The 107,801-nt window shown below is 69.6% G+C and carries 115 protein-coding genes and 5 pseudogenes (2 of these 120 cut by a window edge); 68 read left to right on the forward strand and 52 right to left on the reverse strand.

Going from position 1 to position 107,801, the window contains the following annotated elements:
• Positions 1 to 887: the 3' portion of an LCP family protein gene (locus AB0I66_RS39705; RefSeq protein WP_363212943.1), read on the forward strand. Its footprint begins 250 nt before the window's first position; only the last 887 of its 1,137 coding nucleotides appear in the window; its start codon lies beyond the left edge, outside the window; its stop codon occupies positions 885 to 887.
• On the opposite strand, the gene AB0I66_RS39710 is transcribed toward AB0I66_RS39705, so the two are convergent.
• Positions 873 to 2,969: an efflux RND transporter permease subunit gene (locus AB0I66_RS39710; RefSeq protein ID WP_363212944.1), complete on the reverse strand. Its 2,097-nt coding sequence runs from the start codon at positions 2,967 to 2,969 to the stop codon at positions 873 to 875. The two genes, AB0I66_RS39705 and AB0I66_RS39710, sit on opposite strands and share 15 nt — an antisense overlap.
• A 159-nt stretch (positions 2,970 to 3,128) precedes the next feature.
• A complete protein-coding gene (locus AB0I66_RS39715) occupies positions 3,129 to 3,614 on the reverse strand; it encodes a MarR family winged helix-turn-helix transcriptional regulator (protein WP_363213072.1) in 486 nt (161 codons plus the stop codon).
• A 368-nt stretch (positions 3,615 to 3,982) separates the two neighbouring features.
• Between AB0I66_RS39715 and AB0I66_RS39720 the strand changes: the two genes are divergently transcribed.
• Positions 3,983 to 4,315: a hypothetical protein gene (locus AB0I66_RS39720; protein WP_363212945.1), complete on the forward strand. Its 333-nt coding sequence runs from the start codon at positions 3,983 to 3,985 to the stop codon at positions 4,313 to 4,315.
• Positions 4,316 to 4,350: 35 nt separating this feature from the next.
• Here AB0I66_RS39720 and AB0I66_RS39725 read toward each other — a convergent pair whose 3' ends face one another.
• Together AB0I66_RS39725 and AB0I66_RS39730 are read right to left on the reverse strand one after the other, a co-directional pair.
• Entirely contained in the window at positions 4,351 to 4,956 is a 606-nt protein-coding gene (locus AB0I66_RS39725; RefSeq protein WP_363212946.1) for a HutD family protein, read from the reverse strand.
• A gap of 42 nt (positions 4,957 to 4,998) precedes the next feature.
• The gene (locus tag AB0I66_RS39730; protein WP_363212947.1) at positions 4,999 to 5,454 is read right to left on the reverse strand and encodes a VOC family protein; all 456 of its coding nucleotides are present in this window, start codon (positions 5,452 to 5,454) and stop codon (positions 4,999 to 5,001) included.
• A 179-nt stretch (positions 5,455 to 5,633) separates the two neighbouring features.
• Between AB0I66_RS39730 and AB0I66_RS39735 the strand changes: the two genes are divergently transcribed.
• Complete coding sequence (locus tag AB0I66_RS39735; RefSeq protein WP_363212948.1) at positions 5,634 to 6,176, forward strand: GNAT family N-acetyltransferase; 543 nt, start codon at positions 5,634 to 5,636, stop codon at positions 6,174 to 6,176.
• Here the strand turns inward: AB0I66_RS39735 and AB0I66_RS39740 are convergent.
• On the reverse strand, positions 6,154 to 6,756 hold the full coding sequence (locus AB0I66_RS39740; protein ID WP_363212949.1) for a DUF6417 family protein: 603 nt from the start codon (positions 6,754 to 6,756) through the stop codon (positions 6,154 to 6,156). The two genes, AB0I66_RS39735 and AB0I66_RS39740, sit on opposite strands and share 23 nt — an antisense overlap.
• Positions 6,757 to 6,883: 127 nt before the next feature.
• Complete coding sequence (locus AB0I66_RS39745; protein ID WP_363212950.1) at positions 6,884 to 7,714, reverse strand: helix-turn-helix transcriptional regulator; 831 nt, start codon at positions 7,712 to 7,714, stop codon at positions 6,884 to 6,886.
• 102 nt (positions 7,715 to 7,816) lie between these two features.
• Here AB0I66_RS39745 and AB0I66_RS39750 point away from each other — a divergent pair, with 102 nt between their 5' ends.
• Positions 7,817 to 8,587, forward strand: a complete 771-nt coding sequence (locus tag AB0I66_RS39750; protein ID WP_363212951.1) for an SDR family oxidoreductase — start codon at positions 7,817 to 7,819, stop codon at positions 8,585 to 8,587.
• Positions 8,588 to 8,850: 263 nt separating this feature from the next.
• Entirely contained in the window at positions 8,851 to 9,240 is a 390-nt protein-coding gene (locus AB0I66_RS39755) for an ANTAR domain-containing protein (protein ID WP_363212952.1), read from the forward strand.
• A gap of 86 nt (positions 9,241 to 9,326) precedes the next feature.
• Here AB0I66_RS39755 and AB0I66_RS39760 read toward each other — a convergent pair whose 3' ends face one another.
• Positions 9,327 to 10,202: an oxidoreductase gene (locus AB0I66_RS39760; RefSeq protein ID WP_363212953.1), complete on the reverse strand. Its 876-nt coding sequence runs from the start codon at positions 10,200 to 10,202 to the stop codon at positions 9,327 to 9,329.
• A 79-nt stretch (positions 10,203 to 10,281) separates the two neighbouring features.
• Here AB0I66_RS39760 and AB0I66_RS39765 point away from each other — a divergent pair, with 79 nt between their 5' ends.
• Together AB0I66_RS39765 and AB0I66_RS39770 are read left to right on the forward strand one after the other, a co-directional pair.
• Positions 10,282 to 10,950, forward strand: a complete 669-nt coding sequence (locus AB0I66_RS39765; RefSeq protein WP_363212954.1) for a DNA-binding response regulator — start codon at positions 10,282 to 10,284, stop codon at positions 10,948 to 10,950.
• 135 nt (positions 10,951 to 11,085) lie between these two features.
• A complete protein-coding gene (locus AB0I66_RS39770; protein WP_363212955.1) occupies positions 11,086 to 11,388 on the forward strand; it encodes a hypothetical protein in 303 nt (100 codons plus the stop codon).
• Here AB0I66_RS39770 and AB0I66_RS39775 read toward each other — a convergent pair.
• Positions 11,351 to 11,824: a VOC family protein gene (locus tag AB0I66_RS39775; protein WP_363212956.1), complete on the reverse strand. Its 474-nt coding sequence runs from the start codon at positions 11,822 to 11,824 to the stop codon at positions 11,351 to 11,353. The two genes, AB0I66_RS39770 and AB0I66_RS39775, sit on opposite strands and share 38 nt — an antisense overlap.
• Positions 11,825 to 11,896: 72 nt before the next feature.
• Between AB0I66_RS39775 and AB0I66_RS39780 the strand changes: the two genes are divergently transcribed.
• Positions 11,897 to 13,099 carry an FAD-dependent oxidoreductase gene (locus AB0I66_RS39780; RefSeq protein WP_363212957.1) on the forward strand — a complete coding sequence of 401 codons (1,203 nt, stop codon included), beginning with the start codon at positions 11,897 to 11,899 and terminating at the stop codon, positions 13,097 to 13,099.
• 10 nt (positions 13,100 to 13,109) lie between these two features.
• The gene (locus tag AB0I66_RS39785) at positions 13,110 to 14,048 is read left to right on the forward strand and encodes a sigma-70 family RNA polymerase sigma factor (RefSeq protein WP_363212958.1); all 939 of its coding nucleotides are present in this window, start codon (positions 13,110 to 13,112) and stop codon (positions 14,046 to 14,048) included.
• A gap of 30 nt (positions 14,049 to 14,078) precedes the next feature.
• Here the strand turns inward: AB0I66_RS39785 and AB0I66_RS39790 are convergent, their stop codons facing one another.
• Positions 14,079 to 15,920: an alpha/beta fold hydrolase gene (locus AB0I66_RS39790; protein ID WP_363212959.1), complete on the reverse strand. Its 1,842-nt coding sequence runs from the start codon at positions 15,918 to 15,920 to the stop codon at positions 14,079 to 14,081.
• A 92-nt stretch (positions 15,921 to 16,012) separates the two neighbouring features.
• Between AB0I66_RS39790 and AB0I66_RS39795 the strand changes: the two genes are divergently transcribed.
• Positions 16,013 to 16,537, forward strand: a complete 525-nt coding sequence (locus tag AB0I66_RS39795) for an NUDIX domain-containing protein (protein ID WP_363212960.1) — start codon at positions 16,013 to 16,015, stop codon at positions 16,535 to 16,537.
• On the opposite strand, the gene AB0I66_RS39800 is transcribed toward AB0I66_RS39795, so the two are convergent.
• Complete coding sequence (locus AB0I66_RS39800) at positions 16,518 to 17,609, reverse strand: AsnC family transcriptional regulator (RefSeq protein WP_363212961.1); 1,092 nt, start codon at positions 17,607 to 17,609, stop codon at positions 16,518 to 16,520. The genes AB0I66_RS39795 and AB0I66_RS39800 overlap by 20 nt on opposite strands.
• A 92-nt stretch (positions 17,610 to 17,701) precedes the next feature.
• Between AB0I66_RS39800 and AB0I66_RS39805 the strand changes: the two genes are divergently transcribed.
• From AB0I66_RS39805 to AB0I66_RS39825, 5 genes are all read left to right on the forward strand, one after another.
• The gene (locus tag AB0I66_RS39805) at positions 17,702 to 18,994 is read left to right on the forward strand and encodes an amidohydrolase family protein (RefSeq protein WP_363212962.1); all 1,293 of its coding nucleotides are present in this window, start codon (positions 17,702 to 17,704) and stop codon (positions 18,992 to 18,994) included.
• Positions 18,991 to 20,589, forward strand: coding sequence for an AbgT family transporter (locus AB0I66_RS39810; protein WP_363212963.1), 1,599 nt, complete (start codon positions 18,991 to 18,993; stop codon positions 20,587 to 20,589). Before AB0I66_RS39805 ends, AB0I66_RS39810 begins: the two co-directional genes overlap by 4 nt.
• A gap of 224 nt (positions 20,590 to 20,813) precedes the next feature.
• Positions 20,814 to 21,659 carry an LLM class flavin-dependent oxidoreductase gene (locus tag AB0I66_RS39815; protein WP_363212964.1) on the forward strand — a complete coding sequence of 282 codons (846 nt, stop codon included), beginning with the start codon at positions 20,814 to 20,816 and terminating at the stop codon, positions 21,657 to 21,659.
• 29 nt (positions 21,660 to 21,688) lie between these two features.
• Entirely contained in the window at positions 21,689 to 22,321 is a 633-nt protein-coding gene (locus tag AB0I66_RS39820) for a DUF6461 domain-containing protein (protein WP_363212965.1), read from the forward strand.
• A 59-nt stretch (positions 22,322 to 22,380) separates the two neighbouring features.
• A complete protein-coding gene (locus tag AB0I66_RS39825; protein ID WP_363212966.1) occupies positions 22,381 to 23,247 on the forward strand; it encodes an LLM class flavin-dependent oxidoreductase in 867 nt (288 codons plus the stop codon).
• Positions 23,248 to 23,275: 28 nt separating this feature from the next.
• Here AB0I66_RS39825 and AB0I66_RS39830 read toward each other — a convergent pair whose 3' ends face one another.
• Complete coding sequence (locus AB0I66_RS39830) at positions 23,276 to 23,881, reverse strand: maleylpyruvate isomerase family mycothiol-dependent enzyme (RefSeq protein WP_363213073.1); 606 nt, start codon at positions 23,879 to 23,881, stop codon at positions 23,276 to 23,278.
• Between the two features lie 128 nt (positions 23,882 to 24,009).
• On the opposite strand from AB0I66_RS39830, the pseudogene AB0I66_RS39835 reads away from it, so the two are divergent.
• A pseudogene (locus AB0I66_RS39835) lies at positions 24,010 to 24,336 on the forward strand (NUDIX domain-containing protein); the annotation flags it as partial.
• A gap of 4 nt (positions 24,337 to 24,340) precedes the next feature.
• Here the strand turns inward: AB0I66_RS39835 and AB0I66_RS39840 are convergent.
• The gene (locus AB0I66_RS39840) at positions 24,341 to 25,507 is read right to left on the reverse strand and encodes a pentapeptide repeat-containing protein (RefSeq protein WP_363212967.1); all 1,167 of its coding nucleotides are present in this window, start codon (positions 25,505 to 25,507) and stop codon (positions 24,341 to 24,343) included.
• Between the two features lie 119 nt (positions 25,508 to 25,626).
• Here AB0I66_RS39840 and AB0I66_RS39845 point away from each other — a divergent pair, with 119 nt between their 5' ends.
• A complete protein-coding gene (locus tag AB0I66_RS39845; RefSeq protein ID WP_363212968.1) occupies positions 25,627 to 26,580 on the forward strand; it encodes a TIGR01777 family oxidoreductase in 954 nt (317 codons plus the stop codon).
• A gap of 1 nt (position 26,581) precedes the next feature.
• On the opposite strand, the gene AB0I66_RS39850 is transcribed toward AB0I66_RS39845, so the two are convergent.
• Together AB0I66_RS39850 and AB0I66_RS39855 are read right to left on the reverse strand one after the other, a co-directional pair.
• Complete coding sequence (locus AB0I66_RS39850) at positions 26,582 to 27,244, reverse strand: hypothetical protein (RefSeq protein WP_363212969.1); 663 nt, start codon at positions 27,242 to 27,244, stop codon at positions 26,582 to 26,584.
• Positions 27,245 to 27,557: 313 nt separating this feature from the next.
• Positions 27,558 to 28,742: a MalY/PatB family protein gene (locus tag AB0I66_RS39855; protein WP_363212970.1), complete on the reverse strand. Its 1,185-nt coding sequence runs from the start codon at positions 28,740 to 28,742 to the stop codon at positions 27,558 to 27,560.
• 191 nt (positions 28,743 to 28,933) lie between these two features.
• On the opposite strand from AB0I66_RS39855, the gene AB0I66_RS39860 reads away from it, so the two are divergent.
• Positions 28,934 to 29,482: an MSMEG_1061 family FMN-dependent PPOX-type flavoprotein gene (locus tag AB0I66_RS39860; protein WP_363213074.1), complete on the forward strand. Its 549-nt coding sequence runs from the start codon at positions 28,934 to 28,936 to the stop codon at positions 29,480 to 29,482.
• Positions 29,483 to 29,501: 19 nt separating this feature from the next.
• On the opposite strand, the gene AB0I66_RS39865 is transcribed toward AB0I66_RS39860, so the two are convergent.
• Entirely contained in the window at positions 29,502 to 29,927 is a 426-nt protein-coding gene (locus tag AB0I66_RS39865; RefSeq protein WP_363212971.1) for a peptidase inhibitor family I36 protein, read from the reverse strand.
• Between the two features lie 260 nt (positions 29,928 to 30,187).
• Here AB0I66_RS39865 and manD point away from each other — a divergent pair, with 260 nt between their 5' ends.
• On the forward strand, positions 30,188 to 31,402 hold the full coding sequence (gene manD / locus AB0I66_RS39870; RefSeq protein ID WP_363212972.1) for a D-mannonate dehydratase ManD: 1,215 nt from the start codon (positions 30,188 to 30,190) through the stop codon (positions 31,400 to 31,402).
• 171 nt (positions 31,403 to 31,573) lie between these two features.
• The gene (locus AB0I66_RS39875) at positions 31,574 to 34,006 is read left to right on the forward strand and encodes an RICIN domain-containing protein (RefSeq protein ID WP_363212973.1); all 2,433 of its coding nucleotides are present in this window, start codon (positions 31,574 to 31,576) and stop codon (positions 34,004 to 34,006) included.
• Positions 34,007 to 34,077: 71 nt separating this feature from the next.
• On the opposite strand, the gene AB0I66_RS39880 is transcribed toward AB0I66_RS39875, so the two are convergent.
• A complete protein-coding gene (locus AB0I66_RS39880; RefSeq protein ID WP_363212974.1) occupies positions 34,078 to 34,251 on the reverse strand; it encodes a CsbD family protein in 174 nt (57 codons plus the stop codon).
• Positions 34,252 to 34,499: 248 nt separating this feature from the next.
• Here AB0I66_RS39880 and AB0I66_RS39885 point away from each other — a divergent pair, with 248 nt between their 5' ends.
• Entirely contained in the window at positions 34,500 to 34,670 is a 171-nt protein-coding gene (locus AB0I66_RS39885) for a hydrophobic protein (protein WP_363212975.1), read from the forward strand.
• Between the two features lie 162 nt (positions 34,671 to 34,832).
• On the opposite strand, the gene AB0I66_RS39890 is transcribed toward AB0I66_RS39885, so the two are convergent.
• From AB0I66_RS39890 to AB0I66_RS39900, 3 genes are all read right to left on the reverse strand, one after another.
• Positions 34,833 to 35,579, reverse strand: a complete 747-nt coding sequence (locus tag AB0I66_RS39890) for a class I SAM-dependent methyltransferase (RefSeq protein WP_363212976.1) — start codon at positions 35,577 to 35,579, stop codon at positions 34,833 to 34,835.
• Between the two features lie 195 nt (positions 35,580 to 35,774).
• Positions 35,775 to 36,446, reverse strand: a complete 672-nt coding sequence (locus AB0I66_RS39895; RefSeq protein WP_363212977.1) for an AIM24 family protein — start codon at positions 36,444 to 36,446, stop codon at positions 35,775 to 35,777.
• 100 nt (positions 36,447 to 36,546) lie between these two features.
• A complete protein-coding gene (locus AB0I66_RS39900) occupies positions 36,547 to 37,149 on the reverse strand; it encodes a hypothetical protein (protein ID WP_363212978.1) in 603 nt (200 codons plus the stop codon).
• Between the two features lie 142 nt (positions 37,150 to 37,291).
• On the opposite strand from AB0I66_RS39900, the gene AB0I66_RS39905 reads away from it, so the two are divergent.
• Positions 37,292 to 37,552, forward strand: coding sequence for a hypothetical protein (locus AB0I66_RS39905; RefSeq protein WP_363212979.1), 261 nt, complete (start codon positions 37,292 to 37,294; stop codon positions 37,550 to 37,552).
• Between the two features lie 92 nt (positions 37,553 to 37,644).
• On the opposite strand, the gene AB0I66_RS39910 is transcribed toward AB0I66_RS39905, so the two are convergent.
• Positions 37,645 to 38,493, reverse strand: a complete 849-nt coding sequence (locus AB0I66_RS39910) for a helix-turn-helix transcriptional regulator (RefSeq protein ID WP_363212980.1) — start codon at positions 38,491 to 38,493, stop codon at positions 37,645 to 37,647.
• Positions 38,494 to 38,619: 126 nt separating this feature from the next.
• Between AB0I66_RS39910 and AB0I66_RS39915 the strand changes: the two genes are divergently transcribed.
• Entirely contained in the window at positions 38,620 to 39,696 is a 1,077-nt protein-coding gene (locus AB0I66_RS39915; RefSeq protein ID WP_363212981.1) for an aldo/keto reductase, read from the forward strand.
• An 80-nt stretch (positions 39,697 to 39,776) separates the two neighbouring features.
• Here AB0I66_RS39915 and AB0I66_RS39920 read toward each other — a convergent pair whose 3' ends face one another.
• Together AB0I66_RS39920 and AB0I66_RS39925 are read right to left on the reverse strand one after the other, a co-directional pair.
• Positions 39,777 to 40,091, reverse strand: coding sequence for a hypothetical protein (locus tag AB0I66_RS39920; RefSeq protein ID WP_363212982.1), 315 nt, complete (start codon positions 40,089 to 40,091; stop codon positions 39,777 to 39,779).
• Between the two features lie 188 nt (positions 40,092 to 40,279).
• Complete coding sequence (locus AB0I66_RS39925; RefSeq protein WP_363212983.1) at positions 40,280 to 40,576, reverse strand: hypothetical protein; 297 nt, start codon at positions 40,574 to 40,576, stop codon at positions 40,280 to 40,282.
• Between the two features lie 113 nt (positions 40,577 to 40,689).
• Between AB0I66_RS39925 and AB0I66_RS39930 the strand changes: the two genes are divergently transcribed.
• The 3 genes from AB0I66_RS39930 (at position 40,690) to AB0I66_RS39940 (ending at position 43,377) form a co-directional block, all read left to right on the forward strand.
• A complete protein-coding gene (locus AB0I66_RS39930) occupies positions 40,690 to 41,850 on the forward strand; it encodes a cupin domain-containing protein (RefSeq protein ID WP_363213075.1) in 1,161 nt (386 codons plus the stop codon).
• Positions 41,851 to 41,860: 10 nt separating this feature from the next.
• Positions 41,861 to 42,757: a sucrase ferredoxin gene (locus AB0I66_RS39935; RefSeq protein ID WP_363212984.1), complete on the forward strand. Its 897-nt coding sequence runs from the start codon at positions 41,861 to 41,863 to the stop codon at positions 42,755 to 42,757.
• A 107-nt stretch (positions 42,758 to 42,864) separates the two neighbouring features.
• Positions 42,865 to 43,377: a hypothetical protein gene (locus tag AB0I66_RS39940; RefSeq protein WP_363212985.1), complete on the forward strand. Its 513-nt coding sequence runs from the start codon at positions 42,865 to 42,867 to the stop codon at positions 43,375 to 43,377.
• 100 nt (positions 43,378 to 43,477) lie between these two features.
• Here the strand turns inward: AB0I66_RS39940 and AB0I66_RS39945 are convergent, their stop codons facing one another.
• Positions 43,478 to 43,717 carry a chaplin gene (locus AB0I66_RS39945; RefSeq protein WP_361834940.1) on the reverse strand — a complete coding sequence of 80 codons (240 nt, stop codon included), beginning with the start codon at positions 43,715 to 43,717 and terminating at the stop codon, positions 43,478 to 43,480.
• Positions 43,718 to 43,884: 167 nt separating this feature from the next.
• Positions 43,885 to 45,129 (reverse strand): cytochrome P450, encoded by a 1,245-nt coding sequence (locus AB0I66_RS39950; RefSeq protein WP_363212986.1) that lies wholly within the window; start codon positions 45,127 to 45,129, stop codon positions 43,885 to 43,887.
• A 478-nt stretch (positions 45,130 to 45,607) separates the two neighbouring features.
• Between AB0I66_RS39950 and AB0I66_RS39955 the strand changes: the two genes are divergently transcribed.
• The 5 genes from AB0I66_RS39955 to AB0I66_RS39975 all read left to right on the forward strand — a co-directional run bounded on the left by AB0I66_RS39955 (position 45,608) and on the right by AB0I66_RS39975 (position 49,260).
• Complete coding sequence (locus AB0I66_RS39955; RefSeq protein WP_363212987.1) at positions 45,608 to 45,805, forward strand: hypothetical protein; 198 nt, start codon at positions 45,608 to 45,610, stop codon at positions 45,803 to 45,805.
• 309 nt (positions 45,806 to 46,114) lie between these two features.
• Entirely contained in the window at positions 46,115 to 47,050 is a 936-nt protein-coding gene (locus tag AB0I66_RS39960; protein WP_363212988.1) for a phospholipase, read from the forward strand.
• Between the two features lie 104 nt (positions 47,051 to 47,154).
• The gene (locus tag AB0I66_RS39965; protein WP_363212989.1) at positions 47,155 to 47,694 is read left to right on the forward strand and encodes a GNAT family N-acetyltransferase; all 540 of its coding nucleotides are present in this window, start codon (positions 47,155 to 47,157) and stop codon (positions 47,692 to 47,694) included.
• Between the two features lie 85 nt (positions 47,695 to 47,779).
• Positions 47,780 to 48,406: a TetR/AcrR family transcriptional regulator gene (locus AB0I66_RS39970; protein ID WP_363212990.1), complete on the forward strand. Its 627-nt coding sequence runs from the start codon at positions 47,780 to 47,782 to the stop codon at positions 48,404 to 48,406.
• A 92-nt stretch (positions 48,407 to 48,498) separates the two neighbouring features.
• On the forward strand, positions 48,499 to 49,260 hold the full coding sequence (locus AB0I66_RS39975) for an alpha/beta hydrolase (protein ID WP_363212991.1): 762 nt from the start codon (positions 48,499 to 48,501) through the stop codon (positions 49,258 to 49,260).
• Positions 49,261 to 49,493: 233 nt separating this feature from the next.
• Here AB0I66_RS39975 and AB0I66_RS39980 read toward each other — a convergent pair whose 3' ends face one another.
• The gene (locus AB0I66_RS39980) at positions 49,494 to 50,057 is read right to left on the reverse strand and encodes an STAS domain-containing protein (RefSeq protein ID WP_363212992.1); all 564 of its coding nucleotides are present in this window, start codon (positions 50,055 to 50,057) and stop codon (positions 49,494 to 49,496) included.
• Positions 50,058 to 50,185: 128 nt separating this feature from the next.
• On the opposite strand from AB0I66_RS39980, the gene AB0I66_RS39985 reads away from it, so the two are divergent.
• The 5 genes from AB0I66_RS39985 to AB0I66_RS40005 all read left to right on the forward strand — a co-directional run bounded on the left by AB0I66_RS39985 (position 50,186) and on the right by AB0I66_RS40005 (position 53,976).
• Positions 50,186 to 50,560, forward strand: a complete 375-nt coding sequence (locus AB0I66_RS39985) for a helix-turn-helix domain-containing protein (RefSeq protein ID WP_363212993.1) — start codon at positions 50,186 to 50,188, stop codon at positions 50,558 to 50,560.
• A 138-nt stretch (positions 50,561 to 50,698) separates the two neighbouring features.
• Positions 50,699 to 51,439 (forward strand): peptidoglycan-binding domain-containing protein, encoded by a 741-nt coding sequence (locus tag AB0I66_RS39990; RefSeq protein WP_363212994.1) that lies wholly within the window; start codon positions 50,699 to 50,701, stop codon positions 51,437 to 51,439.
• Between the two features lie 40 nt (positions 51,440 to 51,479).
• Positions 51,480 to 51,875 (forward strand): DUF6086 family protein, encoded by a 396-nt coding sequence (locus tag AB0I66_RS39995; protein ID WP_363212995.1) that lies wholly within the window; start codon positions 51,480 to 51,482, stop codon positions 51,873 to 51,875.
• A gap of 105 nt (positions 51,876 to 51,980) precedes the next feature.
• Positions 51,981 to 52,952 carry a DUF3500 domain-containing protein gene (locus AB0I66_RS40000; RefSeq protein ID WP_363212996.1) on the forward strand — a complete coding sequence of 324 codons (972 nt, stop codon included), beginning with the start codon at positions 51,981 to 51,983 and terminating at the stop codon, positions 52,950 to 52,952.
• Positions 52,953 to 53,079: 127 nt separating this feature from the next.
• Positions 53,080 to 53,976, forward strand: coding sequence for a hypothetical protein (locus AB0I66_RS40005; RefSeq protein ID WP_363212997.1), 897 nt, complete (start codon positions 53,080 to 53,082; stop codon positions 53,974 to 53,976).
• Positions 53,977 to 54,028: 52 nt separating this feature from the next.
• Here the strand turns inward: AB0I66_RS40005 and AB0I66_RS40010 are convergent, their stop codons facing one another.
• Positions 54,029 to 54,697 (reverse strand): hypothetical protein, encoded by a 669-nt coding sequence (locus AB0I66_RS40010; protein WP_363212998.1) that lies wholly within the window; start codon positions 54,695 to 54,697, stop codon positions 54,029 to 54,031.
• Between the two features lie 96 nt (positions 54,698 to 54,793).
• Here AB0I66_RS40010 and AB0I66_RS40015 point away from each other — a divergent pair, with 96 nt between their 5' ends.
• Positions 54,794 to 55,624 (forward strand): class I SAM-dependent methyltransferase, encoded by an 831-nt coding sequence (locus tag AB0I66_RS40015; RefSeq protein WP_363212999.1) that lies wholly within the window; start codon positions 54,794 to 54,796, stop codon positions 55,622 to 55,624.
• Here the strand turns inward: AB0I66_RS40015 and AB0I66_RS40020 are convergent.
• Complete coding sequence (locus AB0I66_RS40020; RefSeq protein WP_363213000.1) at positions 55,531 to 56,436, reverse strand: helix-turn-helix domain-containing protein; 906 nt, start codon at positions 56,434 to 56,436, stop codon at positions 55,531 to 55,533. The two genes, AB0I66_RS40015 and AB0I66_RS40020, sit on opposite strands and share 94 nt — an antisense overlap.
• 327 nt (positions 56,437 to 56,763) lie before the next feature.
• Between AB0I66_RS40020 and AB0I66_RS40025 the strand changes: the two genes are divergently transcribed.
• Both AB0I66_RS40025 and AB0I66_RS40030 read left to right on the forward strand, forming a co-directional pair.
• Positions 56,764 to 58,053 carry a lipase family protein gene (locus tag AB0I66_RS40025; protein WP_363213001.1) on the forward strand — a complete coding sequence of 430 codons (1,290 nt, stop codon included), beginning with the start codon at positions 56,764 to 56,766 and terminating at the stop codon, positions 58,051 to 58,053.
• A 145-nt stretch (positions 58,054 to 58,198) separates the two neighbouring features.
• Positions 58,199 to 59,014, forward strand: a complete 816-nt coding sequence (locus tag AB0I66_RS40030) for a methyltransferase domain-containing protein (protein WP_363213002.1) — start codon at positions 58,199 to 58,201, stop codon at positions 59,012 to 59,014.
• A gap of 12 nt (positions 59,015 to 59,026) precedes the next feature.
• Here AB0I66_RS40030 and AB0I66_RS40035 read toward each other — a convergent pair.
• A pseudogene (locus AB0I66_RS40035) lies at positions 59,027 to 59,467 on the reverse strand (aminotransferase); the annotation flags it as partial.
• A gap of 171 nt (positions 59,468 to 59,638) precedes the next feature.
• Positions 59,639 to 59,833, reverse strand: a pseudogene (locus tag AB0I66_RS40040) (hypothetical protein); the annotation flags it as partial.
• An 18-nt stretch (positions 59,834 to 59,851) separates the two neighbouring features.
• On the opposite strand from AB0I66_RS40040, the pseudogene AB0I66_RS40045 reads away from it, so the two are divergent.
• Positions 59,852 to 60,079 (forward strand): annotated as a pseudogene (locus tag AB0I66_RS40045) (hypothetical protein); the annotation flags it as partial.
• Here the strand turns inward: AB0I66_RS40045 and AB0I66_RS40050 are convergent.
• Entirely contained in the window at positions 60,057 to 60,290 is a 234-nt protein-coding gene (locus tag AB0I66_RS40050) for a hypothetical protein (protein WP_363213003.1), read from the reverse strand. The pseudogene AB0I66_RS40045 and the gene AB0I66_RS40050 sit on opposite strands and share 23 nt — an antisense overlap.
• 148 nt (positions 60,291 to 60,438) lie before the next feature.
• Here AB0I66_RS40050 and AB0I66_RS40055 point away from each other — a divergent pair, with 148 nt between their 5' ends.
• Complete coding sequence (locus AB0I66_RS40055; protein WP_363213004.1) at positions 60,439 to 61,146, forward strand: VOC family protein; 708 nt, start codon at positions 60,439 to 60,441, stop codon at positions 61,144 to 61,146.
• Here the strand turns inward: AB0I66_RS40055 and AB0I66_RS40060 are convergent.
• On the reverse strand, positions 61,117 to 61,671 hold the full coding sequence (locus AB0I66_RS40060; protein WP_363213005.1) for a hypothetical protein: 555 nt from the start codon (positions 61,669 to 61,671) through the stop codon (positions 61,117 to 61,119). The genes AB0I66_RS40055 and AB0I66_RS40060 overlap by 30 nt on opposite strands.
• Before the next feature lie 114 nt (positions 61,672 to 61,785).
• On the opposite strand from AB0I66_RS40060, the gene AB0I66_RS40065 reads away from it, so the two are divergent.
• Positions 61,786 to 62,469 carry an alpha/beta hydrolase gene (locus AB0I66_RS40065; protein WP_363213006.1) on the forward strand — a complete coding sequence of 228 codons (684 nt, stop codon included), beginning with the start codon at positions 61,786 to 61,788 and terminating at the stop codon, positions 62,467 to 62,469.
• Positions 62,470 to 62,520: 51 nt separating this feature from the next.
• Here the strand turns inward: AB0I66_RS40065 and AB0I66_RS40070 are convergent, their stop codons facing one another.
• Positions 62,521 to 63,432 carry a LysR family transcriptional regulator gene (locus AB0I66_RS40070; RefSeq protein ID WP_363213007.1) on the reverse strand — a complete coding sequence of 304 codons (912 nt, stop codon included), beginning with the start codon at positions 63,430 to 63,432 and terminating at the stop codon, positions 62,521 to 62,523.
• A 152-nt stretch (positions 63,433 to 63,584) separates the two neighbouring features.
• Between AB0I66_RS40070 and AB0I66_RS40075 the strand changes: the two genes are divergently transcribed.
• The 8 genes from AB0I66_RS40075 to AB0I66_RS40110 all read left to right on the forward strand — a co-directional run bounded on the left by AB0I66_RS40075 (position 63,585) and on the right by AB0I66_RS40110 (position 71,128).
• Positions 63,585 to 64,619, forward strand: coding sequence for a fumarylacetoacetate hydrolase family protein (locus tag AB0I66_RS40075; RefSeq protein WP_363213008.1), 1,035 nt, complete (start codon positions 63,585 to 63,587; stop codon positions 64,617 to 64,619).
• Entirely contained in the window at positions 64,616 to 65,578 is a 963-nt protein-coding gene (locus AB0I66_RS40080; RefSeq protein WP_363213009.1) for a cyclase family protein, read from the forward strand. Before AB0I66_RS40075 ends, AB0I66_RS40080 begins: the two co-directional genes overlap by 4 nt.
• A 35-nt stretch (positions 65,579 to 65,613) precedes the next feature.
• Positions 65,614 to 66,744, forward strand: coding sequence for an FAD-dependent oxidoreductase (locus AB0I66_RS40085; RefSeq protein ID WP_363213010.1), 1,131 nt, complete (start codon positions 65,614 to 65,616; stop codon positions 66,742 to 66,744).
• A gap of 62 nt (positions 66,745 to 66,806) precedes the next feature.
• Positions 66,807 to 67,841, forward strand: a complete 1,035-nt coding sequence (locus tag AB0I66_RS40090; RefSeq protein ID WP_363213076.1) for an amidohydrolase family protein — start codon at positions 66,807 to 66,809, stop codon at positions 67,839 to 67,841.
• 3 nt (positions 67,842 to 67,844) lie between these two features.
• The gene (locus AB0I66_RS40095; RefSeq protein WP_363213011.1) at positions 67,845 to 68,780 is read left to right on the forward strand and encodes a VOC family protein; all 936 of its coding nucleotides are present in this window, start codon (positions 67,845 to 67,847) and stop codon (positions 68,778 to 68,780) included.
• Positions 68,781 to 68,804: 24 nt separating this feature from the next.
• Positions 68,805 to 69,788 carry a fumarylacetoacetate hydrolase family protein gene (locus tag AB0I66_RS40100; RefSeq protein ID WP_363213012.1) on the forward strand — a complete coding sequence of 328 codons (984 nt, stop codon included), beginning with the start codon at positions 68,805 to 68,807 and terminating at the stop codon, positions 69,786 to 69,788.
• 14 nt (positions 69,789 to 69,802) lie between these two features.
• The gene (locus AB0I66_RS40105; RefSeq protein ID WP_363213077.1) at positions 69,803 to 70,549 is read left to right on the forward strand and encodes an SDR family oxidoreductase; all 747 of its coding nucleotides are present in this window, start codon (positions 69,803 to 69,805) and stop codon (positions 70,547 to 70,549) included.
• 69 nt (positions 70,550 to 70,618) lie between these two features.
• Entirely contained in the window at positions 70,619 to 71,128 is a 510-nt protein-coding gene (locus AB0I66_RS40110) for a GNAT family N-acetyltransferase (protein WP_363213013.1), read from the forward strand.
• Here the strand turns inward: AB0I66_RS40110 and AB0I66_RS40115 are convergent.
• Positions 71,115 to 72,125: an NADP-dependent oxidoreductase gene (locus AB0I66_RS40115; protein ID WP_363213078.1), complete on the reverse strand. Its 1,011-nt coding sequence runs from the start codon at positions 72,123 to 72,125 to the stop codon at positions 71,115 to 71,117. The two genes, AB0I66_RS40110 and AB0I66_RS40115, sit on opposite strands and share 14 nt — an antisense overlap.
• A 126-nt stretch (positions 72,126 to 72,251) precedes the next feature.
• Between AB0I66_RS40115 and AB0I66_RS40120 the strand changes: the two genes are divergently transcribed.
• Both AB0I66_RS40120 and AB0I66_RS40125 read left to right on the forward strand, forming a co-directional pair.
• Positions 72,252 to 72,818, forward strand: a complete 567-nt coding sequence (locus AB0I66_RS40120; RefSeq protein ID WP_363213014.1) for a TetR/AcrR family transcriptional regulator — start codon at positions 72,252 to 72,254, stop codon at positions 72,816 to 72,818.
• A complete protein-coding gene (locus AB0I66_RS40125; RefSeq protein WP_363213015.1) occupies positions 72,808 to 73,368 on the forward strand; it encodes an SMI1/KNR4 family protein in 561 nt (186 codons plus the stop codon). The genes AB0I66_RS40120 and AB0I66_RS40125 overlap by 11 nt, the downstream gene beginning before the upstream one ends.
• A gap of 32 nt (positions 73,369 to 73,400) precedes the next feature.
• Here AB0I66_RS40125 and AB0I66_RS40130 read toward each other — a convergent pair whose 3' ends face one another.
• Positions 73,401 to 75,359, reverse strand: coding sequence for an acyl-CoA dehydrogenase family protein (locus AB0I66_RS40130; RefSeq protein ID WP_363213016.1), 1,959 nt, complete (start codon positions 75,357 to 75,359; stop codon positions 73,401 to 73,403).
• A gap of 133 nt (positions 75,360 to 75,492) precedes the next feature.
• Between AB0I66_RS40130 and AB0I66_RS40135 the strand changes: the two genes are divergently transcribed.
• The 3 genes and pseudogenes from AB0I66_RS40135 (at position 75,493) to AB0I66_RS40145 (ending at position 78,339) form a co-directional block, all read left to right on the forward strand.
• Entirely contained in the window at positions 75,493 to 76,362 is an 870-nt protein-coding gene (locus tag AB0I66_RS40135; RefSeq protein ID WP_363213017.1) for a YwqG family protein, read from the forward strand.
• A gap of 75 nt (positions 76,363 to 76,437) precedes the next feature.
• Positions 76,438 to 76,557 (forward strand): annotated as a pseudogene (locus AB0I66_RS40140) (RNA-binding protein); the annotation flags it as partial.
• Positions 76,558 to 76,710: 153 nt separating this feature from the next.
• The gene (locus tag AB0I66_RS40145; RefSeq protein ID WP_363213018.1) at positions 76,711 to 78,339 is read left to right on the forward strand and encodes an amidase; all 1,629 of its coding nucleotides are present in this window, start codon (positions 76,711 to 76,713) and stop codon (positions 78,337 to 78,339) included.
• 194 nt (positions 78,340 to 78,533) lie between these two features.
• Here the strand turns inward: AB0I66_RS40145 and AB0I66_RS40150 are convergent, their stop codons facing one another.
• Positions 78,534 to 79,175: a TetR/AcrR family transcriptional regulator gene (locus AB0I66_RS40150; protein WP_363213019.1), complete on the reverse strand. Its 642-nt coding sequence runs from the start codon at positions 79,173 to 79,175 to the stop codon at positions 78,534 to 78,536.
• 101 nt (positions 79,176 to 79,276) lie between these two features.
• On the opposite strand from AB0I66_RS40150, the gene AB0I66_RS40155 reads away from it, so the two are divergent.
• Together AB0I66_RS40155 and AB0I66_RS40160 are read left to right on the forward strand one after the other, a co-directional pair.
• Positions 79,277 to 80,674, forward strand: a complete 1,398-nt coding sequence (locus AB0I66_RS40155) for an MFS transporter (RefSeq protein WP_363213020.1) — start codon at positions 79,277 to 79,279, stop codon at positions 80,672 to 80,674.
• The gene (locus AB0I66_RS40160; RefSeq protein WP_363213021.1) at positions 80,671 to 81,996 is read left to right on the forward strand and encodes an FAD-dependent monooxygenase; all 1,326 of its coding nucleotides are present in this window, start codon (positions 80,671 to 80,673) and stop codon (positions 81,994 to 81,996) included. Before AB0I66_RS40155 ends, AB0I66_RS40160 begins: the two co-directional genes overlap by 4 nt.
• Here AB0I66_RS40160 and AB0I66_RS40165 read toward each other — a convergent pair.
• The 5 genes from AB0I66_RS40165 to AB0I66_RS40185 form a co-directional block, all read right to left on the reverse strand.
• Complete coding sequence (locus tag AB0I66_RS40165) at positions 81,935 to 82,408, reverse strand: ATP-binding protein (RefSeq protein WP_363213022.1); 474 nt, start codon at positions 82,406 to 82,408, stop codon at positions 81,935 to 81,937. The genes AB0I66_RS40160 and AB0I66_RS40165 overlap by 62 nt on opposite strands.
• Before the next feature lie 89 nt (positions 82,409 to 82,497).
• Positions 82,498 to 82,902: a response regulator transcription factor gene (locus AB0I66_RS40170; protein ID WP_363213023.1), complete on the reverse strand. Its 405-nt coding sequence runs from the start codon at positions 82,900 to 82,902 to the stop codon at positions 82,498 to 82,500.
• Positions 82,899 to 84,014, reverse strand: a complete 1,116-nt coding sequence (locus AB0I66_RS40175; RefSeq protein WP_363213024.1) for a PAS domain S-box protein — start codon at positions 84,012 to 84,014, stop codon at positions 82,899 to 82,901. The genes AB0I66_RS40170 and AB0I66_RS40175 overlap by 4 nt, the downstream gene beginning before the upstream one ends.
• Entirely contained in the window at positions 84,011 to 84,622 is a 612-nt protein-coding gene (locus tag AB0I66_RS40180; RefSeq protein WP_363213025.1) for a response regulator transcription factor, read from the reverse strand. Before AB0I66_RS40180 ends, AB0I66_RS40175 begins: the two co-directional genes overlap by 4 nt.
• A 77-nt stretch (positions 84,623 to 84,699) precedes the next feature.
• Positions 84,700 to 85,131, reverse strand: coding sequence for an STAS domain-containing protein (locus tag AB0I66_RS40185; protein WP_363213026.1), 432 nt, complete (start codon positions 85,129 to 85,131; stop codon positions 84,700 to 84,702).
• Positions 85,132 to 85,532: 401 nt separating this feature from the next.
• On the opposite strand from AB0I66_RS40185, the gene AB0I66_RS40190 reads away from it, so the two are divergent.
• Positions 85,533 to 86,810, forward strand: a complete 1,278-nt coding sequence (locus tag AB0I66_RS40190) for an amidase domain-containing protein (protein WP_363213027.1) — start codon at positions 85,533 to 85,535, stop codon at positions 86,808 to 86,810.
• Positions 86,811 to 86,821: 11 nt separating this feature from the next.
• On the opposite strand, the gene AB0I66_RS40195 is transcribed toward AB0I66_RS40190, so the two are convergent.
• Positions 86,822 to 87,265 carry a MarR family transcriptional regulator gene (locus AB0I66_RS40195; protein WP_363213028.1) on the reverse strand — a complete coding sequence of 148 codons (444 nt, stop codon included), beginning with the start codon at positions 87,263 to 87,265 and terminating at the stop codon, positions 86,822 to 86,824.
• Positions 87,266 to 87,435: 170 nt separating this feature from the next.
• Here AB0I66_RS40195 and eno point away from each other — a divergent pair, with 170 nt between their 5' ends.
• Positions 87,436 to 88,725, forward strand: a complete 1,290-nt coding sequence (gene eno / locus AB0I66_RS40200; protein WP_363213029.1) for a phosphopyruvate hydratase — start codon at positions 87,436 to 87,438, stop codon at positions 88,723 to 88,725.
• 82 nt (positions 88,726 to 88,807) lie between these two features.
• Entirely contained in the window at positions 88,808 to 89,623 is an 816-nt protein-coding gene (locus AB0I66_RS40205; RefSeq protein WP_363213030.1) for a leucine-rich repeat domain-containing protein, read from the forward strand.
• 39 nt (positions 89,624 to 89,662) lie between these two features.
• Here the strand turns inward: AB0I66_RS40205 and AB0I66_RS40210 are convergent, their stop codons facing one another.
• From AB0I66_RS40210 to AB0I66_RS40220, 3 genes are all read right to left on the reverse strand, one after another.
• Entirely contained in the window at positions 89,663 to 90,517 is an 855-nt protein-coding gene (locus tag AB0I66_RS40210; RefSeq protein WP_363213031.1) for an alpha/beta hydrolase, read from the reverse strand.
• On the reverse strand, positions 90,510 to 91,106 hold the full coding sequence (locus AB0I66_RS40215) for a TetR/AcrR family transcriptional regulator (protein WP_363213032.1): 597 nt from the start codon (positions 91,104 to 91,106) through the stop codon (positions 90,510 to 90,512). Before AB0I66_RS40215 ends, AB0I66_RS40210 begins: the two co-directional genes overlap by 8 nt.
• Positions 91,107 to 91,180: 74 nt before the next feature.
• Positions 91,181 to 92,020: a helix-turn-helix transcriptional regulator gene (locus AB0I66_RS40220; RefSeq protein ID WP_363213033.1), complete on the reverse strand. Its 840-nt coding sequence runs from the start codon at positions 92,018 to 92,020 to the stop codon at positions 91,181 to 91,183.
• Between the two features lie 268 nt (positions 92,021 to 92,288).
• On the opposite strand from AB0I66_RS40220, the gene AB0I66_RS40225 reads away from it, so the two are divergent.
• Entirely contained in the window at positions 92,289 to 93,233 is a 945-nt protein-coding gene (locus AB0I66_RS40225) for an SDR family oxidoreductase (protein WP_363213034.1), read from the forward strand.
• Positions 93,234 to 93,275: 42 nt separating this feature from the next.
• Here AB0I66_RS40225 and AB0I66_RS40230 read toward each other — a convergent pair whose 3' ends face one another.
• The 4 genes from AB0I66_RS40230 to AB0I66_RS40245 all read right to left on the reverse strand — a co-directional run bounded on the left by AB0I66_RS40230 (position 93,276) and on the right by AB0I66_RS40245 (position 97,235).
• Positions 93,276 to 94,460, reverse strand: coding sequence for a PP2C family protein-serine/threonine phosphatase (locus AB0I66_RS40230; protein WP_363213079.1), 1,185 nt, complete (start codon positions 94,458 to 94,460; stop codon positions 93,276 to 93,278).
• Between the two features lie 405 nt (positions 94,461 to 94,865).
• Positions 94,866 to 96,104, reverse strand: a complete 1,239-nt coding sequence (locus tag AB0I66_RS40235; protein ID WP_363213035.1) for an MFS transporter — start codon at positions 96,102 to 96,104, stop codon at positions 94,866 to 94,868.
• Positions 96,105 to 96,215: 111 nt separating this feature from the next.
• Positions 96,216 to 96,695, reverse strand: coding sequence for a hypothetical protein (locus AB0I66_RS40240; RefSeq protein ID WP_363213036.1), 480 nt, complete (start codon positions 96,693 to 96,695; stop codon positions 96,216 to 96,218).
• Positions 96,696 to 96,725: 30 nt separating this feature from the next.
• Positions 96,726 to 97,235, reverse strand: a complete 510-nt coding sequence (locus AB0I66_RS40245; RefSeq protein WP_363213037.1) for a nucleoside deaminase — start codon at positions 97,233 to 97,235, stop codon at positions 96,726 to 96,728.
• Positions 97,236 to 97,370: 135 nt separating this feature from the next.
• On the opposite strand from AB0I66_RS40245, the gene cynR reads away from it, so the two are divergent.
• From cynR to AB0I66_RS40260, 3 genes are all read left to right on the forward strand, one after another.
• Complete coding sequence (gene cynR / locus AB0I66_RS40250) at positions 97,371 to 98,282, forward strand: transcriptional regulator CynR (RefSeq protein ID WP_363213038.1); 912 nt, start codon at positions 97,371 to 97,373, stop codon at positions 98,280 to 98,282.
• Positions 98,283 to 98,497: 215 nt separating this feature from the next.
• Positions 98,498 to 99,154: a DUF1707 domain-containing protein gene (locus tag AB0I66_RS40255; RefSeq protein ID WP_363213039.1), complete on the forward strand. Its 657-nt coding sequence runs from the start codon at positions 98,498 to 98,500 to the stop codon at positions 99,152 to 99,154.
• Positions 99,155 to 99,297: 143 nt separating this feature from the next.
• Positions 99,298 to 99,681 carry a helix-turn-helix domain-containing protein gene (locus AB0I66_RS40260; protein WP_363213040.1) on the forward strand — a complete coding sequence of 128 codons (384 nt, stop codon included), beginning with the start codon at positions 99,298 to 99,300 and terminating at the stop codon, positions 99,679 to 99,681.
• A gap of 591 nt (positions 99,682 to 100,272) precedes the next feature.
• On the opposite strand, the gene AB0I66_RS40265 is transcribed toward AB0I66_RS40260, so the two are convergent.
• Together AB0I66_RS40265 and AB0I66_RS40270 are read right to left on the reverse strand one after the other, a co-directional pair.
• Positions 100,273 to 100,716 carry a nuclear transport factor 2 family protein gene (locus tag AB0I66_RS40265; protein ID WP_363213041.1) on the reverse strand — a complete coding sequence of 148 codons (444 nt, stop codon included), beginning with the start codon at positions 100,714 to 100,716 and terminating at the stop codon, positions 100,273 to 100,275.
• 159 nt (positions 100,717 to 100,875) lie between these two features.
• Complete coding sequence (locus AB0I66_RS40270) at positions 100,876 to 101,604, reverse strand: hypothetical protein (RefSeq protein ID WP_363213080.1); 729 nt, start codon at positions 101,602 to 101,604, stop codon at positions 100,876 to 100,878.
• Between the two features lie 311 nt (positions 101,605 to 101,915).
• Here AB0I66_RS40270 and AB0I66_RS40275 point away from each other — a divergent pair, with 311 nt between their 5' ends.
• On the forward strand, positions 101,916 to 102,473 hold the full coding sequence (locus tag AB0I66_RS40275; RefSeq protein ID WP_363213042.1) for a hypothetical protein: 558 nt from the start codon (positions 101,916 to 101,918) through the stop codon (positions 102,471 to 102,473).
• Between the two features lie 73 nt (positions 102,474 to 102,546).
• Here AB0I66_RS40275 and AB0I66_RS40280 read toward each other — a convergent pair whose 3' ends face one another.
• Positions 102,547 to 103,485: a hypothetical protein gene (locus AB0I66_RS40280; RefSeq protein ID WP_363213043.1), complete on the reverse strand. Its 939-nt coding sequence runs from the start codon at positions 103,483 to 103,485 to the stop codon at positions 102,547 to 102,549.
• Positions 103,486 to 103,636: 151 nt separating this feature from the next.
• Positions 103,637 to 104,629, reverse strand: coding sequence for a MerR family transcriptional regulator (locus AB0I66_RS40285; protein WP_363213044.1), 993 nt, complete (start codon positions 104,627 to 104,629; stop codon positions 103,637 to 103,639).
• Between the two features lie 178 nt (positions 104,630 to 104,807).
• Here AB0I66_RS40285 and AB0I66_RS40290 point away from each other — a divergent pair, with 178 nt between their 5' ends.
• The 3 genes from AB0I66_RS40290 to AB0I66_RS40300 all read left to right on the forward strand — a co-directional run.
• Positions 104,808 to 105,425, forward strand: a complete 618-nt coding sequence (locus tag AB0I66_RS40290; protein ID WP_363213045.1) for a sigma-70 family RNA polymerase sigma factor — start codon at positions 104,808 to 104,810, stop codon at positions 105,423 to 105,425.
• A gap of 295 nt (positions 105,426 to 105,720) precedes the next feature.
• Positions 105,721 to 106,518: an anti-sigma factor gene (locus AB0I66_RS40295; protein WP_363213046.1), complete on the forward strand. Its 798-nt coding sequence runs from the start codon at positions 105,721 to 105,723 to the stop codon at positions 106,516 to 106,518.
• A 106-nt stretch (positions 106,519 to 106,624) separates the two neighbouring features.
• On the forward strand, positions 106,625 to 107,801 hold the 5' portion of the coding sequence (locus AB0I66_RS40300) for a lycopene cyclase family protein (protein WP_363213047.1). 38 nt of this gene lie beyond the right edge of the window; only the first 1,177 of its 1,215 coding nucleotides appear in the window; the start codon lies at positions 106,625 to 106,627; its stop codon lies beyond the right edge, outside the window.

Raw genomic sequence — 107,801 nt, forward strand, 5'->3', positions numbered from 1 at the left:
AGCAGAAGGACGGCTCGATGAACATCCTCCTGCTCGGGTCCGACTCCCGGGCGGGAACCCACGGCCGCTACGGCAGCGGCATCAGCGGAGCCCGCGCCGACACGGCGATGGTCCTGCACGTCGACAAGACCCACAAGAAGGCCTCGGTCGTCAGCATTCCGCGCGACACGATGGTCAAGCGGCCGCAGTGCGCCAAGCCGCACGGCGGCACGGCGCCCGGCGCGCGGCAGGCCATGTTCAACTCGTCCTACCAGGTGGGCGGACCCGCCTGCACCGTGAAGACGGTCGAGAAGATGTCGGGCGTCCGCATGAACCACTACCTCGAAGTCGACTTCAAGGGCTTCCAGAAACTCATAGACGAGCTCGGCGGTGTAAACATCACCACCCGCAAGGCCATCCACGACCCCAACAGCGGGCTCGCCCTGAACGAGGGCAAGCACACGCTCAAGGGCAAGGAGGCGCTGGAGCTCGTCCGCACCCGGCACGGCGTGGGTGACGGCAGCGACCTGGGCCGCATCCAGCTCCAGCAGGCGTTCATCAAGGCGCTGATCCACCGCGCCGAGACCGTCGACCCGCTGGGCAGCCCCGCCAAGTCCTACGACCTGGCGGACACCGCGACCAAGACCATCAGCGCGGACTCCGAGCTGGCGTCCGCGGACAAGCTGCTCGGTCTGGCCAAGGAGCTGAAGGGCATCAGTCCCGAGCGCACCGACATGGTCACGATGCCCGTCACCTATGACTCGCAGGACGCGGGACGGGTCCTGCCGCTGAAGAAGGCCTCACACCGGGTGTGGGACGCTCTGCGCCACGACAAGCCCATCCCGAAGTCCGCGACGCGGGACTCGGTGGGCGATCAGAGTGAATCGCCGGTGTCAGCGGGTACCTGACGTACGGCTGAGGACCCCCGGCCACCACGCCTTCGGGCCGATGTCGCGGACGACTGCCGGCACCAGGAGCGACCGTACGACCAGGGTGTCCAGCAGGACGCCGAAGGCGACGATGAAGGCGATCTGGACGAGGAAGGCCAGCGGGATGATGCCGAGGGCCGCGAAGGTGGCCGCGAGGACGACCCCGGCCGATGTGATGACACCGCCGGTCGCGGTCAGGCCGCGCAGCACTCCTTCGCGCGCCCCGTGGCGCAGTGATTCCTCGCGGACCCGGGACATCAGGAAGATGTTGTAGTCCACGCCGAGCGCCACCAAAAACACGAAACCGTAGAGCGGTACGGAGGAGTCCGTGCCGCTGAAGCCCAGGACGTGCTGGAAGACCAGGGCCGAGACGCCCAGGGTGGCAAGGAAGTTGAGTGCCACCGTCGCCACCAGCAGGACCGGCATGAGCAACGACCTGAGCAGCCCGATCAGGATGACGAGGATGATCGCGAGGACCACGGGGACGATGAGCATGCGGTCGTCCTCGGCGGTCCGCTGGGTGTCGTACTGCTGGGCGGTGTAGCCGCCGACGAGTGCGTCGGCGCCGTCCACCGCGTGCACGGCGTCACGCATCCGCGCCACCGTGGCCTTGGCCGCGTCGCTGTCGGCGGAGTCCTCCAGCGTGGCGTCGATCCGTACGCGGCCGTCGACGACGAGAGGGCTCGCGCCGGGCCGGCCGGATTCGCCCACGGCGGCGGCCGACGACACCCCCTCGGTGCGCTCGACCGCGGTGGTGACCTGCTTGGCCCTGTCCGCGTCCGCGATCACGACGGCCGGGTTGCCCGAGCCGCCGGGGAAGTGCTTGCCGAGCGTCTTCTGCGCGGCCACCGAGGGCGCGTCATTGACGAAGATCTCGTTCAGGGGCACGCCCTTGGACTGGAGCGAGGGGGCGAAGGCGGCGCAGACGAGCAGGCCCAGGAGGGTGGCGGCCCAGACCTTGCGCGGTGCCCGGTCGACGAGCGAGGCGATGCGCGTCCACACGCCCTGTCCGGCGGACTTCTCGGTCGCCGACTTGGGTTTGGCGGGCCAGTACGCCGAGCGCCCCAGGAGGATCAGGACCGCGGGCAGGAAGGTCAGCGTGCTGAGCACGGCGCAGACGATGCCGATGGCCCCGACGGGTCCCAGCGCCTGGTTGTTGGTGAGGTCGCTCAGCAGGAGGGCGAGCAGTCCGAGTGCGACGGTCGCCCCGCTGGCGACGATGGGGCCGAGCGAGCGGCGCAGCGCCGAGCGCATGGCGGTGATCCTGTCGCGGCTGACGGCAAGCTCTTCGCGGAAGCGTGCGGTGAGCAACAGGGCGTAGTCGGTGGCGGCGCCGATGACCAGGATGGACAGGATTCCCTGGACCTGGCCGTCGACGCGTACGACGTCGTGGTCGGCGAGCACATAGACGATTCCGCAGGCGAGACCCAGGGCGAAGACGGCCCCGATGATGATGACCAGCGGGAGCAGCAGGCTGCGGTAGACGAGCAGCAGGATCACCAGGACGGTGATCAGGGCGACCCCGAGCAGCAGGCCGTCGATGCCCCCGAACGCGTCGGACAGATCGGCCTGGCTGGCCGCGGGCCCCGCGACCTGGACCTCCGTCCCGGACACCTGGTCAGCCGCCTTCTTGACGTCCGCCAGGGTGGTCTCCAGCTTGTCGCCGAGGTCGGTCCGCAAGGGCACGACCCCCTGCAGGGCCTGGCCGTCCTTGGAGAGCACGGCGGGGGACGGGGGCCCGGCGACCCCTGCGGCGTCCTTCAGGGAAGCCAGGGCGCGGGTGGCGTCGGCCTTCTGTGCCTGATCAATGCCGCCGGATCGCGCGTCACCCTCCGCGGTCCAGACGACGATCGCGGGCAGGGTCTCGTCCTGCTTGAACTTGCGTTGGGCGTCGATGACTTGCGTGGACTCGGCGTTCTGCGGCAGGAAGGCGGCTTGGTCGTTGGTGGCGACCTCCCCGAGCTTTCCGGCGTACGGCCCGAGTGTCCCGCCGATGCCGAGCCAGGCGACGAGAAGAACGACGGGGACCAGCCAGCGTGCCAGGCGCGTACGTGTGGACATGGATCTCCTTGCGAACACGATGCTTCAATAGGTAAGTATCTCAATGATTGAAACATCTCGTCCGTCACGGGTTCCCAGCGGGTGCACCAAGGAAACTTCCGTCACCTGAAAGAGGTCACGGCGCGGACGGGCGAAGGCGGCCCGCAGTGATAGGTGAAGCTAGCGCTGACGGCCGCGCAGCTCGGAGAGCTCCTCGTTCATGGCGGCCAAGAAGCGCACCACCACGTCGAGTTCGTCCTCGCTGAACCGCACGCGTGCGTTCTCGGTCGCCGCGGCAAGGGGCTGGAAGAAGGTGCGCGCAGCCGCTTTGGCGCCGGGGGCGTAGTGCAGATGCACTACACGACGGTCTTCGCTGTCCCGCGATCGGCGGATGTGTCCCGCCCGTTCGAGCCGGTCCAGGCACGCGGTGACGGCGCCCGACGTCAACCCCAGATGATCGCGCAGCCGCCCCGGAGTGAGCGGATCACTCGAATCCAGGATTGCCGCGAGGGCCTGCACGTCCGTGGCGTGCAGGTCGTGGCCGGCGGCGAAACCGTGGATCAGCCGGTTGAGCTCGCCGTTCATGCGCCGCAGCTGCACCGCGAACGACTGCAGATCCGTCGGCACCTGAGCGGACGTCTCATCCGACGCCGCACTGCCACTGATCGCTGATTCCTCTGTACCGGCCACACGAGCAGCCTATATTTCCCGCACTCCAGAGCGACAAGGTGCCGCGAAGGCTGTGCGCGGCGCCAGCGTGAAATATCCGGATGTGCTGCGGGTCTATCGGCCGAAGCCCTTGCGCGAGTACCCTGTTGACATAGTCCGTGGACAGATTGCTCGCCGTCAGCGCGGCAGTGATCTTCCGGCGATCATTCGGGCCCGGAGTGGGGCCCTCACCCGTCAGCGGCTGTACCCACGGGGCTCTGACCCCGTCACCAGGCACCGCGAGACGCACCGTTTCCCTCCAGGGCGGACCCTTCTCTTTTGAGTTCCGTTGTATCTCTGCCGGTGCACGGCATCCGGGACTACTCATGCGCGGCTACTTCGCCGACGACCTGCTCCTCATCGTTCCATCGACCGCCGAAAAGGGCGTGTGCCTGTACGGAGAGGTCCTGGGCGCGCACAAAGGTGCGCTGGCCATGGCCCTGACCGCACAGAGCCGCACCACACAAGAGATCACCATCGACCTGACCGGGGTTCACTACCTGGCCAACAGTGTCCTGGAGATCCTCGTGGCCCTCGCCAACAACCTCCAGCCCCCGCAGAGCCTCGTCGTCCGCGCCGCCCCACAACTGGCGCTGCCGGAAAGGCTTCACCTACGCGGCTGGGACGACATCGAGACCCTGCGCGTCGTCGACGGTTAGTCGACGGCTCGCCGCACAGGACCCGGCTCCCACCGTCAGCGCGTCGCGCTGATCCTGATGGCGGCCACGGTGCCGTCGCCCCGCACGCTCAACACGGCGGCCCCTTCGTGACGTACGCAGTCGAGACGGCCGAGCGCGGTCTCCATCACGTCCGGGCCGCCGACGCCGACCCCGTCGGTGACGGCCATGACGAGCAGGGTCTCGCCCTCGGCGCACACCAGCTCGGCGCCCTGTGCGGCAGCCACGGTGAGCATCCGCACCTGTGCCGTGGCGCGGCCCCTGCGCGTCATCACGTTCATGTCGCGCACCGCGCCCGCCTTCAGCAGGCAGTCCGTCGTCGCGTCACCGGGGAAGGCGAAGGGGCTCAGCGGCTCCACCAGCTGCGAGGTGCCGTCCACGGTCAGCACCATGCCTTCACCCTCGACCAGGGTGATCACACGGTCGATGCCGGGAAACGGGGAGAAGGGCCCGCCCGCGTCCACGTCCGCGATGCTCACCCGCCAGTCGAACCCGTCCGCGGGCTCCTGCGCGGGCTCCCTCACGGGCCGCACGGCGCCCGACGCGACCTCCCGGGTCACACCGCCGCCGTTCTTCCACGGCATGCTGCGGTACTCGCTCCAGCGCAGAACATCCCCGCCCATGGCAGGCCGCCTCCTTCTTCCGTCGTCCGGCCGGGCGCAAGCCTACGTGCTGCTCAGAGGTGGCAGCTGCTCGGCAAGGCCGACGATGATGCCCTCCGGGCCGCGGACGTAGCAGAGCAGGTGACTGTCCTCGAACCGGGCGATCCCGCCGACGAGTTCGCCGCCGTGCGGGCGCAGCCGGGCGACGGTGTCCTCGAGGTCGTCGACGGCGAACATCACGCGGTGCGTGCCCAGGATGTTGTGCGGCTGGTTGCGCGGCCCGGCGCTGATCGCCGCGGGGGTGCGATACCTCGCCAGCTCGAGCCGGCTGTGGCCGTCCGGGGTCCGGACCATCGCGATGTCACAGTGGACGCCCTTCAGCCCGGTGCACTGGTCGGCGACGGGGCCCTGGACCTCCGCCCTGCCCTCCAGCTCCATGCCGAGTTCCACGAAGAACGCGATGGCGGCGTCCATGTCCTCGACGACGATGCCGACGTTGTCCATCCGCTGAATCGCCATACCGGCTTCTCCTTCTTCCTCGCACGGCCGGTGGTGGCCGCTGATGTCCCTGGGACGGAGCCGGTGCCAGGTTCTCGACATCCGCCGACCGCCGACTCGGGAAGCCGCCTCACCTGCTCGCCGCCCACGGGCACATTGTGTCCGAGTGGGGTGTCAGTGGCGGGTGCCATGATCTCGGGATGGCCGCCGATTCCCTCACCTTCCAGCAGCTCACCACACCCGGTGCCGTCACTCCCCGACTCCGCCGCGCTCTCGCCGAATGCTGGGTCGAGGTCACCAACGCGGGTGGCGCGGCCGGCTTCCCGTTCCCTCCGGTCGACGTCGCCACCGTGGCTCCGGCGCTCGACCACATCATCGACGAGCTGTCCCCGGACACCAGCCGGCTCCTGACGGCAACGGCGGACGGCGCACTCGTGGGCTGGCTCAACGTCCGCCGCGACCGGTTCCAACTGATCGCGCACTGGGGCACCCTGCACCATGTCCAGACCCGCACCGCCGTACGCGGACGTGGCATCGGACTCGCCCTCATGCAGGAGGTACGCAGGATCGCCCGGGACGAGATGGGCCTGGAGCAGCTTCGCCTTGCCGCCCGCGGCGACGTCGGCCTCGAAGACTTCTACGGGCGCCTGGGCTGGCAGGAAGTCGGCCGGTGGCCTGCTGCTCTGCGGCTCGCCCCGGACGACGACCGCGACGAGGTCCTCATGCTTCTCGCTCCCCTTTGAGTTCAGGGACGAGGAGAGGCGCAGGGGGCGGGTAGCTCACCCCGTACACACGGGCGAACCGGTTGGCGGGTGCCGCTGATCCGCTGAGCCGTTCGAGGAAGAACGCGCGGGCCATTGACTGCATCTGCTCGCCGCTGACATACACGACCCACCTGTTGGACGCGGCGTCGAAGCGGGCCGCCTCCACCGCCGACCACAGGCCCGACGCGGGCCCGTGACGCAGCCGTTCGCGCAAGTCGACAAAGCGCCTCAGGGCATCCAACTCCGTGCGGCGCAGGCCCACCTGCTGCAACCCCGGCGCCGGCTCCTCGACGGCCGGGGGAGTGGCGCGTGCCTGCGCGTACAGCAGCGCGTCCCAGCCGTCGGCCGTCAGCTGCACCGCCCACAGGACGGGCCGCCCCGCCTTCGCGGAGAGCTCCGCCTGTTCCTCGCGCGGCGCCACCCTGACCAGCCCGAGTTTCACCAAAGGACTCGTGGTGCGTTCATCGAGTCCGGGCCCCGCCGTGGCCCATCCATGGGTGCCGCGCTGCACGTCAGCCACCCGTTGCAGCAGCGCGAAATGCCCAGCCGAGCGCCGCATCCCTGCCCCTCCCGCCGAACGGTGCGTTGCCGCGACGCTAGCGTGCATCCGCGCCCCAAGGGGCTCTGTTGGGAGGGTCTCCCCCTAAAAGAACCGGTGTTCTGGTCGTGTGCGCTGGCGCGCCGGCTCAGGGTTCTTGGCGCGTGGTCGCAGCCAGCGAGCCCAGCAGCGTGAGCGCCTCGCTGCTGGGGGAGGCCGGTTCGGCGTGGTAGACGACGAGTTCCTGGCCGGGGGCCGAGCGGACGTCGAAGGTCTGCATGGTCAGCGTCAGCGGACCGACCTCGCGATGCGCGAAGCGCTTGCGTTCCAACGCCTTGCCCCGGGCGTCGTGACGGGCCCACAACTCCGCGAACTCCGGGCTGCGCTCCAGCAGTTCGCCGAGCACCTGCCGTACCCGTGGATCGTCCGGTGCCACGCCGTGGCCGAGCCGGAAACCGGCCACGGAGTTGCGCGCGACGTCGTACCAGTCGCGATAGAAGGCGCGGGCGGCGGGATCGGTGAACACGACATGCATGAGGTTGCGCGAGTGCGCCCAGCCATGGAAGAGCGCGTCGGCGATGGTGTTCGAGGCGAGGACGTCGTACGCACGGTTGTGGACGACGGCCGGATTGTGCGGCCAGGCGTCCATGAGGGCCAGCAGACTCGGCTCGACCCGGTCCGCCACCGCGGCCGCCCTGACACGGGGACCGACCCCGGCCACCCGGAACAGGTGCAGCCGGCCGTCCTCGTCAAGGCGCAGGGCGGTGGCCAGGGCATCGAGCACCTGCGCGGACGGCGAGCGCTCCCGGCCCTGCTCCAGGCGTACGTAGTAGTCGGCGCTGACCCCGGCGAGCAGGGCCACCTCCTCGCGCCGCAGCCCCGACACCCGCCGATGTCCCGAGACGGGCAGATTCACCTCGGCGGGAGCGACGAGGGCGCGCCGGGCGGTCAGGTATGCGCCGAGCTCAGAGCGTGCCATGCCCCCATGCTAGATCCCGGCCCACCGCGCTTCCTGGGTGCGCTGCACCCAGGAGAACGCCGCCTCTCCCACCGGCGCCCCGGCCGGGCCAGCCTCGACGACATGAGCACACAACAACCGGAAAACACCGCGCCCACCGACCGCAAGGTCATCCTCGTCACCGGCGCGAGCAGCGGCATCGGCGCGGCCATCGCCGCACGACTGGTGACCGAGGGACACCTGGTGGTGGCCGGCGCGCGCCGCACCGACCGCCTGCGGGAACTGGCGAAGAGCACCGCCGAAGCGGCAGCCCGCTCCGGCGGCGCACTGGAGCCGGAGCGTCTTGACGTGACGGACCGCGCGGACGTCGCGGCCTTCGTCCAGGGCGCCCGCGACCGCCACGGCCGCGTCGACGTCCTCATCAACAACGCCGGCGTCATGCCCCTGTCGCGGCTGGACTCCCTGCTCGTCGACGAATGGGACCGGATGATCGACGTGAACGTCCGTGGCCTGCTGCACGGCATCGCCGCGGCGCTGCCCGTGTTCACCGCCCAGGGATCGGGGCACTTTGTCACGGTCGCGAGCATCGGCGCCCACGAGGTCGTTCCCACCGCTGCCGTCTACTGCGGCACCAAGTACGCGGCCTGGGCGATCACCGAGGGACTGCGCCAGGAGGCGGACCCCTCGATCCGGGTCACGACCATCTCGCCCGGCGTCGTCGACTCCGAGCTGGCCCACACCATCACCGAGCCCGGCGCCGCCGAGGCCATGCGCAGCTACCGTGCGCACGCGATGGGCCCCGACGCCATCGCGGCCGCCGTCTCCTACGCTCTGGCCCAACCGGCAGACGTCGACGTCAACGAGATCGTCGTACGCCCGGCACGCCAACGCTGAGCCAGGTCATTGCCGGCCTCTTCCCTGGGGCGGCAATGCGAACTGTGCCCGTTTGAGATCAATACAGGTGGCTACTCGATCTCTACGTAAGCGCAGCGCTGTGCGACGTAGGCGCCGGATGGTTGGGACCGACAGCCACCGGCGCCGCCGCATGCACGGAACGGCAAAGTATGGCCATAGATGTGGAGAATCTGCGATGCTCGGCTCATCAGCGGTTCTGCCGGCCCGACAGAGGCAGCCCGAGTAGACGAGAGGCAGAGCAGGTGGCTTCCTCACCGGACTCTCTCAACACATCGGCCCTGAAGCCTCGTTGTGATACCGAGCAGCAGGCCCCGAACGGCAATGACGGCAACGACGAATGCGCGGAAGAGGTCGCCGAGATCAGGGCGCTGCGCACGGAGGTCAACGAACTGCATCGCGCCATGGAGTCCCATCCCTCCATAGATCAGGCGCGGGGAATGCTGATGACGTTGGGGCCGTGTACCGCGGACGAGGCGTGGGAGATTTTGGTCGAGGTGTCGCAGCACTCCAACACCAAACTGCGTGCGGTGGCGGAGGAGCTGATCGCGACGACCGAGGGCGAACCGCTGCCCAGTCCGGTGCGCGCGGCGCTCGGCGCGTCTTTGAGGAAGCGCCAGCCGGCCCCGGGGTGAGCGAGGGTGCGAGCGGGGGCGTAAGAGGGTCTCGCCCGCCTTCCGCCCTCCCTCTGCTCGCACCCCGTAGCCGAACCCTCGACCCCTCAGCCCCTCAGCTCCGCGAGGTCGGCCGCGTCGAGGTGCAGGCCTGCCGCCGCGATGTTCTCGGTGAGGTGGGCGGGGGAGCCGGTGCCGGGGATGGCCAACATGTTCGGTGAGCTGGCGAGCAACCAGGCCAGTGCGACCTGCGCGGTCGTCGCGTCGTGTCGCTTGGCGACGTCCGCGAGGCGGCCGTGCTCGATGGGGTCGAAGCCGCCGCCGAGCGGGAAGAACGGCACGTAGGCGATGCCGTGTTCCTCGCAGCGCGCCAGTACGGACACGTCATCGGCGCGATGCACGTGGTACTGGTTCTGCACCGCGACGACGGGCGCGATGCCCCGCGCCTCGTCGAGTTGTGTCATGTCGACATTGCTGACCCCCAGGTGCCGGATCAGCCCCTCGTCGCGCAGTGCCGCCAGCGCCGCGAACCGCTCGGCAACGCTCTCGCCACCGGGCTCACTCATGCCGCCGACCCGCAGGTAGACGAGGTCGAAGCGGTCGAGCCCGAGGGCGCGCAGGTCCTCCGTCACCAGCTCCCGCAGCTGCTCGGGGCCGGCCTGGCCGGTGGGCATGCCGTCCGGGCCGCGCAGTGGGCCCACCTTGGTGGCGATCAGCAGGTCGGCGGGGTAGGGCGCGAGCGCCTTGCGGATCAGGTCGTTGGCGCTCACGTCTCCGCGTGCGTAGAAGCCGGCCGTGTCGATGTGGTCGACTCCCGCGTCGACAGCCTGCCGCAGCACCTCGACACCGGTACGGGGATCGCGTGCCGGTCCGGCGAACGTGCCCGCCGCCAGCCGCATCGCGCCGAAGCCGAGCCGGTTGACGTGAAGGTCGCCGCCGAGGGTGAACTGGCCGCTCGCAGCGGCCGTGATCTGTGTGGTCATGTCCCCAGCCTCGACCCGTCACGCCCGTCGAGGGACCGGATGGCAACCTGTTGCCACGCTCGTGAGGAAGACTGGGAGGGTGACCGACCAAACGACGCTGACGGTGCACGGCGAGGAGGAGCTGGTCGCGCGGACCGCCCAGCTGTTCGGCGAGACGACGCGGGAGTTCTTCTGCGCGGCCAACGACTTGCACACCTGGTCGCGGCCCGAGGCCAGGGCGGCGATCGCGCGTCGCCTCGGCCCGCGGACCGCTGACGGCCTGGTCGTGCGCAAGCTCTACACCCCCGCCGTACTGGCCGACGAGGAGCAGCGGCTGCACCTGTTCGCCGTCGCGGCCGCCGGCGGGCAGGTACGGGTCCGCGCCGCGACGCTGCCGCACGAGACGATCATCCTCGACGGCAGGGTGATGATCCTGGCCGGGCGCAGTGGGGCGCGCGGCCGTGAGTTCACCATCACCTCCGCACCGGCTCTCGTCGGGGGCGTACACGCGCTGATGCGGGCCACGTGGGATGCCGGGACCCCCCTCGCGGACTATCTGCGGCGCGAGACGGAAGGTCTGGACGCCGACTCGCTCGCCGTGCTGGCAGCGCTCGCGGACGGACTCACCGACGCCGTGGGCGCGCGCCGCGTCGGCATGTCCGTACGGACCTATCGCAGACGGGTCGCCGAGCTGATGACGGCACTGGAGGCCGACTCGCGCTTCCAGGCCGGCGTCAACGCAAGCCGCCGCGGCCTCACCGGCAGCTGACGGGCCCCCGCCTGGGCACGCCTGTCAGGTGCCGCTGCCCTGAGCGCAGCCGTCATCGGCTACTGTCCCCGAAGGGTGATCACGGGGGCGGATCATGGGGGCGGATCGCGGGAGTGATCGCGGGGTGAGGAAGTCATGATCGGACGTTGGTACACCGCGTTCGGCATCAACCTGCTGCTCGGCGGTCCAGCCCTCGTCCCGCTCTTCATGGCCTACTACATCGGCGCGACCTGGGCGCATCCCGCACCGGAGGAGAACGACGGCCTCGGCATCGTCCTCATCGGCTTCGGACTCCCCGTCACCGCCTGCGGCTTCCTCTGGTGGGCCGTCAACCGCCCCTTTGCCCGCAGGACTCAGCTCTCGCCCGCGCAGTACTGGGCGCTCAGCCTCCTCGGCACACTCACCCCCGCCCTCGTACTCCTCTGCGTCGATCCCTGAGCGACTGAGCGCGAGATGCCTGCCGGTTCAGGCGCCGGACGCCTCGTCGACTGACGTCGACGAGTTCCATACGTGCGCCGACGCTGTCCATGCGGTGATAGACGAACTGACGGCCGTGGGGGCAGCCCGAGAAGTCCACCGGAAAACCCTCCGCCTCCAGACGCCGGGAGCCTTCCTCGACATCACTGGACCAGAAGCCGATGTGATCGAACCTCGCTCCCGCCGACGCGTCCCAGGGGCTGCCCTGCGCGCCCTCGACGAGCTCGATGAACGGCGGTCCGTCCGTGGTGAGGCGATCCGGTAGTCCCAGTCGCCGAGCCGGTCCGACACGGGATCGCTCCACTCGACACCGGCCGAGCGCCGGAAGTCCCGCATCGCCCGCTCGATGTCCGGGACGGCAAAGCCGATAAACCCCCCGGCAGGTGACCGGCGTCACACCCGCCCCCTGTCAGCAATCGTGGCCGCATCTCGTTCAAGGGGCACGCGCGAACGAGACAGGAGCAACGCCATGAAGCACCGCATCGTCGTCCTCGGCGCCGGGTACGCCGGGGCCTTCGCCGCCGGGAACCTGGCCCGCCGGCTGTCACCCGCCGACATCGAGATCACCGTCGTCAACGCCCTGCCCGACTTCGTCGAACGGATGCGGCTGCACCAGCTCGCGATCGGGCAGGACCTCGCGGTGCGCAAGCTCGCCGACATCTTCGCGGGCACCGGGGTGCGGCTGCGCCTCGCCCGGGTGACCGGCGTCGACCCCGAGCGCCGGACCGTCGCCGTGAGCGGCGAGGACGGTGACGGTGACGGTGACGGGGAGATCGCGTACGACACGCTTCTGTACGCGCTCGGCAGCTCCGTCGCGCACCACGGTGTCCCCGGTGTGGCCGAGCACGCCTTCGACGTCACCGGCAAGTCCTCGGCGCTGCGTCTGCGCGACCGCCTGGCGGGCTTGGGTGAAGGCGGCACCGTCCTTGTCGTCGGCGAGGGGCTGACCGGCATCGAGACCGCCACTGAGTTCGCCGAGTCGCGGCCCGACCTCGACGTCGCCCTCGCGGCCCGCGGCGAGCTGGGCGAGTGGCTCTCCCTGAAGGCGCGCCGCCACCTGCGTCAGGCCTTCGACCGGCTCGGCGTCACCGTCCACGAGCACACCGACATCGAAGCCGTCGACCCGACGCGGGCGATCGCCGCCGACGGCACGTCCATCCCGGCCCAAGTGACGGTGTGGGCAGCAGGGTTCGCCGTGCACCCCATCGCGGCCGCGAGCGGACTGGAGGTCGCCGGCACCGGCCAGATCGTCGTGGACCGCACCATGCGCTCGGTCTCGCACCCGGATGTCTACGCCGCCGGTGACTGCGCCTACGCGATCGGCGAGAACGGCCGGCCGCTGCCGATGTCCTGCGCGTCGGCCGGTTTCACCAACATGCAGGCGACCGCCGCGATCATCGCGCGCCTGACGGGCGGCGACGTCCCGACCGTCGGGCTGAAGTACTACGGCAACCACATCAGCCTCGGGCGGCGGGACGCGATCTTCCAGATGGTGGACGGGGAGGCCGGCTCGAAGTCCTGGTATCTGGGCGGCAAGACGGCCGCGCGGCTCAAGTCGGGCGTACTCAAGGGCGCCGGGTTGGGCATCGTCCACCCGACCTTCGGAATGCCGAAGCGCAGGCGCCGCCTCGCCACCGCGCCCGGCCAGGTGGGCGTGAGGGCCACCGCATAGGTTGTTCCGCATGGACAACGCGGCCATCGATCGGTTCGAGGCCAGCCGGGGGCGGCTGGCCTCGCTGGCGTACCGTCTGCTCGGTTCGGCCGCTGACGCGGAGGACGCCGTACAGGACACGTTCCTGCGCTGGCAGGCGGCGGACCGTGAACAGATCGGGGTGCCGGAGGCGTGGCTGACCAAGGTCGTCACCAACCTCTGCCTGGACCGGCTCCGCTCGGCGCAGGCGCGCCACGAGCGGGTGGCCGGTGCCTGGTTGCCCGAGCCGCTCCTGGAGGGCGACCCGATGCTCGGCCCTGCGGACACCTTCGCGCAGCGCGAGTCGGTGTCGTTGGCCGTGCTGACCCTCATGGAGCGCCTTTCGCCGGTCGAGCGGGCGGCCTACGTCCTGCGTGAGGCCTTCTCGTACACCCACGCCGAGATCGCCGGGATCCTGGACATCACCGAATCCGCGAGCCAGCAGCATGTCCACCGGGCCCGGCGCCGGGTCACCGCCGAGCGCCGCGGCAGCGACGAGGTGGACCCCGCGTCCGCGCGCCGGATCGTCGAGGAGTTCCTTCTCGCGGCGGCGTCGGGGCGTACCGAGCGGCTGGTGGAGATGCTCACCGCCGACGTGATCGCCGTTTCGGACGGTGCCGGACTGGCCAGGCGGCTGCTGCGGTACAAGTCGCGCGAGCGCGTCGCCTCCTACGTGGGGGCCGGCTTCAAGCCCACGCCCGCGAAGCGACGGCTGGCGGGCGGTTCCCCCGCGCTGCATGTCGCGCTGGTCAACGGTTCCCCGGCCGTCGTGGCGGTGATCGAGGGCCGGGTCGTGGGCGCCGTCTCGTGCGAAGTCAGCGACGGCAAGGTCGCCTCCCTGCACGGCATCGCCGCCGCGGTCCGCCTGACACGCCTCAACGAGGCCTGGCAGCAGCGTGATCCGGGCGCGCCGGTCATCAGCGCGTGGTGACCGGGGACAGCGCCAGGGCCGTCATCAGGGTCACTGCGGGCCCTGGGAGATGACCCGGGCCACCTCCTCCGGGTGCGTCAGCTGGGGGTGATGACCCGCGCCGGCGAGCACCGTCACGGTGGCCCGCGGGAGAGCGGCCGCCAAAGCCTGGCCCTGGGGTGTGAGCGGATCGTGGGAGCCGATGATGATGTGGACGCGTCCGGGGTAGCGCTGCAACTTGGCCCGCAGGTCCGCGCGCCAGTGGGGGTGCGAGGTGCGGGCCAGCAGCCGGGCGGTGTCGGCCGCGACGGAGCCGCGGCGCAGGTCCGCGACGGCGGATCGCAGCGCGGCCGCCTGGTCCGTGGTGCCGGTCAGTCTCCTGGACAACGCCTGCGAGGTCGTCCGGCTCAGGTGCAGGCGGGTCAGGGGTGTCCACTTGGTGGGGCGGGGCGGGGGCGCCTGGAGGAAGAACGGTGCTACGAGCGTGAGTTGATGCACCGTATCGGGGTGGGCGATCGCGGCTTCCACGGCTGCCGCGCCGCCGATGGAGTGGCCCACGAGGTGCCGGGCGCCGGTCTGCGTCACCAGTGCGCTCAGCCAGGCCGGCCAGTCGTGCGGGCGTCCCGCGCTCATCCCCAGGCCGGGCAGGTCGACGGCGCGGGCAGGCCCGACCGAGGCGACGACCGGCGCCCAGGTGTCGGCGTTGACCGGCAGGCCGGGAAGCACCACCGTGGGGGCTGCGGCCTCGCCGAGTTCGAAGGTCCGTACGCCGCCGTGTGCGGTGAACCGCCTGTCGCTTGCCGGGGCTTCGCCGAAGCGGTGGGCTGCCAGGTGGTCGGCCCAGCGGTGGATCGTCGTGACGGTGTCCGGCATGGTGAGTCCGTGCCGGGCGGCGAATGCGCGAGCCGGTCCGGTCGGGTAGCGGTCGGCGGACAGGAAGGTCAGGGTCTCCGGATCAGCCTGGGTGAGCCGTCGGGGCAGCCGCTTGAGCAGGGACACCGGGATGCGTGTGCGGGGTGCCTTGACGCCGTAGTGCTCCGCGATGAGCGTGAGCAGGTCGGGCAGGGCGGGTGTGTCGTCGGCCAGCGGCCAGTAGGCGCCGCGTTGGGTATCCGCGTCCGTCGGGAGCAACGTCATGAACTGGGCGAGGTGGTCCGCCGCGACCACGGGGACGAAGGTCTGCCCGTTTCCCGGCAGCGCCGGCAGTGAGCCGTGCCAGATGTCTTTCAGGTTGGAGGCAAGCCCCAGGTACTGGTCCGACTCCCCGGTGGCACTGTCCCCGATCACGCTGGACGGGTTGACGATGCTCCAGGGGACACCCAACCGGTCCGCATCGGCCTGGAATGCGGCGTCCGCCTCGGCCCGGGACGCTTCGTAAGCTCCCAACGCCCGGTACTTCTCCCGCCGTTGCTCTTCGTTCCACAGGACGGGAAGCTGCCCGCCCACCCGGTAGCCGGAGACCTGAACCAGGCGACGCAGGTTCGGCAGGCGCGCCGCGAACGCGACGACCGCACGGACACTGTCCACGTTGGCGCGACGGGCCTCGTCCACCGACATCCCGAACCGGTAGGCGCCCGCGCAGTTGTAGATCTCGGTGATGCCATCGGTGATGTCGTCGGTGAGTTCGCCGGACTCGCCCTCGCGCGCGGTGACCAGCGACGCCGCGTTGAAATCAACCCTCACGTCGGTCGGCGCCCGGTCGTGCCCGTGCTCCGTCAGCCATCTCGCCAGTCGTAACGCGGACTCCGCACTCCGGCTGCCTGCGCTCACCCTGACCCCGCTGCGGCCCAGCGCGAGCACCAAGTGACGTCCGATGAAGCCGCTTGCGCCCAGTACCAGTGCGTGCCGGTTGCCGAACCGCGTGTCGCGGCCTCCGTGCTCTGTTTCCCTCATGGAGTGAGAATAGACCGGTCTACATATTTTGCAAGCGGCTCAAGATGCTTCGACCCGCTCACCCGGCTGTTCGCCCTGCGATCGTGTGGGGCATGAGTGAATGGGTGGAACGTGTCGACGAGCAGGATGAAGTGCTGGCCGTCGTGGACAGGGCCGAGGCGATACGGCACAAGTGGCTGCACCGGGTGGCGACCATCGTGTGCCGTGACGCGGCCGGGCGGATCTTCGTGCACCGCCGCCCCGACGACATGTCGCGCTTTCCGGGGCAGTTCAACTGGATGATGGGCGGGGCCGCGGACGTGGGGGAGTCCTACGAAGAGGCTGCCGCGCGGGAGCTCACGGAAGAGCTCGGCGTCCATGGACAGCCGCGGTTCGTGCTCAAGTTCCGCTGCGCGGGGGTGATCAGCCCGTACTGGCTCGGCCTGCACGAGGTCGTGGTGACGGAGGTGGTGCGACCTGATCCCTCGGAGGTCGCCTGGCACGCCTGGATGACGGAGCGCGAACTGGCCGACTTGGTGCGCCATGAGGCGTTCGTCCCCGACGCCCGTGAGGCGTACGAACGCTACGGCCGATACCGGCGCGGCGGGACGAACGCCCCTACGCGTCCCAGTAGTTGAGCGGCGCCGACCCCACGCTGTGCCCTCTGCGGTCAAGGACCCGCCCCACGTGTTTGACCGTGCGCAGCACCACGGCACGCTCCGTGATGCGTAGATCCAGGTGCGCCAGGCGGCTGTTGAGCAGCGCCTCGGTGGTGTGGACCTCGGACAGCGTCGGCAGCCAGATGTCGAGCACCAGGTTGTGCGCTCCCGCGGTGATGCTGCACATGCGCAGGCCGGGCAGGGTACGCAGCGCGCTCACCGTCTCGTCGAGATGCTGGGCGGGCACCGACCCGAAGTAGACGACCGAGACGGGGAAACCGGTCAGCGGCCTGGCCAGCGCGCAGCGCAGCGAGAGCCGCCCCGTACCGATCAGGACGCGGAGCCGGCGCCGGACGGTGGCGGCGGAGGCGCCCACGGCCGAGGCCAGTTCCGTCAGGGGCATGCGGCCGTCGATGCCGAGCGCCAGCGCGATCTGGCGGTCCAGGGGCCGCAGAGGTTCGTCGGGCATGTCCGGTCGGTCCACGGTCAGGGCGGCGCGCTGCCGGCGGGTGAGGCTGCGCAGCCGCCAGGAGGCTCCTTCAAAGGGGGCCGCGGTGATGACGTGGCTGCGTACAGCGCGCACGCCGGGGAGCTGCGACACCCGGTCGCCGGTGAGCCGGGCGAGCCCGTCGAGGTCGGCCGCACCGACGATCGCGAGCAGATCGCGCCCGCCCGACGTCTGCTTGAGGCTGAGCACCTGCGGGTCGCGGGCGAGCCGGCCGATGGTGTCCTCGCTCAGGCGCCCGTCCATGTCGATCTCGATCTGGGCGTAGACGCCCTCGTCGTGACCGGGCGAGAGGTAGCCGTCGACCCAGGCCACGCCCGCACGCACCATGCGCTCCCAGCGGCGGGCGACAGTCACCGCGTCGACCTCAAGGACCTCGCCCAACCGCACCCAGGGCACCCGGGGCTGCATCTGCAGGCCGTGCACGATGGCCAGGTCGAGTTCGTCCAGGGCGTGCGTGTCCCGGGGGCCCTTGTCCTGGGCGCCCTGGTCCTGGGTGTCCCGGTCCTGGGTGTCCTGCGTGGTTCGCGTCTCCCGCGTGTTCATGAGGTGTGCCGAATCCTGCGTAGAAGACATCGTGGTGAACGATTCCGGCGATTTTACATAGTCGTGATCCCTCATACCGAGGATCGTCGGCCATGAGCCACGCACAGTTCTCCTCCTTGCGCATCATCCGAGCCCGCCTTGTCGACGGCACCGGCGCGGCGCCCGTCACGGACGCCGTCACCGACATCGACGAGGACGGCACGATCGTTTACGCAGGGCCCGCCGCCACCGCACCGGAGGCGCCCGCCCGGGCCCGCACCGTGGACGCGGCAGGACGCACGGTCCTGCCGGGCTTCATCGACACCCATGTCCACCTCGCCATCGAATCTCCCCGGCAGATGGTCCGCCGCCACGAGAGCGACCAGACCCTGGAGACCTTCCGTACCGCCGAGCGGCTGCGCATCACCCTGGAGGCGGGCATCACCACCGCCCGCGACCTGGGCGGCCTGCCGGCCGGCTACCGGGACGCGGTCGCCGCGGGCCTCACCACCGGCCCCCGGCTGCACACGGCGGTCCGCATCCTCAGCCACACCGGCGGCCACGCGGACTTCCACACGGAGTGCGGCTTCGATCTTAGCGCCGGGGTGGGCGAGATCGCCGACACCCCGGACGAGGTACGGGTCGCGGTGCGCCGACTGCTCCGCTCCGGCGCCGACGTGATCAAGGTCTGTGCGACCGGAGGCATGAGCAGCCCCTACGACCAGCCCGACGACGAGGGCCTGACCGTCGAGGAGATCCGCACGGTCGTCGACGAGGTGGCCCGGCACGGCGGCCGGCCCGTGGCGGCCCACGCCCAGGGCACCGCGGGCATCATGAACGCGATCCGCGGCGGCGTGAGCAGCGTCGAGCACGGCTACGGCCTCACCGCGCAGGCGCGTGAACTGGCAAGGGAGAACGGCACGTTCGTGGTGCCGACGCTCTCGACGGTCTTCGACGGCATCGACCGGTCGACGATGGAGCCCTTCCACTACGAGAAGAAGGTCCGCTGGTCCGGCATCACCCGGGAGAACATCGCGGCGGCCATCGCCGACGGCGTACGGATCGCGATGGGCACCGACGCCGCGATGGTGCCGCACGGCCGCAACCTGCGTGAGCTCTCCCATCTCGTGTCCCTGGGCATGACACCGGAACGGGCCATCGAGGCGGGCACCCGCGGCGCCGCCGAACTCCTGGGCCTCTCCGCGGAGATCGGCACCCTCGAACCGGGCAAACACGGCGACCTGGTGATGTGTGACGGCGATCCGCTCGCGGACATCTCCGTGCTCGCCGACCCCGCCCGCATCGTGCTCGTCGCCCAGCGCGGCGCCGTACGCAAGGACACCCTCGGCCTGGCGCGGACCGCGCCCGCGGCCGACGGCGCCCCATCTCAAGGAGCCGCCGGATGAGCACCTCGGCCACCCCCACCAAGACTCCGGCGGGCGGACCGCCGCAGCGTTCCGTGCTCGACAAGGTCCTGAACGGCATCGAGCGCGCGGGCAACAAGCTGCCGCACCCGGTGCTGCTCTTCCTCGGCCTGTTCCTGATCATCGGCACGGTCTCGACCGTCCTCGCCGCCGCCGACACCACCGTCACGGTTCCTGGCGAGGACAAGACCCTTGCGGTCAAGGGCCTGTTCAGCGGCGAGGGCGTGCGCTGGCTGCTGGAGAACTTCATCCCCAACTTCACCGGCTTCCCCTCGCTGGGCACCGTCCTGCTGATGATGGCCGCGGTCGGCGTGGCCGAGAAGACGGGCCTCCTCGAGACCGCCGTACGCGCCTCCATCGCGCGAGCCCCCAGGCGGCTGCTGCCCTACCTGGTCGCCTTCGTCTCCTGCCAGGCGCACCTGATGAGCGACGTCGCGATCCTGGTGATCCCGCCGCTCGCCGCCCTCGCCTTCAAGAACGCGGGCCGCAACCCGATCGCGGGCCTCATCGGCGGCTTCGCCTGCGTCTGCGCGGGGTACGCGGCGGGCTTCTCCATCGGCGCGCTCGACGCGCTCTACACCGGCATCACGCAGCAGGCCGCCGCGGTCGTGCCGGGCGGCGAGAGCGCCCCCACGCACATCCTCATCAACTACTTCTACACCGCCGCGGCCAGCTGCATCCTCGCCCTGATCGGCGGCTTCCTGATCTCCCGCGTCCTGGAGCCGCGGCTGCCGCAGCCGGACCCGGAGGCAGACACGGAGAGCGAGGGGAGCGAGGGCGCGGCCACCACAGGATCCACCGCCGTCACCGTCACCGTCACCGCCAGGCAGCGCACCGGCCTGCTGCGCTCGGGCATCGCCGTCCTGCTGTACGTGGCAGTCGTGGTCACCTGCTGGCTGCTGCCGGGCTCCCCGCTGCGCGGCGAGGGCGGGGCACTGGTCCCCTCGCCGGTCCTCGACGGCATCGTGCCGCTGCTGTTCGTCGCGTTCGTCCTGGCAGGCATCGTCTACGGCCGCACCGTCGGCACACTCAAGCGTGCCGACGACGTACCCCGCATGATGGCCGAGTCGATCACCGGAATGTCCGGCTACATCGTCCTGATCCTGGTGATATCCCAGGTCATCGGCGTCTTCGACTGGTCCAACGTCGGAACCCTGCTCGCGGTCAACGGCGCCAACCTCCTGGAGTCCGCGGGCCTGACCGGCTTCACGGGCCTGGTCCTGTTCGTCCTCCTGGTCTGCGTCCTGAACCTGTTCGTCACCTCGGGCTCGGCCCTGTGGTCCCTGGTCGCGCCGGTCTTCGTCCCCGCGTTCATGCTCATCGGCATGGAACCCGCCGTCACACAGGCGGCGTTCAGGATCGGTGACTCCGCGACCCAGATGATCACGCCGCTCAATCCGTACGTCTTCCTGATGCTGACCATCCTGCGCCGCTACGAACCCGGGGCGCAGCTGGGCACGGTCCTGTCGAGGCTCTCGGTGTTCGTGGTCCCGTTCCTGATCGCCTGGCTCGCGGTCCTCGGCCTCTTCTACGGCCTCGGCCTGCCACTTGGCCCGGGCGCGGACATCCACCGCTGAGCCCCGCTCGGCAAGGGGCGCGCGAAGCGGATTATGGAGAGCCCGGCCCTGTCCCCGTCTTCGTCTCCATAATTCGCTTGGCCCACCCATCACCGGACCCTAGAGTGAACTCACTTCGACGAGACGTTCCCCAGAAGCACGCCGCAGACGGGAGCGTCCCACCTCACTGAGGTGCAGGGGAGGCGGCAGTTTCTTTGTCGACCCTTCCTCCGGAGGCTTCCTTCATGAACGTCGGTATCGGTCTGCCCATCGGCGACCCCGCCAACTTGCTCACCTGGGCCCAGCGCGCCGACGCGGGCCCCTTCAGCACCCTCGGCCTGCTCGACCGGCTCGTCTACGACAACCCCGAGCCCTTGGTCGCCCTCGCTCTCCTCGCCGGCGCCACCTCGCGCATCCGCGTCCAGACCGAGGTCCTGCTCGCCCCGCTGCGCGACACCGCCCTCCTCGCCAAGCAGGCCGCCACCCTGGACCAGATGTCCGGCGGCCGGCTGGTCCTCGGCCTCGGCGTCGGTGGCCGCGACGACGACCATCAGGTCACCGGCATCGACATCCACACGCGGGGCCGACGCCTCGACGAGCAGATGGCGGTCATGCGCCGCCTGTGGTCCGGCGAACCGTACGGCACCGACATCGGCCCGATCGGCCCCGCGCCCGCCAGGCCGGGCGGCCCCGAGGTGCTCTTCGGCGGCTTCAAGCCCGCCGCGATCGAACGCGTCGCACGCTGGGGCGACGGCTTCCTGGCCGCCGCGCCGCCCGCCTGGGCAGGCGGCCTGTTCGACACCGCCCGCACGTTCTGGAAGCAGTACGACCGCGAGGGCGAACCGCGCATCGTCGCCCAGATCAACGTCGCGCTCGGCCCGGACGAGGTGATCGAGGACGCCCGCAGGAACATGCACGCGTACTACGCCTTCACCGGCATGCCCGACCGCATGGTCGCCGGCCTGTGCACCACCCCGCCCGACATCCGCGAAGCAATCACCCGCTTCGCCGACCTGGGCGCCGATGAGGTCATGCTCTACTGCTACGGCCTCGACCCCGACCAGGTGGACCGGCTCGCCGAGCTCGTGTGACGGGTCATCAACCGCCGGAAGGACAAGACGTGGGCAACGGGCTGCGCTGGATAGCGAACGGGTACAACGGGAGCTACACCTTCACCCTGTGCCAGGACATCACGCCGCAAGAACTGCTGGTGCGGATCGGAGCGAAGCCCCACCACATCCACGAGCTGACCGACCTGGCGGTCGAAGAGTTGCTGGTGCGGCAGGAGGACGGTCATCTCAGCGATCTGGAGTTCCTCGACTGGGAGGACGAAGTCCTGGTGGCCCGGCTGACCGAGGCCGGGTTCCTGTCGCACCCGGAGACCATCGTGCGGGCCGGGGCCGTCCCCGGCTGGGCGTACGCCATCGAGAGCTTCACCACTCGCTCGCGAAACCACCTGGGAGAACTCTCACGCGGCACGAGGGCGTACACCGTCTTCAGCTCCGGCGCAGGCATGCAGCGGGTGGGCCATGCTCGCGACGGGCGGGTACTGAGCGACTACGAACCTCGGGAGGCGGCGGGCCCGGGGGCCGCCGAGACGGAAGAGCAGATACCCGGGTTCACCTACACCGGTGAGGAGACGGCCGACAGAGCCTTCCTCGGCTTCCTGGAGGACGAGCTGGGAATCCACATCGCCTGGAAGGACACCCTCGCGCCGCTGCCCACCGCCGCCTTCGCGGACGCCTTCTCCTGACGCGCCCACGAGACGCACGCGCGGTTGCCGGTCATGCCGCCGTGCAGCAGGATGCGGGGATGCGATTCTCGGTGAACATCCCGAACTTCGGTGACTTCGCAGATCCCAGGACCGTGGCGAAGCTGGCCGTGGCGGCGGAACAAGCAGGGTGGGACGGGCTGTTCGTCTGGGATCACGTGCTGCATCGCAAGCACGCGGGCAGGCCCTTCGGAGACCCGTGGATGCTGCTGACCGCCGCCGCGCTGGCGACCTCCCGGATCAGGCTGGGCACGCTGGTCACTCCGGTCGCGCGGCGGCGCCCGCAGCAGTTGGCCCGCCAGGTGGCGACCCTGGACGTCCTGAGCGGCGGCCGGGTCACCTTCGGCGCGGGCCTCGGCGGCCCCGTCGAGGACGAGTACGCGAGCTTCGGGGACACCACCGACCCCAAGGTGCTGGCCGAGCGCCTCGACGAGGGCCTGGACCTGTTGCGGCGCTACTGGTCGGGCGAGCCGGTGAACCACGACGGACGCCACTACCAGGCACGCGACGTGACCCTGCTGCCGGCCACGGCGCAACGCCCCCGGCCGCCGATCTGGGTAGCCGGTTTCTGGCCGAACCGTCCGCCCATGCGCAGGGCCGCCCGCTGGGACGGCGCGGTCCCGCTGTTCACCGACGCCAAGCACGGACATGTGCCGCCGATCAGCCAGGTCCAGGATCTGGTGGCCTATGTGGGCAAGCAGCGCGAGGACCGGTCCGGCACTCCCTTCGACATCGTCCTCGGCGGTGCGTCGCCGGGCGGGAACGCGGCCAAGGCCCGTGACCTGATCGGCCCGTTGGCCGACGCGGGAGTCACCTGGTGGGACGAGCGGCAGATCCAGACCAGCGACGGCCTCGACCGATTCGAGCCGGTGCTGCGCCGCGTCGAGCAGGGGCCGCCGGTCCTGTAGAGACCCTGCCCGTCGACCGGTGGACCTGTCAGGCGGCTGCCCGCAGCGTGGCGGCTCCCGGACCGTTCAGCTCATCCAGCGCTTCCCTGCGTCCGGAGATGGCCAGCAGCAGGGAGAGGGCGGTTCCGTGCACCTTTGGGCCCTCGCCGATCGTCAAGGCGGCGTCGGTAGGAGCCAGTTGCAGCCCGGCCACCTTCTCCTTGGCACCGCCGAAGGACGCCGACGTACGAGCCTGCAGGCGGAGTGATCTGACGACGGCCTCCGGCAAGTAGGTGTGGGTGAGTCCCAGGGGGCGCCGAATGTCCTCGCCGTGTACGACCTCCTCGACGAGCCGGGTGTCCAAGGGTGCCGGAGGGGCCGATGTACGTGTGGCCACCTGACGCAGGCGCTCCAAGGTCTGCTGCGGTGAGGCGCCGCGCTCCCGCTGCACCCCGCGTGTGTTCTGACGGTCGAAGTCGAAACGCGCACGGATCATGCCGCCCACGAAACCCAGGCGTGTGGTGCGAGCCGTGTCGATCAGGTGGGCGACCACGTCGTGCACGGTCCAGCCCTCGCACAGGGAGGGGTGAGCCCACTGCTTGTCGTCGAGGTGGGTGAGATCCTCGACCAGCGCCGCACGCTCCGCGTGGACCATCGACCAGACATCATCGTTCACGGCTGTTCCTTTGCTCGATCCCAGTGTCTGCCAAGACAAGACCTGCGGCGCGGCAGGAACTCATCGGGGTCGGCGTCGAGACATGGCCGGTGGGAAGGGTGGCAGGAATGAGTCTCAGGCTGGCGGCATACGCGGTGTGTGTCGAGGACGGACGGGTGCTGCTCGCCCGGCACGTATCTCCCGGCGGTAAGTCCACGTGGACGCTTCCGGGCGGCCGGGTCGAGCACGGCGAGGACCCGTTCGACGCGGTCATCCGGGAGATCGCCGAGGAGACCGGCTGTCGGGCGGTGGTGGACAGGCTGCTGGGCGTGGACTCAAGAATCATCCCCGCGGCCGAGCGCAGGGTCCCCGGCGGGCCGGATCACCAGAACCTGGGCATCTTCTACGAGGCGCGCATCACCGCGGGGCAACTCCGACCCGAGCCGAACGGGGAGGCGGTCACGGCATGGACCGCAGGGGTGGGTGCTGCGTGGTGATCCCCGGGGGCTGGAGCAGTGGAGGAGGCTCGGGCCCGGGGTCCCCGGCAACCAGCACGCCTGCGGCAGCGTGGTCGAAATTGGCCGGCCAGCGCGTGAGTTCGCTGGACATCGCACCGGTCAGCCGTGTCTGTCGCAGGTCGGCCGTGCTCAGGTCGGAGCCACGTAGGTCGGCCAGCCGCAGGTCCGCCCCATGGAAGACGGCGTGGCCCGCGTCGGCCTTGCGCAGGTTCGCCTCGCGCAGGTCGGCTCCGGTGAAGTCCGCGTCACGCAGGTCGGTTTCGACCAGGCGTGCGCCTCGCAGGTCGGCAAGCACGCAGCGGGTCCGGCGCAGGATCGCCGTCGTGAGGTCGGCGTGCCGCAGGTTGACCGCGACGAGGGACGCCTGCGTCAGGTTGGCGTGGTACAGGCCTGCCGCCTCCATGCAGGAACGGTCGAGGTTGACCTCATGCAGCCACAGCCCGTCGCAGTCGGCTCGGCGCAGGTCCGTGACGCTGAGATTGAGCCAGGACTGCTCCCGGGGTTGCAGCAACAACACGCCGAGCCCGGTCAGCGCCACCTGCGCGTCGGCGGCGCGGACCTCCAGCGGAGCCACGTCGTTGATGGGCGCGTCCGGCGGCGGAGCTTCCGGTCCGGCGGGTGGCCAGGTCAGGTGCGTGCGCAAGTACGCGGCCTGGATGGAGATGACGGCCTCCCGGTCGCGGGCGGAGTGCTCCGCGATCCGCCACAGCGCGTGGAGTCCGCCGATGCGTGTTTGCAGCTTGTCACTGCCGAGCTGATCGACGGCCGTGCTGAACCGGTCGGTGACATGACCCTCCTGGGTGGCACGCAAGCCCTCCTGGCTGACGCGGAGTTGCCGCCAGGTGGCGTACGCGCCGAACAGCAGGACCATGCCGCCCACGGCCTGCAGGAGGGTCGTACGGACGTCGTTCACGGCTTTCAGGCGGTCCTGCGCGGCCACGCTCGCCCCGGCCAGGTCGTGGTCGACCACCACGCCCGGCAGGAAGATCAACAGCGCGCCCAGAGCGGCCAGTCCCGCTGCCGTGGCCAGTGAAGCCGCGATCGCACGATGCCCGGACGGCCGCTCGCGCCATGGCCTGCGACCGCGGCCAGGCTCCCCCATCTCCATGGACGTGGGAGCCTATGCGCGCCGTGAAAGTCGATCAAGGCCCGCACGCCGCGCCTGCTGGGGCCAGGTCTAGGCTCGGGCTCGCGGAGTGCTCACCGAGCGAGGGGGGAGAGAAGCCGATGAAGGTCGTGCTGGCCGGAGGGACCGGGCAGGTCGGGGCTGTCCTGGAGCGGGCGATGACCGCCGCCGGGCACGATGTCGTCGTACTGACCAGGAATCCCGGGCGTGCGCGTCACGTCGGCTGGGACGGCCGGACACTTGGTTCCTGGACCGCCGAGATCGACGGCAGTGATGTGGTGGTCAACCTGGCGGGGCGCAGTGTGAGCTGCCGCTACACCGAGGCCAATCTGCACGCCATGATGGACTCGCGGGTGCGGTCCGCCGAGGTGGTCGGCGCCGCCATCGCCGCATCGGCCAAGCCGCCTGCGCTCTGGCTCCAGATGAGCACCGCCACCATCTACGCGCACCGCTACGACGCCCCGCACGACGAGGCGACCGGCGTCATCGGCGGTACGGAGACCGGCGTCCCGGACTACTGGGAGTACAGCGTCCGGATCGCCAAGAACTGGGAGCGCGCCCAGCAGGACGCCGACACCCCGCACACCCGCAAGGTCGCTCTGCGCGCGGCCATGGTGATGAGCCCCGACCGGGGCGGTGTCTTCGACGTCCTGCTGCGGATGGCGAAGCTGGGTCTGGGCGGGCCGGTCGCGGGCGGTGCCCAGTACCTCTCCTGGATTCACGACGAGGACTTCGTGCGCGCGGTGGAGTTCCTGATCGCCCGCGAAGACATCACGGGCCCGGTGAACCTGGCCGCGCCCGGCCCACTCCCGCACCGCGCGTTCATGCGCGCGCTACGGGCCGCGGCAGGCGTCCGGGTGGGACTTCCCGCCACCAAGTGGATGGCGGAGATCGGCGCCTTCGTGGTCCGCACGGACACGGAACTGCTCCTCAAGAGCCGCCGAGTGATCCCGGGCCGGCTGCTCGAAGAGGGCTTCGTCTTCGAGCACGCCGCTTGGCCGGACGCGGCGACCGACCTCGTACGTCGCCGTGCGCGGGTCCGTGCCGGTAGCTGACTCAGCTCTCGGCGCCCTCCGGCTGGGGTGCGGCCGCGGCGTCCGCCGGGGCGACCGCGGTGTAGAAGACGGAGGAACCCTGCTTGGTGCGCTGGGCACGGCCCTTGGCGACCAGACCCTCCACGGTGGTGCGCACCACCGTGGTCTTGATGGTGCGGTCCGGGAGCTCCTTGGACAGAGCGCCGGTGATCTCGGCGGCGGAGCGCGGTTCCTTCTGGCGGCTGAGGTGGTTGCCGATCAGCTCGACCAGAGTGGGCCCGCCCGTCGTTTCGGCGGGCTTCTTCGCGGTGGCCTTGGGCGCGCTCTTGGCCGCCTTGTCCTTGGCCTTCTCGGTGTTCTTGGCCTTGGCGGCCGCCGGCTTCTTCGTTCGGGCCGCACCGGAATTGTTCGCACTTGCCCGTGGGGCGGGTACGGCCTTCTTGCCGGTTGACGCGCGGCTCGCCGCTGCCTTGGCGGTGGCCGTCGGCGCTCCGGAGGAGCCGAGCGCCTGCTGCATACTCAGCAACACCGCGTGGTCGTCCTCCAGCGTCTGCAGCTGCGCCTGCAATGCTGCCAGCTCAGCCCCGACGCGCTCCTGTTCCTTGCGGTTGCTCTCCAGATCCTCGGCCACGCGGGTGGCGTACTGGGCCTGAACTCCGGCTGTTTCCGGCTGAACGTCTGACATGTCAGTGACCTCTTCGTGAGCGCACGCGGTCGTGCGGATGGTGGATCGTGCTCACGACTGAGCACTCCTGATGGGGGGCACATCCAATGTGCCCCTGAATGTTGGCTGCCCAACTTGCAACTGCAGTAACTCATGTGTTGGGCCATGAAGGCTACGTTCTGGAGTCTGCCGACGAAACACCTCAAAGGAAAACTGACCCTCACCCACACCCAAGTCGATACCGCGTTCGAAATTAATGTGGGTGATGAGTCGAAAGGTATGCACCTATGTGCCATGCGGGAGTTGGCAATTCCACCACCTGCGACGCTGGGCCTCAGGTGACCGCCGAGCCCATCCGCCGGACCGCCTCGGTGAGCACTTCAGGTGAGGCCGCCAGGTTGAGACGGACGAAGCCCTGACCGCCGGTTCCAAAGGTGTTGCCGGAATTCAGGGCGACGCGGCCGCGCCGCAGGAATACCTCGGCGGGGTCATCGCCCAGGCCCAACTCCCGGCAGTCCAGCCAAGCAAGGAAGGTGCCCTGCGCGGGTGTGTAAGCAATGGAGGGCAGGTGTTCTGTCAGCAGGTCGGCCAGCAGTCGGCGGTTCTCGTCGAGGCCCGCGAGCAGGGCGTCGAGCCAGTCACCTCCGTCGCGCAGGGCTGCCGTGTGGGCGATGATGCCCAGATGGCTGGGTCCGTGGCTGACCTCTTCGGGCATGCGGGCGAGGTCGTCGGCGGACTCGGGTCCCGCGATGGCGAGGGCGGCCTTGATTCCGGCCAGGTTCCAGGCCTTCGACGCCGACATGAGCGACAGCCCGTTCTCCGCTCCGGGCACACTCAGGAAGGGCACGAACGACGCCCCGGCCGCCACGACCGGAGCATGGATCTCGTCCACCACGACGCGTACGCCGTGCTCCCGTGCCAGGCGCGCGATGCGCGTCAACTCGGCGGCGGTGTGCACGGTCCCGGTCGGATTGTGCGGGCTGCACAGCAGATACACCGGCCGCGCAGCACGTCGTGCCGCACGCCGGAACACGTCCTCCAGCACGGCGAAGTCGACGCGCAGGTCCGGGCCGAGCGGCGCCTCGACGACGGGCCGGTCGAGGTTGCCCACGAACTGGTAGAAGGGCGGATAGACGGGGGAGTTGACGATGACGGGGTCGCCGGGCGCGGAGACCAGCTTGAGCATCTCGACGACACCGAGCATCACGTCGGGCACGATCGCCGTACGCTCTACGGCGAGCCCGTCCCAGGCCCAGCGCTTGAGGGCGAACTCGGCCAGCGCCTCGGCGTAGGCCGTCCCGGCGGGATAACCGGTGTCACCGAGCCGCACGGCCTCGATGATCGCCTCGGCGACCGGCTCCGCCAGCGGGACGTCCATCTCGGCCACCCACAGCGGCAGCACGTCGTCCGGATAAGTCCGCCACTTCATGCTCGTACGCCGCCGCAGCTGCTCCAGCGAGAGTCGGCGCAGTGGATTGGCGCCGTCGGGCACGACGGGTTCACGCGACACATTCTCCATACGTAGAAAGTAGGCAGGACCGAGCGGATTCATGCCGGCTGGGACGCGATCAGGTGTCGTCCCGCTTCCAGCTGCGGATTCGCCTTCAAGTAAGGTGCGCCTTACTGGCTGGATCATCGGTCCGTCCGTCTGCCCGTCGACCTTTGAGGAACCCCGTGCCCGACGCCGCGACACCCGCAACCGTTCCGCCCCTGAGCGGTAGCGCCACGGCGCCGTACACCTGGCAAGAGCTCGGCTCGGAAGACGAGCTGACCGAGCTGCTCGGTGAGCCGCACCCGATCGTCATCGACAAGGTCCACGGCGAACTGACCGAGGGTGACCTGGGGATCCTGGCCCGTTCCCCGTTCTGCCTCGTCTCCACGTCGGACGCGGAAGGAAACTGCGACACGTCCCCGCGAGGCGACGCACCGGGTTTTGTCCGGGCACTCGACGCACGGACCGTCGTCCTCCCCGACCGGCCCGGCAACCGTCGTGGCGACAGCTTCCGCAACATCCTGCGGAACCCGCACGTGGGACTGCTGCACCTGGTGCCGGGCAGCGGCGACATCCTGCGCGTCAACGGCCGCGCCCGCATCCTGACGGACGCCCCGTTCTTCGACTCGATGACCGTCAAGGGCCAACGGCCCCGGCTGGCGATCGTCGTCGACATAGACGAGATATACCTGCACTGCTCACAGTCGCTGCGGCGGGCGGGACTCTGGCAGCCGGAGTCTTGGCAGCGGGATACTCCTCGGTCCTGAGAGTGACCGCCGGCCGAGCTCAGCCGCCCTCGCCGGGCGGCGTGCCGCAGCTGGGACCGCCAGGACCGTCGAAGCGCACCGAACTCAGCATGTCGCGGTAGGCGGGGAAGAAGTTGCCCTTGCCGGTCGGGCCGGCAGAGGTGACGACCGTACAGCCGGAGTAGTTCGCGTCCGACCACAGGTAGATGGTCGAGGACGTGCGGTTCCAGTCCGACTTGGCCCGGTCGTCCATGCCCAGCGCCGCGAGGTCGGGGGCGCTGCCCCTGAGAGTGATCATGTCGCCGGTTCCGTCGAGGCCCGAGAACATGCAGTAGGAACCCTCGGGACACCGGTCGTAGCCGTCGGCCGCGTGCGCCGTCGAGACCGGCAACCCGGTGGCGGCCGCCGCGGCCGCCGTCACGAGCAGCACGGCGAGCTTGTTCCTCATCGAATGTGCCCTGCGCATACCGAAACCGCCTTCGTCATCAAGCCCGCGGGTCCGCAGTGTGCGGGCACCGCAACTCCGGTGCGCGGGCTGCCGTCCCGGGTGGTCACCCCGGATCACGAGTGCTGACCTTTTCGTGCGCGAGTGGCTCAAGAACGGTTGGATCCGCCTGGAGAACGGTGCGATCGACCTTGAGCATCCCCAAGGCGCGATGCTATCCACCTCGTCAGGCCCCACAGGGACGAACACGTCACTCCCACCCCGCCGGAAAGAGCCCGCACATGAAGATCGTTGACGCGAAAGTCATCGTCACAAGTCCGGACCGCAACTTCGTCACCCTGAAGCTGACAACCGACGAGGGCATCACCGGACTCGGCGACGCCACCCTCAACGGCCGTGAACTCGCCGTCGTCAGCTACCTCGACGACCACGTCCTGCCCCTGCTGACCGGACGTGACGCGCACCGGATCGAGGACACCTGGCAGTACCTGTACCGCGGCGCCTACTGGCGGCGCGGGCCCGTCACCATGGCCGCCATCGCCGCCGTCGACGTCGCCCTGTGGGACATCAAGGCCAAGGCCGCGGGCCTGCCGCTCTACCAGTTGCTGGGCGGCGCGAGCCGCGAACGCATCCGTACCTACGGGCACGCGAACGGCCGCGACATCCCCGAACTCCTGGACTCCGTAAGGGCCAGGCTCGCCGAGGGCTACCCCGCGGTGCGCATCCAGTCGGGCATCCCCGGCCTGCGGGCCGTGTACGGCGTGCACAGCTCCGACGACGGCGGCGAAGCCGTCCAGCACCAGCAGGCCCGCCCCCTCGTGGAGGACTGGGACACCGACGCCTACCTGCGTCACACGCCCACCGTCTTCGAGGCGGTCCGTGCGGAGTTCGGCGCCGAGCTCCCGCTGCTGCACGACGCGCACCACCGGCTCACCCCCCTTCAGGCGGCCCGGCTCGGCAAGGACCTGGAGCCGTACCGGCCGTTCTGGCTGGAGGACTGCACGCCGGCCGAGAATCAGGAGGCGCTGCGTCTCGTGCGGCGGCGCACCTCGACGCCGCTGGCCATCGGCGAGGTCTTCAACACCGTCTACGACTACCAGACTCTGATCACCGAGCAGTTGATCGACTACGTGCGTTCCGCGGTCACCCACTTCGGCGGAGTCACGCCGCTGCGCAAGCTCTTCGACTTCGCCGCGCAGTACCAGATCAAGACCGCGGTGCACGGCCCCGAGGACATCTCCCCGGTGGGGATGGCGGCAGCCCTGCACCTGGACCTCGCGGTGCACAACTTCGGAATCCAGGAGTACTCCGGCCACACCCGCCGCACCGACGAGGTCTTCCGGCACGCCTACACGTTCACGGACGGCCATCTGCACCCGGGGGAGGCCCCCGGCATCGGTGTGGAACTGGACGAGGAGCTGGCGGCCGCGCATCCCTACGAGGCGGCCTATCTGCCGGTCAACCGGCTGCAGGACGGAACGGTGCACGACTGGTGAGGGGCTGACCTCATCCTCCCCTCTGGACAATGCCGCCCCACGGTGCTGAGATGCCAACTGCCCCTGTTTCCAACGTTATAGAGATCTCGCGCTCCTCAATTTTCCAACGTTGTAAAGCACCTGGAACGGCAGCAGACACCAGCGGACACGGACAACGACGGGACGGTATCCATGACGCAGCTCGGCCGACGCCACTTCCTCCTCAGCTCCGGCGCGATCACTCTTGGCGCGGCCGGCGCGATGACCGCCGTCACCGGCCCCACCGCACACGCGGCGGCCCCGGCGCGCGGCGGCCTGTACGGCCCGAACGTCGCACCGCTGGCCCCCACCGCCTTCCAGAAGCTGCCCCTGGGCAGTGTCACCGCACGCGGCTGGCTGCGCGGACAGCTCGACCTCCTGCTCGGCGGCCTCTTCGGGCGGTACGCCCAGGTCTCCCACTTCCTGTCGTTCGACGACTCCGGCTGGGTGCACCCGGACAAGGCGGGATGGGAGGAAGTGACGTACTGGCTGCGCGGTTACGTCGACCTCGCCGCCCTCACCCAGGACCGCGCGGCCCTGGCGGAGAGCCGCCGGTGGATCGACGCGATCATCGCCACCCAGGAAGCGGACGGATTCTTCGGCCCGCGAAGGCTGCGCACCCAGCTGAACGGCGGCCCGGACTTCTGGCCCTACCTGCCGCTCCTCCAGGCGCTGCGCTCACACGAGGAGTACACCGGAGATCAGCGGATCGAGCCGTTCATGCTGCGCTTCATGCGTTTCATGAACGACCAGGGGCCCGGCGCCTTCGACTCCAGCTGGGTCTCCAAACGCTGGGGCGACGGCCTCGACGTCGCCTTCTGGCTCTACAACCGCACCCGGGAGAGCTTCCTGCTCGACCTCGCCGACAAGATGCACACCCACGGCGTGGACTGGGCGGGCGGCATCGCCGACTGGCACAACGTCAATGTGGCCCAGGGCTTCCGCGAGCCCGCCCAGTACGCGCTGCGCTCGGGCAAGGAGACCCACACCCGGGCGGCCTACCGCAACTACGCGACGGCGATCGGGACGTACGGGCAGTTCCCCGGCGGCGGCTTCGCGGGAGACGAGAACGCGCGCCCCGGCTTCGGCGACCCCCGCCAGGGCTTCGAGACCTGCGGGACCGTCGAGTTCATGGCCAGCCACGAACTCCTCACCCGCATCACCGGTGACCCGGTGTGGGCCGACCTGTGCGAGGAACTGGCCTTCAACATGCTGCCGGCGGCGACCGACCCCGCCGGATCGGGCATCCACTACGTCACCAGCGCCAACAGCGTCGACCTCGACAACACCCGCAAGACGCAAGGTCAGTTCCAGAACGGGTTCGCGATGCAGGCCTTCCAGCCAGGCGTCGACCAGTACCGCTGCTGCCCGCACAACTACGGCATGGGATGGCCCTACTTCACCGAGGAACTGTGGCTCGCCACTCCGGACCGCGGCCTGGCGGCGGCGATGTACGCCCCGTGCGAGGTCACGGCTAAGGTTGGCGACGGCGTCTCCGTCACGATCACCGAGGACACCGACTACCCCTTCAAGGAGACCGTCGCCCTCACCCTGAGCCTGGACAAGCCGGTGCGCTTCCCGCTGCGGCTGCGCATACCCGGCTGGTGCGAGGGCCCCCGACTCGCCGTCAACGGCCGCCGACTACGTGCACCTGCGGAGGGGCCCGCCTTCGCCGAGGTGGAGCGCACCTGGCGCGACGGAGACCGCGTCACCCTGCGGCTTCCGCAGAGCACCTCGGTGCGCACCTGGCGAAACGGGGCGGTCAGCGTCGACCACGGCCCCCTGACGTACTCCCTGCGCATCGGCGAATCGTACGAGCGGTACGCGGGCACGGACGACTTCCCGCACCAAGCGGTGCACGCGACCACCCCCTGGAACTACGCGCTCGACCCCGATCCGGCGGACGACCTCTCCTTCACCGCCGACCCCGGACGCTTGAAGGGCGACCCGTTCACGCATGAGGGCGTGCCGGTACGTATCCGTGCCCGCGCCCGGCGCCTGGCGGAGTGGGTCGCGGACGACGAGCACGTGGTGGCGCCGCTCCAGCGAAGCCCGGCCTGCGCCACCGGCACCCAAGAAGACGTGACGCTCATCCCGATGGGCGCGGCACGCCTGCGCGTCACCTCATTCCCCACGGCCGCTCCCGACGGCAACCCCTGGACGCCTGAGCCGCCATACCGCCGCATCGAGAACCGGCACAGCGGCAAGGTCCTGGCGGTCGACAACATGTCCCTGGACGACGGCGGGCGCGTGGTCCAGTTCGACAACTCCGGCACCGGCGACCACGCGTGGCAGCTCATCGACCGCGGCGAGGACCGGTACACACTGCGCAACGGATACAGCGGCAAGGTGCTCGGCATCGAGGGGGCCTCAACGGCCAACTCGGCCAGAGCCGTTCAGTTCACGGACAGCGGAGAGCCACATGTGCGCTGGGAGAAGGTGGACCAGGGGGAGGGCTGGTTCCTGCTCCGCAACCGGCACAGCGGCAAAGTACTGGGGGTGGACGGCATGTCGACGGCCAACAGTGCTCAGGTCGTGCAGTTCGATGACAACGGCACGGCCGACCACCTGTGGCGGCTGACCTGACACAGCACGCCGTCGGGGCGGCCCCCACATGAGTGGGGGCCGCCCCGACGGCGATCTCTGGCGCGGGCGCGTCAGTGCTTGCCCATGTCCTTGGTCTTCTCCTTGGCCTGGCGCGCGTCGCCCTTCATCTGCTGGGCGCGGCCCTTGGCGGCAAGGCTCTCGTTGCCCGTGGCGCGTCCGGCGGCTGCCGCGGCGGCACCGGTTGCCTGTTCGAACTTTGCCTTGGCCTTCTCGTTGGTGGCCATGCTCCGCTCACGCTCCTTGGCATCGACATCATGTGCTGTCACTTCGCCTGGCCGCTCAGCCGCCGGTCAAACATCATCACCGCGATTGGATCTCGCGGCCGTCCGGTGTCGCGGCTGTGTGCATGGCCGGGGCGGAAGGGGGTACTCCGCACTGCGGGCGCGTGCCCTTCATTTTGTGTGGAAAACGCAACTTTTATGTGTTTGTGGAGAAGATCTGGGAGCACCAGAGTGGCTGGAGGTTGATAACAATGGTTCCCCTGATTCTGGTGCTTCTTCTGGCTCTGCTTCTCTTCGGCGCGGGTTTCGCGTTGAAGGCGCTGTGGTGGATCGCGGTCATCGTGCTGGTGGTCTGGCTGCTCGGCTTCGTGCTCAAGCCCGCCGCACGCGGTGGCCGCAGGGGCCGCTGGTACCGATGGTGACGCGAGCCTGATGGCAGCACATGCCTGATGCCGGCACATGGCTGATTGCGGCACAGAGCGGCACGACGCCACGGGCGGTGGCGTAGGTGCCTGAGGGTGGGCCCGACCTGGGACGGTCGGGCCCACCCTCTTGTGCGTCGAGGTGCCCTTTCCGTACGCGGCTCAGGCGCGGCAGCGCAGCATCTCCAGCGGAGGGTTGGCGCGGAAGTCCGCCCAGTAGTCCGCACCGAACTCACGCACACCGGCTTCCGTGACCGTCAGCGACACCCAGGCCAGGTCACTGAAGCCGGCCGCCTGCAGGCACTTCTCGTAGACCTCGCGACGCGGCAGGTTGGCGACGAACGAGACCGGTTCAGGGTCGAGCAGCGCCGTGGTCCGCACCTGGCGCCCCGTCTCCACCACCTCTCCGGTGAGTTCGGTGCGGAAGCCGTACTTGTCGGGACCCGGCCCGTCGAAGCGGAAGTCGGGCGACTGGTTGAGCAGGAACAGCTCGCCGCCCGGCTTCATGCTCCGGTGGATGTTGCGGCACATGCGTTCCGTCGTGGCGATGTCCGAGGCGTAGTTGAGCAACTGGACGGCCAGCGCGATGTCGAAGCGCCGGCCGGGCGGCCGCAGCTCGGCCACGTCGCCGACCTCGTAACGCACCCCCAGCGGCTGGCGCTCCTCCAACTGCTGTGCCACGGCGACCATTTCACCGGAGATGTCGATGCCGAGGACGTCGGTGGCGCCGCGCCGCTTGAGCTCCCGACTGTAGAAGCCGGTCCCGGAGGCCAGGTCGAGAACCGCCTTGCCCCGCACCTCGCCGACCATCGCCAGGAAGCTGGGCACTACGGCGTACTGCTCGAGCGGCAGGCCCTTGAACCCCTCGTACGCCTCACCGATCTCGTCGTACTGCTGCTGCGCACTCATGGTGCTGCCCTCCGTAGGTATGCCCTCGGACGCGAACCCCCGTGACCGGGCAAGCCGCGACCCTTGTTGGGCAGTCTCTACGGGGCCCGGCGCACCTCCGTACTGGCAGAACCCACGAAGATCCGGGCATCGCCCCGGCTCCGGGCACAAGGAGGGGGCGCCCTTGAGGCGCCCCCTCCTTGTGTTCGAACCTGATCAGGATTGCGGCGCCGGCTTGGGTTCGCCGGGGTTGACCACCGCGATGCCTTCCCCCTCCAGTTTCAACTGCACGGCTTCGCCCGAGCCGCCCTTGACCATCGAGCCGACGCTCTGGGAACGGTGCAGCGACGCGCGCAGCGGGGGACTCCAGGCGACGACGGCGTCGGTGTCCACGTAGACGGGCGCGTCCGGGGTGACAGGCAGTACCAGTGGGACGCCCGCACTGGTCAGTGCCAGGCGGCCGGTGCCGGTGAACGTGCAGTTGAACAGGCCGCCGCCTGCCATTCCCGCGCCCTTGACGGTGGTGATGTCGTAGTTCAGCGAGGCATCGAAGCACAGGATGTTCTTGCCGTTGACCGTGAGGCCGCGGTTCTCGTCCACGTCGACGAGGAAACAGTGCGCCGCGTCGGAAGCGAACCACGCCTCGCCCTCACCGCTGACCGTCATCAGGGCCAGGCCCTCACCGGTCACCGCGCGCTTGAGGAAGTTGCCCACGCCCTGTCCCTGCCGCTCGAACTCCAGCGCGCCCCGCCAGGCGACCATCGTCCCCTGCCGAGCTCTTGCCTCGCCCTTGACGGCGTAGCGCACCGTCATGGCGTTGTCCTGCGTGAGCCCGGGGGCCGACGCGGGTTGGATGAGATTCTCGGGATCGAAGAGATTTCGCTGCATGCATTTTCCCGTACCCCGTCAAGTCGCCCTCAGGCGCGCGGAGTTGGGTAGCGGGCCGTGCTCACCGCTCGTTGCCCGCCCATGGTGGATCGCGGGGTGGTTACGCGCCGAGTCCGGCCTTCTTCGCGTCCTCGATGCGGGTTCGGCGGCCCCAGGAAGTGAACGGTGGCCGGACGTAAAGCAGTTCGTCCCCATCGGGGCGGACGAGGACACCACGGCCCCCGGGACCCGGGCACCACCACACCGAGCCGTCCTGGTCCCCGACGGCTTGCCGGGCCCGGTCCCGGGTCGCGAGGACGAGCAGCGCGCACAACTCACCGGACGGGTCACGCAGGACGACCCCGGCGCCCTTCCAGCGGTGGGGCGGGAACTGATGGGCGCGCCGGGAAAGCCAGGGGCCTGCCTTCAGGAACTGCCGCATCCGGGCATTGGCGTAGAGGCCACCCGCACCCACCCCGATGCACACGACACCGGCGGCAGCCAGACGGCTGCCCACGCCTTCGATCCACTCGATGCCTCGGGTCGCGCCCATCCAGGCCGCGAGAACGCACACGACGGTCGCGACGACGCCTATCAGCAGCCACCGCAGGGAACGGCCGCGGTGCCGCGCCAGCGCACGGGCGGTGCGCGAAGAGTGCAGCGCGGGTGGGCCCGTCTCCGGCCTCACGCGCGTTGTCGCCTGACCCTCTGTGTGCTCGCTCATGGTTCTCCCACCATGTGTCACTGCGGAGGCGTCCAAGTGACTCCCGGTTACCCGGTTGCGGGTGCTCCAAGCGGGGTTGTGTGGTCGCGCGGACTGCGGGTACCTGCTTGGGCCAGGACCCGAAGGGCAAGAAGGAGACACAGTGAGCGATCGGATTCCGGCTTCCCCCGGCGAGGACGGCAGCACGCCCATACCCCGGGATCCTCCCGACCAGCAGGCGACGGATGAGCCGGACGCCTGGGACCTGGACGTGGGCAAGGCGGCCGACGAGGCCGAAGGCGGCGACAGCGACAAGACGGATGACGTCCCCGACACGAATGAGGGGGGCACCGCCAGGCGCGGCGAGTCGCGGGCCCTGGAGAGCCACGCGGAAGAGCCGGTGCCGGACGAGCCCGCAGGCTGACGTAGGCCATCTGAAACTGCCTGAAGGGGAAGCGGCCGTAAGCGGAGGCTGCTGGAAGGGGACGAGCTGAGGCACTGGTCTCAACCCAGGCCTCAGCCCTCCCCGGCCCCGAGGCCGGCAACCCGCTCCAGCGCCAACCGGCTCTCCTCATCCGCAGGGCGGTAAATCACCAACTGCTGGTCGGGATCCTGGAGCGGCAGCAGCGTCTCGAAATGCACCGCGATCTCGCCGACGACGGGATGCCGCATCACCTTGCGTCCACGGCCGTTGACCTTGACGTCGCGCTGAGCCCACAACCGCGCGAACTCCTCGTCGCGAGCCATGCATTCGGCGATGAGGTCGGCCAGCACCTGATCCTGCGGATGCGCGGCCCACGCGGTGCGCAGATGGGCGATTGCCTCCCGTACGACGCGTTCGCGGTCGACGTAGAACTCCCGCATCTCCGGACGCAAGAGACACAGCCACATCGCATTGCGCCGCGCCGGCGGCAGGGTGTCGAAGTCCAGCAGCAGCCGGGCCATTTCGGCGTTCCAGGCCAGGATGTCGTAGCGGTGGTTCATCACCATGGCCGGGAGCGGCGCCAGGTCGGCGACCAGGTGGGCCAGCGGCGGCGCGGCAGTGGTGGCGGGCTTGTCGGTGTCGCGGCGGCGCTGGCGGGTCAGGTCGAAGAGGTAGCCGCGTTCGTCGGGGGCCAGGCGAAGCGCCCGGGAGAGCGCCTCCACCACGTCCACCGAGGGCCGCAGCCCCCGGCCCTGCTCAAGCCGCACGACGTAGTCGACGCTCACCCCGGCCAGTTCGGCGACCTCCTCACGGCGCAGCCCCGGCGTCCGACGCGCCTGCCGACGCGAGGGCAGGCCGAAATCGTCGGGGTCGAGGCGTTCGCGCCGGGTCCGCAGGAACGCGGCCAGCTCCTGGGTCGCGTCCATGTCGCGGGTCGTCATGCTCGATCCAACAGCCAGGGTAGGACCGCTGTTCCCAGGAAGTTGTGACCCTTACCCCTGGCTCGCGGCGGTCGCAGGCTGGTCCGTAACGGATCACCAGCACGATCACCAGCACAGGAGGACACCATGTCGCTCACCCTCGACACCTACCGGCTCCTCGGCCGCTCAGGGTTGCGGGTCTCGCCGCTGGCCCTCGGCGCGGCCACCTTCGGGACCGAGTGGGGCTGGGGCGCCGAGCCGGACGAGGCGCGCAAACTGTTCGACCTGTACGTCGAGCGAGGCGGCAACTTCATCGACACCGCCGACACCTACACCAACGGCAGCTCCGAACGCCTCCTTGGCGAATTCACCCGCGGCAACCGCGAAAGTCTGGTCCTCGCGACGAAATACTCGACGCTGCGCCGTCCCGGCGACCCCAATTCCGGGGGAAGTCACCGCAAGAATCTGTTCGCCTCGGTGGAATCCAGTCTGCGCCAGCTGAACACCCACTACATCGACGTGCTCTATCTGCACCTGTGGGATGTCACGACGCAGGTCGATGAGATCCTGCGCGGCATGGACGACCTGGTCCGGCAGGGCAAGGTCCTCTACGTGGCCATGTCCAACACCCCGGCCTGGCAGGTGTCGCGCATGCAGGCGGTCGCCGATCTGCGGGGCTGGTCACCGCTGGTCGCGTTGCAGATCGAGTACAACCTGATCGAGCGCACCGGGGAACGCGACCTGATCCCCATGGCACGCGAGATGGGGTTGGGAGTGATCCCGTGGTCACCGCTGGCCGGCGGAGTGCTCGCCGGCAAGTACAGCCGCGCCGACCTGACCGCGTCCGACGTCCCATCCGATGTCGCGTCCGGCGACGGCACCCGCAAGAACCTCACCATCGCGGGTGGCGCGCTCACCGAACGGAACCTCGCCATCGTGGATGCCGTGAAGGAGATCGCCACGGACCTGGGCCGCACACCGGCCCAGGTGGGCCTCGCCTGGACCCTGCGGAACCCGGGCGTGACAGCGCCGATCATCGGCGCCCGCACCCCTGCGCAGCTGGAGGACAACCTGGGCGCCCTGGAGGTCGACTTCACCGCCGCCCAACTGGAACGTCTCGACGAGGTCAGCGCGATCGCACTCGGCTTCCCGCACGACCTGCTCGCCGGCGAGAGGGTCCGCACGCTGATCCGGGGCGACCGGAAGGTGGAGGGCCGCCACTGATACGCACATGAACGACTGATACGCGCAGGACAGGAACGAGGGGGCGCGTCCGCGTGGCCTGCGTCAGGACTCGTCATGCGTCAGGAATCGCCGTCTGCCTCCAGTCGGCGCAGGCAGTCCTCCCAGCGCTCACGCCGTTCGGCGGGGGTCTGCTCCCACCAGGCGGTGCCGCGTTCCCCCAGTCCCGTCTTGGCGAGCTGCACGCGGGCTCGGGCCGCTTTCCGTGCGTCCTCGTCCTCGCCTGCGGCGCCGACAGCCCTGCGGGCCGCCATGAGGTGGTGCGTCAGACGCGTTTCGATGTCGTCGGGCAGATGAGGGTCGGTGGCCCGCCAGCGTCGTCCCTCGATGACGATGAAATGGCCGTCCTCGGTGTATTGCTTCTTGTCTGTCGCCACGTGGCCATCATTACCCCGAGTCGGTGCTACGTGCGGTGCTCCGTGAGGCCCGCCAACCGGTCGTCCCGCCATTCCTTCAGGTTGCCGACCGGAATTGCGTGAGCGAGCTTGGTGAAAGCAGAGAGGGCTCTGCTTGAAGAAAGCAGAGAGGGCTCTCGAGGGTGTGCCCGATCCCAGCCGTTCGATTCTCAGGAGGAACGATGACCAACCCCGAGCAGGATCCGAACCAGAACGAGGGTCCCGCCGACGGCGGTGCGGCGGGCACGCCGGGCGTCCACGACGGCGGCGCTGACGGTGGGGCCGAGGGCCCTGCGGACGGCGGTGCGGCGGGTACGCCGGGTGTCCACGACGGTGGCGCCGACGGTGGGGCCGAGGGCCCTGCGGACGGCGGTGCGGCGGGTACGCCGGGTGTCCACGACGGTGGCGCCGACGGTGGGGCCGAGGGCCCCGCGGACGGTGGCGCCTCGGGCACGCCGGGCGTTCATGACGGAGGTGCCGACGGCGGAGCCGGCGGCTCTTGAGCATCCCCGCGACCGAGCTTCAGGGCGCCGACGCCGCAACAGGCGTCGGCGCCCTCAAGCCACTCCAGAAGCCGCTCCTGGAGCCGCTCCTGGAGACACGGCTGACCGGCCTGAGTCAGGACGAGTTCGCACGCGACGTCTGGGCGCGCACAGCGCTGCTCACCCGCCGTGCGAGCGACTTCTCCGACCTCTTCTCCGCCGAGGCCGTGGACGAACTGACCTCGCGTCGCGGGCTGCGTACGCCCTTCCTCCGCGTGGCCAAGGACGGCGCCACGCTCCCCGAGTCGTCCTACACCTCGTCCGCCGGTGTGGGGGCCACCATCGGGGACCAGCTGGACGACACCGCTCTGTGGCGCATGTTCGCCGACGGCGCCACCCTGGTCCTGCAAGCGCTGCAGCGCACCTGGGGGCCGGTCGCGGACTTCAGCGCACGGCTGAGCACGGAGCTGGGCCATCCGGTGCAGGCCAACGCCTACGTCACTCCGCCACAGAACCGCGGGTTCGACGACCACTACGACGTACACGATGTGTTCGTCCTTCAGATCGAGGGCACCAAGCGCTGGCTGATCCGCGAGCCCGTCCATCCGGACCCACTGCGCGATCAGCCCTGGACCGATCGCCGCAGCGCCGTCGCCGAGGCGGCGAAGAGCGAGCCCTGCATCGACACCGTTCTGGAGCCCGGCGACGTCCTCTACCTGCCGCGGGGCTGGCTGCACGCCGCCCAGGCGCAGGGCGAGGTCTCGATCCACCTGACGCTGGGAATCCACAGCTGGACGCGTCACGCCCTGGCCGAACAGCTCGCCCAGGCCGCACTGGCGGTGCTGCGCGAGGACCCCCAGATGCGCGGCACCTTGCCCCTGGGCGTGACCGGGCCGGACGACGAGATCGACGTCGTCCGCGAACGCCTCGTCGCCGCCCTCACCAAGGCCGATCCCGCTCCCTTGTTCCACCGCACCCGTCGGGGCCATGGCCGGCCCGCGGCACTGGGCCCGCTGGCCCAGCTCAAGGCCGTCGAAGGCCTTGGACCCCGCTCACGGGTGAGGCTTCGCGGGGAGCTGGAAGCACGGCTGGAGGACCGGCGTCTGGCCACGCGCGTGGGCTGGCTGGACTTCCCGGAAACCGATCTGCCGTCGGTGGCCCGCATGCTCGATGGCGAGGTCCGCACCGCCGACGATCTCGGCGTCGATCTCGTCGAGAGACTGCTGCGCGCGGGCGTACTGGTGCCCGTGGAACAGTGACGTGGCCCCGGTGACAGCGGCAGAACGCTTCTTCTGCGCTGACGCCGCGCGAAAACGCGCCGACGCACTCGCGGGCACAGCACCGTACGGCTCCGTCTGGGTCCTCATCGAATACCGGGGCGGCTGGCCCCCCAACGGTTTCGACGGCCTCGACCTCGACCCCTCCACCAAGAAACTCGTGTTCTCCGCTGCCCAGGCGGTACGGGCACGCGTACTGCTCATCAGGCGGCCCGGACGCCGTAACCACGACGGCCCGAAACGCTGGGCCGTGCTGCGCCACGAGAACTCCGGTGCCCACCGCCAGAGATGGGGCACATGGAGTGTCGACGAGGACCTGTCGGACATCGCCGAAGCCCTCAACACCCCCGGAGAACTCGGCCGCCCACCCGTCGTCCTCGTCTGCGCCCACGGCCAGCACGACACCTGCTGCGCCGTGCGCGGCCGCCCGGTGGGAGGTGCTCTCGCCGAGCGGTGGCCGCACCTGGTGTGGGAGTGCACTCACGTCGGCGGCGACAGATTCGCGGCCAACGTCGTCGTCGCTCCCGACGGCGTCTACTACGGCAATCTCGACGCCGCCTCATCGGTGACGGTGATCGAAGAGCACCTGGCCGACCGCATCGACGCGACGCATCTGCGCGGCTACACGGACCTCTTCCCGCCGCAGCAGGCCGCTCTCTCAGCCGTGCTCGAACGCTTCGGCCCGGCCGGACGCCACGACTACGAGGTAATCGACACGGCCCGCGAGGACAACCACTGGCGCATCCGCTTCACCGGCCGCCCACCCCACCCGACAACCATCGACGTCGAGGTCCACTCCCACCGCACACCCCCGAGCCAACTCACCTGCCGCGGCCTGTCCATGAGCTCCGCCGCCGTCTACGAGGTCACGTCGATCGGCGTCGGCTGAGCCGATTTCTGCCACCGACATGCCCCCGTTGGGCCGGTGGGTGTGGCGTGAGGGGGCTCAGGGGTAGCAAGGTGACGAGATCGAGGTACGGCGGTGGGGGTTTCCTGGTGGATATCGCGGCCTTGGTGGTGTCGCTTCTGGCCTTTGGGGTGTCGGGCCTGGTCTCCCTCCGACAACTGAGGCTGTCGCAGCACGCCAACGCACTGCCCGTGATCGTGGATTTGTTCCGAGAGCATCGCAGCCTGCGGCTGGCACGAGCACGGAGCTTCGTCCATGAGGAACTGCCCGCCTACGACCTTTCACTTGGCCTGGACGGGCTTCCGCAGGAAGGCCGTGACCTGGTGCGCGAGCTGGGCTGGTATTACGACAACCTCGGTGCCCTTGTCACCCACGGGGTGGTGGCCATAGAGCCGGTCTCCGGCTACCTGGGAGGATCGGTGCTCTCGGTATGGGAGCACATGGAGCCGCTGGTGAGGGCGGAACGGGCCAGGCGTGCACGAAGTGCCCTGCCAGATCCCGAACGGTGGCAGGCGTATTTCGAGAACCTCTATCACCTGGTCCGCGAGATGCCCGCGGAACGAGCCCGGTCACAGGCACCGTTGTGGCGTCCGCCCAACTGACTGCAGACAAACAAGCGAGCGTGCCACCGAAAAGGAGGGTCGGTGGCACGCTCGCTCGGGCCGTGTCGAGCCGGGGGCTCTTACGGTGTTACGCGGCTGGTCAGCGGTTGACGCAGGTGTTGCCGAACGCCGGGTTGAGCAGGCCGATGACGTCGACGGTGTTGCCGCACACGTTGACCGGGATGTGGACCGGGACCTGAGCCTGGTTGCCCGAGAGCACGCCCGGCGAGCCCACGGCAGCACCCTGGGCACCGGCGTCAGCGGATGCCAGACCAGCAGCGCCCATCACGAGGCCACCGGTGGCCAGCACCACGCTCATCGTCTTCTTCATGGCAGACATACTTCTTTCTCCTTGGGTTCGATCAGGCAAAAGGCGCCAAGCCAGCCTCAACAGACATCGCGCGGCCGGAGCACCCCGCTTCTTGGGCGCCTGCGCTGGTCAACGCCCTGACCGGACTCCGGACACGCCCAGTCCCCCAAATGCCGAACCCAAGGCTGAATCGTTCGTCAGTTCCCGTTGCCGGGGCGCGGGATGACCGGCAGTTCCCGGTGGCCGTTGGAGATGAACGACTCCCCGGGGCGCAGCGTGGACGCGGGGGCGGCCAGGGCGAGATCCGGGTAGCGGGTGAACAGCGCCCGCAGCGCGGTCTCGGCCTCCATCCGCGCCAGGGCGGCGCCGAGGCAGACGTGGACGCCATGGCCGAAGGCCAGGTGATTCTTGCTGATCCGGGTCAGGTCGAAGGTGTCGGCGCTCGGGCCGTGCAGGTCGGGGTGACGGCCCGCCGCCGCGTAGGAGGCGAGGATGGCCTCGCCCTGACGGATCGTGAGTCCCTGCGCCACCGGGATGTCCTCGACCGCGAACCGCATGGGCAAGTGTGCGACGGGCGCCTCATAGCGCAGTGTCTCCTCGACGACGTCCGTCCACGTGCTCTTGCCCTCGCGGATCAGCGAGAGCTGTTCGGGGTGGCTGAGCAGCGCCGCGATGGCCTGGTCAAGGAGGTTGACGGTGGTCTCGTAGCCCGCGCTGATCACGAGGAGGAGAGTGTCGAGGAGTTCCTGCTCGGTCAGCGCGGAGCCGTCGCCGTCCTCGCTGTCGTCCCGGGTTGCGATGAGGACGGAGGTCATGTCCTCGCCGGGATCGGCACGCTTGGCCGCGACCATGTCGGCCAGGATCGCGTACAGCTCCTTGGTGTTGTCGGCGGCCTGATCGGGGCTGAGCGTGGTGTCGAAGACTCCGTCGACGGTACGTCGGAAGTCCGGCTGGGAGTGGTCGGGAAGCCCCATGAGTTCGCTGATGACCCGGATGGGAAGCGGATAGGCGAAGCGGTCGCGCAGATCGGTGGGCTCTCCGGCGGGCACGGTGGCGAACTCGTCGAGCAGTGCGTGGGATATCGCCTCGATGCGCGGCTGCAGGGCGGCGATGCGGCGCGCGGTGAAGGCCGGGCTGACCAGACGCCGCAGGCGCCGGTGGTCGCCGCCGAAGGCGGTGAACATGTTGTCGACGGCCACCCACAGGGCGAGCGGCCAGGTGCCGAGGACCTTGTCGGGGAAGAGCGGCCAGTGCTGCCGGGGGTCCTTGGAGACCCGGGGATCGGTGAGCAGCTGTTTGAGCAGGGCCGGGTCCGTCACGGCCCAGGCCTCGACCCCCAGGACATCGACGCGGGCGGCCGGGCCGCGCGAGCGTAACTCGGCGTCTTCCGCGTGCCGGTCGCTGCCGGTGGCGTCCAGGACGAGGATCTGGTGCGGGTCCATGCGGGAGCTCCTCAAGGTGTGGGGGTCAGGGCGGTGCGCGGCGGTCGGCGGCAGGGGACGGCAGGCTCCATCTCGGCTGGTACGTAGCGGAGTTGCTCGATGGTGGCCGGGCAGGAGATACAGTAGTTGTCCATCTGCGGGCGGGTGAAGGCCACTTCGGGGCGGGTGACCTCGGGTGGTCGCGGCCGGCTCGGGTGGTGTGGATGGCGCGGCGATCCGGTGATGTCCCGGGCCGGTGACTCCGGCGTGGCGGCCGAATGGCGGCGTCCTTCGGGGCGGTCGTGCAAGAGATCGAATGGCTGCGGCGCGTTGACCGCCGAGGGCGCGCGGTGCCGGTGGATCATCGGAATGTACGGCGCATGCTGGAGCCCCCTGGTCACCTGGGAGGCGCTGCTGGAAGAGCGCCACGCGAGGGAAGAGGAAGAGAGCTGCGAGCGCGCCGAGCGCGACCGTCGCCGCGCGGAGGAAAGAGACTGCAATGACCGACGCCATCGTCCTGCTCGGAGTGGTCATCGGATTGTCCGTGCAGATCCAGGCGGTGTGGGACCTGAGCCGTGCCCCTCGCGAGGGGGAGGACGCGGATGCCGTGCAGGCGCAGGCGATCCTCCTGGCCATGGCGGGAGCGCTGTGCGCTGTCGTGGCGCTGGGTGTGGCGCTTTTCGTCCCGGCTTACTGAGCGCCTCGGCTTCTTGCCGGTGTGCCGGTGTGCTGGCGCTGTCGCGGTACGGAGCGCGTCCCCCTGTCAGGCTGTCACCCCCTGTCACCCCTATTACTCATGGGTAACTTGGCGTAGGGTGCTGCGGGCGCGGCCAGCAGGCCCGCCGGCTGTGCAAAGGCAGCCACCGCACGGCAGACGGGCTGGCGCACCACGCAGCCCGGGGAACAGAAAGGACCCGTCCTCATCACCGCATCACGTCGGCTTCGCGCCGCAGTGCTCCCGCTGGCCCTGGTCGCCTCCGCAGCCGCCCTGGGCACCGGAGCCGCAATGGCCGCGCCTCAGGACGAGACCTCAAAGCCCGCACCGCAGGACGAGGCCTCCAAGGCCGCGCCGAACACGACCGAGCAACGCCCCACCTGGGCCATCGCCCACCGGGTGCTGACCACGGGCGGGGTGACAACGGCGCTCTCCAACGGGGCCAACGCACTGGAGATCGACGCCACGGCCTGGCGCAAGGGCTGGTGGGCGGACCACGACGGCACCCTAACCAGCGCCGGCGACACCATGTCGGACATGTTCGACCAGGTGGCGAAGGAGCACGAGGGCGGGCGGCGCGTCTCCTTCGTCTGGCTCGACATGAAGAACCCCGACTGGTGCGACAGCAGTGACCCCGAGTGGCGCCACTGCTCTGTGGCCGCGCTGCGGGACATGGCGCGCGAGAAGCTGGAGAGCAAGGGGATCCGGGTCCTCTACGGCTTCTACGGCACGGAGGGCGGCAGTGGTTGGAAGAGCCTCCTCGGTGACCTGAAGCCCAAGGAAGCGGTCAGCTACAGCGGCGACTACGCGAACGTCCGGGACGGCTTCGCCGAGCACGGGCCCGATGTCCCCGGCAAGCAGCGCGTGATGGACAACGGCCTGTTCAACATGGCGCTGAAGTTCGGCGGCATCCGCAAGGAACTCGAGGCCGGCAGGCAGGCCAGGGATGCCGGAGACCTCGCGCAGACCGTGGGCTGGACGGTGGGGAAGGGCGACAGGGAGCGCGCCGCCACGCTGCTCGACTCCGCCGACGGCAGCGCCGCCGTGGACAGCCTGATCTACGGCAACCGGATGTCGTGCTACCCCGACGGCGTCACCGGCCCGAAGGGCTGCGGCGCCGACGACAGCGGGGTGCGGGAATCGCTCTCGTACATCACGGACTACGTCAAGGACCACCCCGGCACTCGCCGCATGGCCACCCCGAAGGACATCCCCTTCGGCAGCTGACGGCGACGGCCCAAGGGGTTGCTCGGCCGAGCAACCCCTGGGACGGCCTTCCCTTGGACGGCCTTCCCTTGGACGGTTTTCGGGGCAGAGATCATCATGTGGGGATGTCTGAGAACAACGAATCCCCGACAGCGCCGACCACGGTGCGGCTCGCGCGCTACACGAAGACGGAGCAGAGCGAGATCCTCGGCGACGGGGACGATCCCTTCGGCGTGGCCGAGACCGGCCTGACCTGGCTGCCCAAGGAAGAACACTTCGGGGTCAGGCTCGGTGAACGGCTGGTGGCACACGCGGGGTTGCTGCGGCTGCCGGTTGCGGTCGGTGACGTCCGGACGGACGTGATGGGTGTGGGAGGTGTGGCCGTCGCGCCGGACATGCAGGGCCAGGGGCTGGCCAGACGCGTCGTGACCGCGGCGCTCGACCACGCACGCACCCTGGGGCCGCAGCACGCGCTCCTCTTCTGCCGGCCTCCCCTCGTAGCGCTGTACCAGCGCCTGGGGTGGCGTCCGGTCGACAAGGACGTCCTCGTCGAGCAGCCCGAAGGCCGCCTGGTGACCATGCCGTTGAGGACGATGGTGACGCCGTTGCGCGAGGGAGCGTACTGGCCCGAGGAGCCGGTGCGTCTGTTCTCTCTGCCCATGTGACGGTCCTTGCCCGCTCCTGAGAGACACCCCTAAATTTAGAGGCATCTCTAAATTCGAGTGGTGTCGAGTGGTGGGGGTGGGCGGCATGGCGCCGGGAAACGACGGGGGACTGCGGGAGCGGCACAAGGCGCGGCGGCGCTCACGGATCGTGGAGGCCGTGCGTGAACTCCTGCGGGAGGGACCGGAGTCGGGGATCAGCGTCGAGCGGATCGCCGAGCGCGCGGAGGTGGCTCCGGCGACCGTCTACAACCTGATCGGGCCGCGCGAGAGGATCTGGGAGGCGCTCGCGGCCGGGTTCATGGAAGAGCTGGAGCACCGCCTGGCGGGACAGGGGACCGGCGACCCGCATGTGGTCGTCCGTACGACGGTGCAGCTCTTCGTGGCCGATCCGGTGGTCTCGCGCCGTATGGTGCGCGCGTGGGAGGCGAGCGGTCTGGTGCTCGACCACAGTCCGCTCACCCGGCTCCGTGACGCGATGGAGGAAGCGCGGGCGCAGGGCGTGTTGCGCGCGGAGGTCGACATCGACGCGCTGGCCGCGGTGGTTGCCGCCGCATGCGTGGGCGCGCTGCATCAGTGGGTGGCCGCCCTCATCGATGACGACCGGTTCCTCTCGCGTGCCGTGTTCGCACTGGATGTCGCGCTGGCCGCGGCGGCCGCGGACCCCTGCCGCGAGGAACTGCTGCAGCCGCTGCGACGCCGGAGCACGGGGTGACGGCGGGTGCGCGGCCGCGGCCACGCACCTTCGTGGGCGCCGGTGGGCTCGCACTGGCGGCGGATGTGTGGGGCGAGGAGTCCCGGCCACCCGTGGTCCTACTGCACGGTGGCGGCCAGACTCGGCACGCCTGGGCCCGGACCGGTCCTCGACTGGCCGCGCTGGGCCGGCGGGTCATCGCCCCGGATCTGCGGGGGCACGGGGACAGCGGATGGTCGGCCGACGGTGACTACGATCTGGGCCTGTTCGCGCAGGACGTACGGGCGCTGGTCGCTGCGATCGGCGGTCGGCCGGTGCTCGTCGGTGCCTCGTTGGGCGGCCTGAGCGCGCTGCTCGCCGCCGGGGAGGAACCCAGGGCTGCGGTACGAGCTCTGGTGCTCGTCGATGTCGCCCACCGCCCTGATCCGCGCGGGTTTCGCCGGATCGTCGAGTTCATGCGCGGCGCCCCCGAGGGCTTTTCCAGCGTGGCGGAGGCGGCTGCGGCGGTCGGCGCCCATCTGCCACAGCGCCCGCGTTCGGTGGCACGCCCCGGCCTGGAGAACAACTTGCGACGCCAGGGCGATCGGTGGATCTGGCACTGGGACCCGCGGATGCTGGACAGCTTCGAGGGCCGGATGGACCCGCCGGGCATGGCGGAACGTCTCCTGTCGGCCGGCCGCAACGCGAATGTGCCGCTCCTGCTTGTCCGAGGCCAGGTCAGCGATGTCGTACGCGAGGACATCGCCGAGCAGTTCTGCGACCAGGTCCCCGGTGCACGGCGCGTGGAGGTGGCAGGCGCGGGCCACATGGTGGCCGGCGACCGGAACGAACACTTCCTCGACGCGATCATCCCGTTCCTGGACGACGTCGGGTGAACGTGCACCCACGGCCTGGCAGATGCGGTCTTGCCCGAGGTCCGATCAGGGTGTGATCAGTCGGACCCCGCCACCGGACAAGAGCTTTGGTTCTCCAGCATCAACAGAGACCTGGCGTGGGCGGCATCACGGTCCTCTGCCCCCTCGATACCGGCAGCCTGGACATCACGGAGGATCAGCTCCGGTGCCGTACCGCCCACATCCGGGCGGTACACACCGCTCCCGTCACCGCTTCATGTGACGCCCGGCGGAGGTGCCGGAGGTGTTGCTGTGGCGGTGGGGCTAGGTGTCTGTACGGCGCCGGGGTGTTCCGGTGGTGTCGGTCCTGGTTGTGGTGGGATGCACGCCTCGTGGTCGAACTCGTGGTCCAAGCCGTCGCACGGCTTGTCGTCGGGGGATTCGGTCGGCTCGAAGAGATTGCGGATGGCCGTCAGGGCGAACACCCGGTCCACCGCGGGGCTGCTGGAGAGCACCGTCACGGACTTGCCGTGCTGCAGTGCCAGTCGGCGCAGCTCGAGCATGAGGTTGGTCCCCGAGCAGTCGCAGAACGCCACTTCCCTCAGATGCAGGTCGATGCCTTGGACCGAACCACTCAGGGCACGGAGCAGATCGGGCCGGAGCTGCTGGCAGGTGTCCAGGTCGAGTTCTCCGCGCACGATCACGGTCACCCGGGGGCCGCCCGGCACGGTGTCGACCGTGGCCGGCAGCTGAAGCCGGGGCAGCAACGGACGGGTGCCCCATGCGTGCTCGGCAGCCTCCCCGCCGGGGGGCTGCTCTGGGTGTGCAGGCTCCGGCATGGCCTCTCCCTCTCGTCTTGCCCAGCGCCGTTCTTAGGCTGCCCTCTGCCAGCCAAGCACGTCAACTAATACCTGAAAAGGAGTACGTGTTTTTGAAAACGTGTACGCACGGTCGCTAAAGTTGGCCCATGGATGGAGTGCCCGAGCCCCACACCGGATGGACGTTTCTCACCAACCACGCGCGGGTCCTTGCGGCCATCGCCGACAACCGCAACGCCCGCATCCGTGACATCGCCGCGCGCTGTCGGCTCACCGAGCGCGCCGTCCAGAAGATCATTTCCGACCTCGAGCAGGGCGGTTACCTCTCCCGCGTCCGGCGAGGACGCGGCAACACCTACCGGATCGCGCCCGGCGAGGCGCTGCGCCACCCGGCCGAGTCCGGGCTGGCCGTGGCGTCGCTCCTGTCCCTGCTGCTGCGGGACGAAGCCGGCCGCGCCATGTCCCCGGATGCCGAGGGCCGACGCGAGAGCCGAAGTGAGGGTCGGCGTCGCGTCAGCGCGTGACGCGGGCGGTGATCGGCCAGGCGACATCGCGGGTTCCGCTTATCCGGTCCTGAGACGGCGGTCAACGCAACCTTAAGGATCACTGTCCAGGGCCGTCAGCGAGGGATCGGTGGCGCGCTGACGTCTACGTTCGGTCGTGTGAGTTCCGAAGCAACCGTCCCAGACCCGTCCATGTACCCGGCGCTTTCCTCCTACCTGACGCGGACGGCAGACCGCCTTCCGCATACGGCGTTCGGGGTTCCGCGTCCGGCGGGCGTGCCGACGTACACGACACCCTCAAGCGCGTCGTCCCCTCCCGGCAGAGTGCGGAAAGGCCGCCATCGTGCGGCCGCCGCCACGCGTCGACAGCTGCGCCCGCACACCTCCCGTCATGGCGCGCCCAGAACCCGCCGGACCATTCCGCCGCTCTCGTACGGCTACGCGTCCGCGGCCCTCCTGACCCTCACCGCCGCGCTCCTGGCCCAGCCCCACGGCACCGCCCCGGTCAAGCCGCACGCCGCGCCTCCCGCGGAACAATCCGAGGCTCCCCGCCGCCAGCCACCACCCGCGCCCGACAAAGCACCCACCGCACCCAACCCGCCCGGCGAAGCGACCCCGCACCGGAAGTCCCCGGCAGTCACCGACGCCGCGCCCCACCACTCAAAGGCCTTGGCCAACAGCGCATCCAGCGTGCTGCGCGTGGGCAACAAGGGCGCCTCTGTACGTCAGTTGCAGGAACAGTTGCGGCAACTCCGCCTCTACACCGGCCCCGTGGACGGCTACTACAGCCACGACGTGGCAGCCGCGGTCGCACGCATGCAACAGGCGCAAGCCATCCCCGAACCACTCGGCGTCTACGGCCCCGGCACCCGCACCGCCATCATCACCGCGGCCATGTAAGGCAGGCTGTGGCGAGGGCTGCTGAACAGGGGGATCGGCCATGAGCATGTACTTCGATGTCGGTGACGAGACGCTGTGGAATCCGTCGAACGGCGCGGGGCGCCTCTTCCTGCGGCATGTCGAGGTCTTTGAGGCGGAGCTCGGGCTGCCCTCCGGCATCGGCCAAGGCAAGCACTGGGGCGATCCGGACACGCTTGAGGTCGATGTGGTCGCGTACGCAGCGTTCGCGCGCGGCCTGGTCGACTGGCATTGCCGCACCGGCCATCCCGTGATCCGCACGCTCTCCGAAGGGTTCGTGGCGACGGCGCTCGCGCTTGCGCGGGGCGCGGGCATCGAGGTCGAGAGGCCCGGCCCCGGGGCCGGGGCCGACTGCTCGGCCGCGGCCGACGCGCTGGACACACTGGCAGCGCAGGTGGAACCCGCGATGGTCCGCTGACGGTACCGCCAGGCGGCGGGCCGGGATCCGGTGTCGTGGCGTGGCCGGATGACGCATCATGGGCCCCAGGGGACGACATCGCCCTGCGGTGGGGGAGGAGGAACGGTGGACGTATATCGGTGGGAGGCGGCGGCCGCGGAGGTGCGGGAGGCCGTCCATGAGCTGCTGCGTGTGCTGGAACCGGAGCAGGTGCGGGTGCTGCGTGATGTGCCTGCCCGTCTGGACGCGCCCGAGCTGCGGAAGTGGACGTATCTGCCGGGCTCGCGCCCCGGGTTGTCCACCGAGAACCTGGACAGCCATCAGCGCGCTGCCGTCGACGCCGTGCTGACCGCGGCGCACAGCGCCGCGGGGGCGGAGCTGGCGCGCGGGGCGATCGAAGTGGAGCGGTATCGCCGTGCGTCGGTCGGCGGCACGGGCGGCGACCGGTACTGGGTGCGCCTGTTGGGCGACCCGGACGACGGCGGCCCCTGGGGCTGGCGGATGAACGGCCACCATCTCGCCGTACACGTACTGATCACTGCGAGCGGGATGCGGGTGACACCGCACTTCATCGGTTCGGAACCGGCACGTGTCCCGGACGGCCCGCAGGCGGGCCGCCGTCTGCTGGGGCCGGAGGAGGACCTGGCCCGGCAGCTGGTCACGGACCTGGACGACGGGCGCCGGGGCAAGGCCGTGTTCGCCGCCGCACCACCGGACGACATCTTGACCCGCGATGATCCCTTCGCCGATCCGGACCGGCTGCCGACCGGCCTGACGTACGGCGACATGACCACCGGGCAGCAGGACATGCTCGAGCGCCTGGTGCGCCGTTACCTGGACCGCGCACCCGCCGCGTACGCGCGGGAGTGCTGGTCCGACACCGTGGCGCAGGGACTGGACGCCCTCTCGTTCGCCTGGGCCGGTGGCCGCGAGCCCGGCGAACAGCATTACTACTGCGTGCGGGCCCCGGACTTCCTCATCGAGTACGACAACACCCAGGACGACGGCAACCACGCCCACTCGGTCTGGCGGCACATCCGCCACGACTGGGGCGCCGACCTGCTCCGCGCGCATTACACGGAGCAGCACGGGCCCTGACCGGAGCGGCCGTTCTGTCTACTGCAGGGAGCGTAGAAAGATCCACCGAATGCGTGGGGTGTCATGCATGGGGCACCTGAGCGCAGACCTGACACAGGCTCAGTATCTGTATCGAGGGGTGGATTCGATGATCAACGTTACGTCCCGTGCTTCCCGTCTGGCACTTCTTGGCTCGGCCGGTCTGCTGGGGGCCACCGCTCTGACGGGCTGCGGTACCGGAGATGACGGCGATCAGGGCTCGCGATCGGCGGGTGAGAAGCGCGCGAAGTCCCCGGCGCAGGTGGTGCAGGCCACCAACAGCAAGACATCGGAAGCGGGTTCGGCCCAGGTGAAGGTGGTGTCGACGGCCAGTTCGGGCGGCCGCAGCGAAACCGTCGAGGGATCCGGAGTGATGGACTTCGGTGATGGGAAAAGCCGCATCGAGCTGGGTCAGCAAGGGCAGCGGATCGAGCAGCGGATCGTGGACAAAGTCCTGTACCAGAAGCCCCCCAAGGGCAGCGGCGGACTGCCCGGGGGCAAGACATGGATGAAGATCGACCTCAAGCGGGTCCAGGCCGCGGGCGGGTCGGGCGGTTCGGGCGGAACCAATATCAGTGATCCCGCGGACTCCTTCGCCTACAGCAAGTCGCTGTCCGAGAAGGACGTGAAGAAGGTCGGCCAGGAGCAGGTCGGCGGCGTGAAGACCACGCACTACCGGGTCGCCGTCGATGTGGAGAAGCTGGCCAAGGGCAGTCCGGAGCAGCAGAAGATGCTCCGGCAGCAGCTCGGCGACACCCTTCCGATGGACCTGTGGATCGACGGCAAAGGCCTGACGAGGCGCCAGCAGATGGTGCTCTCGATGTCGGGTGAGGGTGGAGGCGGCACATCGAAGGCGTCCTCGGGCGAGAAGGTCAAGGCGAAAGTGGTCATGGACTTCAGTGACTTCGGCACCGATGTCGCCGTGAAGGCCCCCGAGGCCGCCGACACGGTGGACATGACCAGCAAGGTCATCAAGCAGGGCAAGCAGGGCAAGCAGAAGGCCTGACCGTCCAGGAACCGGCGGCGGCCCACGACGATGTGGCCCGGCGAGGTCGGGGTCAGTTCTGGTTGACCGGCCAGACCGCGGCCGGGTCGCAGTGGGCCGGGCACGCCAGCAGGTAGATCTCGTTGCCCAGGAACAGGGCGTCCGTGTCGCCGCCGAATTCCATGCCCTCGGGCACCTGGCAGAGGTACACCAGCTCGGCTCCGCACGCACACGTGTAGTGCTCGGGTTCCTGCGCCCAGGACGGCGTACCGCCGACCTTGAACGTCTGGGATCCGAGCCCCCGTGCGTCAGGTGTGTCCGCGAAGGCCTTGAGTGTCAGTGGCAGGGCAGTAAGCGAGGGTTCTGCCTCGGAGACCGGCTTGGCGGCACGCTGGAGCAGTACGCGCCAGAAGGGACTGGGGTGGGGCGGCTGCGGGGCATCCCAGTACCGGGGCACGAGCCGGCCGGCGGACAGCTGGGGGTCGGACGGGTCGTTGTGCGTACGGCAGTGGAAGACCAGCAGGTGATCTCCGCCGAAGTGCTCCACGTCCAGGGGTATGTCGAGCTGGAAGAACAAGGCCATCCGCTCGCCGCAAAAGCACTCGGGCCACGGCTGGGCCTCGTCGAGGAACGGTCGGCCGCCCACCGAGTTCCGTGCCGGCCGGTCCAGCGGCTCGTCACCCACCTCGATCGCGTGGGCGGGCAGCACTGTCGGCAAGGTCTTCGCGTCACTTTCGGCCATGGGGACACCCTAAGGCGAGGTGGTTGTCGTGTTGTTGGCGGCCGGTGACCCATGGAATGGGCCGGTGGCCCATGGAATCGTGCCAGGATGCTCCGTATGTCGGGTCGCGCACTGAGCTTCGGATCGATGGCGGAAACGTACGAGCGGTTTCGGCCGGGGTATCCCGTGGAGCTGTTCGACAAGGTGATGGCGTACGCGGACCGGCCGGTTCGGACCGCCCTTGAGATCGGCGCCGGGACAGGCAAGGCGACCCGGCTGTTCGCGCAACGGGGCGTCGCGGTCACCGCGACCGATCCCGACGGGGAGATGCTCGCCGAGCTGCGCAAGCACGTCCCGGCAAGTGTCCGAACGGAGCAGGCGGCGTTCGAGGACTTGCTACCAAGCGACAGGTACGGCCTTGTGTACGCGGCAGCAGCCCTGCACTGGACGACACCGGAGGGGCGCTGGTCACGCGTGGCCGCGTTCCTGGAGCCGGGCGGCGTGTTCGCCTCGTTCGGCGGGCCGATGCGCGTGGCGGACCCATCCGTGAGGGAGGCCGTCCGGGTGGCGCGAGCGCCGTTCCTGGAGAGCGAGGAGATTCCGTCCCCGGACGGGACGCCTCCGGAGCAGGACATGCAGTGGCCGGGTACGGAGCTTCAGCGCAGCGAGCTGTTCACCGACGTACGGCAGTCCCTGATCCGCAGGCGCCTGACGCTGAGTGCTCGCGACTACGTCGGCCAACTCTCCACCATCTCCGCCTACTTGATGCTGCCGCCCCCGGAGCGCCGCCAGGTTCTGCGTCACATCGCACGGGTCCTGCCCGAGACGGTCGAGGTCGCCGCCGACCTCACCGTTCATCTCGCCCGTCGGTGCTCGGAGGAGCCCGCGGCCGGCAGCGGCTCGAAGACGAGGAAGAAGAACCGTGCGCCGGGCGAGGCGTCGGGCTGAGCCGTGCACATCGTCACGGTGCCCAGCTGTGAGGGAGCGTGCCGGTCGCAGCAGGGGTCCCGCAGGTCGGTGGCGCCCTCCGGGGTGGTGAAGCCGGCGTGCCGCATGGGTCGTTCGGCCCCGTCGGGCTGAACGTAGGCGATGTCGTGATCGTGGTAGATCGGCCCCGCGACCGGGTCGTCGCCGACCTCCTGGGCGAGGCGCCGGAGGTCTTCGTTCCCGGGGTGTGCGGCCACCGTCGTCCGCAGCTTCGCGGCCACCGGTCTGGCCCATCGCTTCTCCCAGTCCACCAGGTGGTGTTCGCGTGCTTCCTCGCGCAGCAGCATCCACCGCATGAGGTTGTGTTCCGGCAGGCGGGGCGGCTTGCCCGGTTCCTGCGGGAACATGCGGATGAAATCGTCGTTGGCCGCAAGGATGTTCCACGCGACGTCGTTGATGTAGCAGGGCTGTCCGGTCACCTTGCGCACGGCCTTCTGCCAGGCGCTCGGCACGTGTGTGCCCGCCGTCGGGTCCAGGGAGGTCGGCGGCTCATGCCCCAGGGCATAGACGTACAGGGCCGACCGCTCCCGGTCCTCCAGGCGCAGCACACGTGCCACGGAGTCCAGGAGTTCCGGGGTGGGGGAGGCGATGGTGCCGCGTTCGAGAGCGGCGTACGTACGCTCCGACACATGCAGGGCCTGCGCGACCTGGACCTGTGAGAGGCCTTTGGCGCGGCGCCCTCGTCCGGCCCGCTGGGGCCAGCCGAGCTCGACCGGGTCTATCGCCTCGCGTTTGCGGCGCAGCAGGTGCTGCTGGGCCTCTCTGTTGTTCACTGCGAACCCTTCCCCCATGGCGTCCGTGCGGCAAGTGGCCCACCTCGCGACGCCGACAGACCACCCTCGGGCGCGCCCGCGAAGTGCCCAGGGCGCCGAAAGGTCCAGCGAGCCTATAGCCGTGTGCACCCGATTTCCTAGATCTTTTGTGCTCCTGAGTGGTCGGCGACGCCACGGCGAAGACCGTTCCCAGGGACCGGATCACCGCTACCATCAGGCGCACATCTATGGCCGTATTACTGACGGGTCAGTACGGTGCTGTCCAACCCCCCTTGCCCACAGGAGAGTTGGGAGAGCTGCATGATGTCAGCCCTACGCAGACGACCGGTGGCCGCTAGTGCCGTCCTCGCAGTGGCGGTGCTCGGGCTTCCCGGGTCCGCCGCCGCGGAGAGCGCGCACGCGCCGGCCGGCCGCCCCGACGCCGCCCCCGCGGCCGACGCGGCGGCGCAGGCAGCCAGGAAGGCCTCCAGCGCCGCCAAGCACGGCAAGGACAAGCACCACGGCCACGGTCATGGCCAGGCCGGGAAGCACCCCGGCAAGAAGAAGACCCCCGGCAAGATCCTCAGCTCGAAGCCGTCCTCGTTCCAGTACACCCCGGGCGTTCCCACCCCCACCAAGGCCTGGAAGATCACCTACAGGTCGACCACCGCCGCCGGGCGGCCCAACACCGTCTCCGGCACCGTGATCGTCCCCGACGACGGCAAAGCCACCCCACGCCCACTGATCACCTACGCCGTCGGCACGGTCGGCCTCGGCGACAAGTGCGCGCCCTCCGCCGGTTTCCCGGGCGGTACGACGGCCGAGGCACCCCTCGTCAACGCCGCGCTGGTACGGGGCTACGCGGTCGTCGTCACCGACTACGAGGGCCTCGGCACCCCCGGCGACCACACCTACATGGTCGCCAAGGCGCAGGGCAGCGCCGTCCTCGACGCGGCGCGCGCGGCGCAGCGGCACCCGGGAGCGGCGAAGTACGGGGTCTCCAAGGGCGCGCCGGTCGGGATCATGGGCTACTCGCAGGGCGGCGGCGCCAGCGCGAAGGCCGCCGAGATGGCCGCGACGTACGCTCCCGAGCTGAAGGTCAAGGGAACGGCGAGCGGCGGAGTCCCCGCCGACCTCACCAAGGTCGCCGATTCGCTCGAAGGCGGGGACAGCGCCGGCTACCTGCTGATGTCCGCCGTCGGCCAGAACGCCGCCGACCCGTCCCTGGGACTCAACAAGTACCTCACCAAGGAGGGCCGCAGGCTCGCCAAGGTGGTGCGCAACGAGTGTGTCGGCACGGTCCTGGAGGCAGGGCGCGGCAAGACCATCGAGGACGTCACCACCTCCAACCCGCTGGACCAGCCCAAGTGGCAGAAGGCCATCGCCAGGCAACTGATCGGCAGCAAGCGCCCGTCGGCGCCGACCTTCGTCTACCACGGCGACGCGGACGAGACGATCCCCTACGCGGTCGGGCAGAAGCTGCGGGCCGACTGGTGCGCGAAGGGCAACGCCGTGGAGTGGAAATCCTTCGCCGGACAGTCCCACGTGGGAACGGCGATCCAGGGCAACGGCCCGGCGCTTGAATGGCTGGGCCGCCGCTTCGCCGGTGAGCCGACGTCGGGCAACTGCGGCACCTGAGCCGGCAGCTCACTCCCGCAGGGCGGCCGAATTCGACAATACGGCGCCGCTCGGCGGGAGTTGAGCCGTTTCCTGCGGAACATCGCTTCGTTGGCCAAGCTGTCCCGGCACGAGACGCGCCCCCGCCTCAGATTCAGAGATCCCCATGACGAACTCCTGGACCACGCCCGACCGTTCCGGCGAACCGCTCGGCGAAAAGCTCGCCGACCGCTACGCCCGCCGCAGCAGTTCGCTCCGCGGCGCCGTCCGGCACCAGCTCGTCGATCGCGCCTTGGCCGAGCACCTGACGGACGCGCGGCCGCAGAGGGTGCTCGATGTCGGCGGCGGTACCGGTGTCCAGGCCCGGATGCTGGCCGGGCGCGGTCACCACGTCACCGTGCTCGACCCCGACGACGCCATGCTGGCCCGAGCCCGCTCCTCCTGGCTGCCGCACGCCCAGGACGCGCCGGGCAGCATCACCTTCCGCCGCGGCTTCGGCGAGCAAGCCCCGCGGCTGGTCGGCACCGGGTGGGACGCGGTGCTGTGCCACGGCGTCCTGATGTACCTCGATGACCCGGCCCCGCTGCTGCGCGTACTGGCCCAGTGTCTGCGGCCCGGCGGCATCATCTCCGTCCTCGCCTATCAGGCCGACGCCCTGGCCATACGGCGGGGACTGGCCCGTGACTGGAGCGGTGCGCTGAAAGCGCTGCACAGCCCGGTCGAGGACAACAGCATCGGCACGGTCAGCCGCGGCGTGGACCGCGCGATGGTCCTGCGCATCTTCGCCGAGCACGACCTGGAACTCGTGCAGTGGTACGGGGTGCGGGTGTTCACCGACCATCTTGAGGACGAGAGCTCCGGAGACGACTTCGACCAAGTGCTGCAGGCGGAGTGGGAGGCCGGCCGGATCGACCCCTACCGGCGCGTCGCCCGACACTTCCACCTCATCTCCCGCGCCGGACGGACGCGGACGACGACGTGATCGGCGCGGCCGTTACGACACCGCGTTCAGGGCGGTGAGGACGGCCAGCGGTGTTGCCGCGGCCCACGCCTGCGGAGAGCAGGAGTGGGGGTAGGGGACCGGCTGCTGGTGCTGGGCGCGGTCGTAGCCTGCCATGACCTCGGGCAGTCGGTGGCTCTGGTGCGTGGACGCGGCCACCAGCCCGTGGGCGATGCCGCGTGCCTCGTCTTTGAGGCCGTAGCGGGCCAGACCGAGCAGGATCACCGCGTTGTCGTGCGGCCAACAGGTGCCGCGGTGGTAGGAGAGCGGGTGGTACCCGGGTTGCCCCGAGGCCAGCGTACGGATGGCCCACCCGGTGAAGAAGTCGGGCTCCAGGAGGCGTTGGCCCACGCGGCGGGCCTGTGCTGTGTCGAGGATGCCGGACCACAGGAGGTGACCGGCGTCCGAGGCCAGGGAGTCGACGTGCCGGCCATCCAGAAGTTGAGGGGTGCGGTGCGTCGACCGTCAGGATTCCACCGGCTGCCATGGCGTGCGTCGCGGTGGCACAGGCCGTCTGTGCGGCGTCGCGGCGGCCGGTCAGTCCTCCGTCCGCGCCCAGGACGGCGAAGGTGCCGCCGTGGATCAGAGTGACGTCCGCTGCGCCGTTCACGTACGCGCTCCGTTCGAGGGGCTTGGGTGGCCGTAGTCCGCGGGCCGCTGACCGGCCAGCAGATCGAGGGTGAGGGCCGCGGTCCAGCCGGAGTCGCGGGTGCCGCGGGCCTGGGCGGTGACCGGGTCCACGTACTCGGCGAAACCACTGGCGCCCGCGGCTTGGAGCATGGCCGTGCACAGCGCGTCTGCCGTGCGGGACTGCCCGACCTCCCACGCGCCAGGACCCGTGTGGAGCTCTTCGGACCCGGCGAAGAACTGGTCTACGACACGGCCGACATCGACCACGAGGAGTGCTGGCCCATCCTGCGCCGCGAGTTCGCCACCGCGGTCCGTACGGGTCGGGGCACGGGAATCGACGCGGCCCACGGCCTGCACATCCAACGGCTGCTGGACAGCGCCCGCTTGAGCGACGCTACCCGGGCGGTACGTGGGTGAAGTGCTGCCGGACGCCGTCCCTGGCTGCGTTGTCGAGGAGGAGGCGCCATTCCAGGCGTCCGCAGTCCGTGCAGACCAGTGCCGTCGTCGGCACGGTCTCTCCGCGGAGCGCCCCGAACTTCAGCCGCACCTTCGGCAGGGCCTGTCCGTAGTAGGCCTGCCCTTCGTACACCTCGTTGCCCCCGCAGCCGGTGCATACCCCGTGTGCCATTCCAGCCCCCCTGATCACTCATGGCCCCGCCTTGGGGCCGCAGTTGAAATCTACTTGCGGAGTCATCCGGACGCCCGATATCCAGCACCGTGATGACAAGGAGCACAGGATGACGCCCCCTCTGGGTTCATTGAACGAGTTCTGCTGGATGGACCTCAAGACCCGCGACCCGGCCGCCACCGCCGCCTTCTTCTCCGCGACGCTGGGCTGGCGCTTCGCGGTCGACGAGGAGGACTGGCGCAAGGCCACGAAGGTGGACGTCGACGGGCATGTGATCGGCGGCGTGAGTGACCTGGCGAACCCTGTCTATCCGCCTGGAATACCCGCCCACATCGCGTACTACTTGGCGGTCGAGGACGTCGAGCGCCGTGCCGAAGCCGCGATGGCGCACGGTGCTCGCCTTGTCGTACCTCCCTTCGACGCGGGCGATCAGGGCCGCCTGGCGACACTGATCGATCCGTTCGGCGCCGCCTTCTCGCTCTGGCAGCCGAACCGCTTCGCCGGGTGGACGTTCCCGTCGCGGTTGGCGGGCACTCCGCACCGAATGATCTTGGCGTGCGATCGGCCGGAGGATGCTCGGCGCTTCTACGAGGAGACGACGGGAGCGGCCCTGAGCTGTGCTGACTTCCTCGCCACGGAAGGTCGAGGTGCATCCGCCCCGCAGTGGGAGCTTGTGGTCGAGGTCGATGATCTGGACGGCGTGATCGCGCGCGCACGCGACCTCGGCGAGGACCCGGGCCCCTGCACCTGGGTCGAGAAGTCCGGAGGTCGCTGCGTCCGGTTGCGCAGCCCGGAAGGGCTGACATTCCAGGTTCATCGACGGTCTTCAGATCTGCGGGGTCCAGGTATCCGGTGACGGGCTGTCGGCCGCCGACCGAGGGACCTTCGCGCACGGGGTGTAGCCCGACAGGAAAAGGGAGGTGGTCGAGTCGTTCCAGTCCAGGTCGAACGTATCGCCCGTCTTCGGGTCCTGGACGCGGAAATCGAGCTCGACGAAGGTCTTGCCTCGGCGGTTGCCGTCGTGGGTCACGGTCCAGCCCGCCGAGACGAACCGCTTGCGCAGGCGCGCCTCCGCGGCACGGGCGATGTCGGCCGAGACATCCCTGACCGTCCAGCTGAGGTCGAAGGTGACGACGTCCGGCAGCGTCTTCTCGATGCTGAGGCCTCCCGCAGAGCAACTGTGACCGGGAATCACCCGGACCGGCGCCACGGTCTCGTGGCGCGGCAGTGCCATGCCCTCGTACGCCCACTGCGCGCGCTCCGTCAGACGCTGCGCGAGTACCGCCGGTTCGGCGGAGGGGTACTCCCGCTCCACGGCGGAGCAACCTGTGGTCGACAGGGCGGCCAGCAGCAGGGCCAGGGAGATGACGGCGTTCCTCATGAGGCGACAGTACGAACGAGCCGACGCCGACCGCATGAGTAGCGATACTCAGTGCCATGCCGGGGCAGGGATGTGCTGCCCGGTCGTCGCCACCCCCAGGACGGGAGACCTGTTGTGAGTACGTTCGTGCTGATCCACGGTGCCGGAGACGTCGGATGGTCCTGGCATCTGGTCGAGGCGGAACTGCGGGCGCGAGGGCACGACGTCGTGGCACCCGACCTTCCGGGCGACGACGACGCGCTGACGCTCGACGACTACGCGGACGCCGTGGTCGCGGCGGTCGGCGACCGTCGCGATCTCGTGGTCGTGGGCCATTCGTACGGCGCGTTCACCGCCCCCCTGATCGCCGCCCGCCGGCAGGTCGATGCGCTGATCCTGGTCGCCGGGATGGTCCCCGCGCCCGGGGAAACGCCGGACGAGTGGTGGAGCAACACCGGTTACGCCGAGGCCGCGCGGCGCCAGGCCACCCGGGACGGCGGCCTCACCGGCAACGATGACCCGTACGTTTCCTTCTACCACGATGTCCCGCGCACGCTGGCCGAGGAGGCGATGGGCAAGGAGCGGGCACATCCGTCGTCGGCCGCGTCAGCCCAGCCGTGGCCGCTCGATGCCTGGCCGACGGTGCCGACCAGGTTCGTGGTGTGCACCGAGGACCGTTTCCTCCCGCCGGAGCTCCAGCGCCGGCTCGCGCGGGAACGTCTCGACGTGACCCCCGACGAGATCGAGGCCAGCCACTGCGTGGCACTCGGCCGCCCCGGGGAACTGGCGGACGTTCTGACTGCGGCAGCCAAGAACTGATGTGACCGATTCATAGCGGCTGGACGGGCAAGCGGGCGCCGGGCCAGTTGGTCAGGCGTCCCGTGCCAGCCCCTCCCCGACACGTGCCGCGGTGGAGCGCAGCCACATGTGGGCGGCGTCGCGTGTGTGTACCGGGTGCCACCACAGGGCCTCTCGCAGCGGCACCGCGTCGTAGGGCGGGGCCATGATGCGCACCGGCGCGATGCCGGCGAAGAGCCGGGCCAGGCGTTCTTGCATGAGCGCGATCCGGCGGGTGCCCGCGACCAGCAGGGGGAGCGACTGGAAGGTGTCGACCGACACCTCCACCCGGGGCTCGACCCCCAGCATCGCCAACTGGCGCACGGCCGGGGCGTCGTAGGTGCGCTGGTAGGTCACCCACGGCAGCCGGGCCAGGTCCTGCTGGGTCAACTGCTCGCCGACCTCGTCGTTGTCGTCGGCGACGATGAAGACCCAACTGTCCTCGTAGAGATCGGTGTACGGCAGGTCGCTGACGACGCCGTGCGGCATCAGCAGCCCGTCGTGGGCGCTCAGCAGCGTTCCCGTCTCCTCGATGACGGTGGGCGGGGTCCGCGTGAACCTGAGCCGGATTCCGGGTGCCTCGCGGTGGACGACCCGCGCGAGCGCGGACCCGAAGACGGCCACCGCGTAGTCGGACGCGAGGAGGGTGAACTCCCGCTCCTCCTCGGCCGGTTCGAAGACGGCCTGACTGCTGAACAGGCGCTCCAAGAGGTCGTACGCCGTGCCCGTACGGTCGAGAAGTACCTGCCCCAGGGCCGTGAGCTCGTACTGCCCGCCCGAGCGCACCAGCAGCTCGTCGCCGAAGTGTTTGCGCAGCCGGGAGAGCGCGGCGCTCATCGCCGGCTGGCTGAGGCCCACGCGCTGCCCGGCGTGGGTGACGTTGCGTTCCTCCAGGAGGGCGTGCAGGGCGACGACGAGGTTGAGGTCGAGGCGGGCAAGGTTCACCGGTTCGTTCTCCTTGCGCAGCGCAGGGATGGGGCGTGGCTCTCTGACCACGGACTATAAACGGGGCAGATGATCAGTATCCACAGAATCGATTTCCATGATCGTGGGTGTCGGCGTCAGATTGGTCGCATCGCCATCAGGAGGACACGTTCGTGAAACCCGCACCCGCACCCGCTCCCGCTCCCGCTTTCACCCCCTTCGCCGGGCCCTTCGCCCTGGCTACGCTCGCCGGCTCCGACGGGGTCGCGTTTCCCGCCCTCGTCACGCCCGATCAGCAGGTGCTCGACCTCAGGGCGGCACTTGGCGACCCGACGGAGACGATCCGCACCGTGCTGGAGCGCTGGGCCGAACGGCTGCCCCTCCTGCACCAGTTGGCCACGCCCGGCGCCGCCGCCGGAGCGGCGACAGATGCCGTGCGTCGGCCGCTGGCGGAATTCCACGTACACGCCCCGGTCGAGCCACGTCAGGTGTTCCAGTCCGGTGCCAACTACCGGCAGCACGTGATCGATCTGCACGTGGCGCACCGCGATGCGTCCGACGGCCGCTCCGTGGAGGAGGCCCGCGCCGAGGCCGCGGAGATCATGGACCGGCGCGCGGTCGAGGACCTGCCGTACGTGTTCATCGGCCTGCCGAGCGCCATCACCGGCCCGTACGACGATGTGGTGCTGCCCCTCTGGGCCGAAAAGCCCGACTGGGAACTGGAGTTGGCGGCCGTCATCGGCCGCCCCGCCCACCGGCTCACCGTGGGGGAGGCGCTGGAGTACGTCGCCGGATACACCATCGCCAACGACCTCACCGACCGCGCGACCGTCTTCCGCCGGGACATGCCGCAGATCGGCACCGACTGGCTGCGCAGCAAGAACGCGCCCGGCTTCACCCCGCTCGGCCCGTGGATCGTGCCCGCCGACTCGATGGCGAACCCCGACGACCTGCGGCTGACGCTGAAGCTGAACGACCGGACGATGCAGGACGAGTCCACCCAGGACATGATCTTCAACGTAGCCCGCATGGTGTCGTACGCCTCCCACACCGCCCGGCTCCTGCCCGGCGACCTGGTACTGACAGGATCTCCCGCCGGCAACGGCATGCATTGGGGACGCCTGCTGCGCGACGGCGACATCATGGACGGCTCGATCACCGGGCTCGGCGCACAGCGCACCCGATGTGTGGCGGAGGGCGCGTCGTGAGCCTGGACCGCACCGACCCGGAGCGTGAGATAGCCGAGGCCGCCAAGTCGTACTCGAACTGGGGGCGGTGGGGCCCGGATGACGTACTGGGCACGCTGAACTTCCTCGACGAGGCCAAGCGCCGCGAGGGCGCCGCGCTCGCCCGCCGGGGCGCCAGCTTCTCCCTGTCGCAGCGGTTCGGCATGGACGGTCCGCAGAAGGGCTGGCGGCGCCGCACGAACCCGGTGCACACCATGCTGGACACCGGGACCGACGCGGCCCTGGGCAACCAGGGCTTCCCGCACGGCCTCGGCGGCGCCGACGACGTGATTGCCATGCCGTTGCAGTGCTCCACCCAATGGGACGGCCTCGGTCACATCTTCGACCACGGCAAGGCGTGGAACGGCCGCCCGGCCGAGGAAGTGGTGACCTCCGAGGGTGACTTGGTGACCGGCATCGAGCACATGGCCGCGCACGTCGCCGGGCGTGGCGTCCTCCTCGACGTGGGCCATGTGGTCAACGACGACGGCGAGTTGACCGACGGCTTCGCCATCACCGAGGAGCACCTGACCGCGACCGCCGAGGCCCACGGCGTGCGGGTGGGCCGCGGCGACATCGTCCTGGTGCGTACCGGACGGCTCACCCGGGCGCGGCGCGAGGGGTGGGGCGAGTACGCGGGGGGTGACGCGCCCGGCCTGTCCTTCACGACCGCCGGCTGGCTGCACCGCACCGAGATCGCCGCCATCGCCACGGACACCTGGGGCTTCGAGGTCCGGCCGAACGAGTTCGAGCACGCCTTCCAGCCCCTGCACCAGGTCGCCATCCCCAACATGGGCCTGCTCATCGGCGAGATGTGGGACCTGGACGCCCTGGCCGAGGACTGCGCCACCGACGGCGTGTACGAGTTCTGGCTCACCGCCGCACCGCTGCCCGTCACCGGCGCCGTCGGCTCCCCGGTGAACCCGATCGCCGTCAAGTAGCCCGTGGAACGCCCGTGGAACAGAGGAGTTCCCTCATGAATCAGTCCCGCAAGGTCCTCGTGATCGGCGGCGGCGCGGCCGGAAACGCCGTGACGATCCTGCTGCGCCGCGCCGGCGTGGCCGTCGACCTGATCGAAGCTCAGCCGGGCTGGAACGCCAGTGCCGGATCCGGTATCACCCTCCAGGGCAACGCCCTGCGCGTGCTGCGCGAACTCGGCGTATGGAAGGAGGTCGAGGCATCAGGCTTCGGCTTCGACGCCGTCGGCATCACGGCCCCCGACGGCACCGTGCTGCACGTCTCCGAAGACCTCCGCAGCGGCGGCGACGACCTGCCGGCCACCGTCGGCATGCAGCGCCCCCAACTGCAGCGCATCTTGATGCGGGCCGTCCGCGAGAGCGGCGCGACGGTGCACCTCGGTGTCACGGCCACATCGCTGGAGCAGGACGCACACGGTGTCGACGTCCGGTTCAGCGACGGTGCCCGAGGCCGCTACGACCTGGTGGTCGCCGCCGACGGTCTCGGCTCCGGCACGCGGTCCGCGATCGGCATCACCACGAAGCCGGAGCCGACCGGCATGGCCATCTGGCGCGTCGCCGCCCCGCGCCCCGAGGGGGTGACCCGGGCCGACCTCGCCTATGGCGGTCCCGCCTACATCGCCGGTTACTGCCCCACGAGCGCCACCACGCTCTACGCGTTCGTGGTCGAGGCCGCCCGCGATCGCGCCTCCATCCCGCCGCGGTCGTACGCGGAGGAGATGACCCGCCTCGCCACGTCGTACGGCGGCCATTGGCCGGAGATCACCGCACACATCACCGACCCGACCCAGGTCAACTACACCTGGTTCGACCGCATGCTGGTGGAGGGCTCCTGGCACCGCGGCCGCGTGGTCCTCGTCGGGGACGCCGCGCACTGCTGCCCGCCCACCCTCGCGCAGGGCGCCGCCCTGTCCCTGGAGGACGCGCTCGTCCTCACCGAACTCCTCACGGGCTCCGACACCTGGGACGACACCTTGCTCCGGGCGTACTACGAGCGGCGCATCCCGCGGGTGCGGGCCGTGGTCGAGGCATCCGTACAGATCGGGCAGTGGCAGTTGGACGGCGTGCGCGACGCGGATGTGCCCGGCCTGATGGGCCGCACCATGGCCATGCTGACGGAGAGGCCGTGACCGCGGCGGTCGGGGGAGCGGCCCCGACCGCGCGCACCGGGGGAGAGGCGACGCCCTCTGCCGTGGCCGCGCCCACCGTGGACGTACACGCGCACGTTCTGCTGCCCGAGGTGGACGCGCTGGTGAGCGGGCTGCCGGGCCATCTCGAAGCCCGTGCCCTGGACGCCCGGCGCAACGGCCCCGCGGCCCTGGCCGTCAACGGGCCGATGATCGGCGGACGCATCGCGCGCCTGACCGACCCCTCGGCCCGGCTGGCCGCGATGGACGCCCAAGGCGTCGACGTGCAACTGGTCAGTCCGTCGCCCTCGCACTACCACTACTGGACCGACGAGCAGACGGCCGAGAAGGTCTGCCGTCTGGCCAGCGAGGCCACCGCGACCCACTGCTCGGCCGCCCCCGAACGGCTGCGCGGCCTGGGCCTTGCACCGCTGCAGCATCCGGATCTCGCTGTCCGCGCTCTCGAACACGCTCTGGAGCAAGGCCTGTTGGGCGTCGAGATATCCAGCCACGCTCCCTACCAAGCTCCCAGCCACGCCCCCGGCCGTGGGTCGTTCCGCGAGCTGTCGGACCCCGCGTACGAGCCGCTGTGGACACGGGCGGAGGAGGCGGGAGCGATCCTCTTCCTGCACCCCTTCGGCTGCACGCTCGACGAGCGCCTCGACCAGTGGTACCTGTCCAACACCGTCGGCCAGCCCACCGAGAACGCCGTCGCCCTCTCCCACCTGATCTTCTCCGGAGTCCTCGACCGGCATCCGGCCCTCAAGGTGCTTGCCGCGCACGGCGGCGGCTACCTGCCCACCTACATCGGCCGATCCGACCACGCCTGGTCGGCGCGCTCGGACGCGAGCATCGCCTGCGCACACCCGCCCAGCAGCTATCTCAACCGCCTCCACTTCGACTCCCTGGTCCACGACCCGCACGTACTGGGGGAGTTGATCCGCGTCGCCGGCGCGGACCGGGTCCTGCTCGGCTCCGACTTCCCCTTCGACATGGGCAGCCAGGACCCCCTCGGCGCCCTGCGCGCCGCACATCTGTCCGACGCCGACTTCCACGCCGTACGGGGCGCCAACGCGGCCGCTCTCCTCCGGAAGGACTGACACATGACCCGCCTGCTCACCCACCTGCGCCACGTCGACCTCGCCGTGCCCGACTACGACCGGCAGCTCGACTTCTACTCCGGCGTCTGGGGCCTCACGAAGGTCACCGAGGACTCCGGGATCTCCTTCCTCGCGGCCGAAGGCTCGCCGGAGCAGTACGTGGTCCGGCTGCGCAAGGCCGCCGAGAAGCGCCTCGACCTCATCTCGTACGGGGCCTCGACCCCTGCGGACGTGGACACCCTCGCCGAACAACTCCTCGCCGACGACGTGCAGTTGATCACCCAGCCCGGTGCCATCGACACCCCGGGCGGCGGCTACGGCTTCCGCTTCTTCGATGTCGACGGCCGCACCCTTGAGGTCTCCACCGACGTGGAGGTGCGCCGGCACCGGAAGATCGAGGCGAAGGAGGCCATCCCGGTCAAGCTCTCCCACGTCGTCCTCAACGCCCCCGACCTGAACACGACCCGCGCCTGGTACGAGCGGCACCTCGGCTTCAAGCTCTCCGACACGCTCATGCACCCGCACATGGGCGAGGCGATGCACTTCATGCGCATCTCCAGCCAGCACCACTCCATGGCCATCGCCCAGGGCCCGCACGCGGCCCTGCACCACATCTCGTTCGAGCTGCGCGGCATCGACGAGTACATGCGGGGATCGGGCCGCGTCATCCGCGCCGGACACCACAAGATCTGGGGCCCCGGCCGTCACGTCGCGGGAGACAACACCTTCACGTACTTCCTCGACCCGAACGGCAACACCGTCGAGTACACCACCGAGCTGGAGATGCTGGACGAGGACACCTGGCACCCCCACGTGTACGACTTCTCCGACCCCGAGGTCACCGACCAGTGGGGCACAGCGAACGCGATGAACGAATTCGTCGCCAAGGAGTCGTTCAACGACGTCGACCGCGGCTGCTTCGTCGCCCCGCCGGTCTGAACCCTGTGCCTGGAGGAAACCCCTATGCGCCTTGCAAGCTTTGAAAACCCATATCAGCACCCACACCAACGTCGCGTCGCCGTCGTCGAGGATGACGGCACCCTCTACCCCCTGCCCGGGGTCCGCTCCGTCACCGAACTGCTCGCCCCAGGCGACGGGCTGCGCGGCCTGCTCGACCGCGGCGCCGCGGCACTCGACGTGCCGGCCGGCCCGCACGTCTCCCAGGTGCGGCTGCTGGCGCCCATGCAACCCACGTCCGTACGGGACTTCGTGACGTTCGAGGAGCACGTGGAGGGCGTACGCCGCTCCGTGGAGGGCACCGCCGGGGTCCCCGAGCAGTGGTACGCGGCCCCGACCTTCTACTTCGGCAACCCCCACGCCGTCTACGGTCCGCACGACGCCATTCCGGCGGCGCCGGGAGCCGGGGTCCTCGACTTCGAACTCGAAGTGGCGGCCGTGATCGGACGCGAGGGCAGCGACCTCAGCCCCGAGCAGGCCCGCGAGCACATCGTCGGCTACACGATCTTCAACGACTGGTCCGCGCGGGACCTCCAGTCGGCCGAGATGCGGGTGGGCCTCGGCCCCTGCAAGGGCAAGGACACCGCCACCACCCTCGGCCCCTACCTCGTGACCGCCGACGAACTGGAGCCCTACCGCGACAGCGACGGTTTCCTGCGCCTCGCCCTGACAGCCGAGATCAACGGTGAGGTGGTCGGCAAGGACCTGCTGTCCAACATGAGCTGGACCTTCGAGGAGATGGTCGCGTACGCCTCGCGCGGCACCCGCGTGGTCCCCGGCGATGTCCTCGGCTCCGGGACCTGCGGCAACGGAGGCTGCCTCGCCGAACTCTGGGGCCTGCGCGGCCGACAGGACCCGCCGCCCCTCAAGCCCGGCGACACCGTCACCCTCACCGTCGAAGGCATCGGCACCGTCTCGAACACCGTGGTGCCCGGCCCCGAGCTCCTCCCGATCCCCGCCGCCCGGCGCCGCCCCAGGGAGCGACCGTGACCGACCCGCGGGCCGTGACTGGCCCACGTCCTCAGCGCCTCCTCGACAAGGTCGTGATCGTCACCGGCGCGGCCCGTGGCCAGGGCGCCGCCGAAGCCGAGGCGATCACCCGCGAAGGCGCCCGCGTGATCGCCACCGACGTCACCGAGACCCCCGGCGTCCGCCGCCTCGACGTCACCAGTGAGACAGGCTGGGCCCAACTGGCCGCCGAACTGCGCCAGTCGTACGGACAAGTCCACGGCCTGGTCAACAATGCCGGGATCACCTGGCGGGCACGGATCGATGACGTACGCGCCGATGACATGGCCCGCGTCCACGCGGTCAACGTCACCGGACCCCTCCTCGGCATCCAGCACCTCGCCCCGCTGATGCCACCGGGCGCCTCCATTGTCAACGTCGGTTCCTCGGCGGCGCTGACCGCCCACTATCCGGTCGCGTACACCACCAGCAAGTGGGCCCTGCGTGGCCTGTCCAGGACCGCGTGCATGGAACTCGGCCCGCGCGGCATCCGCGTGAACACCCTCCACCCCGGCTTCATCGAGACCGAGATGACGGCCACCGCGCCGGCCGCCTTCCGTGACACGACTCTGCGCGACACCCCACTGGGCCGCACCGGCACGGTCGACGACATCACTCCGCTAGTCACGTTCCTGCTCAGCGACGACGCGTCGTTCATCACCGGTGCCGACATCCCCGTGGACGGCGGCTACACCGCGCACGGCGGCGCCAAGGCGGTGTCCGACGCCCTGCGCGGCACCTGAACAACTGGGTTACCGCGTACGACGACGCACCCGCAGAGTCCATGTGTTCTGCTGGCTTAGGGTTCCCGCATGACGACCACACTCAGTCTGCGGGAGATCACCCCGGCCAACTTCGACGCAGCGATCGGTCTGCGGGTCCGTCCGGATCAGGAGCACTTGGTCGCGCCGGTCGTGAAATCTCTGGCCGAGGCGTATGTCTATCCCGGCATAGCTTGGCCCCGCCTCATCCTTGACGGTGACCGTCCCGTCGGTTTCCTCATGGCTTTCTTCGACATCGACTGGAGGGGTGACGGCACAGGCACCGACATCCGCTCCGGTCTCTGGCGGCTCAACATCGCCGATGGTGAGCAGGGTCGAGGCTACGGTCGCTTCGCGGTCGAGGCCGTGGCTGCTGAGATCCGCCGTCGCGGCGGCACCCGCCTGACCACCACTTGGCACCCCGGCACGGACGGACCCGAGGGTTTCTACCTCGGGCTCGGACTCCGCTTGACGGGTGAGACCAGCGGAGACCAAACAGTCGGCGAACTGGACTTGCTGCGCCAGGACTCGACCGAACGGACGCCTCCTAGGCGACCGTGAGCACGATCTTTCCGCGGATATGGCCTTGGGCGGCGCGTTCGTGCGCGGCCTTGGCGTCCGCGAGGGCGTACGTGCTGTCGATCGCCACGCGGACCGTGCCCGCCTGGAGCAGGCGCCCCAGCTCGGCGAGTTGCGCGCCGTTCGAGCGGACCTGGGTGCCGGTGACCGTGACGCCCAGCTTCGCTACCTCTTCCTCGTCGAACTCGCCGAAGAACACGGGGAACTGCGAGCCGCCTCGCTTGAGCGTACGCAGGAAACGCTTGCTGTCGGGGCCGCCGACGGTGTCGAGAACGAGGTCGACGTCACGCACGACATCCTCGGGACGGCTCTTGGTGTAGTCGATGAACTGATCGGCGCCGAGCTCGCGCAGGAATGATTCGTGTGCGCCCGACGCTACCGCGATGACTTGTGCGCCCTGCCATTTCGCCAGCTGTAGCGCGAGGTGCCCCACGCCGCCGGCGGCGCCGTTGACGAGCACCGTCGTGTCGGCACCGAGCGCAATGGGGCGGTGTCGCGCCGCCTGGAAGGGCGACGGGTGATCGTGCCCGAGGTCGATCAGGAACTGCCACGCGGTGAGCCCGGCCATGGGCGCGCCCGCGGCGTGCACGTGATCGATGCCGGTCGGCTTGAGTGCCAGGTCCGAGGCGGGCGCGGCGACGTACTCGGCATAGGTGCTGCCGTCGAAGCTGGGGAAGCGCAGGAGGCCGAAGACTTCGTCGCCGACGGCGAAGCCGTCCACATCCCCGGCCACGGCCTCGACGACGCCCGACAGGTCCGTCCCCGGAATCACGGGCAACGCGAACCTCGGCCTCGTCTCGGGAGGCAGGTTGGACATGCCGTCGCGCAGATACCAGTCGGGCGGGTTGATGCCGACCGCGTGGACACGGACGAGTACCTCGCCCGGCCCCGGTTCGGGGATCGGCACCTCCTCGTAACGCAGAACTTCAGGACCGCCGTGTTCATGGAGGCGGATGGCCCTCATCGTGTGTGTCGGCATCGCTTGTGTCGGCATCGTTCTTCTCCTGCCCGCGTCGCGAGTTACGCTTATTCGGATCAGCGATCCACATAAGTGGACCACTGGTCCGAATATATGGACCAGTGATCCGGATAGTCAAGGGGACCGATGCGGGCCGACGCCAGGAAGAACCGCGACCACCTGCTCGCCGTAGCGGGCACCGCCCTCGCCGAGCAAGGCGTCGACGTGTCCTTGCGCGACATCGCGCGCCGGGCGGATGTCGGGCTCGCGACACTGCTGCGGCACTTCCCGACGCGCGAGGCGCTGCTCGATGCCCTGCTGCGCACGAGCTTCGACGCACTGACGGCGAAGGCGTGCGCGCTCGAGACGTCCAGTCCGCCCGAGGACGCTCTCGTCTCCTGGCTGCGCGACTGCGTCGCCTGGACCACCGAATACCGGGGCGTGACCGTACTGATGGCAGCCGCCATCGAGGACACCGAATCCGCGCTCCACGCTTCGTGCGTGACGCTGCGCGCGGCCGGTGCGCGGCTCCTCACGCGTGCCCAGACGGCGGGCCTGGCGCGGAAGGACATCGACGGCGACGACCTATTCGCGCTGGTGGCCATGCTCGCCTGGACCGGCGATCAACCTTCGCTCGCGCCAAGCGCCGAGCACCTCTTCGAGGTAGTGGTGAGCGCGCTTCTGACGACGGCGCGGGGCAGCGATGCCGAGTAGCAGGAGCCCGAGGCGATCCGCCGTCGAACGCCTCACCGCACTCGTGCCGCCCCCGAGCCCTCGCCGCTCACGGGACTGGGCCGCCGTGGAGCGGCAGCTCGGCACCGCCCTGCCACCGGACTACAAGGAACTCGTCGAGGTTTACGGAGGCGGCATCTTCGACGAGACGATCTGGCTGCTGGACCCCGCATGCCCCGACAAGGACTACAACCTCCTGGACGAGGCCAGGGAGCGCGCGGAGATCCTCGCTTCCTTGTGGGAGGTCGAGCCCAAGCCGCCGCAACTCCTGGAAGGCGACGGGGCCGAGGTGCTGCCCTGGGCCTACATCGAGGGCAGCGGCGCCATGCTGTACTGGCTGCGCCGGCCGGGGCAGCAGCCGGAGGAATGGACCACCCTGTTCAACGAGGGCAGGGGCCCGGAATGGGAGTACCACCCTTACTCCTGCACGCAGTTCCTGCTCCGGGTGCTCACCGGCGAAGCCGACACGGTCTACTTCGACGATCTGCCCCCACAGCAGCACCAGTTCGACTCCAACGACGACGTCCTCTGAGGTACGGCCCGCGGCCATGCCTTGAGGGGGTGTCACCCCACCAGATCAGGCGAACGCAGCAGCTGTGGCGGGATGCCCCAGGCGTCGACGAGGTCGGGCGCGAGGGGGCGGATCTTGCGGCACAGGTCGTTGACCTCGCGGCGGATCGCCTTGGAGCGCTGTGTCGTCAGGCGCCCGTGTTCCATGAACCAGGCGCGGTCCGCCTCGATGGTGGAGAGGGCGAAGAGGTCGCACAGCAGTCCCAGTGCGACCTTGTTGTCGCTGTCGGGGAGTCGACGCATCTTGTCCACGAAGGCTTCGAGCACCAGCCGCTCCACGTGGGCGTGGGCCACCGCGATGACGTGGTCCTGCACCTGGGAGAAGACGACCCCGGGGTGGGTTTTCTGGTCCATTCCGCGCTTGAGTCGACGGGCGACGCCGGCGAGCATGTGCTCCTCGCGGAAGCGGAGCATGGCCAGTTGGTACTCCGAGTCGAACAAGCCCGCTTCCTGGTCCCACTCGTCGCCGCCGGGCAGCAAGTCACGTACCCGCTCCAGCAGTTTGTGGGCCGAGGTCTTCTCGATGACCGTTTCTACGGCGAGGTTGGTGACGTAGCGGACCATGCCCAGCTGGTCCAGGTTCTCGAACTCGCTGGCGTAGTGGGTGAGCAAGCCCTTCGCCACCAGCTGGAGCAGCACGTGGTTGTCGCCCTCGAACGTCGCGAAGACGTCGCTGTCGGCCTTCAGGGCGGCGAAGCGGTTGACGGCCAGGTAGCCGGCGCCGCCGCACGCCTCGCGGCATTCCTGGATCGTGCGGGTGGCGTGCCAGGTGCCGAGTGCCTTGGTGCCCGCCGCCCGTGCCTCCAGTTCGCGCCGGGCGAGCTCGTCGTCATCGCCCCCGGAGAAGACTTCGTGCAGCTGTGTGCGGACGACGTCCTGGGCGAAGTGCAGCGCGTAGGTGCGCGCGATGAGCGGCAGCAGGCGGCGCTGGTGCATGCCGTAGTCGAGGAGCACCTGCTCCTCGGTGTCCGAGGCGGCCTGGAACTGCCGTCGGCGCACGGCGTACTTGGTGGCGATCGCCAGGGCGACCTTGCTGGCGTTGATGGCGCCGCCGCCGACGCTGACCCGCCCCTGCACCAGCGTGCCGAGCATGGTGAAGAAGCGGCGGTCGGGGTTGTCGATCGGGCTCTGGTAGGCGCCCTCGGGCGTGACGTCGGCGAACTGGTTGAGCAGCGCCTCGCGTGGCACGCGTACGCCGTCGAACCAGATGCGGCCGTTGTCCACGCCGTTGAGACCCATCTTGCGGCCGTCGTCCTCGATCCGGACGCCGGGGGCGACCTCACCGTCGACGCGGACCGGCACGACGAACGCGTGCACGCCCTCGCGCTTTCCGTCCACCTCGAGCTGGGCGAAGACGACCGCCAGCTCCGCGTGCCGGGCCGCGTTGCCGATGTAGTCCTTCCGCGCCTCGTCCCCGTCGGTGGTGATCACGAACTCCTGGCTGTCGGCGTCGTAGCGAGCCACCGTGCCGAGCGCCTGGACATTGGAGCCGTGTCCGGTCTCGGTCATCGCGAAGCACCCCATCAGCTCCCCGGTGATCAGGCGCGGAAGATAGGCCTCGTGGTGTCGCTCGGTGCCCAGGTGCAGGATCGCACCGCCGAAGAGCCCGAACTGCACGCCGACCTTCACCAGCACCGACAGATCACCGAAGGCGAGCGTCTCGAACGCGGCGATCGACGCTCCGATGTCGCCGCCCCCGCCGTACTCCTTCGGAAAGCCCATGCCCGTCTGGCCCGTCGCCGCCATCTCCACCACGAGCTCACGCACGCGTTCGCGGAACTCGTCGAAGCCGAGCTCCTCCGCTTCGTCCAGTACGCCTGCGTACGTGGTCAGATTGGTGCGAACCAGATCGCGGACCTCGGCGTATTCGCCGTCGAGCAGCTCGGCGAGAGCCTGGATGTCGATGGTGGGCTGCGCGTAGCCGCTGGGGGAGACAGAGCTTTCGGTGACCATGTCGCCCTGCTACCCGCGCGTAAGCGGATCAAATCGGTCGCCTGGTCCATCTGCGCCGCCGCCGTGAGGACGCCCGATGGATGGGCCCGCCGCAGGGGCGGAATCGCCGGTGGGGAGGTGCATGATCGGGCGTATGACATTTGGTTCGCTCGATGCCCTGAGGGCGCTCGCCCATCAGCACCTGTCCTCCGACGTCGCTGAGCGATGGGTGAGCCTGCTCCGTCCGGCTGTCCGGCTTGAGGCGGCCGGGGGAGCGGACACCGTTGTGGGTCGGCTTGGTGGTCTGCCGCATCTCCCGGCGGACGTGGAATGGCCGTCCTGGCAGGGGCATGGGCCCCTTTCCTTCGTGGCCTCATTGGACTGTGGCGCGCTGCCCGTCGCCGCGCTGGACATCGATCTCCCTCCCGAGGGGACTCTGTCGTTCTTCTATTTCGACGGACAGATGGATGACGGCGACGCCATGGTCCTGGCGGAGGATCGCGAAAGCTGGGCCGGCGCGCGGGTCCTCTACACGTCACCCGGCGAGACGTCGGTCGAGCGTGCCGCGCCCCGGGGCCTGCGGCCGTATCCGCAGGTACCGCTCGCCGCCCGGACCGGTCTGACCGCGGCCGAGCCCTGGCATCCTCAGCTCCGAGACGCCTTCGCGCCCGGGGCCCCGCTGGGAAACCGCTACGACCATCCCGTGTGCGCGCAGGATTTTCTCGAGGCGATGTGGGAGTTCGACGTCGCGGCGGGGCACCAGATCGGCGGTCATGCTCACGCGATCCAGAACCCGGTGGAGATCGAGGTGGCGGAAGCGGTCCTCGGCGAGGCAGCCACGGCCCGCGATGCCCGAGTCCTCGATCAGGAAATCAGCGACTGGGTACTGCTGGCCCAGATCGACAGCGATGACGACGCCGCGATGATGTGGGGCGACGCAGGCACGCTGTACTGGCTCATCCGCCCTGTGGACCTGACCGAGCGCCGCTTCGACCGGGCGATGTTCACCTGGCAGTGCAGCTGATCGGTTCGGATGGGAGCGGGTCGGTACGGCCCTGCTCGTCATTAGGCTGGACGCTCCTACCGTCCAAGGAGCAGCGTGCCGCCGGCCTTCGTCCACCGCATCACCAAGTACGACCCCGCCGACCGCGACGAGCGCGGCCACTACACGGGCGCGCAGGACACGGACACCGACCACGGGCCGGTCGAGGCGGCGTACCCAGTGACCTGGTGACCTGGTGACCTGGTGAGCCGGTCCGTGCGGGCAGCGCAGCCGGCGTGGCCCGGCCGCCTGCGCATTGCTCAGCTCGCGAAGTACCTGAGCCCCCGGCACCCTTGCGCCGGAAGCGCCTGCTGTAGTCCGCTGGCCCGCATGGGGAAGAGGAGCATTGCCGCAATGACCGCCGCCCTTGTCGCGGGGGCGCTTTTGACAGGCGTACCGCATGCCGGTGCGCAGCCCGCCGGGCATTCCACCGAGAACTCATCGCCGCCGACCGGGTCGCCGCACGTTTCCGGGGTCGACTTGGACACCGTGACGATTCCGGAGTTGCAGGCGCGTATGGGGAAGGGTTCGCTGACCTCGTCGACGCTGACCAAGGCCTATCTGCGGCGTATCGCGCACGTCGATCCCAAGATTCACTCGGTGCTGCGCACCAGCCCGACGGCCCTGCGTGAGGCGGCCGCCAGCGACGTACGCCACCGACGTGGAAAGTCCCTCGGGCCACTGGACGGTATCCCCGTTCTCCTCAAGGACAACGTCAACACCCGTGACATGCCGACGACAGCCGGGTCGCTCGCGCTGGCCGGGAGCCCACCCGAGACCGACGCCGCGTTGGTGACCCGGTTGAGGAAGGCCGGGGCGGTGATCCTCGGCAAGACCAACCTGTCCGAATGGGCCAACTTCCGTGCCGCGAAGCCGACATCGGGGTGGTCGGCGGTGGGTGGCCAGACCAAGAACCCCTACGTGCTCGACCGCAATCCGTGTGGATCGTCCTCCGGCTCCGCCGCCGCGCTCGCCGCGTCGTTGTCGCAGGTGGCGATCGGCACCGAGACGGACGGCTCCATCGTGTGCCCGGCCGGGATGAACGGTGTCGTCGGCCACAAGCCCAGTCTCGGCCTGGTGAGCCAGTCGGGCGTGGTGCCGATCTCCGCCGAGCAGGACACGGCCGGGCCCATGGCGCGCAACGTGATCGACACCGCGCTCACGCTGTCGGTGCTGAGCGAGCGCGAGGGCTCGTCCGGCGCGTCGGCCAACAATGCGGCGGCTGACCAAATGGCCTTCAGCCTGGGCACCAACCTGGGCACCAGCCCCCGCGGCAAGCGGATCGGCCTGTGGCGCCTGCCCTCGCTGGGACCGGACGTGGACGCTGTGATGACCCGTACGGCGAAGAAGCTGCGCAAGGCCGGAGCTGTGGTCGTCGAGGTGACACCCCCGTACCAGGCACGGCTGGCCGAACTCGAATTCCCGGCGCTGCTCACCGAGTTCCACCGTGACATCGACGCCTACCTCGGCACGCGCAAGGGGCCCCGCGACCTCGCCGAGCTGATCGAGTTCAACCGCGCCCACCCCGAGGAGCAGACCTGCTTCGCCGGGCAGGAGCTGTTCGAGCAGGCCCTCGCCGCGCCGTCCCCCACCGACCCCGATTACCGGGCGATGCGCGCCGAACTGAAGGACCTCTCCCGGCGCTCCATCGACGAGACCATGTCCGCTCACCGCCTGGACGCCATCGCCGCGCCCACGAACCCGCCTGCCTGGACCACGGACTGCGCGCGCGGCGACAACGACGTCATCCCCTCCTCGACCCCCGCAGCCGTCGCCGGATACCCGTCCCTCTCGGTGCCCGCCGGGTCCGTGAACGAACTGCCGGTCGGCCTGCTCCTGATGGCCGGCGACCACCAGGACGCCAGGCTCTTGTCGCTGGGGGCCGCGGTGGAGGACCGCCTGAAGGCCTGGCGAGCCCCGCGCTACCTGCCGACGGCCGGGTCCGGCGCGCAGAAATGACCGGGCAGAAATGACCGGGCAGAAGTAGCTGGGCACAAGTAACCGGACAGGGGGAGTGGGGCCGCCGACGACACGTGATCCTCGGCCCCACTCCGCCTTTCCGATCGACCGTGCGCGGAACGACAACGGCGGAGGGCAGGGCGCCGTATGACCGACGAGCCGAACCTATTCACCTTCAAGAGCGGTGTCATGGCCTATTTGGCCTGATAGGCCCGCAGGAAGGTACGTACTCCCTCGACGATGAGGGGCCGCACGCGTGTGTCCTCCGCGGCGTTGGCCGAACCGAACCTGTTGAGCGCGACGTTGAAGGTCAGCGCGATGAACTGGTCGGCCGCGAGGCGGGCGTCGGGTGCGTCGAGCAAGCCGGCCTCGGCGAGCGCGGCGAACCGCTCGGCGAGTGCTTCGTCGGGGGCGTCGGCCATGGAGTTCTCGCCGCCGTCCGGCAGCTGCCCGGACTGCGTCCGGACCAGCCTTTGCAGTGTGGCGTACTCCGCTGAGCCGAGCATGTCGGTCGCGATGCGCATCGAGAACGTGACCAGCACGTCCTCCAGGTCGGCGGTTTCGGTGAGTTCGGAGGGGTCGGCGAGAGTGTCGTCGAGGATGCGCCGGATCGTGGTGATCAGTGACTGGCCGACGCCGTCGACGACTGCTTGCAGCAGCGTCTGCTTGTCGCCGAAGTAGTCATACACCGTCCGCTTGGACACCTCGGCCCGAGCGGCGACCGCGTCGACGCTGGTGCGGTCGAAGCCGTCGGCGAGGAACAGTTCCCGGGCCGCGGAGAGGATGGCGGCCCGCTTCTTCGTGGACCCCTCGCGCAGTGTCTTCGTGGTTGGCATGGCCGTATCTTAACTCGACTTTACTACACCGTGTAGTGTAATTCTGCGTCAGGGGGCGGGAGACATACCCGTCTCACCCGGCAACGAGGGAAGGGAAGTTGATGACCGTCACAACCCTGGCGCCCCAAGTCCGCATCGGGAAAGCCGCGATCGCGGCTCTCGGCGCGCTGGCGGCCGCCACCGGGGCCCTGGAGTCGGTGGTGACACCGACACTTCCGCTGTTACAGCGCGAGTTATCGATGAGCCGCGCGCAAGGGGCACTTCTCAGCATCACCCTGCTCATCACCGGCGCGCTCGTCACGCCCGTCGCGGGCAACCTCGGTGACCGCTACGGCGGAAAGCGCGTCATGCTCCGGCTGATGGCGGTGGTCGCGGCCGGTGGTCTGGTGTCCTCGCTGGCACCCAACCTGCCGGTGCTGCTGCTCGGTCAGGTGCTGGAGGGCGCCATGGTCGGCGCGATGCCGCTCTCGTTCATTCTGGTGCGCAAGCACCTCTCGACTGGAGAGGCCCAGGTGGCCATCGGGGTGATCAGCGGGCTGTTTGTGGGCGGGGGCATGCTGGGCACGCTGATGGCCGGGCCCATCGCCGAAGGCCTGTCCCGGCACTGGATGTTCGCGATCCCGACGATCGCGGTCGTCGCGGCGACCATGGCCGTCCACAGGCTGATGCCGGATGATCCGCCCGCCCGCACGGACGCCAGGATCGACTGGCCTGGACTGGCGCTGCTGAGCGGCATTCTGCTGACCCTCATGCTCGGGCTCTCGATGGCGCCCGAGGTCGGCAGCCGGCCGCTCGCCCTCGCCGCCCTCGTCGTGCTCCTGGCACTCCTGGTGGCCGGATGGGTCGCCGTCGAACGCCGGTCCCCCTCGCCCATGGTCGATCTGCGCCTGCTGGCCAAGCCCGCGGTCTGGAGCTCGTACGTCGTCACCTTCGCTGTCTGCGTGGGCACCTCCGTGTCGATGTATCTCGTTCCGCAGCTGTTCGACGTGTCCGCCGACGGGTACGGCTTCGGGGCCGACTCCACCGACATCGGACGGTATCTGCTGCCCGGCGCCATCGCGGGGGCGATCAGCGGACCGCTGGGCGGGGCCGCGGCGCGGCGTTTCGGCTCAAGTGCAGTGGTCGCAGCGGGAATCAGCGTCATGACGGCCACGCTGCTCGCCCTGGCGTTCCTGCACGCCGAGGTCTGGCAGCTCATCGTCGGCAAGGCGTTGGTCGCTCTGGCCAGTGGTGTCTGCATCACGGCGATGGTCGTCAGGACCGCCACCTCCGTCGATCACGACAACACCGGCACCGCCACCAGCCTGGTCCTGGTGACGCGCGTGATCGGCTTCGCCGCGGGCGCCCAGATCTCCGGCGCCATCCTCACGGCAGGGACCCGCCCCGGTACGGACGTCCCGGCCGAATCGGCCTTCATCACCGGCTTCGTCATCGCCGGCACGGTCACGGCACTGTCCCTGCTCGTCGTCCGCACCATGAACAAAGGAGCCAAGCGATGACCCACACCAATCAGTTGACGGCCAGTCAGACCCACAGCCAGGTTGAAAGCCAGACGCACAGCCAGGTGCACAGCCAGACGGGCAGCCGTACGTCGTCGAGGCGCGAGGTCCTGATATCGGGGGCCAGCATCGCGGGCCCCGCCCTCGCGTTCTGGCTGACCCGGCACGGATGCGCGGTCACGGTGGTGGAGAAGGCGGCCACACCACGCAGCGGCGGCTACCCCATCGACGTACGCGGCACCGCGCTGGAGGTCGTCCGGAGGATGGGGCTCTTGCCCCGGCTGCGGGACGCGCACATCGACACGCGCCGGATCACCTTTCTGGACGCGGACGGCGGAAAGGTGGCCGCGATCAACCCGCACGCCGTCGCCGGCGGTGTCGCGGGAGAGGACATCGAGGTGCGGCGCGGGGATCTGACCGACGCCCTGTACGCGGCGGTCCGTGACGACGTGGAATTTCTGTTCGACGACTCCATCCACACCCTGGACCAGACCGGCCACGGGGTCGATGTCACCTTCCGCGGAGGCGGCAGCCGTACGTTCGACTTGGTGTTCGGCGCGGACGGCCTGCATTCACATACCCGGCAGCTGCTGTTCGGCCCCGAAGAACAGTTCCACCGATACCTCGGGTACTGCTTCGCCGTGTTCACCATGCGCAACACTCTCGACCTCTCCCACGAGATCATGATGTGGAACACCCCGGGCAAAGCCGCCGCTCTCTACGCCGTGGAGAGCACGGCCGAAGTGCACGCCTTCTTGAACTTCGCCCGACCGGAAGCGCCCTTCGACGCCTTCCACAGTCCAGGAGTCCAGCGGGAGTTGATGGCCTCGGTCTTCGCCGGTGCGGGGTGGGAGGTGCCGGGAATGCTCGCCGCTCTGCGCGACGCGGACGACCTGTTCTGCGACATGGTCAGCCAGATCCGCATGCCGCGCTGGTCCAGCGGCCGGGTCGCACTGGTGGGCGACGCCGCGTACGCACCCTCGTTCCTCACCGGACAAGGCACCAGTCTCGCGCTCGTCGGTGCGTACATGCTCGCCGCTTGTCTGGCCGACCGGGACATCACCGCGGGTCTCGCCGCCTACGAGCACAGCACCCGCGCGTTCGTGACCGCGAACCAGGGAAAGATCGGCAAGGGCGAGGCCTCACTCTTCCCCACCACGACGCACGCCCTCGCCCGGCGCAACGACATGCTGCGCGACCTCAGCACGATGCCCGCGAACCAGGGCCGACGGGCGCACTCGGCTCTCACCCTGCCTGAAGTCACACGTGGCGGTCGGCCGGACTCCCGTCCGCGTCAGCGGCCAGGCCCAGTACCGCGGTGATGCGCTTGCCCGACGGTTCCCGGTCCACCTGGAGCTTGTGGCACACGGCCTGCACGACCTCCAGGCCGTGCTGTCCGAGGCGGCTCGGATCCGGCGCCGAGACCGCGGGAAGTGCGGAGTTGCTGTCCCGTACGGAGACCTCGATGTTGGCGCCCTGCACCGCGAGGGCGAGCAGGCACGGCCCTGGTGCGTATTTGCGTGCGTTGGTCACCAGCTCGCTGACCACCAGTTCCACCATCCCCATGGCCTGACTGGTCACGGGGAGCCCGTATACGGATCGTAGGTCCGTCAAAAAGTCTCGGGCCAGATGCCGTGCGCGTGCGATCCCCTCGCTGCCCTCGAACAGCTGGGAGATCGACACGGAGCCGCTGTCCGCCGACGGCTGGCCGTCTTCGCCCGCTGTCTGATCCATGCAGTCCGCCTTGCTCCTCGATCAGCTCGGCCTATGCGGGCCGCCTACCCCCATAACTGCGCTTAATCCGCCCGGCGCGGGGCGTCGGCTCAGCCTGCTTGTGCCGCCCGGCGCAGAGCTGCGAGAAGCTCCCTGTTGCTGGCGCCCTTGAGTACGTACTCAAGAACCCCCGCGTTTTTCATCTGCTCGATGGAGGCTTTGTCGTCATAGGCGGAGAACGCCACGATGCGGCTGGCCGGTGCGCACTGGGCGATGCCTCTGGCGACATCGGGGCCGCCGCCGGGGAAGCGGACATCCAGGACGACGAGGTCCGGTTGCAGATGAGAGGCGAGTCGAAGCGCGTCCTCGTTGTCGCGTGCGGTGCCCACGACCTCCAGGTCGGGCTGTGCTTGCACGACCTCGCTCAGGGTCTCCAGGAGCAGCGCGTTGTCATCGCACAGGACGACGCTGAATGGTGCACGGGGGCGGCCGTCCGTGGGAGTCGCCGCGGTCACGGCGCGTCGTCCGGGGATGCCGTTGCCGACGGTGGAACAGGAAGGGGGTTAGGCAGCCAGAACTCGACGGTCGTGCCCGCGCCGGGCCGGCTGTGCATGGACCACCAGCCGCCGGCCGTCTCGGCTCTTTCCCGCATCTCGATGACCCCGAAGTGATCACGTGCGCTGTCCCGGGCGATCGGTGCGCCGGTTCCGTCGTCCACGACGCGCGTCACGATGCCCCCGTCGGCGGACGCGACCCGGACGTCGACTCTGCTCCCACGCGAGTGCTTGTGCACGTTCAGCAATGCCTCTTGGACGATGCGGAAGATGGTGATGGCTGTCTCGGGTGAGGGCTCATGATCCAGCTGGTGCTCGAAGGAGTAGGGCATGCCCCAGGAGGAGCCCACGACATCGGCCAGGTGGCTGGAGAGGCCGTCGACCAGTCCATGTCTGTCGATTCCCGGCGGATGCAGCCGGAAGGTCAGGCTGCGCAGGCGGCCGATCGCCTCGCGCACCGAGGTGTCCAGGCGCTGCAGTTCCGCGGCGTACGACTCCGGTACCCGATCCGCCAGCAGTTCCAGCCGCATCGCGACGGCGACCATGGCCTGGATGGAGTCGTCGTGGACATCCCACGCGATGCGGCGGCGTTCCGTTTCCTGCGCCTGGACCAGGTGATCGAACAAGCGCCGACGCTCGCTGAGGGCGTGCTGTGCGGCGCGCCGCTCCGACATGTCACGGGTGACCTTGCCGAATCCCCGCAGTACGCCCTTTTCGTCCCACAGGGCGGTGATGACCACGTTCGCCCAGAAGCGGGAGCCGTCCTTGCGGACGCGCCACCCCTCGTCCTCCAGTCTGCCGTCGGCCACGGCGGTCTCCAGCTCCCACTGGGGCTTGCCGGAGGCCTGGTCCTCGGGCGGATAGAAGACGGAGAAGTGCTGTCCGACGATGTCCTCGGCGCGGTAGCCCTTGATCCGCTCCGCTCCCGCGTTCCAACTGATGATGTGGCCCTGCGGGTCGAGCATGAAGATGCCGTAGTCCAGCACGCCCTGAACGAGCAGGGTGAACGCGGCCTCCGACATCGGAGCCGCCTGCTTGCGCGCGCGTCTCTGCTGTCGCGGCTCCTGTGTCACGTGAGGAGTCCTTCACGCCGCGCGATCGCCACGGCTTCCAGCTGGGAACGCGCTCCCAGCTTTTCCAGCACCCGCTGGACGTGGTTGCGTCCGGTGTTGAGCGCGACCCCCAGCTGATCGCTGATCTCGCTGGTGCTGCGCCCTTGCCCCAGCAGCTGAAGAGCTTCCCGCTCCCGCGGGGTCAGGTTCGCGCCGAGGCTCGGCGTTCTTCCCGCCAGCCGTCCCAGTACGTCGCCCAACAGCTCCTGGCTGAACACCATCTCGCCTGCTGCCACCCGGCGAACGGCGTCCTCCAGTTCGCTCAGCCCGCGGGCCTTCAGGATCAGGCCGGCCCCGCCCGTCTCGGCGACCCGCGCGGCCACCGATGCGCTGCCCTCGCCCGCCAGGACCAGCACGCGCACGTCGGGTCTCAGCGCCAGCAGATCGGCGATGGCGGTGACCCCGTCGCCGTCCGGCAGACGCCGGTCCATCAGCACGACGTCGGGTTCACATTGCTTGGCGTCGGCCAGTGCCGATGCCACCGACGCAGCGTGGCCGACGATCTGCAGATCGGGCGACCGCTCCAGGGCGAGGCGGATGGCCTCGGCCACCATGTCGTGATCCTCCACCAACAGGATTCTGATCGGACGAATGTGCGGGGGAGACGAAGGCATTAGTGCATCCTTGCAGGTGGCGGACTGCACGATCATGCCAGAAGGTCCCGGAGTGGCGACTCGTCGGCGGACGCCGCGGTATCGCGGCGGCTAGCGGCCGTATCGGAGGCGCAGAGGGCGGCTTCCGTCTCCGCGTCCGTAAAGGTGTCGCCCTCGGTGAAGATGCCGTCGGCCCCGATCAGCGCGAGGAGCCGCGCCAACTGGACTCCGACCCCTACGACGAGAAGATCCATGCCTGCCTGAAGGACGGAAAGCCGCGCCGTCAGCAAAGAGTTCAGACCGGCGCAGTCGCAGAAGGAGATGCCGGTCAGATCGAGGCAGAAGCTCGTCGGCTGCTCGGCCAGGCAAGAGGCGACCGCCTCCAGGACGCAGGGCGCGGTGTCGAAGTCGAGTTCACCGGCCAGCGTCACCCGGGCGCGGCCGGACTGAACGACGGCCTGCGACGTGAAGGGAGGAAAGATCACAGCGGTCCGCACCTCTCCGTGCTCACGCGCGGCGCGTACGAGCGCGGTGCGATCCCGCGATCCCTGCCCGCGGAGGGTCCTCCTGCTGTCAGCTGCGGCATCACTACCTCATAGCCTCATAGTGCGAGGGCATCAGTTGAGCTCTAGTGAATCTGCACTAGGCGTGGAAGTCAACACGCGTCAGCGGAGGTTGACGGCGGAGGAAGCCGTGTGCCATGCGGCTGCCGAGCGGCCGCGCGTGGCAGGGCGGACGCCGAAGTAGGCGCGTAGACCGTGGAGTTGCCCGGCAGTCTGCGCCCCGGGGCTGATCGGGCGACCCCTGGTGACGCCTGCCGCGGAGTCGGAAGTGTGCGCCCTTAGCTTGTGACGGGCCGGCAAGGCCCTGGTCTCAAGGAGGAAATATGCGCCCTATGGCGCGGCGTGGTGCTCTCGTTGCCGGAGCGGTGCTGCTGAGCACTGCCGTCACGGCTCCGTCGGGGCAGGCCGATGCTCCTGCCGGTGGTTCCGCCGAGGTGCGGAGGGAGCAGGTGCTGAAGCTGGTCAAGCAGTACTTCGTGGCGCGTGACAAGGGTTGGCTCCAGTCGGAGACGGGCTTGCTCGCGGCGCGACAGCTCGATGGCGGCGGCAGCAGTGGCAGGAGCGGTACGGGCCGTGTCGGCGCCCAGCCCCTCCGTGTGGCCCGGTCCCTCGCCCGCATCGCAGACGAAGCGGCAGGGGAGAGGGGGCTGCGTGCGGTGAAGGTACGCACGGGATTCGGGCGCGATCAGCGGGTGGACTTCCCCGACCGGGCCGCCACAGGGACGGCCACGGCCACCATCACCACCGGCACGCACCTGGCCTGGAATGACAGCGCGCTCAAGGCGTCCGAGCTCAGCGACACGTACAGCGTGCGTCTGCGCCACGACGGGCGCAGGTGGAAGCTGACGCGCGTCTCGTACGCGCCCGTTCCCAGCACGGACGACATCCAGGCGCCGGATCGGCCGGACAAGTCGGACCGCGGAAAAGGGTCGCGGCGGAGCGCAGCGCCGCGGGCGGGAACCTACAACCGAGCCGCCGCGGCGGCGTACGCCAACAAATGGTCGGGGCAGTGGCGAAAGACGGCCGTCGGCATGATGTTCACCCAGGACGTGCACAACCCCGACTACGACCACTTCGACAACGACTGCGCCAACTTCGCCTCGCAGGTCCTGCACGCCGGCGGCTGGCCCACGAAGGATGGCAAGGGGTGGTTCCAGGACCCCGCCGACCCGCTCGTGTGGAGCAGCGACGTCAGTGGGATCCGCGGGGCATCCCGCACGTGGACCCAAGCGCGTTCGCTCCACCGGTATGCGGCCGATCCGGCACGCGGTCAGGCGTGGAAGGCCGGGCTGCCGGGCGACACGAACGACATCTGGAAGCTTCGGCCGGGTGATCTGCTGTTCTCGGACTGGGACCCGAACGGACACTTCGACGGTCAGATCGACCATGCGATGGTCATCAGCGGCACCTTCACGGAACTCGGCTTCACCGAGCCGACGTACTCGCAGCACAGCCCTCACCGCAAGAATGTTCCGTTGAGCATCGGCATCAAGATTGCCACCGCGACGCCGCCGCGGGTGGAACCAGGCGGTGGGATGGGCGGTCAGGGACGGGCGGTGATTCTTCACCCCGTGCACGTGAAGGACACCTACACGGGCTGAGATCGTGGCCCTCAGGGACGCTCGGACAGGCCTTGGCGAGCAGCCAGTCGCTCCATCAGGGCTGCGCTGCGCGCGAGCAACTCGCGCTCTTCGTCCGTGAGTTCGGCCTCGATGGCCTGGGCCAGCCAGCCTGCCCTGCGGCCGCGCTCCGCTTCCAGTGCGGCCCGGCCCGCGTCGGACAGGTCGAGCAGGGTCTTGCGGCCGTCCGTGGGGTGGGCGGTGCGGGTGAGCAGGCCCTGCTCGAGCAGGAGGCCGACCGCGCGGGCCATCGACTGCGGGCGTACGCGCTGGTCGGTCGCGAGGTCGCTGGTGGTCATGGCGCCGTCGCGGTCCAGGACGCCGAGTACGGCGACCTGTCCGTGCGGGATCCGGTCCTCGTGCTTCACGCGCCGGGTGAGCTTGCCCATCGCGGTGCGCAGTTCGGCGGCGACGGTGGCGGCTTGCGAGGTGGGCATGGGGCACTTTAACCCGGATCCACCGTCGTGCAGCAGAACTGAACAGCACGGCTAAACAGCGAAACTGAACAGCTGAACTGAACAGCAATGCTGTACTGTCTGTCGTGTCGGGTCGAGCGCCAGCGTCGTCGCAGCCACGGCCCGGCAGGCGACAACGGTAAGGAACTCCCATGACCGCACCTGCAGTTGAGCCGACCAGCGTCCACGGCGTCACCGCCCGCACCGTCCTCGACAGCCGCGGCAACCCCACCGTCGAGGTCGACGTCGTCCTCGCCGACGGATCACTGGGCCGCGCCGCAGTTCCCTCCGGCGCCTCCACCGGCGCCCGCGAAGCAGTCGAACTGCGCGACGCCGACCCTCAGCGGTGGCACGGCAAGGGCGTCGACCGGGCCGTGGCCCACGTGAACGGCGAGATAGCGGAGGCCGTCACCGGGCGCGACGCCGACGACCAGGCCGGACTCGACGCCGCGCTCGTCGCGCTCGACGGCACGCCCACCAAGGCGCGACTCGGCGCCAATGCCCTGCTCGGCGTCTCCCTGGCCACGGCGAAGGCCGCCGCCCTCTCGCACCGGCAGCCGCTGTACCGCTATCTCGGCGGGGCCGACGCCCGCGTGCTTCCGGTGCCGATGATGAACATCGTCAACGGCGGCGCCCATGCCGACAATCCGCTGGACTTCCAGGAATTCATGATCGCGCCGGTCGGTGCGGCCACCTTCGCGGAGGCCGTCCGGATGGGCTCCGAGGTCTTCCACACGCTTCGCCGCGACCTGCTGGCCGCGGGCCACTCCACCGCCGTCGGCGACGAGGGCGGCTTCGCGCCCGCGCTGCGTACGGCCGAGGAGGCGCTGGACTTCGTCATGGCCGCGATCGAGCGGACCGGGTTTCGGCCCGGCGCGGACATCGGTCTCGTCATGGACCCGGCGTCTTCGGAGTTCTACCGGGACGGCGTGTACGAGTACGCGGGGGAGGGGGTGCGGCGTACGCCCGCCGAGCAGGTCGACTACTTCGCCAAGCTGATCGACGCGTACCCGATCGTCTCGGTGGAGGACCCGATGGCCGAGGACGACCACGACGGATGGCGCGAGCTGACGGCGCGGGTCGGGGAGCGGTGCCAGCTGACCGGCGACGACGTCTTCTGCACCAACGAAGAGCTGGTACGTGAGGGCATCCGCACGGGAGTGGGCAACGCGGTCCTGATCAAGGTCAACCAGATCGGCACGCTGACCGAGGCGCTCGGGACGGTGAGCACCGCGCGGCGGGCCGGCTGGGCGGCGGTCATGTCGCACCGCTCGGGCGAGACGGAGGACACGACCATCGCGGACCTGGCCGTGGCCACGGGATGCGGGCAGATCAAGACGGGTTCGCTGTCCCGGTCCGACCGCACGGCCAAGTACAACCAACTCATTCGCATCGAGGAGGAGTTGGGTGAGTCAGCGATGTACGGATACGCCGCTGGGTGAGCCCGCCGTGAGCCCGGCGGGTCGGTGCCGGCCCCCGAACAATCAGTCGGGCGGATTGAGTTGACCCTCGTATCGTTGCGCCATGACAAGCGACAGAGAGCCGCAGCTCTTCGTGAACCGCTGGGGTGACACGTCAGACCCGAGTCCGGAGTCGCGTGGAGGGCGCCAGGAAGTCTGCTCGTGCTTCAACCAGTACCGTCCGGCTCCGCGAGCGCGGGTCGGGTTTCACGCCGAGCGCCAGGACACCTCCGCGCCGGGCTGGCGACGTCTGCTTGAGCTGATCGACGAGGCCGTTGCCGACGGGCGCGAGGAGTTCCGTCCCCTGGTCGAGCTGAGCCCGGAAGAGCGGAGGCAGATCGTCACCCTGCCTTCGAGCATCGCCCGGCTGACAGCGGTCAGGCATCTCGTGCTCTACGGCAGCAACCTGGTCCGGATTCCGCCCGAGATCGGGGCCATGACCGACCTGGAGGAGTTCACCTCCTACACCTCCTACCGGCTGCATTGGTTCCCCTACGAACTCACCCGGTGCGCGAAGCTGACCCGCAGCACGGTGAGTACGCGCGCGTTGTTCGGCAACTACAAGCTGCGGCCGCCCTTCCCGCGGCTGAGGCTGCGGCCTGGGGAGGACTCCGTCACGGATTTCGACCCGGGCAACCTGGACCCCGGACGCTGGGGCGTGACGGCCATCCACCGATGCAGCGTCTGCGACGGCCCGATCGGGCGTGCCGGACTCCACCAGAGGTGGATCTCGCTGCAGGTGGCCACCGACGTACTGCCCCTGCTGGTGAACGCCTGCTCATCGGCGTGCGTCGCCGCCCTGCCCCGAGGCGCTGACGACTACCTCGCGACTCCGCACAGCGGCGGCCGAGTCGACCAGCCGTCGTCTGACGAGGACTGACCCTGCCGGGTGCAGTCGGGCTGTCCGGTTCCCGCGGCTTCAGTCGCGGAACGCCCTGCGGAGGAGTTCGCCGAACTGGACGGGATGCGTGGTCAGGCCGGTGTGCCCACCGGGGAAGTGCAGGAGTTCTGTGCCGAGGCGCTCGGCCATGAGTGCGGCCGGACGGTAGGCCAGCTCGCCTCGTGAGTCCTGACCTGCGGCGAGCACGAGCTGGTCCGACAGCTCCGCCAGGCGGGGCAGGTCCGGGGTGTAGGGCATGAAGCTGGGAACGATGCGGCCGACGAAGTACGGCAGGTTGGCCATGGTCTGTTCAGCCCGCGCCGCTGCCTGCGACGGAAGCTCGACCTCGGCCTTCGGTTCGACGCGGTCGGTGCCGGCGCCGGTGCCGGTGTCCTTTTTGAGCCCCGCAGCGAACACGTTCATCGCAGGCATGAGCCCTTGCGTGCGGAATACCTCCTGCACGCGTGCCACGAGGGCGAGATGGGTGGAGGCGTCCGGCAGCACCGTCACCGTCGGAGGCTCGTGCGCCACGACGCGTTGGACGCGCTCGGAGCGGGCGGTGAGCAGATGCAGGGCCGCGATGGCGCCCGAACTGGAGCCGAACACCCGGGCCGGCACACCGGGTGACAGCAGTTCCAGCACGCGGAAGGCGTCGTCGGCGTGTTCGGCCACGCTCTGCTCGGCCTCGGGGTCGTCCAGCGAGCTTCGGGACATGCCGCGCGGGTCGTAGGTGGCCACGGTGTATTCGGCGGCCAAGTCGTCGGCGAGCTCATCGAAGGAGGCCGCCCCGCCCGAGCCCCCGGGGATCAACAGCAAAAGCGGGCCTTGGCCGCGCACTTCGTAGTGAAGGGTTGCGCCGTTCACGCGCAGGCGGCCGGTGGTCGGGTCAGTCATGGAGAGTCTCTTTCTCGGGACGGGGCCAGCGCTCCAGGAGGATGTGCAGGGCGTCGAGGGCGCGGGCCCAGGACTGCTGCGGCGCACGCTGATGTGCGAACCCGCCCGCGGCCTCCAGGGCGACAAACCCGTGGAAGGTGCTGCGCAGCAACCGGACCGCGTCGGTCAGGTCAGGTTCGGCCAGGCCGTAGCCGTGCAGCATGCCGTAGGTCAGCTCGACCGCGCGCCGGGGGCCGGGCGCTTTCGCGGCCAGCTCGGGATCGATCTGGATCTGGGTCTGGGTCGCCATGTAGCGGCCCGGGTGCTGGTGTGCGTACTCCCGCCAGGCGTTGGCGAAGGCGACCAGCGCGTCCTTGCCCGAGCGGCCGGCGGTCGCCTCCGCGATACGGATGGTCTTCTCGTCCGCCGCCAGCAACGCGATGCGGCCGCGCAGATCCTCCAGACCGCGCACGTGCGTATAGAGGCTCGCGTCCTTCACGCCGAGCCGCCGGGCCACCTGCGACATGGTCACCTGGTCGAGCCCCGCCTCATCCGCCAGTTCGGCGGCCGCGAACGTCACCCGCTCTGCCGTCAGCCCTGCCCGCACCATGTGCCCTCCACGTCGATCCTAGGGGTCCTAGGATAAACCTAGGGCCCCTAGGAGCGGCAAGTGAGGTACTCGCGTCAGCGCAGCTCCTGCGCCCCGATGACGGAGAGCAGCTGCAGCTTTTCGTGGCTCTCGCTGCCGGGGGCGGCGGTGTAGACGAGCAGGAGATGCGACTGGTGGGGATCGAGCAGCGTCTGGCAGGTGAGTTCCAGCTCCCCGAGCTCGGGGTGGACGAAGTGTTTTACCTCGTGGGGCCGGACGCCGATCTCGTGGTCGTTCCACACCTGACGGAACTCTTTGCTCTGGGCGAGCAGCAGGTCGGCGTAGTGGGCCGCGCGGGAACCGGGGCCGCGCAGCGTGGCCACCTCGCGCAGGCCCGAGACGAACACGCGGGTGAGGAACGGATGGTTGCCGGGGGCGTAGAGCTGTCGCGCGGCGGGGTCGGTGAACCAGCGGTAGCCGAGGCTGCGGGCCGGGCCGCTGTAGCGGGTCAGGTCGCCGGTGAGTGCGATGCCGAGCGGGGTCTGCCGCAGGGTTTCGCCGAGCTCGGTGACGATCTCCGCGGGAGTGTCGTGCAGTCGGTCCAGGATGCGCAGCAGGCCGGGGCTGATGTGCTCGCTGTCGGCGCCCCGTGGCGGTGGGGTCTGGCCGGCGAGCCGGAAGAGGTGGTCGCGTTCATCGAGGGAGAGGTGAAGGCCCTGCGCGATGGAGGCGATCATCTGCTCGGACGGCTGAGGTCCGCGCTCCCGCTCCAGGCGCGCGTAGTAGTCGGTCGACATGTGGCACAGAGCGGCCACTTCCTCCCGCCGCAGCCCGTTCGTCCTGCGGCGCTGTCCGCGCGGAAGACCCACGTCCTCGGGTTGCAGCGCATCGCGGCGACGCCGCAGGAACTCCGCGAGGCCGGTCCGGTCGATCACCCTGTGCGCCTCCGTCACCGTGCATGCCTGCGTACGTGCGTACCTGCCTACCTGCTCATGTCTACCGCTCGCGCACCACGACATCCACGGATCGTCAGTCCCCCCTTCACCGGTTGCCACCCCTACGGAGCCATCCGAGGCTTCGTCTCGTAGCTGCCTGCGAAAGGAACCCGAGCCAGGACTTCCTGATCAGTGGATCGACCGGCCCTGCACACAGCCGCCGTCCCGCGCGACGGTGGAGGCAACCACACACCCCAGGAGTGGGCACATGCCACGCAAGACCATCGACATCACCGTTCCCGACCTGTCCGGCAAGCGCGCCGTCGTCACCGGAGCGAGCGACGGCATCGGGCTCGGCCTCGCCACGAGGCTCGCGGCGGCCGGGGCCGAGGTGCTGCTGCCCGTACGCAATCCACGCAAGGGCGAGGCCGCGATCCGCACGGTCCGAGAGGTGGTCCCGCACGCGAACGTGTCGCTCCGCGAGCTCGACCTGTCCTCACTGGCCTCTGTGGCAGCCCTCGGCGAGACCCTGCGGGAGGAGGGTCGACCGATCCACGTGCTCGTCAACAACGCCGGCGTGATGACCCCACCTGACCGGCAGACGACCGCGGACGGGTTCGAGCTTCAGCTCGGCACCAACCATCTCGGCCATTTCGCCCTGGTGGCCCACCTGCTGCCGCTGCTGCGCACCGGCCACGCACGCGTGACCTCACAGATCAGCGTCGCGGCCAATCAGCACGCCATCAACTGGGACGACTTGAACTGGGAACGCTCCTATGACGGCATGAAGGCCTACAGCCAGTCCAAGATCGCTTTCGGGCTCTTCGGCCTCGAACTCGACCGGCGCAGCCAGGCCAATGGCTGGGGCATCACGAGCAACCTCGCCCACCCCGGGATCGCTCCGACGAACCTGCTCGCCGCACGCCCCGAGGTCGGCCGCGCCAAGGACACCGTGAGCGTGCGACTGATCCGGGCTCTGTCTGCCCGCGGCATCGTCGTCGGGACGGTCCACACCGCCAAACTCCCCGCCCTGTACGCCGCCACCTCACCCGACGCCGAGCGCCGCAAGTTCTACGGGCCGCGCGGACCCGGCCACATGGGCGGCCCTCCCGCAGAGCAAAAACTCTACGCGCGACTTCGCAGCACCGAGGAAGCCCGGCGCGTCTGGCAGATCTCCGAAGAGCTCACGCAGGTTCCCTTCCGCGTCGGTTGAGAGGCTCGTCGCCGCGTCGTGCGTGGTTGTTGCCTGGTCGGCCTAGGCGTCCGTGGCGGGCTGGGTGGGTCCGTGCCAGTCCAAGATCATGACCGTGGCGTCGTCCTTGAGGTTGCCGCGGCAGGCGTCCAGGATCGCTGTGGTCAGGGTGCGAACGGCCTCCCTGGGGTGCAAAGCGCGGGTGTCGCGCACAAGAGAGGCCAGATCGACGGCTGACGCCCCGCGTTCCTGCATGCCGTCGGTGAGCAAAACCAGACGGTCGCCCGGGCTCAACTGCAGCTCCTGCAGCCGGTACGAGATGGGGGACGCCACCCCGAACGGCAGGTTGATGCCCAGCTCGACCTCCTCGACCTCTGCGGAGCCTTCCCGCAGGCGCAGAGGCCAAGGGTGTCCCGCGTTGACCAGGTCGCAGGTGCCCGTCTCGAGGCGGATGCAGAGCAGCTGCCCGGTGGCGAGCCCCCGATTGTGGGCCAGCAAGGCCTCATGGGCACGACGGGCTTGTTCCAGCGCGTCGCAACCGGTGCGGCGGGCACCGCGCAACGCGGCCATCACCAACGTGGCCAGCAGAGCGGAGTCGGTGTCGTGGCCCATGGCATCGGTGATGGACAGGTGTAGCGCGTCCTGGTCGAGCGTGTAGTCATAGGTGTCGCCACCGATGTCGTCGGCCGGGACCAGTCCCGCGGCGAGAGTGAACTGCGGGGCTTCACAACAAGAAGACGAGGGCAGCAGCTGGTGCTGGATCTCGGCGGCCAGACTGGTCCGGGTCGTGCGCCGGCCCGCGTGATAAAGGTCCGTGAAGCGGCGGTCCGTGACAATGATGTAAGCCAGTGCGTGAGCTGCATCGCGGATCTGTCCGAGCACGGCCTCGTCGGCATACTGCAGGCTCACCTCCAGCACGCCGATGCAGTCGCCGCGGTTGGTCACCGGCGAGATCACGCGCCGTCCGCCCTGATGATCCGGCTCCACATGCTGGCGCTGGTCGCGCAGAACTGTCTCGTAGGCACTGCCCCGCAAGTCGAGCGGCTCCGCGGCATCCGCCGCCTCCCCCTCGGCGGGCGCGCTCAGGCGCAGAAGTTGCTGCTCCATGAGATCGACGAACAAGAACGACACACGATCCGCCCCGAACCGCTTGCGCAGATCGTGCGCTATGACACCGACGGACTCCCCGGGCGGCGCTGACTCCGCGGCGGCCAAAAGCTCGCCCAGTTCCAGATCTCTACCATCCATGGCAACCTCCATCGTCTCGTCGCCACTCCTTCCCCGGGATTTGCCGAACTCACCCAGTACGTTTCGTCACGCTCACCCGAGGATCTGTTCCCTCCAGCTGGCCCCTGGGTGTGAGGCGGGGGATATGCCCGTAGCGCATCTACTGCGGTGACCTGCGCGTTTGCCCGTGTGACCGGCCCGAGAGGCGAAGGTGCTCTCGCTCGGTCAGCGAGGAGCGCGCCCAGACACATTCAGAGCATGGAGTTGTCGGCGGTGCCCGGCGGGTTCAACCAAACCGGTTGGTGAAGCCGAACAGGGGTACGTGCCTTCGATAGGGGTGCGGTCGAACGGGCACCCGAAGCGTCATGGCTTGCGGCTGGTTGACGGCGGCAGTCGGGCGACCCTCAGGGGGCTTCGCCTACGTCCTTACGAACGAGCCTCGTCGGCCACTGCGCCGGAGTCCGCCGTGGATGCTCCATACCTGGAGCGGGTCCGCATGCCCCACCGCTCAAGCGGCGGCCCGACGGCGCCCACGGCCGCGAAGAACACGCCGAGGAACAGCCAGCCGGTCGTGCCGTACCCCAGCACGAGGGTGGTGAGGATGGCCGGGGCCAGCGCCTGGCCCGCGCTGAAGCCGAGACCGAGAAGCCCTTGGTACTGACCCTGGGCATGGTCAGGCGCAAGGCCGAATCCGAGGGCGAATCCGGCCGAGGACTCCCAGATCTCCCCGAGACTGTGGACGCAGATCGCCGCGACCGCCAGGCCGACGGCCACCCAGATGGGAGCGTGTGCGGTCAGCGCCATCAAGGGACAACTGACCAGGAAGAGGAGACCCGCGGTGCGAAACGCCCGACCGCCGTCGCGAGGGCTTTCGATACGGGACCCAATTCTGGTCTGCAGCAGGACGCAGACGGCGGCGTTCAGCGCGGACACGGCGGGCACCGTCCAACGTGGTGCGTCCGTGTGTTCCGAGATCCAGATCGGCAGCAGCAGGGACACCACCGGGTATTGCAGTCCCATGGCCCCGAAGAGGGCGGTGAACGTGACGAAGGGGCGATCGCGGAGTGCGATCCAGCGTCGTTGCAGCGGCGGAGGCGCCAGCGCCTTGTAGTGGGGGAGCAGGAACAGGAGAAGGGCGCAGAGCGCGAAGCTGGCGGCGTTGCCAAGGATCAGCACCACGTAGGCGGTTCGGGTGTTGGCTGCCACGGCGAGTCCGGCGCCGACGGTGCCCAGGACGACGCCCAGGTTGACGTAGGTGCGCAGCTTGGCCCGGAAGAGCGCGGGTTGCTCAGTCCCGACCCGGACGACGAGGGCTCCCCACGCCGCTCCTCCCGCGGATGCGGCAAGTTGGTCGATGGTGGCGATGGCCGCGAGAGCGGTCCAGCTCTCGACGAGGACGAGGGCGGACATCGCAGCCGCCTGAACGGCGAGAGCCAGCATCATGATGGTGCGAGGACCTCGGCGATCAGCGAGGTGGCCTCCCGGGATCCCCGCGAGCAGGCCGATCAGTCCGGCGACGGTGAGTGCGAGGCCCACCTGCACGGCCGGGAGTTGCACGACCAAGGTGAAGTACAGCGCTGACGCGGTGTTGAAGAGACCATTGCCGACCCGGTTCACGAAGCTGGCCAGGATCAGCACGCGTTCGGACCGAGTGTCTCCCGCCATGCGCGCTATTCGTCCGGCTGCGGCTGATCTCCCCTTGATCATGGTCCGCAGATTAACAGCGGCCGTACGAGACCTTGGCGGACGCCGGGCACGACCTCTTGTCCTTCGTGGTCACTCGATGCCGAGGGGGCCGAAGCCCAGGTCTTCTCGCATGTGGCGGCGCATTTCGGCCATGGCTGTGCGGCGCTGTTGGACGAAGGCCCTGTCCTCCGCGGAACCGATCTCGACCCCGCGGGCGTAGGCGTCGCGCATCCGACGCAGACTGTGGAACGCCTCGTTCCCGGCCGCGACCACGGTTGGCGGGCCCACGAGCCAGAGCTGCTCGCTGGCCGTGTGCAATCCGGTGCCACGAAAAGCTTCGCGCACCGCCGCGTCGCGCGCCGACTCCGACATGTGATCGCCCAGGGCGACCGCCCGTATCTCTTCCCCCGCGTCCTTGAGGGCCACGGCGTACTCGGTGTACACACCACGCCGCACTTCCAGGGCGTGCCTTCCTTCTTCGCGACGCCACCTGTTGCGATCGGCGACGAGGGTGGCAGCGATGCCGATGGCGGCACCTGTCAGCGTGGAGAGCAGAGGCATCCAGTCCATGCGCCGCATGCTGTCACTTCGGGCGTCGCCTCAGTGGGCGTCGTCGGCCTTCGGTGCGCCGGGGACGCGGCGATCGCCGCCGTTGCGGTCCTGCCACAGGCGGTAGACGTCGACGGCGCCTTCGCGCGGCTCGTGGCGCATCGGCAGGCGGCGCTCCTGCCACGGCTTGGCGAACTCGTCGTAGAACGTGCTCAGTTCGAAGTACTTGCGGTCGTCGACGTAGTGCGGCTCATAGGCGTCGCGGGTCGTGACGAAGACAACCTCGTCGGGGGAGCAGTAGTAGAGCGCGCCCAGGCACATCGGGCAGGGCTGGGCCAGGACGTAGATCGTGGTGCCGGTCAGGTGCTCGGTGCCGAGCCGCATGCACGCGTCCCGGATGGCCAGCACTTCGGCGTGCGCCGTGGGGTCGTGGGTCTGGGCGACCTGATTGCCGCGCTCGGCGATGATCTCGCCGTCCTTGACGATGACGGTGGCGAAGGGGCGCCCTCCGTCAAAAACGTTGGCTCGTGCCAGGTCGATCGTGCGCCGGACGAAGTCCATGAGGTGCCTCCGGTTGGATCGGTTTCACTGCCTTCGGACAGTCTCCAGTGTGGCTGATCTGCTGCTATAGCGTCCAAGACGCGCTGTGCATGCCTCCTATAGATGAGAGCTATATGCGGCGTTACGCTTCGGGGTATGGCCCCTGTGGAACTGCGGCACCTGCGCTATCTCCTCGCCGTCGTCGAGCACGGCACCTTCACCCGGGCCGCCGAGGCGCTGCACGTATCCCAGCCGACCCTGTCGCAGCAGATCCGGGCGCTGGAGCGAACCGTCGGCCTGCCGCTGCTCGACCGGGCCGGGCGCACCGTACGGCCCACCGACGCGGGTCAGGTGTACGTGGACCACGCGCGAAGAGCGCTGCGCGAACTCGCAGCCGCCGACCGGGCCGTGCAGGACGTACGGGACCTCTCGCGAGGGCAGCTGCGGCTCGGGGTCACACCCACCTTCACCGCCTATCTCGTCGGACCGCTCGTGGCCGCCCTGCATGCACGGCATCCCGGGCTCGACCTGGCCGTCCGTGAAGGGACCCAGGAGCACATCGGCGAGGCACTGATCGCCGACGAGCTGGACGCGGGCATCGGATTCACCGGTGAAGCGACGCCCGGCATCGAGACTGAGCCGCTGTTCATCGAGACGCTCGGCGTGGTCGCGGGCGCCGGCGAGGGTGCCGGGCCGCTTTCGGTCGCCGAGCTGGCCGGGCGGGACCTGGCTCTGCTCGCCGGCGACTTCGCGACCCGGGCCCGGATCGACACCTACTTCACCGAGCAGGGTGCCGCACCGCGGGTGGTCGTCGAGGCGGACTCGGCGCTGGCGCTGCTCGAGATCGTGCGCGCCGGGGCGCTGACCACCGTGCTGCCGGACGCCGTTACCCTGGATCGGCCGGGGCTGACGCAGGTTCCGCTGTCGCCGCCGCTGCCGCACCGCACGGCTGCGCTGCTGACCCGGACCGGGGGATACCGCTCGGCGGCCGTGCACGCCTTCGTCGCGTTGCTGCGCGCGCAGGTGATCGAGCGAGGGCTGCCGCCTGCCGGGCCGGGCAAGGAGTGAGGTCGCAGCTGAGTTTCGGCAGAGGGTGAACTGGACTCTGGCGTGCGGTTGTTGAGGAGACAGGTCCTCGGCATGATGGTGCCGTCCACGGTGACTTGCGGTGACTTGACGCCGGCCATTCACGCAAGGACGTATGTCGCGATATAGCGTTGGTCTTCTACGTGCGCGTCGCTCCCTGCGTCGCGCAGAGCGTTCGACAGGACCAGGACGGAAGCATGTCGGGAGAGAATCCGCCCACGGGTAAGCACGCCGGCCCCGGCTCGTCGCCAGGGCTGCGGGCCTCTCATGCGGACCGGGACCGGGTGGTCGATGTGCTGCGTGTCGCGGCGGGGGACGGACTCCTGACCGCGGAGGAGTTGGACGAGCGCCTGGAAACTGCTCTGTCGGCGCGGACTCTGGGTGAACTGGCCGTGCTCACCTCCGACTTGCCGCCCACATCGGTCACGGGTGCGACGGCAGCGGATGCGGCAGAGGTCAAGGACGTCGTCCGGATCGAGCAGGTCCACAGCGGTGCGGTAGAGCGCCGGGGGCGCTGGGTGGTGCCGCGGCGGCTGGAGCTCGCGGTGATCTGGTGCGACGTGACGCTCGACTTCACCGAGGCCGTGATCACTCAGGAGACCCTTCGGGTCGACGTCACCATGGCGGGGAAGAGCCTGACGCTGATCACGGGGCCGGGTGTCGAGGTCGATACCGACGGCATGACCCTGGTGCACTGCAAGCTGGTGGATCACGGCGTGCGGACGCCCTCAGGTGTGCGGACCAAGTTGCGCGTGGAACTGGTCGGACAGAAGGCCCACGGCCGTGTGGTGGTGCGGCCGCCGCGCCGGACGTTCGGGCAGTGGTTGCTGCGCAGGCCCGTGACCTCGGGCTGAGCAATGATTCATCGAGGGGCTCGCCCTTCCGGTACCCGCCCTTCCCGCACGTACATTTACTCTCTTGTGGTTACTGAGGAACTGTAGGAGAGTGGCGTGGGTATCGGTGTGGAAGAACGCACTCTCGGTGACTGGGGAACCCAATGGGCACCAAGCAGCAACTCAAGGGCCTGCCCGAGGACGCCGACCTGAGGCGCGCGGACTCGCTGGCGCGGGAGATCTTCTCGGACGTCGCCAATAAATGGGCGCTCCTGATCATCGAGGCGCTGGGTGAACGCACCCTGCGCTTCAGCGAGTTGCGCGACGAGGTCGAGGGCGTCAGCCACAAGATGCTCACCCAGAACCTGCGCATGCTGGAACGCAACGGACTGGTCAGCCGGAAGGTGTATCCCACCGTGCCGCCGCGGGTCGAGTACACCCTCACCGAGCCGGGCCGCGGTCTGCGCGCCGCGGTCGACGCCATCTGTGGCTGGACCCACCAGTACCTCGGCCACATCGAGGACGCGCGCCACCGCTTCGGCGCCTGACGGCTCACTGGCCCAGGCTGCCCCGGCACAGCGCCACCGTGGTGGGGTCCGTGACACCTTTGGCCATGTCGCACACGATCTTGCCGTCGTAGGTCTTCCGTTGACGCGGAGGGCGGGGCGCCGCCGGTTTGGGACGCCGCTCGGGCCGTTGTGTCACGGGCTGGGGTGGCGGAGCCGCTCGCTGAACCGGTGCGCGGGGAGGGGGTGTTGGCGGGGGTTCGCGGTCAGCAGCCGCTGCCTGGCGGCGTGGCGGCGGCTCCGCGTCCTTCCTGTCCTCCTTGCTCTTCGGCCTGCCCGTACCGCTCCTCACCAGCGCGTCACGGGCCGAGGGCTGGGTGGCGGGCGCGTGAGCCTCCCGCGAAGCCGGCGCCTGGCCACCCGCGGGCTTCAGCGACGGAGCGGGACGCGGCGCCACGGAGGTACACCCCGCGGTACTCAACAGGGCCAGGACGACGAGCGTGACGAAGCGGCGGCGCATCGGGCCACTGTCCCTCAGCGGCAAGTCCGCGCGCAGCCGCCTGGAGCCGAACCACCGGAGTGAGTGACGGGGATGTGAGCGGCTTCTCGCGAAGGGCCGATGCCGGTGGTCGTTCACTGACCCTTCGGTTCGAATGCCTGGGCGACGGCCAGACTGTCCTCGTAGACATGGTGCCGGGTGACAAGACCGTCTGCGACGGTGAGATGCAGAGCGAACCGCGCCTTGTAGGCACGTCCGGTGGGCCTGGCGGTCTGACGAATCTCACCCAAGACGACCGCGTCGCTTCCGTCGACAAGGATGCGCTCGACCTCAGTCGCCACATGCTCCGGGATGTGGTTCTCGGCCAGCTCGCGATAGTGGGCGGCCGCGTCGGCCCGGGTGGAGCGATGACGGATCCACGGCGTGGCAGTGCGGCCGTGCTCGGACTCCGGCCAGTCCAGCTTCCAGTCACCCTGCTCGGCATACAGCTCGGCGATGTGCTCGGGGTTGCCCTCGCCTATTCTGCGCAGCAACTCCTGCACCACAGCGCGCGTGTTGGTGGATGTGGCCATGGACATGGTCGACCTCTCCGTCCTGGTCCGCGTCCTCCGACGCGGAGACGTCACCGACCCTGTCAGCACGGGCACGCAGAGACGATTACCTCGGACGTAATGCGCGCGGATCACCAAGCTCCACTTTCGGTAAACGGCCTAACGGCCCAACGGCCCGGCACCCGCTCAGCCTTCCGAACCGGTGGTCTCCGTCGCCTCGCGGGCCGCGGCGAGGGCTCGCTGCCTGACTTCGCCGAACAACTGGATCGTGGTGGCGGCCAGGACGTGATCCCTGCCGATGGTTCGTCCGTCTCTTGTGCAGGTGAGCAGGGGCAGGACGGACTCCGCCACGGACGGGCGGGTGTCAGCCGGTTCGCCCGGCCTCGTCAGGGTGACGGTGCCGAAGCCTTTGATGCCGCCCTCTCTCACGACCACAGCCGCGTCCCGGGCGAGGTCGGTGAGGAACACGCTCGCGAGCCCGTCCAGATCGCGGAGCATCGCCGGGACCGCTGACGTACCCCGGTGGCGCAGCAGCTTCCTGATCCCGGCCTCGAACCTGTGGGCGCCCACCATGGCACTGGGCTTGCGGGACTTGCTGCGTCTGGGAGCGCGTACGGCGACACCCTCGGCGTCGTACACCACGCCGGTCAGCCCCTTGAACGTAGGGCTGTGGCGGTACCAAATCTCTCCCACCTCAAGCTCGACGTCCCGGCCGATGGCCGTCACAAGGTCCTTGGGCAGCAGCTTCTTTCGATCCTCCTCCGCCGCTGCTCGTTGCGCGCCGTCAACGATGCCCGTCAGCACTGTCTGCGTCACCGACGCGGCAGCCCGCGCAGCCGACCGCGAGACGTGCTGAGAAGTGACGTCCCTGAACACCGCCTTGACGAGAGAAGCCTTGAACACTGGAACGCCCATGCCTGCGGCGGAAGCGGATCCGATGCGCTCGGGACGTATGGACTGTGCGGGTTGTGCGGGGCGTTGCTGCTGTGCGGGCATCGGGCAAGACGCTCCTTGATGTCTGTCGGTATGCATCGGGTCCGTCGCTGCCGTGCGCGGCCACAGGGCTGACCGGCTACGGCGAGATTCACCACCGTATGTCGTCCATCAGCTGGCGCCGATGCACTCCTGCACGCACACCACAGTTGCAAAACCGTGCAACAACGCTGCTATGGGGTCGAGTTCCGCCCACCGCAGTCACGATTCGGGTGACCGATAGGCTGATCTTCATGGAGAGCGAGAGGGCCGGGGAGCCGGTGGGTGTGGTGTGTCCGGGGTGTGGCGGTGGCGAGGTGCGGACCGTCGAGGAGGCGCGCGGCGGCAAGGGTGCGATGCGCGAGGACCTGAACGGCCGGCTGGAACCGGGGCCGAACAAGACCGGCGACGGATGTTTGCACTTCGCAGAAGGCATGGTGCTGACCGGCATGGGCATCGCCCTCGCCTACATGGGCGTCGAGGAGGACAAGCCGCTGTACACGGTCGGCGGTGTCGTCCTCGCGCTGATCTGTTTCTTCGGCACCTTCATGGTCGTGCGCGGCGACGGGCGTGAGAAGTCCGCCGCGGAGGCCGGTGAAGCTCGGGCGGAACGCCTGTGGAAGCCCGCGCGTTACTGCTACGGCTGTAGCTCGGTGTTCTGCCCCGGCGGGACTCCATGGCAGGGAGTGCTCACCCCGGAGCAGTTCAAGAAGCTGGTGTGGACCGAGGCGGGCTACGCCGATCAACTCCAGCCGGGCGACAAGGCGAAGGACGCGGAGCTGCCTGCGGACGTGCTGCAGGAACGGGCGTAGGGGCCCGACAGCTCCGACCGAGCGCATGAGCATGCGGCGGACTCGTGCGGACGCATGAGTATCGGGTGGGTTCTTACGGACGCACGAGCGTGAACGTCCCTGTCGCGGCGATGTGCCCGGCGGCGGTGACGAGGACACGCGTACCGCCGGTCTCCGTCGCCACGTCGATCTCAGCTCCACGCAGCGGTACCGGTCCATGCAACTGCATGCGCAGCCCCGTCACGGCTGCCGCCGTCATCCCCGAGTTGAGCAGCGTTGCCTGACGCCCCGCTTCCAGCACCGCAAGCACGGGGAGCCGAGTGGGCCGGCCGGGCAGCAGTACGGGATGGCGGGGATCTCGTGGAACGATCACCACTTTCCCCTGCGGCGCCCGCGCCAGCATCACGTCGAGATCGGCCGCAGCCCCCACTGCGGCGGCAGCGGGGGAGAGACATGCGGGGAGGGCCGGCTCGTCATCGCGGTGCGGGCCTGCGGGGGCCGGACGCGCGAACTGCATCGTGCAGGACGCGAACGGCGTCCCGCCGTGCAGGTATTCGGCCGTGAGACGGTAGCGGGCGAGCGGGCCGGACTGCGGCGCGCGGTCGCTCAGGATGAGGCGGACCGCCACATCGGTGGCACTGGCGTACTCGGTCGGCCGTACACGGAAATCCAGTCCAAGGCTCACCGAGACGGGATCGAGCGGCGGCAGACACGTCGGCGGCAGGTGCCGACGCTCAAGGGCCAGAGCGAGCTGTCGGGTGGATTCCACCACGATCAGTGGGTGGTGCGGCACGGGCACAGCGCGCTCGTTGAGCGGATGGAGCCGGGGCCACTGGCAGCGGGCCGCGAAACTGCGGCTTCCCTGTTTGCGCAGGGACACGACCAGCATCAATGCCATCGCATCAAGTCCGATCGAACTCCAGGTGAGCGGAGCACCCGGTGTGTGGGGCTCTTGCCACCATGGGCCACCGACGCCGCTGTCCTCCGGCCACTGATCGGCAGTGTGCGCCCTGTCCAACGCCACACCACGCATGTGCTTCTCCTGCCGATGAGACCCGACGATCTGACGCGCCCGATTCGCGTGGAGAGGCGCCCACGGATGCAGTCTTTTCCCGAGCCCCCCATTCGGCGGCAGATGCACAGCCCCAACCACAGGACGGGGGTCGCAACGCACGGCTCACCACTCACACATCGCAGAGAGCGAGGAGAGAGGCGACGGCGTCGCCGAGTCGGTGGGGGCGCAGGGTGCCCGCGAGGTGTGGTCCTGCCCAGCCGGGGCCGGCCACCATGACGGCCGACTGCGTACGCGCGCCGGGTACGCCCCATTGCAGCGCGCTGAAGTGCTGGGCAAGGGGGCGGCTGGCGGTGCCGTAGGACTGCGCCCACAGCACGACCGCGGCGGGACCGATGCGGCGTACGGCCTGGTCGAGCGCCTCGGCCGGCACCGAGGACCCGAACATGCTCACCGGAACGCCGCGCTCCGACAGTGCCGCCGCGAGGGCTTCCAGCGGCAGGGTGTGTGATTCGCCCGGCACGCAAGCGAGGAGTATGGGCGAGAGCGAGGCCCCCGCCTCGCGCTGCATCGCGCCGTAAGGTTTCGTCACGCGCCGCAAAGCCGTCGACACATGCCACGACAGCAGGTGCTCGACCTCGACATAGCGCTCGCCGGAGGTCTCCCACTTACGGCCGACCGCATGCAGGGCAGGCATGATCACCTCGTCCCACGCGGGGATCAGCCCCAACTGCGAGATGGCCGTGCTGAGCAGGTTTTCGATGGCCGGGGAGTCGAGCCTCAGCGCCGCACGGCTCAACCCGCGCAGGTGCTGCCGGGCCTGCCCGGGCGCAGCAGGCAGCTGGAGCGGCGAGGGTCGGCCGCTCGGATCAGGGGCCGCAGGTTGCGGCTGGCTCGAAGGCGCCACGGAGGTCTGCAGGGCGGCCCGAGCGGCTTCGGACGGTGGCACGCCCGCACTGGTGAGCCGGCACATGTGCTCCAGGACCGCTATGTCCTCGCGCGTCCACCGACGATGGCGCCCGCTCTGGTGGCCGGCGGGGCCGACGCCGTAGCGCTGGCCCCACGAACGCAGGGTCGTCGGCGCCACGCCGAATCGTCGGGCGACAGCCCCGGTGCTCAGACCTGCCACGGTCGGCAGGGGGCGCTGCAGCTCGGTGTCCCTCATGGGTTCACCGTACGACGCAAGACCGACGCATGTTGCACGGCCCAGTGCGTGATCGCGAGTCTTGGCCCATCACAGCGCGCAAGACGCTTGGTGGAACTGGGCTGCGGTGAGCACTGGCAGCCCCGCCGAGCCGACTGGACCGAGCTCACCGGACCGCCAGGTCCGGCAGGAGGAAACCATGGCGGTGAACGCGGCAGCCGTTCCCACAGCGGTCCCATCACATGTGCCGGTGGAGGAGAGCCAGGACGCCGAGGACATCGCGGCCGGGTTCGTCCGTGGCGACGAACGCTGCGTCGCAGCGCTCTATCAGCGCTGGGGAGCCCTGGTGCACACGCTGGCCGCGCGCGCTCTGGGCGATGCCCGTGAGGCGGAAGACGTCACGCAGCAGGTCTTCCTCGCCGCATGGCGCGGCCGGGCGGGCTACCGGCCCGACCGAGGGCCTCTCTCGGCATGGCTGGTGGGCATCACCCGCCGGAAAACGGCGGATGCGCTCACGGCCCGCACCCGCCGTCTCGCGCTCACCACGGCCGCGGGTGTGCAGGGCGAGAGCGGGGTGCTTCCCCCGCACGATCACCCGGAAGCCGCGCTGGACAGGGTGCTCATCGCGCAGGAGCTCGGCAAACTGCCGCCGGTGCAGCGGCTCATGCTGGGCCTGGCGTTCTACCAAGACCTCACCCAGGTGCAGATCGCCCAGCACACGGGCCTGCCCCTCGGCACCGTCAAGAGCCACATCCGCAGGGGGCTGCACCGGCTGAGGCACACCCTCGAAGGTGCGGAGGATCCCGTGGACGGCTAGCGCATCCGGTGGAGAGGCGCGGAAGCGATGCGGTTTCGGTGCGACGAAAACGTATGCGCGAGTGGCCGGGAACCTTCCCGCACCCCTGGCTCCAGCCCCGCCCGCATCTCCAGCCGGCCGCATTCAGACCCGCTTTCACACCCGCACCCGTTTTCGCTTTCAGGTCCGCATCCGGCCACGCGCCATCGCGAGAAGTAGTCCGAGATCCAGCATCGACGCGCAGAGTCCGCCGCGAAGGGGTGTCTGAGATCTGAGGTGCCGGGCGACGTGAGCGAGATGGACAAGGTGGGCGATCGTGAAGCATGTTGACTCATCGGACCTCGCTGAACTCGCTCTCACAGAGGCCGATGCGGCGCCGTCCGGGCCCGTCGGCGCCCACCTTCGTCAGTGCGGTGCGTGCCGGGCGCATCTCGACGCGCTGCGCCGGGTCGTCGATGCGGCGCGGTCCGCTTCCCCTGCCGATGTACCGACGCCGCCACCTCAACGTGTCTGGCAGGCCATCTCCGCGGAGTTGACCGACGACCACGCCCTGGGCGGCACCTCGCAGCCGCGCGCGCCTCAACCCGCCGCTGCGCAGAACACCGGATGGCGGGAGCCGACCGCACACGCCATCTCGGTGCGCCACGTTGGACGCAACTCCGCGCTGCTGCTCGCGGCGGCCTGCCTGCTGGTCGGCGCCGCGCTGGGGAGCGCCGCCACCCGGTGGCAGGTGCAGGGGCAGGCGCAGGTCCGGCAGGACAGCAGCGGAACTGCCCGCCCGGCTGCCGACCGTGCCGACGCCACTCTCGCTCCGCTGGCCGTTGACCGCGCCAGGGGAGTCGCGCACCTCGTCGTGGACAGCAGCGCGCACAAGACTCTGCGCATCAAGGTGAGGGGGCTGCCCAGCACCAAGGGGTACTTCGAGGTCTGGTTGATGGACTCGGCCCACAAGAAGCTCATCGCGGTCGGTGTCCTTGGGGCCGACGGATCGGCCACACTGCCGCTCCCTCAGGGTGTGGACCTGTCCGGCTACCCCGTGGTGGACGTCTCCGACCAGGCGTACGACGGAAATCCGGCCCACTCCGGCAAGAGCGTCGTCCGCGGGGCCCTATGAGACCGGGGCGGCTTTCGTAAGTACCCATGTCTGTGCATCCAACGGCTCCCTTCGTAGGGAATGCTGGCTGCAAGGGCCGACGCACGGGCAATGTACGAGGGGCGGCATGGACGACGCGGAGATCGCCATCGTGGGCGCCGGCGCGGCCGGGCTGTCCCTGGCCTATCGGCTCTGCGCCCGCCCTCCCACAGGCATCAGGCCTTCGATCGTGCTCATCGATGCCCCGCACGGCCGGCTGAGGCCGCCCGAGCGGACCTGGTGTTTCTGGGAGGGGAGCGAGGGGGAGTTCGACGCGTCGCTGTCCGGCGTGTGGGACACCCTGCGGGTACGCGCCCCCGACGGAACCTCCGTGATCGGTTCTCCGGCGCCGCTGCGCTACAAGATGCTGCGCTCCAGTTCCTTCGAGGAACTGGTCGCGGCGCGCCTGGACGGAGACGGCCGGGTGCGGCGCGTGGCGGCCGAGGTCAAGGAGGTGCGCGACCTGCCGCAGGGAGCAGAGGTGCGCGGAACCACGCCACAGGGCGAGTCGTTGGCCCTGCGTGCCCGGTGGGTGTTCGACTCACGCCCGCTCGCGACGCTGCCGCCCGCGAGGACCACGCTGCTGCAGCACTTCCGCGGCTGGTTCATCAGCACGGACCGGCCCGTCTTCGAGGCCGGCCTGGCCGACCTGATGGACTTTCGCACACCACAGCCCGCGCACGGCCTCTCCTTCGCATACGTGCTGCCCATGACTCCGTACGACGCCTTGGTCGAGTACACGGAATTCTCCGGCGCCGTGCTAGAGGAGCATGCCTACGAGGAAGCGCTGCGCCTGCACGTGACGAAGCGGCTCGGCCTGGAACGCTACGAGGTCAGGCGTGTCGAGCAGGGGGTCATCCCTATGACCGACGCGCGCTTTCCCCGTCGCTCCGGCCGGTCGGTCTTCCGTATCGGCACGGCCGGCGGGGCGACACGCCCATCCACCGGCTACACCTTCGCGGCGGTGCAGCGACAGACGTCCGCCATCGCGGCCGCCTACCACCTCGGACGTACGCCCGAGCCCCCGCCCGTCCACGCCAGGCGCTCGCTGGCCATGGACTCAGTGATGCTCCGGGCCCTGGACACCGGGCGCGTGGACGGAGCCGCGTTCTTCGCCGGACTGTTCGGCAAGGTGCCCATGCAACGGCTGCTGCGCTTTCTCGACGGACGCACCCGTTGGGACGAGGACTTCAGGATCGGTCTGCGTACGCCTGTCCTGCCCATGCTGCGTACGGTCGCGGAGCTGCCGTGGCTGCCCCGCCACC

This window comes from Streptomyces sp. NPDC050439, from assembly GCF_040655335.1.
Classification (GTDB): Bacteria; Actinomycetota; Actinomycetes; order Streptomycetales; family Streptomycetaceae; genus Streptomyces.

What these genes read in the sequence shown, in the direction of transcription:
- AB0I66_RS39710 (WP_363212944.1), bottom strand. Translation starts at nt 2,969, where the DNA reads ATGTCCACACGTACGCGCCTGGCACGCTGGCTGGTCCCCGTCGTTCTT.
- AB0I66_RS39720 (WP_363212945.1), top strand. Translation starts at nt 3,983, where the DNA reads ATGCGCGGCTACTTCGCCGACGACCTGCTCCTCATCGTTCCATCGACC.
- AB0I66_RS39725 (WP_363212946.1), bottom strand. Translation starts at nt 4,956, where the DNA reads ATGGGCGGGGATGTTCTGCGCTGGAGCGAGTACCGCAGCATGCCGTGG.
- AB0I66_RS39730 (WP_363212947.1), bottom strand. Translation starts at nt 5,454, where the DNA reads ATGGCGATTCAGCGGATGGACAACGTCGGCATCGTCGTCGAGGACATG.
- AB0I66_RS39735 (WP_363212948.1), top strand. Translation starts at nt 5,634, where the DNA reads ATGGCCGCCGATTCCCTCACCTTCCAGCAGCTCACCACACCCGGTGCC.
- AB0I66_RS39740 (WP_363212949.1), bottom strand. Translation starts at nt 6,756, where the DNA reads ATGCGGCGCTCGGCTGGGCATTTCGCGCTGCTGCAACGGGTGGCTGAC.
- AB0I66_RS39745 (WP_363212950.1), bottom strand. Translation starts at nt 7,714, where the DNA reads ATGGCACGCTCTGAGCTCGGCGCATACCTGACCGCCCGGCGCGCCCTC.
- AB0I66_RS39750 (WP_363212951.1), top strand. Translation starts at nt 7,817, where the DNA reads ATGAGCACACAACAACCGGAAAACACCGCGCCCACCGACCGCAAGGTC.
- AB0I66_RS39760 (WP_363212953.1), bottom strand. Translation starts at nt 10,202, where the DNA reads ATGACCACACAGATCACGGCCGCTGCGAGCGGCCAGTTCACCCTCGGC.
- AB0I66_RS39770 (WP_363212955.1), top strand. Translation starts at nt 11,086, where the DNA reads ATGATCGGACGTTGGTACACCGCGTTCGGCATCAACCTGCTGCTCGGC.
- AB0I66_RS39780 (WP_363212957.1), top strand. Translation starts at nt 11,897, where the DNA reads ATGAAGCACCGCATCGTCGTCCTCGGCGCCGGGTACGCCGGGGCCTTC.
- AB0I66_RS39785 (WP_363212958.1), top strand. Translation starts at nt 13,110, where the DNA reads ATGGACAACGCGGCCATCGATCGGTTCGAGGCCAGCCGGGGGCGGCTG.
- AB0I66_RS39790 (WP_363212959.1), bottom strand. Translation starts at nt 15,920, where the DNA reads ATGAGGGAAACAGAGCACGGAGGCCGCGACACGCGGTTCGGCAACCGG.
- AB0I66_RS39795 (WP_363212960.1), top strand. Translation starts at nt 16,013, where the DNA reads ATGAGTGAATGGGTGGAACGTGTCGACGAGCAGGATGAAGTGCTGGCC.
- AB0I66_RS39800 (WP_363212961.1), bottom strand. Translation starts at nt 17,609, where the DNA reads ATGAACACGCGGGAGACGCGAACCACGCAGGACACCCAGGACCGGGAC.
- AB0I66_RS39805 (WP_363212962.1), top strand. Translation starts at nt 17,702, where the DNA reads ATGAGCCACGCACAGTTCTCCTCCTTGCGCATCATCCGAGCCCGCCTT.
- AB0I66_RS39810 (WP_363212963.1), top strand. Translation starts at nt 18,991, where the DNA reads ATGAGCACCTCGGCCACCCCCACCAAGACTCCGGCGGGCGGACCGCCG.
- AB0I66_RS39815 (WP_363212964.1), top strand. Translation starts at nt 20,814, where the DNA reads ATGAACGTCGGTATCGGTCTGCCCATCGGCGACCCCGCCAACTTGCTC.
- AB0I66_RS39825 (WP_363212966.1), top strand. Translation starts at nt 22,381, where the DNA reads ATGCGATTCTCGGTGAACATCCCGAACTTCGGTGACTTCGCAGATCCC.
- AB0I66_RS39830 (WP_363213073.1), bottom strand. Translation starts at nt 23,881, where the DNA reads ATGGTCCACGCGGAGCGTGCGGCGCTGGTCGAGGATCTCACCCACCTC.
- AB0I66_RS39840 (WP_363212967.1), bottom strand. Translation starts at nt 25,507, where the DNA reads ATGGAGATGGGGGAGCCTGGCCGCGGTCGCAGGCCATGGCGCGAGCGG.
- AB0I66_RS39845 (WP_363212968.1), top strand. Translation starts at nt 25,627, where the DNA reads ATGAAGGTCGTGCTGGCCGGAGGGACCGGGCAGGTCGGGGCTGTCCTG.
- AB0I66_RS39850 (WP_363212969.1), bottom strand. Translation starts at nt 27,244, where the DNA reads ATGTCAGACGTTCAGCCGGAAACAGCCGGAGTTCAGGCCCAGTACGCC.
- AB0I66_RS39855 (WP_363212970.1), bottom strand. Translation starts at nt 28,742, where the DNA reads ATGGAGAATGTGTCGCGTGAACCCGTCGTGCCCGACGGCGCCAATCCA.
- AB0I66_RS39865 (WP_363212971.1), bottom strand. Translation starts at nt 29,927, where the DNA reads ATGCGCAGGGCACATTCGATGAGGAACAAGCTCGCCGTGCTGCTCGTG.
- manD (WP_363212972.1), top strand. Translation starts at nt 30,188, where the DNA reads ATGAAGATCGTTGACGCGAAAGTCATCGTCACAAGTCCGGACCGCAAC.
- AB0I66_RS39875 (WP_363212973.1), top strand. Translation starts at nt 31,574, where the DNA reads ATGACGCAGCTCGGCCGACGCCACTTCCTCCTCAGCTCCGGCGCGATC.
- AB0I66_RS39880 (WP_363212974.1), bottom strand. Translation starts at nt 34,251, where the DNA reads ATGGCCACCAACGAGAAGGCCAAGGCAAAGTTCGAACAGGCAACCGGT.
- AB0I66_RS39885 (WP_363212975.1), top strand. Translation starts at nt 34,500, where the DNA reads ATGGTTCCCCTGATTCTGGTGCTTCTTCTGGCTCTGCTTCTCTTCGGC.
- AB0I66_RS39890 (WP_363212976.1), bottom strand. Translation starts at nt 35,579, where the DNA reads ATGAGTGCGCAGCAGCAGTACGACGAGATCGGTGAGGCGTACGAGGGG.
- AB0I66_RS39895 (WP_363212977.1), bottom strand. Translation starts at nt 36,446, where the DNA reads ATGCAGCGAAATCTCTTCGATCCCGAGAATCTCATCCAACCCGCGTCG.
- AB0I66_RS39900 (WP_363212978.1), bottom strand. Translation starts at nt 37,149, where the DNA reads ATGAGCGAGCACACAGAGGGTCAGGCGACAACGCGCGTGAGGCCGGAG.
- AB0I66_RS39910 (WP_363212980.1), bottom strand. Translation starts at nt 38,493, where the DNA reads ATGACGACCCGCGACATGGACGCGACCCAGGAGCTGGCCGCGTTCCTG.
- AB0I66_RS39915 (WP_363212981.1), top strand. Translation starts at nt 38,620, where the DNA reads ATGTCGCTCACCCTCGACACCTACCGGCTCCTCGGCCGCTCAGGGTTG.
- AB0I66_RS39925 (WP_363212983.1), bottom strand. Translation starts at nt 40,576, where the DNA reads ATGAACGCCCGGCGTGCCCGAGGCGCCACCGTCCGCGGGGCCCTCGGC.
- AB0I66_RS39945 (WP_361834940.1), bottom strand. Translation starts at nt 43,717, where the DNA reads ATGTCTGCCATGAAGAAGACGATGAGCGTGGTGCTGGCCACCGGTGGC.
- AB0I66_RS39950 (WP_363212986.1), bottom strand. Translation starts at nt 45,129, where the DNA reads ATGGACCCGCACCAGATCCTCGTCCTGGACGCCACCGGCAGCGACCGG.
- AB0I66_RS39955 (WP_363212987.1), top strand. Translation starts at nt 45,608, where the DNA reads ATGACCGACGCCATCGTCCTGCTCGGAGTGGTCATCGGATTGTCCGTG.
- AB0I66_RS39960 (WP_363212988.1), top strand. Translation starts at nt 46,115, where the DNA reads ATGGCCGCGCCTCAGGACGAGACCTCAAAGCCCGCACCGCAGGACGAG.
- AB0I66_RS39965 (WP_363212989.1), top strand. Translation starts at nt 47,155, where the DNA reads ATGTCTGAGAACAACGAATCCCCGACAGCGCCGACCACGGTGCGGCTC.
- AB0I66_RS39970 (WP_363212990.1), top strand. Translation starts at nt 47,780, where the DNA reads ATGGCGCCGGGAAACGACGGGGGACTGCGGGAGCGGCACAAGGCGCGG.
- AB0I66_RS39980 (WP_363212992.1), bottom strand. Translation starts at nt 50,057, where the DNA reads ATGCCGGAGCCTGCACACCCAGAGCAGCCCCCCGGCGGGGAGGCTGCC.
- AB0I66_RS39985 (WP_363212993.1), top strand. Translation starts at nt 50,186, where the DNA reads ATGGATGGAGTGCCCGAGCCCCACACCGGATGGACGTTTCTCACCAAC.
- AB0I66_RS39995 (WP_363212995.1), top strand. Translation starts at nt 51,480, where the DNA reads ATGAGCATGTACTTCGATGTCGGTGACGAGACGCTGTGGAATCCGTCG.
- AB0I66_RS40005 (WP_363212997.1), top strand. Translation starts at nt 53,080, where the DNA reads ATGATCAACGTTACGTCCCGTGCTTCCCGTCTGGCACTTCTTGGCTCG.
- AB0I66_RS40010 (WP_363212998.1), bottom strand. Translation starts at nt 54,697, where the DNA reads ATGGCCGAAAGTGACGCGAAGACCTTGCCGACAGTGCTGCCCGCCCAC.
- AB0I66_RS40015 (WP_363212999.1), top strand. Translation starts at nt 54,794, where the DNA reads ATGTCGGGTCGCGCACTGAGCTTCGGATCGATGGCGGAAACGTACGAG.
- AB0I66_RS40030 (WP_363213002.1), top strand. Translation starts at nt 58,199, where the DNA reads ATGACGAACTCCTGGACCACGCCCGACCGTTCCGGCGAACCGCTCGGC.
- AB0I66_RS40050 (WP_363213003.1), bottom strand. Translation starts at nt 60,290, where the DNA reads ATGGCACACGGGGTATGCACCGGCTGCGGGGGCAACGAGGTGTACGAA.
- AB0I66_RS40055 (WP_363213004.1), top strand. Translation starts at nt 60,439, where the DNA reads ATGGACCTCAAGACCCGCGACCCGGCCGCCACCGCCGCCTTCTTCTCC.
- AB0I66_RS40060 (WP_363213005.1), bottom strand. Translation starts at nt 61,671, where the DNA reads ATGAGGAACGCCGTCATCTCCCTGGCCCTGCTGCTGGCCGCCCTGTCG.
- AB0I66_RS40085 (WP_363213010.1), top strand. Translation starts at nt 65,614, where the DNA reads ATGAATCAGTCCCGCAAGGTCCTCGTGATCGGCGGCGGCGCGGCCGGA.
- AB0I66_RS40095 (WP_363213011.1), top strand. Translation starts at nt 67,845, where the DNA reads ATGACCCGCCTGCTCACCCACCTGCGCCACGTCGACCTCGCCGTGCCC.
- AB0I66_RS40100 (WP_363213012.1), top strand. Translation starts at nt 68,805, where the DNA reads ATGCGCCTTGCAAGCTTTGAAAACCCATATCAGCACCCACACCAACGT.
- AB0I66_RS40110 (WP_363213013.1), top strand. Translation starts at nt 70,619, where the DNA reads ATGACGACCACACTCAGTCTGCGGGAGATCACCCCGGCCAACTTCGAC.
- AB0I66_RS40115 (WP_363213078.1), bottom strand. Translation starts at nt 72,125, where the DNA reads ATGCCGACACACACGATGAGGGCCATCCGCCTCCATGAACACGGCGGT.
- AB0I66_RS40120 (WP_363213014.1), top strand. Translation starts at nt 72,252, where the DNA reads ATGCGGGCCGACGCCAGGAAGAACCGCGACCACCTGCTCGCCGTAGCG.
- AB0I66_RS40125 (WP_363213015.1), top strand. Translation starts at nt 72,808, where the DNA reads ATGCCGAGTAGCAGGAGCCCGAGGCGATCCGCCGTCGAACGCCTCACC.
- AB0I66_RS40130 (WP_363213016.1), bottom strand. Translation starts at nt 75,359, where the DNA reads ATGGTCACCGAAAGCTCTGTCTCCCCCAGCGGCTACGCGCAGCCCACC.
- AB0I66_RS40135 (WP_363213017.1), top strand. Translation starts at nt 75,493, where the DNA reads ATGACATTTGGTTCGCTCGATGCCCTGAGGGCGCTCGCCCATCAGCAC.
- AB0I66_RS40145 (WP_363213018.1), top strand. Translation starts at nt 76,711, where the DNA reads ATGGGGAAGAGGAGCATTGCCGCAATGACCGCCGCCCTTGTCGCGGGG.
- AB0I66_RS40150 (WP_363213019.1), bottom strand. Translation starts at nt 79,175, where the DNA reads ATGCCAACCACGAAGACACTGCGCGAGGGGTCCACGAAGAAGCGGGCC.
- AB0I66_RS40155 (WP_363213020.1), top strand. Translation starts at nt 79,277, where the DNA reads ATGACCGTCACAACCCTGGCGCCCCAAGTCCGCATCGGGAAAGCCGCG.
- AB0I66_RS40160 (WP_363213021.1), top strand. Translation starts at nt 80,671, where the DNA reads ATGACCCACACCAATCAGTTGACGGCCAGTCAGACCCACAGCCAGGTT.
- AB0I66_RS40165 (WP_363213022.1), bottom strand. Translation starts at nt 82,408, where the DNA reads ATGGATCAGACAGCGGGCGAAGACGGCCAGCCGTCGGCGGACAGCGGC.
- AB0I66_RS40190 (WP_363213027.1), top strand. Translation starts at nt 85,533, where the DNA reads ATGCGCCCTATGGCGCGGCGTGGTGCTCTCGTTGCCGGAGCGGTGCTG.
- AB0I66_RS40195 (WP_363213028.1), bottom strand. Translation starts at nt 87,265, where the DNA reads ATGCCCACCTCGCAAGCCGCCACCGTCGCCGCCGAACTGCGCACCGCG.
- eno (WP_363213029.1), top strand. Translation starts at nt 87,436, where the DNA reads ATGACCGCACCTGCAGTTGAGCCGACCAGCGTCCACGGCGTCACCGCC.
- AB0I66_RS40205 (WP_363213030.1), top strand. Translation starts at nt 88,808, where the DNA reads ATGACAAGCGACAGAGAGCCGCAGCTCTTCGTGAACCGCTGGGGTGAC.
- AB0I66_RS40210 (WP_363213031.1), bottom strand. Translation starts at nt 90,517, where the DNA reads ATGACTGACCCGACCACCGGCCGCCTGCGCGTGAACGGCGCAACCCTT.
- AB0I66_RS40215 (WP_363213032.1), bottom strand. Translation starts at nt 91,106, where the DNA reads ATGGTGCGGGCAGGGCTGACGGCAGAGCGGGTGACGTTCGCGGCCGCC.
- AB0I66_RS40225 (WP_363213034.1), top strand. Translation starts at nt 92,289, where the DNA reads ATGCCACGCAAGACCATCGACATCACCGTTCCCGACCTGTCCGGCAAG.
- AB0I66_RS40230 (WP_363213079.1), bottom strand. Translation starts at nt 94,460, where the DNA reads ATGGATGGTAGAGATCTGGAACTGGGCGAGCTTTTGGCCGCCGCGGAG.
- AB0I66_RS40235 (WP_363213035.1), bottom strand. Translation starts at nt 96,104, where the DNA reads ATGGCGGGAGACACTCGGTCCGAACGCGTGCTGATCCTGGCCAGCTTC.
- AB0I66_RS40240 (WP_363213036.1), bottom strand. Translation starts at nt 96,695, where the DNA reads ATGGACTGGATGCCTCTGCTCTCCACGCTGACAGGTGCCGCCATCGGC.
- AB0I66_RS40245 (WP_363213037.1), bottom strand. Translation starts at nt 97,235, where the DNA reads ATGGACTTCGTCCGGCGCACGATCGACCTGGCACGAGCCAACGTTTTT.
- cynR (WP_363213038.1), top strand. Translation starts at nt 97,371, where the DNA reads ATGGCCCCTGTGGAACTGCGGCACCTGCGCTATCTCCTCGCCGTCGTC.
- AB0I66_RS40255 (WP_363213039.1), top strand. Translation starts at nt 98,498, where the DNA reads ATGTCGGGAGAGAATCCGCCCACGGGTAAGCACGCCGGCCCCGGCTCG.
- AB0I66_RS40260 (WP_363213040.1), top strand. Translation starts at nt 99,298, where the DNA reads ATGGGCACCAAGCAGCAACTCAAGGGCCTGCCCGAGGACGCCGACCTG.
- AB0I66_RS40265 (WP_363213041.1), bottom strand. Translation starts at nt 100,716, where the DNA reads ATGTCCATGGCCACATCCACCAACACGCGCGCTGTGGTGCAGGAGTTG.
- AB0I66_RS40270 (WP_363213080.1), bottom strand. Translation starts at nt 101,604, where the DNA reads ATGGGCGTTCCAGTGTTCAAGGCTTCTCTCGTCAAGGCGGTGTTCAGG.
- AB0I66_RS40275 (WP_363213042.1), top strand. Translation starts at nt 101,916, where the DNA reads ATGGAGAGCGAGAGGGCCGGGGAGCCGGTGGGTGTGGTGTGTCCGGGG.
- AB0I66_RS40280 (WP_363213043.1), bottom strand. Translation starts at nt 103,485, where the DNA reads ATGCGTGGTGTGGCGTTGGACAGGGCGCACACTGCCGATCAGTGGCCG.
- AB0I66_RS40285 (WP_363213044.1), bottom strand. Translation starts at nt 104,629, where the DNA reads ATGAGGGACACCGAGCTGCAGCGCCCCCTGCCGACCGTGGCAGGTCTG.
- AB0I66_RS40290 (WP_363213045.1), top strand. Translation starts at nt 104,808, where the DNA reads ATGGCGGTGAACGCGGCAGCCGTTCCCACAGCGGTCCCATCACATGTG.